The 115,343-nt window shown below is 61.9% G+C and carries 94 protein-coding genes and 1 other RNA gene (2 of these 95 cut by a window edge); 45 read left to right on the forward strand and 50 right to left on the reverse strand.

Annotated elements, in window-relative coordinates; translation table 11 throughout:
• Positions 1–561, reverse strand: partial view of a glutathione S-transferase N-terminal domain-containing protein gene (locus tag AB4Z19_RS08175; protein ID WP_442023184.1) — the 5' portion only. 84 nt of this gene lie to the left of the window's left edge; 561 of the gene's 645 nt are visible here — the first part of the coding sequence; its start codon is at positions 559–561; its stop codon lies beyond the left edge, outside the window.
• A gap of 155 nt (positions 562–716) precedes the next feature.
• Here AB4Z19_RS08175 and AB4Z19_RS08180 point away from each other — a divergent pair, with 155 nt between their 5' ends.
• Positions 717–1,442 carry an SDR family NAD(P)-dependent oxidoreductase gene (locus AB4Z19_RS08180; RefSeq protein WP_442023186.1) on the forward strand — a complete coding sequence of 242 codons (726 nt, stop codon included), beginning with the start codon at positions 717–719 and terminating at the stop codon, positions 1,440–1,442.
• A gap of 66 nt (positions 1,443–1,508) precedes the next feature.
• On the opposite strand, the gene AB4Z19_RS08185 is transcribed toward AB4Z19_RS08180, so the two are convergent.
• A complete protein-coding gene (locus AB4Z19_RS08185) occupies positions 1,509–3,539 on the reverse strand; it encodes a tetratricopeptide repeat-containing diguanylate cyclase (protein WP_442034958.1) in 2,031 nt (676 codons plus the stop codon).
• Positions 3,540–3,858: 319 nt separating this feature from the next.
• Between AB4Z19_RS08185 and AB4Z19_RS08190 the strand changes: the two genes are divergently transcribed.
• Both AB4Z19_RS08190 and AB4Z19_RS08195 read left to right on the forward strand, forming a co-directional pair.
• Positions 3,859–4,689, forward strand: a complete 831-nt coding sequence (locus AB4Z19_RS08190; RefSeq protein ID WP_442023190.1) for an ABC transporter ATP-binding protein — start codon at positions 3,859–3,861, stop codon at positions 4,687–4,689.
• Positions 4,690–4,720: 31 nt separating this feature from the next.
• Positions 4,721–6,253, forward strand: coding sequence for a hypothetical protein (locus AB4Z19_RS08195; protein WP_442034960.1), 1,533 nt, complete (start codon positions 4,721–4,723; stop codon positions 6,251–6,253).
• Here AB4Z19_RS08195 and AB4Z19_RS08200 read toward each other — a convergent pair.
• From AB4Z19_RS08200 to phaP, 3 genes are all read right to left on the reverse strand, one after another.
• Positions 6,250–8,031: an ABC transporter ATP-binding protein gene (locus AB4Z19_RS08200; RefSeq protein ID WP_442034961.1), complete on the reverse strand. Its 1,782-nt coding sequence runs from the start codon at positions 8,029–8,031 to the stop codon at positions 6,250–6,252. The two genes, AB4Z19_RS08195 and AB4Z19_RS08200, sit on opposite strands and share 4 nt — an antisense overlap.
• On the reverse strand, positions 8,021–9,772 hold the full coding sequence (locus tag AB4Z19_RS08205; protein WP_442025693.1) for an ABC transporter ATP-binding protein: 1,752 nt from the start codon (positions 9,770–9,772) through the stop codon (positions 8,021–8,023). Before AB4Z19_RS08205 ends, AB4Z19_RS08200 begins: the two co-directional genes overlap by 11 nt.
• Positions 9,773–9,913: 141 nt before the next feature.
• A complete protein-coding gene (gene phaP, locus AB4Z19_RS08210; RefSeq protein WP_442025694.1) occupies positions 9,914–10,447 on the reverse strand; it encodes a TIGR01841 family phasin in 534 nt (177 codons plus the stop codon).
• 175 nt (positions 10,448–10,622) lie between these two features.
• On the opposite strand from phaP, the gene AB4Z19_RS08215 reads away from it, so the two are divergent.
• The 4 genes from AB4Z19_RS08215 (at position 10,623) to AB4Z19_RS08230 (ending at position 14,690) form a co-directional block, all read left to right on the forward strand.
• Positions 10,623–11,903: an amidohydrolase family protein gene (locus tag AB4Z19_RS08215; protein WP_442025695.1), complete on the forward strand. Its 1,281-nt coding sequence runs from the start codon at positions 10,623–10,625 to the stop codon at positions 11,901–11,903.
• 46 nt (positions 11,904–11,949) lie between these two features.
• Entirely contained in the window at positions 11,950–12,474 is a 525-nt protein-coding gene (locus tag AB4Z19_RS08220; protein WP_442025696.1) for a GNAT family N-acetyltransferase, read from the forward strand.
• Positions 12,471–12,989 (forward strand): GNAT family N-acetyltransferase, encoded by a 519-nt coding sequence (locus AB4Z19_RS08225; RefSeq protein WP_442025697.1) that lies wholly within the window; start codon positions 12,471–12,473, stop codon positions 12,987–12,989. Before AB4Z19_RS08220 ends, AB4Z19_RS08225 begins: the two co-directional genes overlap by 4 nt.
• A 72-nt stretch (positions 12,990–13,061) precedes the next feature.
• On the forward strand, positions 13,062–14,690 hold the full coding sequence (locus AB4Z19_RS08230) for a methyl-accepting chemotaxis protein (RefSeq protein ID WP_442025698.1): 1,629 nt from the start codon (positions 13,062–13,064) through the stop codon (positions 14,688–14,690).
• Between the two features lie 94 nt (positions 14,691–14,784).
• On the opposite strand, the gene AB4Z19_RS08235 is transcribed toward AB4Z19_RS08230, so the two are convergent.
• Together AB4Z19_RS08235 and AB4Z19_RS08240 are read right to left on the reverse strand one after the other, a co-directional pair.
• Complete coding sequence (locus AB4Z19_RS08235) at positions 14,785–18,054, reverse strand: alpha/beta hydrolase-fold protein (RefSeq protein ID WP_442034962.1); 3,270 nt, start codon at positions 18,052–18,054, stop codon at positions 14,785–14,787.
• Positions 18,054–19,907: a glycoside hydrolase family 13 protein gene (locus AB4Z19_RS08240; protein ID WP_442034963.1), complete on the reverse strand. Its 1,854-nt coding sequence runs from the start codon at positions 19,905–19,907 to the stop codon at positions 18,054–18,056. The genes AB4Z19_RS08235 and AB4Z19_RS08240 overlap by 1 nt, the downstream gene beginning before the upstream one ends.
• 305 nt (positions 19,908–20,212) lie before the next feature.
• Between AB4Z19_RS08240 and AB4Z19_RS08245 the strand changes: the two genes are divergently transcribed.
• Entirely contained in the window at positions 20,213–22,945 is a 2,733-nt protein-coding gene (locus AB4Z19_RS08245; RefSeq protein ID WP_442034964.1) for a TonB-dependent receptor, read from the forward strand.
• A gap of 112 nt (positions 22,946–23,057) precedes the next feature.
• On the opposite strand, the gene AB4Z19_RS08250 is transcribed toward AB4Z19_RS08245, so the two are convergent.
• Complete coding sequence (locus AB4Z19_RS08250; RefSeq protein WP_442034965.1) at positions 23,058–24,878, reverse strand: M2 family metallopeptidase; 1,821 nt, start codon at positions 24,876–24,878, stop codon at positions 23,058–23,060.
• A gap of 49 nt (positions 24,879–24,927) precedes the next feature.
• Here AB4Z19_RS08250 and AB4Z19_RS08255 point away from each other — a divergent pair, with 49 nt between their 5' ends.
• From AB4Z19_RS08255 to AB4Z19_RS08270, 4 genes are all read left to right on the forward strand, one after another.
• Entirely contained in the window at positions 24,928–27,306 is a 2,379-nt protein-coding gene (locus tag AB4Z19_RS08255; RefSeq protein ID WP_442026801.1) for a TIM-barrel domain-containing protein, read from the forward strand.
• 104 nt (positions 27,307–27,410) lie between these two features.
• Entirely contained in the window at positions 27,411–28,736 is a 1,326-nt protein-coding gene (locus tag AB4Z19_RS08260) for an MFS transporter (RefSeq protein WP_442034967.1), read from the forward strand.
• Between the two features lie 145 nt (positions 28,737–28,881).
• Positions 28,882–30,513: an alpha-D-glucose phosphate-specific phosphoglucomutase gene (locus AB4Z19_RS08265; protein ID WP_442034968.1), complete on the forward strand. Its 1,632-nt coding sequence runs from the start codon at positions 28,882–28,884 to the stop codon at positions 30,511–30,513.
• A 23-nt stretch (positions 30,514–30,536) separates the two neighbouring features.
• On the forward strand, positions 30,537–32,186 hold the full coding sequence (locus AB4Z19_RS08270; RefSeq protein WP_442034969.1) for an alpha-amylase family glycosyl hydrolase: 1,650 nt from the start codon (positions 30,537–30,539) through the stop codon (positions 32,184–32,186).
• Positions 32,187–32,318: 132 nt separating this feature from the next.
• Here AB4Z19_RS08270 and AB4Z19_RS08275 read toward each other — a convergent pair whose 3' ends face one another.
• The 3 genes from AB4Z19_RS08275 to AB4Z19_RS08285 form a co-directional block, all read right to left on the reverse strand.
• Entirely contained in the window at positions 32,319–35,021 is a 2,703-nt protein-coding gene (locus AB4Z19_RS08275) for an alpha-1,6-glucosidase domain-containing protein (RefSeq protein WP_442034970.1), read from the reverse strand.
• 83 nt (positions 35,022–35,104) lie between these two features.
• A complete protein-coding gene (locus AB4Z19_RS08280; RefSeq protein ID WP_442022782.1) occupies positions 35,105–35,548 on the reverse strand; it encodes a GNAT family N-acetyltransferase in 444 nt (147 codons plus the stop codon).
• A gap of 155 nt (positions 35,549–35,703) precedes the next feature.
• Positions 35,704–37,329, reverse strand: coding sequence for a POT-type proton-dependent oligopeptide transporter (locus AB4Z19_RS08285; RefSeq protein ID WP_442034971.1), 1,626 nt, complete (start codon positions 37,327–37,329; stop codon positions 35,704–35,706).
• A gap of 130 nt (positions 37,330–37,459) precedes the next feature.
• Here AB4Z19_RS08285 and AB4Z19_RS08290 point away from each other — a divergent pair, with 130 nt between their 5' ends.
• On the forward strand, positions 37,460–39,067 hold the full coding sequence (locus AB4Z19_RS08290) for an alpha-glucosidase (RefSeq protein ID WP_442022784.1): 1,608 nt from the start codon (positions 37,460–37,462) through the stop codon (positions 39,065–39,067).
• A 90-nt stretch (positions 39,068–39,157) separates the two neighbouring features.
• Entirely contained in the window at positions 39,158–41,032 is a 1,875-nt protein-coding gene (locus tag AB4Z19_RS08295; RefSeq protein ID WP_442034973.1) for a glucokinase, read from the forward strand.
• A gap of 85 nt (positions 41,033–41,117) precedes the next feature.
• On the opposite strand, the gene AB4Z19_RS08300 is transcribed toward AB4Z19_RS08295, so the two are convergent.
• Together AB4Z19_RS08300 and AB4Z19_RS08305 are read right to left on the reverse strand one after the other, a co-directional pair.
• Positions 41,118–42,419: an NAD(P)/FAD-dependent oxidoreductase gene (locus AB4Z19_RS08300; protein WP_442022786.1), complete on the reverse strand. Its 1,302-nt coding sequence runs from the start codon at positions 42,417–42,419 to the stop codon at positions 41,118–41,120.
• A gap of 2 nt (positions 42,420–42,421) precedes the next feature.
• Positions 42,422–43,876, reverse strand: a complete 1,455-nt coding sequence (locus AB4Z19_RS08305) for a homospermidine synthase (protein WP_442022787.1) — start codon at positions 43,874–43,876, stop codon at positions 42,422–42,424.
• A 91-nt stretch (positions 43,877–43,967) separates the two neighbouring features.
• Between AB4Z19_RS08305 and AB4Z19_RS08310 the strand changes: the two genes are divergently transcribed.
• Positions 43,968–44,495, forward strand: coding sequence for a PadR family transcriptional regulator (locus tag AB4Z19_RS08310; RefSeq protein ID WP_442022788.1), 528 nt, complete (start codon positions 43,968–43,970; stop codon positions 44,493–44,495).
• The gene (locus AB4Z19_RS08315; RefSeq protein ID WP_442022789.1) at positions 44,495–45,730 is read left to right on the forward strand and encodes an MFS transporter; all 1,236 of its coding nucleotides are present in this window, start codon (positions 44,495–44,497) and stop codon (positions 45,728–45,730) included. The genes AB4Z19_RS08310 and AB4Z19_RS08315 overlap by 1 nt, the downstream gene beginning before the upstream one ends.
• On the opposite strand, the gene AB4Z19_RS08320 is transcribed toward AB4Z19_RS08315, so the two are convergent.
• The 9 genes from AB4Z19_RS08320 to AB4Z19_RS08360 all read right to left on the reverse strand — a co-directional run bounded on the left by AB4Z19_RS08320 (position 45,711) and on the right by AB4Z19_RS08360 (position 52,844).
• Positions 45,711–46,331, reverse strand: coding sequence for a hypothetical protein (locus AB4Z19_RS08320; protein ID WP_442022790.1), 621 nt, complete (start codon positions 46,329–46,331; stop codon positions 45,711–45,713). The genes AB4Z19_RS08315 and AB4Z19_RS08320 overlap by 20 nt on opposite strands.
• Complete coding sequence (locus AB4Z19_RS08325; protein WP_442034975.1) at positions 46,332–46,961, reverse strand: glutathione S-transferase family protein; 630 nt, start codon at positions 46,959–46,961, stop codon at positions 46,332–46,334. It abuts the gene before it with no gap.
• Positions 46,962–46,970: 9 nt separating this feature from the next.
• On the reverse strand, positions 46,971–47,474 hold the full coding sequence (locus AB4Z19_RS08330; RefSeq protein WP_442022792.1) for a hypothetical protein: 504 nt from the start codon (positions 47,472–47,474) through the stop codon (positions 46,971–46,973).
• Positions 47,475–47,546: 72 nt separating this feature from the next.
• Positions 47,547–49,175, reverse strand: coding sequence for a methyl-accepting chemotaxis protein (locus AB4Z19_RS08335; protein ID WP_442034976.1), 1,629 nt, complete (start codon positions 49,173–49,175; stop codon positions 47,547–47,549).
• A gap of 77 nt (positions 49,176–49,252) precedes the next feature.
• Positions 49,253–50,710, reverse strand: coding sequence for an aminotransferase-like domain-containing protein (locus AB4Z19_RS08340; RefSeq protein ID WP_442022794.1), 1,458 nt, complete (start codon positions 50,708–50,710; stop codon positions 49,253–49,255).
• Positions 50,711–50,791: 81 nt separating this feature from the next.
• Positions 50,792–51,253 carry a hypothetical protein gene (locus AB4Z19_RS08345; protein WP_442022795.1) on the reverse strand — a complete coding sequence of 154 codons (462 nt, stop codon included), beginning with the start codon at positions 51,251–51,253 and terminating at the stop codon, positions 50,792–50,794.
• Between the two features lie 20 nt (positions 51,254–51,273).
• Positions 51,274–51,708: a hypothetical protein gene (locus AB4Z19_RS08350; protein WP_442022796.1), complete on the reverse strand. Its 435-nt coding sequence runs from the start codon at positions 51,706–51,708 to the stop codon at positions 51,274–51,276.
• A complete protein-coding gene (locus tag AB4Z19_RS08355; protein ID WP_442022797.1) occupies positions 51,705–52,133 on the reverse strand; it encodes a hypothetical protein in 429 nt (142 codons plus the stop codon). Before AB4Z19_RS08355 ends, AB4Z19_RS08350 begins: the two co-directional genes overlap by 4 nt.
• Positions 52,134–52,232: 99 nt before the next feature.
• Positions 52,233–52,844, reverse strand: coding sequence for a DUF642 domain-containing protein (locus AB4Z19_RS08360; RefSeq protein WP_442034978.1), 612 nt, complete (start codon positions 52,842–52,844; stop codon positions 52,233–52,235).
• A 152-nt stretch (positions 52,845–52,996) separates the two neighbouring features.
• Here AB4Z19_RS08360 and AB4Z19_RS08365 point away from each other — a divergent pair, with 152 nt between their 5' ends.
• Positions 52,997–53,437 carry a hypothetical protein gene (locus AB4Z19_RS08365; RefSeq protein ID WP_442026264.1) on the forward strand — a complete coding sequence of 147 codons (441 nt, stop codon included), beginning with the start codon at positions 52,997–52,999 and terminating at the stop codon, positions 53,435–53,437.
• Positions 53,438–53,518: 81 nt separating this feature from the next.
• Here the strand turns inward: AB4Z19_RS08365 and groL are convergent, their stop codons facing one another.
• The 3 genes from groL to AB4Z19_RS08380 all read right to left on the reverse strand — a co-directional run bounded on the left by groL (position 53,519) and on the right by AB4Z19_RS08380 (position 56,295).
• Positions 53,519–55,165, reverse strand: coding sequence for a chaperonin GroEL (groL, locus tag AB4Z19_RS08370; RefSeq protein WP_442026265.1), 1,647 nt, complete (start codon positions 55,163–55,165; stop codon positions 53,519–53,521).
• Between the two features lie 36 nt (positions 55,166–55,201).
• Positions 55,202–55,492, reverse strand: a complete 291-nt coding sequence (groES, locus tag AB4Z19_RS08375; protein ID WP_442026266.1) for a co-chaperone GroES — start codon at positions 55,490–55,492, stop codon at positions 55,202–55,204.
• A gap of 272 nt (positions 55,493–55,764) precedes the next feature.
• Positions 55,765–56,295 (reverse strand): FxDxF family PEP-CTERM protein, encoded by a 531-nt coding sequence (locus tag AB4Z19_RS08380; protein WP_442034980.1) that lies wholly within the window; start codon positions 56,293–56,295, stop codon positions 55,765–55,767.
• Positions 56,296–56,617: 322 nt separating this feature from the next.
• On the opposite strand from AB4Z19_RS08380, the gene AB4Z19_RS08385 reads away from it, so the two are divergent.
• From AB4Z19_RS08385 to AB4Z19_RS08420, 8 genes are all read left to right on the forward strand, one after another.
• Entirely contained in the window at positions 56,618–56,839 is a 222-nt protein-coding gene (locus tag AB4Z19_RS08385; protein ID WP_442026268.1) for a hypothetical protein, read from the forward strand.
• A complete protein-coding gene (locus AB4Z19_RS08390; RefSeq protein WP_442026269.1) occupies positions 56,836–57,147 on the forward strand; it encodes a cell division protein ZapA in 312 nt (103 codons plus the stop codon). The genes AB4Z19_RS08385 and AB4Z19_RS08390 overlap by 4 nt, the downstream gene beginning before the upstream one ends.
• A 51-nt stretch (positions 57,148–57,198) precedes the next feature.
• Positions 57,199–57,379: non-coding RNA, 6S RNA (ssrS, locus tag AB4Z19_RS08395), on the forward strand.
• Between the two features lie 66 nt (positions 57,380–57,445).
• Positions 57,446–57,904 carry an EVE domain-containing protein gene (locus tag AB4Z19_RS08400; RefSeq protein ID WP_442034982.1) on the forward strand — a complete coding sequence of 153 codons (459 nt, stop codon included), beginning with the start codon at positions 57,446–57,448 and terminating at the stop codon, positions 57,902–57,904.
• 66 nt (positions 57,905–57,970) lie between these two features.
• Complete coding sequence (locus AB4Z19_RS08405) at positions 57,971–58,864, forward strand: helix-turn-helix domain-containing protein (RefSeq protein WP_442034984.1); 894 nt, start codon at positions 57,971–57,973, stop codon at positions 58,862–58,864.
• A gap of 114 nt (positions 58,865–58,978) precedes the next feature.
• Positions 58,979–60,055 (forward strand): efflux RND transporter periplasmic adaptor subunit, encoded by a 1,077-nt coding sequence (locus AB4Z19_RS08410; protein ID WP_442026272.1) that lies wholly within the window; start codon positions 58,979–58,981, stop codon positions 60,053–60,055.
• The gene (locus AB4Z19_RS08415; protein WP_442034985.1) at positions 60,052–63,111 is read left to right on the forward strand and encodes an efflux RND transporter permease subunit; all 3,060 of its coding nucleotides are present in this window, start codon (positions 60,052–60,054) and stop codon (positions 63,109–63,111) included. Before AB4Z19_RS08410 ends, AB4Z19_RS08415 begins: the two co-directional genes overlap by 4 nt.
• Positions 63,108–64,463 (forward strand): TolC family outer membrane protein, encoded by a 1,356-nt coding sequence (locus AB4Z19_RS08420; protein WP_442027471.1) that lies wholly within the window; start codon positions 63,108–63,110, stop codon positions 64,461–64,463. The genes AB4Z19_RS08415 and AB4Z19_RS08420 overlap by 4 nt, the downstream gene beginning before the upstream one ends.
• A gap of 78 nt (positions 64,464–64,541) precedes the next feature.
• Here AB4Z19_RS08420 and AB4Z19_RS08425 read toward each other — a convergent pair whose 3' ends face one another.
• Positions 64,542–65,279, reverse strand: coding sequence for a TetR/AcrR family transcriptional regulator (locus AB4Z19_RS08425; RefSeq protein WP_442027472.1), 738 nt, complete (start codon positions 65,277–65,279; stop codon positions 64,542–64,544).
• 161 nt (positions 65,280–65,440) lie between these two features.
• Here AB4Z19_RS08425 and AB4Z19_RS08430 point away from each other — a divergent pair, with 161 nt between their 5' ends.
• The 9 genes from AB4Z19_RS08430 (at position 65,441) to AB4Z19_RS08470 (ending at position 75,548) form a co-directional block, all read left to right on the forward strand.
• Positions 65,441–66,679, forward strand: a complete 1,239-nt coding sequence (locus AB4Z19_RS08430) for an alpha/beta hydrolase (protein ID WP_442034987.1) — start codon at positions 65,441–65,443, stop codon at positions 66,677–66,679.
• 9 nt (positions 66,680–66,688) lie between these two features.
• A complete protein-coding gene (locus AB4Z19_RS08435; RefSeq protein ID WP_442022985.1) occupies positions 66,689–67,531 on the forward strand; it encodes a VOC family protein in 843 nt (280 codons plus the stop codon).
• A complete protein-coding gene (locus AB4Z19_RS08440) occupies positions 67,528–68,685 on the forward strand; it encodes an FAD-dependent monooxygenase (RefSeq protein WP_442022986.1) in 1,158 nt (385 codons plus the stop codon). Before AB4Z19_RS08435 ends, AB4Z19_RS08440 begins: the two co-directional genes overlap by 4 nt.
• Positions 68,682–69,125, forward strand: a complete 444-nt coding sequence (locus AB4Z19_RS08445; RefSeq protein WP_442022987.1) for an acyl-CoA thioesterase — start codon at positions 68,682–68,684, stop codon at positions 69,123–69,125. The genes AB4Z19_RS08440 and AB4Z19_RS08445 overlap by 4 nt, the downstream gene beginning before the upstream one ends.
• A gap of 14 nt (positions 69,126–69,139) precedes the next feature.
• A complete protein-coding gene (locus AB4Z19_RS08450) occupies positions 69,140–70,837 on the forward strand; it encodes an AMP-binding protein (protein ID WP_442022988.1) in 1,698 nt (565 codons plus the stop codon).
• A complete protein-coding gene (locus tag AB4Z19_RS08455) occupies positions 70,834–72,066 on the forward strand; it encodes an MFS transporter (RefSeq protein ID WP_442022989.1) in 1,233 nt (410 codons plus the stop codon). The genes AB4Z19_RS08450 and AB4Z19_RS08455 overlap by 4 nt, the downstream gene beginning before the upstream one ends.
• A gap of 36 nt (positions 72,067–72,102) precedes the next feature.
• On the forward strand, positions 72,103–73,422 hold the full coding sequence (locus AB4Z19_RS08460) for a porin (RefSeq protein ID WP_442022990.1): 1,320 nt from the start codon (positions 72,103–72,105) through the stop codon (positions 73,420–73,422).
• Positions 73,423–73,521: 99 nt separating this feature from the next.
• Positions 73,522–74,601: a mandelate racemase/muconate lactonizing enzyme family protein gene (locus AB4Z19_RS08465; protein WP_442022991.1), complete on the forward strand. Its 1,080-nt coding sequence runs from the start codon at positions 73,522–73,524 to the stop codon at positions 74,599–74,601.
• Positions 74,592–75,548, forward strand: a complete 957-nt coding sequence (locus AB4Z19_RS08470) for an NAD(P)H-dependent flavin oxidoreductase (protein ID WP_442023001.1) — start codon at positions 74,592–74,594, stop codon at positions 75,546–75,548. The genes AB4Z19_RS08465 and AB4Z19_RS08470 overlap by 10 nt, the downstream gene beginning before the upstream one ends.
• Here AB4Z19_RS08470 and AB4Z19_RS08475 read toward each other — a convergent pair.
• Complete coding sequence (locus tag AB4Z19_RS08475) at positions 75,545–76,420, reverse strand: LysR family transcriptional regulator (protein ID WP_442022992.1); 876 nt, start codon at positions 76,418–76,420, stop codon at positions 75,545–75,547. The two genes, AB4Z19_RS08470 and AB4Z19_RS08475, sit on opposite strands and share 4 nt — an antisense overlap.
• A 97-nt stretch (positions 76,421–76,517) precedes the next feature.
• On the opposite strand from AB4Z19_RS08475, the gene AB4Z19_RS08480 reads away from it, so the two are divergent.
• From AB4Z19_RS08480 to AB4Z19_RS08490, 3 genes are read left to right on the forward strand one after another with little or no spacing between them, the layout of a single operon-like run.
• Positions 76,518–77,150: a chromate transporter gene (locus AB4Z19_RS08480; RefSeq protein WP_442022993.1), complete on the forward strand. Its 633-nt coding sequence runs from the start codon at positions 76,518–76,520 to the stop codon at positions 77,148–77,150.
• Entirely contained in the window at positions 77,147–77,695 is a 549-nt protein-coding gene (locus tag AB4Z19_RS08485) for a chromate transporter (RefSeq protein WP_442022994.1), read from the forward strand. The genes AB4Z19_RS08480 and AB4Z19_RS08485 overlap by 4 nt, the downstream gene beginning before the upstream one ends.
• An 11-nt stretch (positions 77,696–77,706) precedes the next feature.
• A complete protein-coding gene (locus AB4Z19_RS08490; protein WP_442022995.1) occupies positions 77,707–78,474 on the forward strand; it encodes a class I SAM-dependent methyltransferase in 768 nt (255 codons plus the stop codon).
• Here AB4Z19_RS08490 and lgt read toward each other — a convergent pair.
• Together lgt and AB4Z19_RS08500 are read right to left on the reverse strand one after the other, a co-directional pair.
• The gene (gene lgt, locus AB4Z19_RS08495; protein ID WP_442022996.1) at positions 78,416–79,240 is read right to left on the reverse strand and encodes a prolipoprotein diacylglyceryl transferase; all 825 of its coding nucleotides are present in this window, start codon (positions 79,238–79,240) and stop codon (positions 78,416–78,418) included. The two genes, AB4Z19_RS08490 and lgt, sit on opposite strands and share 59 nt — an antisense overlap.
• Positions 79,241–80,143 (reverse strand): LysR family transcriptional regulator, encoded by a 903-nt coding sequence (locus AB4Z19_RS08500; protein WP_442022997.1) that lies wholly within the window; start codon positions 80,141–80,143, stop codon positions 79,241–79,243. It lies immediately after the preceding gene.
• A 93-nt stretch (positions 80,144–80,236) separates the two neighbouring features.
• On the opposite strand from AB4Z19_RS08500, the gene ilvD reads away from it, so the two are divergent.
• Complete coding sequence (ilvD, locus tag AB4Z19_RS08505) at positions 80,237–82,099, forward strand: dihydroxy-acid dehydratase (protein ID WP_442022998.1); 1,863 nt, start codon at positions 80,237–80,239, stop codon at positions 82,097–82,099.
• A 190-nt stretch (positions 82,100–82,289) separates the two neighbouring features.
• Here the strand turns inward: ilvD and AB4Z19_RS08510 are convergent, their stop codons facing one another.
• Positions 82,290–82,520 (reverse strand): TIGR04438 family Trp-rich protein, encoded by a 231-nt coding sequence (locus tag AB4Z19_RS08510; RefSeq protein ID WP_442022999.1) that lies wholly within the window; start codon positions 82,518–82,520, stop codon positions 82,290–82,292.
• 158 nt (positions 82,521–82,678) lie between these two features.
• On the opposite strand from AB4Z19_RS08510, the gene AB4Z19_RS08515 reads away from it, so the two are divergent.
• Positions 82,679–82,990, forward strand: a complete 312-nt coding sequence (locus tag AB4Z19_RS08515; protein ID WP_442023002.1) for a c-type cytochrome — start codon at positions 82,679–82,681, stop codon at positions 82,988–82,990.
• A 50-nt stretch (positions 82,991–83,040) separates the two neighbouring features.
• On the opposite strand, the gene AB4Z19_RS08520 is transcribed toward AB4Z19_RS08515, so the two are convergent.
• From AB4Z19_RS08520 to folD, 7 genes are all read right to left on the reverse strand, one after another.
• Entirely contained in the window at positions 83,041–84,171 is a 1,131-nt protein-coding gene (locus tag AB4Z19_RS08520; RefSeq protein ID WP_442034989.1) for a branched-chain amino acid ABC transporter substrate-binding protein, read from the reverse strand.
• Positions 84,172–85,314 (reverse strand): branched-chain amino acid ABC transporter substrate-binding protein, encoded by a 1,143-nt coding sequence (locus tag AB4Z19_RS08525; protein ID WP_442027702.1) that lies wholly within the window; start codon positions 85,312–85,314, stop codon positions 84,172–84,174. It lies immediately after the preceding gene.
• Between the two features lie 80 nt (positions 85,315–85,394).
• Positions 85,395–86,066, reverse strand: coding sequence for a hypothetical protein (locus AB4Z19_RS08530; RefSeq protein ID WP_442027701.1), 672 nt, complete (start codon positions 86,064–86,066; stop codon positions 85,395–85,397).
• Positions 86,063–86,488: a DNA polymerase III subunit chi gene (locus AB4Z19_RS08535; protein ID WP_442027700.1), complete on the reverse strand. Its 426-nt coding sequence runs from the start codon at positions 86,486–86,488 to the stop codon at positions 86,063–86,065. The genes AB4Z19_RS08530 and AB4Z19_RS08535 overlap by 4 nt, the downstream gene beginning before the upstream one ends.
• Before the next feature lies 1 nt (position 86,489).
• Positions 86,490–87,104, reverse strand: a complete 615-nt coding sequence (locus AB4Z19_RS08540) for a glutaredoxin family protein (RefSeq protein WP_442027699.1) — start codon at positions 87,102–87,104, stop codon at positions 86,490–86,492.
• On the reverse strand, positions 87,101–89,185 hold the full coding sequence (locus AB4Z19_RS08545; RefSeq protein WP_442034991.1) for a M3 family metallopeptidase: 2,085 nt from the start codon (positions 89,183–89,185) through the stop codon (positions 87,101–87,103). Before AB4Z19_RS08545 ends, AB4Z19_RS08540 begins: the two co-directional genes overlap by 4 nt.
• A gap of 65 nt (positions 89,186–89,250) precedes the next feature.
• Positions 89,251–90,096, reverse strand: a complete 846-nt coding sequence (gene folD / locus AB4Z19_RS08550) for a bifunctional methylenetetrahydrofolate dehydrogenase/methenyltetrahydrofolate cyclohydrolase FolD (RefSeq protein WP_442034992.1) — start codon at positions 90,094–90,096, stop codon at positions 89,251–89,253.
• Between the two features lie 134 nt (positions 90,097–90,230).
• Here folD and AB4Z19_RS08555 point away from each other — a divergent pair, with 134 nt between their 5' ends.
• Together AB4Z19_RS08555 and AB4Z19_RS08560 are read left to right on the forward strand one after the other, a co-directional pair.
• A complete protein-coding gene (locus tag AB4Z19_RS08555; RefSeq protein WP_442034994.1) occupies positions 90,231–91,109 on the forward strand; it encodes a hypothetical protein in 879 nt (292 codons plus the stop codon).
• 139 nt (positions 91,110–91,248) lie between these two features.
• Positions 91,249–91,848 (forward strand): LysE family translocator, encoded by a 600-nt coding sequence (locus AB4Z19_RS08560; RefSeq protein WP_442023327.1) that lies wholly within the window; start codon positions 91,249–91,251, stop codon positions 91,846–91,848.
• A gap of 116 nt (positions 91,849–91,964) precedes the next feature.
• Here the strand turns inward: AB4Z19_RS08560 and AB4Z19_RS08565 are convergent, their stop codons facing one another.
• The 10 genes from AB4Z19_RS08565 to dgoD form a co-directional block, all read right to left on the reverse strand.
• On the reverse strand, positions 91,965–92,915 hold the full coding sequence (locus AB4Z19_RS08565) for a LysR substrate-binding domain-containing protein (RefSeq protein ID WP_442023325.1): 951 nt from the start codon (positions 92,913–92,915) through the stop codon (positions 91,965–91,967).
• Between the two features lie 16 nt (positions 92,916–92,931).
• Complete coding sequence (locus AB4Z19_RS08570) at positions 92,932–93,699, reverse strand: SDR family oxidoreductase (protein ID WP_442023323.1); 768 nt, start codon at positions 93,697–93,699, stop codon at positions 92,932–92,934.
• Between the two features lie 3 nt (positions 93,700–93,702).
• Positions 93,703–94,686, reverse strand: coding sequence for an L-arabinose ABC transporter permease AraH (gene araH / locus AB4Z19_RS08575; protein WP_442034996.1), 984 nt, complete (start codon positions 94,684–94,686; stop codon positions 93,703–93,705).
• Positions 94,687–94,699: 13 nt separating this feature from the next.
• On the reverse strand, positions 94,700–96,199 hold the full coding sequence (araG, locus tag AB4Z19_RS08580) for an L-arabinose ABC transporter ATP-binding protein AraG (RefSeq protein ID WP_442023319.1): 1,500 nt from the start codon (positions 96,197–96,199) through the stop codon (positions 94,700–94,702).
• Positions 96,200–96,208: 9 nt separating this feature from the next.
• Complete coding sequence (locus AB4Z19_RS08585; protein WP_442023317.1) at positions 96,209–97,198, reverse strand: arabinose ABC transporter substrate-binding protein; 990 nt, start codon at positions 97,196–97,198, stop codon at positions 96,209–96,211.
• Positions 97,199–97,215: 17 nt separating this feature from the next.
• Entirely contained in the window at positions 97,216–98,142 is a 927-nt protein-coding gene (locus tag AB4Z19_RS08590) for an SMP-30/gluconolactonase/LRE family protein (protein ID WP_442023315.1), read from the reverse strand.
• Between the two features lie 94 nt (positions 98,143–98,236).
• Complete coding sequence (locus AB4Z19_RS08595; RefSeq protein WP_442034998.1) at positions 98,237–100,717, reverse strand: beta-galactosidase; 2,481 nt, start codon at positions 100,715–100,717, stop codon at positions 98,237–98,239.
• Positions 100,714–101,346, reverse strand: a complete 633-nt coding sequence (locus AB4Z19_RS08600) for a 2-dehydro-3-deoxy-6-phosphogalactonate aldolase (protein ID WP_442023311.1) — start codon at positions 101,344–101,346, stop codon at positions 100,714–100,716. Before AB4Z19_RS08600 ends, AB4Z19_RS08595 begins: the two co-directional genes overlap by 4 nt.
• The gene (locus AB4Z19_RS08605) at positions 101,343–102,443 is read right to left on the reverse strand and encodes a 2-dehydro-3-deoxygalactonokinase (RefSeq protein WP_442023309.1); all 1,101 of its coding nucleotides are present in this window, start codon (positions 102,441–102,443) and stop codon (positions 101,343–101,345) included. Before AB4Z19_RS08605 ends, AB4Z19_RS08600 begins: the two co-directional genes overlap by 4 nt.
• Positions 102,437–103,585, reverse strand: a complete 1,149-nt coding sequence (dgoD, locus tag AB4Z19_RS08610; protein WP_442023307.1) for a galactonate dehydratase — start codon at positions 103,583–103,585, stop codon at positions 102,437–102,439. The genes AB4Z19_RS08605 and dgoD overlap by 7 nt, the downstream gene beginning before the upstream one ends.
• A 277-nt stretch (positions 103,586–103,862) precedes the next feature.
• Here dgoD and aceE point away from each other — a divergent pair, with 277 nt between their 5' ends.
• The 3 genes from aceE to lpdA are packed head-to-tail and all read left to right on the forward strand — an operon-like array spanning position 103,863 to position 110,063.
• Positions 103,863–106,559 carry a pyruvate dehydrogenase (acetyl-transferring), homodimeric type gene (aceE, locus tag AB4Z19_RS08615; protein WP_442035000.1) on the forward strand — a complete coding sequence of 899 codons (2,697 nt, stop codon included), beginning with the start codon at positions 103,863–103,865 and terminating at the stop codon, positions 106,557–106,559.
• Positions 106,560–106,580: 21 nt separating this feature from the next.
• Entirely contained in the window at positions 106,581–108,245 is a 1,665-nt protein-coding gene (gene aceF, locus AB4Z19_RS08620) for a dihydrolipoyllysine-residue acetyltransferase (protein ID WP_442026959.1), read from the forward strand.
• A 9-nt stretch (positions 108,246–108,254) separates the two neighbouring features.
• Complete coding sequence (gene lpdA, locus AB4Z19_RS08625) at positions 108,255–110,063, forward strand: dihydrolipoyl dehydrogenase (protein WP_442035002.1); 1,809 nt, start codon at positions 108,255–108,257, stop codon at positions 110,061–110,063.
• A gap of 67 nt (positions 110,064–110,130) precedes the next feature.
• On the opposite strand, the gene AB4Z19_RS08630 is transcribed toward lpdA, so the two are convergent.
• Positions 110,131–111,663 carry a tryptophan halogenase family protein gene (locus AB4Z19_RS08630; RefSeq protein WP_442026956.1) on the reverse strand — a complete coding sequence of 511 codons (1,533 nt, stop codon included), beginning with the start codon at positions 111,661–111,663 and terminating at the stop codon, positions 110,131–110,133.
• Between the two features lie 216 nt (positions 111,664–111,879).
• Between AB4Z19_RS08630 and AB4Z19_RS08635 the strand changes: the two genes are divergently transcribed.
• Positions 111,880–114,273 (forward strand): TonB-dependent receptor, encoded by a 2,394-nt coding sequence (locus tag AB4Z19_RS08635; RefSeq protein ID WP_442035004.1) that lies wholly within the window; start codon positions 111,880–111,882, stop codon positions 114,271–114,273.
• 94 nt (positions 114,274–114,367) lie between these two features.
• Here AB4Z19_RS08635 and AB4Z19_RS08640 read toward each other — a convergent pair whose 3' ends face one another.
• Together AB4Z19_RS08640 and AB4Z19_RS08645 are read right to left on the reverse strand one after the other, a co-directional pair.
• Complete coding sequence (locus AB4Z19_RS08640) at positions 114,368–115,135, reverse strand: REP-associated tyrosine transposase (RefSeq protein WP_442028601.1); 768 nt, start codon at positions 115,133–115,135, stop codon at positions 114,368–114,370.
• 61 nt (positions 115,136–115,196) lie between these two features.
• Positions 115,197–115,343 carry the 3' end of an MFS transporter gene (locus AB4Z19_RS08645; protein ID WP_442035265.1) on the reverse strand. The gene runs 1,116 nt beyond the window's last position, so only the last 147 of its 1,263 coding nucleotides appear in the window; its start codon lies off the right edge, out of view — the gene reads right to left on this strand; it ends in the stop codon at positions 115,197–115,199.

Below are 115,343 nucleotides of genomic sequence, written 5' to 3' on the forward strand. Positions count from 1 at the left end.
CGCGACGGCCGGGTAATCGTCCAGCAACATGCCGTGTTTCTTGTGACCTGCGATCCATGGATAGCTGGCCATGTCCGCGATGCTGTATTCACCGGCGATATATTCGCGTCCATCACTCAGGTGACGTTCCAGCACCCCGTACAGGCGGGCAGCTTCCTTGCGATAGCGCTCGATGGCGTAGGGAATCTGCTCCGGCGCCGCGTGCAGGAAGTGATAGCTCTGTCCCGCCATCGGACCCAGTCCGCCCACCTGCCAGAACAGCCATTGCATTGCCACGCTGCGCGCACGCGGATCGCCCGGTAGGAAGTGCCCCGTCTTCTCGGCCAGATAGAGCAGGATCGCGCCGGACTCGAACAGGCTGAATGCTTCGCCGCCGTCGGCAGGATTGAGATCGACGATGGCTGGTATGCGGTTGTTGGGCGAGATGCGCTGAAACTCCGGCCGGAGTTGATCGCCGGCCGACAGGCGCACCGGGACCACGCGATATTGCAGGCCCGCTTCTTCCAGGAAGAGCGGGATCTTGTTGCCGTTTGAAGTCGGCCAGTAGTGAAGTTCCAGCATGATGATGCCTCAGAGATGATTTGAACGTAAGAATAGTTCGAAATTCTCCCTGCATTACTTACATCGAGTAATAACTCAATCGCGCGCCGCTGTGTTTATCTGGAGCGCGGCCAAACGTAAAGTGCACTCCACCAATCAACTTTATGGAGTTCACCATGACCCAGCAAAAAACCATCATCGTCACCGGCGCATCGCAAGGTATCGGCGCAGCTGTTGTTGAAGCCTTCCTGGACCGCGGCTACAACGTGGTCGCCACCTCGCGCAGTGTGAGCAAGTCCGCCAACCTGAAGCCGTCCGAGCGCCTGGCGCTGGTCGATGGCGACATCGGCGACGCAGCGACCGCCGCCAAAGTGGTGGACGTGGCCCTGAGCAAATTCGGTGGCATCGATGGCCTGGTCAACAACGCCGGCATCTTCATCGCCAAGCCTTTCATCGACTACACCGCGGAAGACTTCAACGCCCTGGTGCACACCAATCTGGAAGGCTATCTGTACATCACCCAGCTGACCATCAAGCAGATGCTGGCCCAGAAGCGCGGCGGCAGCATCGTGTCGATCAGCAGCATCCTGACCCGCACGCCGAACGCGTCCCTGACCTGCGCCGTGCCAATGTTCACCAAGGGTGGTATCGATGCAGCGAGCCTGAACCTGGCGGCTGAATATGCGCAGGCAGGCATCCGCGTGAACGTGGTGGCGCCGGGCGCTGTGGACACTCCGCTGCACGCCAACACCCCGCGCGACTTCATGAAATCGCTGGCACCGCTGGGCACCATCTCCAGCCCGCAGGAAATCGCGGACGCTGTGGTCTACCTGACCGAAGCGAAGAACGTCACTGGCGAAATCCTGAACGTGGACGGCGGCGCCCACAACGGCAAGTGGTAATAAAACCTGAAGCGTGAACCGGGTGCCTGCCACGCCGTGGCAGGCACCTGCTTTGCGTTATGGGTTTCAGTTGCCGGACTTGCTCTTCAGCGGCACGACGTTGTTTGGCGGTGTGCCGTCTGGGGAGTTGCCGAGGACCACGCTGAGGTCGACGAAACCGGCGCGCCAGGCGCGTTCGAGGTCCTGTTCGATGTCTTCCATCGAGGTCTGCTCGAATTTGGAGAAGCCGTGCACGCCGTAGGCGCGGTTGCGGCCGTGGGCCTTGGCGAGATACAGCGCCATGTCGACCAGGTTCACCGCGCGCTCCCATGGCAGCGGCGTGTTGTCCGGCGCCAGAGGGAAGGGCGCGAAGCCGACCGACACGTTCACGTGGATCGTGTGGCCCTGGAATTCAATCGGCTGCGACGAGATGCTGGTCAGGATGCGGCGAGCAATTTCATCCACGCCCGCGCGCGGAATCGCCGGCAGGAAGGCGAGGAATTCTTCGCCGCCCCAGCGCACGATCATGTCCGTTTCGCGCAGCGCCACGCGCAGGTTATCGGCGATCATTTTCAGCACGGCGTCACCCGCGGCGTGGCCGTAGGTATCATTCACGTGCTTGAAGTGGTCCACGTCCAGCAGGAACAGGGCGCCGACGATATCTTCACCGCTTGGGTGGCGGCGTTCGAGATGATTTTGCGAGCGCATGTACTCCTGGAAGTGGCGGCGGTTATACAGCGCCGTCAGCGGATCGAGAGCACTCTGCTGCTTCAGTTCCAGATTCTTCACCTGCAGCTGAGCATTGGCGTGGCGCACCTTGCGGTACAGGAGACCGACGATCACGGACGCCAGCGCGAATACCACAGCCAGTAGCCACCACACGCGCTGCTGTAAGCGGCGGTTGGCGATCTCCGCGCTCTTGGCCTGGTTCTCGTGGCTGAGCATTTCGATCTGGCGCTTCTTCTTTTCGGTGTCGTACTTTTCCTGCAGCTCCCACATGGCCTTCTTGCGCTGGCTCTCGAAAATCTCGTTGGAGAGTTTGCGCTCGCGGTGGTAGGCCGCAATGGCGCCAGCGTAATCGCCGGCACGCTCCAGCGCATCGCCGTATTCAGCCAGCAGTGATTGCAGCTCCGGTTTATCGCCCGCCTTTTCGTAATAAGCCAGGCCGAGCTCGAAGTTCTTGCGGCCTTCGGCGAGGCGGCCCAGTCCCATATAGGCCTGGCCGATATTCACGTACGCCGTCGCCTCGACCGAAATATTATTGATCTCGCGCGCCGCTGCAATCGATTCATTCCCGTAGCGCAGGGCACGCGCAAAGTCGTGCTCCTTCAGCGAGATGTCGGACAGATTCACCAGCGTCGAAGCGATCATGCTCTTCGCGCCAATCTTGCGGACCAGTTCCAGCCCGGTCAGCAGCGCGGCCATGGCGCGCTTGTTCTGGTTGGAATCAATGGCCAGTCCGTACTCCGTGCTCTTGGCCATGGCGAGGCGGCCGGGCGACTGCAGGCGCTCCGACACCGCGATCGTTTCATTCAGTACCTCCCAGCCCTTGTCGTACTCCTTCATCTGGGTGTAGAGCAGGGTGAGGGCATTGAGCGCGCTGGCCAGCGGCACCAGGTCGTCCTTCACCTGATGTGCCAGATCCACCGCGTTTTGCAGCTCGGTCAGCGCGACAGGATAGTTGCCCTGCTCCGCATAAGACTGACCGGAAGTAATCGTGGACTGTACCCGCAGCGGCAGGTCGCTGGTGTTGGCCGCGATTTTCTCTGCGTCAAAAGCCAGCTGATGAGAGGTTTGCTGCTCGCCCATGGCGGACAGCACATAAGCGCGGGTCAGCAGGGCTTTGGCCTGCAGGATGGGATTGTTCTGGGACTTGGCGTAGGCGTCCAGCTCATCGGTCAGCGAGAGGGCGGTCTTGTGACGGCCGACGCTGCGCCAGGCCAGTGCCAACTGGGACAGGAATTCGCCGCGCGTCAGCGGCGGCGCAGCACGGGCGGCAGGCTCCATCTGCTGCAATTGCGCCAGGGCCTGTTCGGGGACGAAACGCACCTTTTCGCGGATCTCTGAGATTTCCTTATCCAGCGGCGACTGCGCAAACGCAAGTACCGGGGCGAGCATGCACACCCCTGTCAGCAAGCGTATGCGGCGCGTTAAGGTCGTGACATGAATGCCTGGCAAGTTGGGTTTTCCTTGTCATCACTGCCCCCTGATGAGGGCAACGTGTCTAGACAATTATATGCCCCTTGCAAGTGGGAAAGTCCATAAAACCGGCCAATTGTCACCAAAAATCACATTATCTGTGGGGGAAATGTCTCAACTTGTAGAAATGCCCATATTGGCGCTTCGTCCCCGCCAAACCGCATTTCATCGCATTGCAAAGCGCCGGCCTTAGCCGCCCGGTTACATTTTCGACATCTAATAACGAAGAGGGGATGAGATGCTGGAACTGGCAGGCGTGAGCAAGATTTTCGGCAAGGGCGTGAAGGCGGTGGACAACGTATCGCTGACCCTTCAGCCGGGCGTGGTCGGCCTGATCGGCCACAACGGCGCGGGCAAGACCACATTGATGCAAATGATCGCCACGCTGGCGAAACCCAGCGCGGGCACGATCCGCTTCAATGGCGCCGACATCGTGCGCCAGCCGGATGCAATGCGCCGCCGCCTTGGCTATCTGCCGCAGGACTTCGGCGTCTATCCGAATCTGAGCGCGCTGGAGTTGATGGAATACTTCGCAGCGCTGAAAGGCGTGCGCGATCCGGCGCGCATCCGGCATCTGCTGGAGCTGGTCAATCTGCATGAGCATGCGCGGCGCACCGCAGCCAGCTTCTCGGGCGGCATGCGGCGCCGACTGGGCATCGCGCAGGCGCTGCTGAACGATCCGGACATTCTGATTGTGGATGAACCAACGGCGGGACTGGACCCGGAAGAGCGCATCCGCTTCCGCAATCTGCTGTCGGAGCTGGGCTTCCGCAAGCTGGTGATCCTGTCGACGCATATCGTGTCCGACGTTGAAAGTATCGCAGGCCAGCTTGCCATCATGCGCCAGGGCCGCGTGGTGGCCTTCGAAACGCCGGACGCGATTCTGAATGATGCGCGTGGCCAGGTCTGGTCGGCCAGCGTGGAGGAAGCGGAATACGAAACCCTGCGCGGACAGGTGCACGTGCTGCAAGCGCAGCGCCAGGGTGGGCGCGTGCTGCTGCGCGCAGCGCATCGAGCATGCCTTGCGCCGGCGCCGCATCCGTCGAGCCGAGTCTGGAAGAAGCGTTGATGGCACGCCGCTACGCGCTACAGGAGGCCGCATGATCGCCAATGAAGTGCGCATGCGTCTGCGGCGCCTGTCCACGCTGATGGTGCTGCTGGCCGTGGCGGTGGTTTGCTGGAGCATGATTGCCGACCCGAACAGCGGCCAGGCCCTGATCGTTGTTGGCCATCAGCGCATGCTGTACACCAGCGAGACGCTGGCCTTTGGCACCGGTGTGCTGGGGAGCCTGACTCTCAGCATGGCGTCCTTCTACCTGGTGCGTGGACGCACGACGCAAGATCTGCGCACCGGCATGGCGGGCGTGATTGGCGCCAGCGCCATCGGCAATGCGCGCCTGCTGTTTTCGCGCTGGGCCGGTGGCGTTGCGTACTTGCTCCTGCTGTTGCTGGCGGTGCTGGGCAGTTCGATCGTGCTGCATCTCGTGCGCGGCGAGGGGCCGCTGATGCTGTCGGTCTATCTGGAGTCCTACTTCCTGATGCTGATGCCGGCTATCCTGTTCGGCGCCAGCTGCGCCGTGCTGTTCGACAGCATCGGCTGGCTGATGGGCAGGGCAGGCGACGTGCTGTACTTCTTCGGCTGGATTGGCCTGATTGCGGTCGCCAGCCAGCTCGATCGGGGCAATGCAATGAAGCTGCCGATGCTGTTCGACTTTACCGGCATTTCCGTTCTGATGGTGTCAATGCGCGACCTGATGAATACTGCCGATCTCTCAATTGGCAACAGTGGCTTCGATGCGAGCCTGGCGCCGCTGGTGCTGCCGCCCGGCATCTGGACCATGCAGGCCTGGATCATCCGTGTCGGCTCCATGCTCACTGCGATGCTGCCGCTGATTCCGGCGGCTCTGGTCTTCCACCGTTATGCACCGGAGCGCGTGCGCGTGTCGGCGGGCAGCAAGCGGCGTTCGCCGTTGGCGATGGTGGATGGCTGGCTGAAGCCCGTCGCGCGTTTGCTGCATCCGGTAGCGCTGTTATCGCTGCGCGCGCCCGGCCTTGCTGGCGATGTGCTGGGCGAACTGGTACTGGCGCTGCGCAGCGCGCCGTCCGCGCTGGTTGCGCTGGTGGGCATAGGCGCCGCTGCGCCGTTTGTAGCGCACTCCGCGCTGCCGGGCGTGATGGTGGCCGGCGTGGCCTGCTGGGGCATCCTGGTGAGCGGCATTGCGCCGCGCGATGCGGAAGCAGGCATGGAAGCACTAAGCCTTGCAACGCCGGGGGGTATCAGCCGCCGTTATCTGCGCCAATGGAGCACTTGCGTGCTGCTGGCGCTGCCGTTTGCCCTGCCGGTCGCACTGCGCTGGGTGGATGCTGAGCCGGTGCGCGCGCTGGCGGTGCTGGTCGGCGTGCTGGCGCTGTCCGTTGCCGCTGTGGCCATGGGCAGCATGGCGCGCACGGGACGGCTGTTCCTGGCGCTGTTCCTGTTTGCCTTGTTTGTCGCGGCCAATGCCACCAATATTCCGGCGCTCGACTTTATCGGCTTCAATGGCGTGGCCACAGTGGAGTCCATCGCCAATCTTGCCAAGGCTGGCGTGGTGCTGCTGGCGGCGGCTTATGCGTGGAGCCGCCGCACTGTTTAAGCAGCCAGCTGCTGCAGCAGATAGAGGCGCTGGTACAGGCCTCCTTCGATCTGCATCAGCGCATCGTGCGGGCCGATTTCGGCGATGCGGCCGTGGTTCAGCACCACGATGCGGTCCGCCTCGCGGATGGTGGACAGTCGGTGCGCAATGGCGATGATGGTGACGCGCCCGCGCAATTCATTCAGCGCTTCCTGCACGATTTGCTCGGTCTGCGAATCGATATGGGAAGTGGCTTCGTCCAGCAGCAGAATGCGCGGCTGGCCCGCCAGCGCGCGGGCAATGGCGATCAGCTGCTTCTGGCCTGTGGACAGGCGCGAACCACCTTCGCCAAGCACGGTATCGTAGCCTTCCTCCATCGCCATGATGAAGTCGTGGGCGTGCGCCGCGCGGGCGGCAGTCTCGATCTGCTGCTGCGTGAGGCCGCGGCCCATGTCGATGTTCTCGCGTGCGGATGCCGCCAGCAGGAAGGGGTCTTGCGGCACCAGGCCCACATCGGCGCGGAACTCCTCGTTGTCGATTTCATCCAGCGGCACGCCGTTCATCAGGATGCTGCCGTGCGGCGCAGGGTAGTAGCGCAGCAGCAGCGAGAGCAGGGTGGACTTGCCGCTGCCCGTGTGGCCCACAATGCCGAAGAAGGCGCCCTGCGGGATATCCAGAGACAGCTTGTGGAGAACGGTCTGCTTGTCCACATAGGCGAAATCGAGATCGCGGATCTGCACCGCCTGCGCGGCATCGTTGGCGGCACTGCGCGGACGGCGCTCGGCACCGCTATGCTCGGCCGCGCTGGCCTCGTCCAGCAGAATGGATACGCGCGACGTGGCCACCACCGATTGCTGCAACTGGCTGAACTGCATGGTGATCTGGATCAATGGTTCGATCACGCGGGCGATGTAATTGATGAAGGCATACAGCACGCCCACTTCGGCCGCGCTCATCTCGCGCTGGCCGAACATGAAGATCACGGATGCCAGCAGGATGATGTTCAGCATGTCCAGCGCGGGACGCAGCAGCCAGGCGTTGGCGCGGATTTCGGCCAGACGCTGGGTGTAGTGCTCGTCGTTTGTTTTCGCGAAGCGATCCCCGAAGCGCCGCTCCGCATTATTCGCCTGTAGTACGCTCATGCCGCCGATCGATTCGGCGATCTGCGCATTGATATCGCTGCGCAGCTGGCGCGCACGCGTGACGGCAGGTGCCGACAGGCGCTGGTAAGCCCACACGATGACCAGCACGAAGGGCAGCAGCGCGACCACGATCGACATCAGGCGCCAGTCCAGCCAGGCCATCGCTGCCACCGTGCCGATCAACACGATGGACGAATCGAGAATCACGAACAGCACCTGGATGTACAGGCCTTTGACCGCCTCGGTGTCGTTGGTGACGCGCGAAACCAGCTGGCCCGTGATGGCACGGTCGAAGAAGGCCATGGGCAGACGCAGCACGTGGCCGTAGACGCGCTCGCGCAGGCGCTGCACTGAGCGCATCGCCACGCCGGACAAGCGCACCAGCTGAAGGTAGCGCACGATGGTGGCGATCCAGCCGGTAATCAGCACGCCGCCCAGCAGCAGTGCCATGCGCGTCCAGTCCAGATGGTGCGGCAGCAGATGTTCGTCGATCAGGCGCTTGCCCAGCAGTGGGCCGATGACTTCCATGCCTGCCGCCAGCGCGAGCCACAGCACGGCCCAGTACAGGTGATGTAGGTCCGGTGCGGACGCGCGATGCAGCAGGCCGAAGGCGCGCTTTGTTTGCTCCTTGGCGTTGATTTTCTCGTCAGGCTGCATCGAGGCTGGCCTCCAGTTGTTGGTAGCGCCATTGGCTGGCGTACCAGCCGTTTTGCGCCAGAAGCTGTTCGTGCGTGCCGGTTTCCGTAATGCGGCCGTGCTGCAGCACCACGATCAGGTCCGCATTCACGACGGCGCTCAGGCGGTGGCTGGCAATGATGGCGCTGCGGCCGGGATGTGCCTGGCGCAGTTCTTCCAGATGTTCGAGGATGCGCGTCTCGGTGCCGGTGTCTACGGCGGACAAGGCATCGTCCAGCAGCAGCATCTCGTTATCGGACAGCAGGGCACGCGCAATCGCCACGCGCTGGCGCTGGCCGCCGGACAGCGTGATGCCTTTTTCCCCGACTTCCGTTTCGTATTTGTTCGGGAACAGCAGGATATCGTCGTGGATTGCCGCGAGATTCGCAGCGCGTTCCACTTCGGCGCGGCTGGCTTCCGGACGCGCCAGCGCGATGTTCTCCGCAATCGTGGCCGAGAACAGGAACGATTCCTGCGGCACCCAGGAGATGGCGCCGCGCAGGGTGTACAGGGTGTATTCGTCCAGCGAATGCCCACCCCAGCGCAGTGCGCCATGCTGTGGCACGATCTGGCGCAGGATAGCGCGCAGCAGGGTGGACTTGCCCGAGCCTGTGGGGCCGACGAGCCCCAGCGTCTGCCCAGGCTGCAGGGTCAGGGTGATGTGCGACAGCGCGGGCTCGGTCTGGCCCTGATAGCTGTAGCTCAGATCCGCGATGTGCAGCGGGCCGGGCGTGAGCGTGTTGAGCGTGCCATGATCATCGATCGACAAGGGCGCGTCCAGCATGGGCTGCAGGCGCGCGTAGGCGGCGCGTCCCCGTTCGATCAGGGACAGCACCCAGCCCGCTGCGAACATGGGCCAGATCAACTGGCCGAGATACATGCTGAAGCTGGTCAGTGCGCCGATGGTCAACTGGCCCTGCCACACCAGATAGCCGCCCAGGCCCAGCGACAATGCCGTGGCCGACGTCAGCGTTAAACCGACAGCAGGTTCGTAAGCGGCTTCCCACTTCTGCGCCGTGAGCGCGGCGCCGGCGGCCTTTTCGGCCAGCTCGGAAAAGCGTGTGCTGCTGCGCTGCTCAAGACCCAGCGCGCGCAGGGTGCGCACACCGGATAGCGTCTCCTGCACATGATCGTTCAGCGCACTGAAACGCTTCAGCGAATCGGCGGACGCGGTGTGGATGTGCGAAGAAATGCGCCAGAACGCCCAGGCCATGAAAGGGAAGGGGATCAGCGCGAACAGCGCGAGGCGCCAGTCCACGCCCAGCAGCATCATGCCCAGCACCATGACGAGGGACAGCGAACCGTCGAAACCCGCCAGCATCGCTTCACCGGCCGCCATCTCGATCGCATCGATATCGTTGGTGGCCAGCGCCATCAGGTCGCCGGTGCGCTGCTTCTGGTAGAAAGAGGGGCCTTGAAGGGACAGGCGGCGGTAAAAGCGTGTGCGCAGCTCGACGCCAAGTTGATAAGCGGCCGAAAACAGCTTCATGCGCCATGCCACGCGCAAGCCGTAATTCGCCAGACCGACCAGCAATAGCAGGCCGATATTCAGCAGCAGATCGTGATGGCTGAGCGTGTGTCCGGCCAGTCCGTCGATCATCTTACCGACCTGGCGCGGAATCCAGATGCCGATGACGGCCACACCAGCCAGCATCGCACCCGCCTGCGCGTAAGGACGCCAATGCGAGCGCACAAAGCCGCCGATAAGCCGCGATAAACTCATTGGAAATATTCCTAGCAAAGAGGCCGCTAGGATACAACACCTGCCGCTTTTATGTTTTTGGGGTCAGGCACCAAATGGTACATGAGCTCGCTACACAGCCGAGGCCGTGTCGCATTTGGCGCCTGACCCCAAAGGCGGGGGTTATTGCTTTTTCGGGGCGGCTTCGACGGCCGGTTTGGCTGGCTTGGATTTCGGGGCTTTCGGAGCAGCGGCTTCGATTGCTGGCTCTTCCGGCTCGGATGGGAATTCTTCTTCCACCACGGCTGGCTTGGCTACGGCCACAGCGACAGGCGCAGGCTTGGCGACGACCGGCGCTTCCAGCACCAGCGGCTTGACTTGCACGTTAGATTCTTTCAGCTGGTCTTTGGTGGCTTGCAGCAGGTCAGCCTGTGCTTTGCTGGCGATGCTGAACAGTTCGCGGCCGTAAGCCAGCACGCCGTCGAAGGACTGGGCCTTGGCGACGCTGAAGTATTCTTTCGGGTCTTTCGCTTCCAGCAGCTGCTTGGCTGCTTCAGCGCTTTTCTCCACCGACGCCTTGGTCGTGCTGATGTTCAGCGCGATGACTTTTTGCGCGCCTTCGAAGGCGGTGGTCGCGTAGGTATTCAGGAGTTTCAGTTGCGATTCAAGTTGCGACTTGGTAGCTGCGGAAAACTGCTCGGTGATCGACGAAAACATATCTTCTCCCAGGAACGATAAGAAATGGTGCGATGCAATAAAGCCATTCTAGCGACGAATTAACGTATTGAAAAGTCATTTTTGCCCCGCAGTGTAGCAAAATTAATGCGGCGCAACATTGCGTCCTGGACGGAGCTCTGTCTACAATCAGCCGTCCTCATCAGCGGAGTCTTCGATGGAGCTAGTGATCCGGAATGCCAGCCTGCCCGACGGCCGAGTGGGTATTGATATAGCAGTCAAGGATGGCCGCATTGCTGTCGTCGGTCCCGCGGTGGCCGTAACAGGCGCCCGCGAGATCGATGCAGAAGGCGGCCTCGTCACGCCGCCTTTCGTGGATGCGCACTTCCACATGGACGCCACCCTCAGCTACGGTCTGCCGCGCGTGAATCAGTCAGGCACGCTGCTGGAGGGCATCGCGCTGTGGGGCGAGTTGAAGCCGCAGCTAACGCAGGATGCGCTGGTCGAACGCGCGATGCAGTATTGCGACTGGGCGGTCGCGCGCGGCTTGCTGGCAATCCGCAGCCACGTCGATGTGTGCGATGACCGCTTGCTGGCGGTCGAAGCGCTGCTCGACGTCAAGCGCCGCGTCGCGCCTTATCTGGACCTGCAACTGGTCGCCTTCCCGCAAGACGGTGTGCTGCGCAGTCCCACCGCTTTCGACAATCTGAAGCGCGCCATCGCCATGGGCGTGGATGTCGTCGGCGGCATCCCGCATTTCGAGCGCACCATGGCCGACGGCGCAGAATCGGTGCGCCTGTTATGCGAGTTCGCCGCGGAGAAGGGGCTGCGCGTCGATATGCACTGCGACGAATCCGACGACCCGCTCTCGCGCCACATCGAAACCCTGGCCGCGCAGACGCATCGCCTGGGCATGCACGGCCGCGTGGCTGGCTCGCACCTGACGTCCATGCATTCGATGGACAACTACTACGTGAGCAAGCTGCTGCCGTTGATGAAGGAGTCCGGCGTGGCAGCCATCGCCAATCCGCTGATTAATATCACCCTGCAGGGCCGCCACGATACTTACCCGAAGCGCCGTGGCATGACCCGCGTACCCGAACTGATGGCGGCCGGCATCGACGTCGCCTTCGGCCACGATTGTGTGATGGACCCCTGGTACAGCCTCGGTTCCGGCGACATGCTGGAAGTGGCCCATATGGGCCTGCACGTAGCCCAGATGACGGGCCAGCAAGCCATGCGCGCCTGCTTCGCCGCCGTGACTGAAACGCCGGCCCGTATTCTCGGTTTGGAAGGCTACGGTCTGCAAGCGGGCTGCCACGCCGATCTGGTACTGTTGGATGCGCGCGATCCGGTCGAAGCGATCCGCTTGCGCGCCGCGCGCCGGCTAGTGCTGCGACGGGGCAGGGTGGTGGCCGAAGCGCCACCCGCCATCTCGCGCCTGGATCTGCCGGGGCGGCCGACGCACGTGAATTTCCGCACGACTGGACTTGCATAAGAAAATAGATGACAATCGAGCATCATTCCAGTGCCCTGGAGCTGCCTTGAAAGACATCGATATCCGTCCGGCGACCGAAGCCGATTTTGACTCCATGTGGAATATCTTCCAGGAGTTGATCGCGAGCGGCGATACCTATTACTTCGCAGCGGACACCAGCCTTGATGACTGCCGCGAATTCTGGTTCGGCAAAGAGATGCAGACCTGGGTCGCGGTGCTGCGCAACACGGACCGCCTGCTCGGCATGTATCGCCTGCTGCCCAACCAGCGCGACCGCGGCTCGCATGTGGCCAACGCCTCCTTCATGGTCAGCCCCGCCGCGCAAGGCGTGGGCATCGGCAAGCTGCTGGGACGCCACTGCCTGGAGCAGGCGCGCAATACGGGCTTCCTGGCGATGCAGTTCAATTATGTAGTGAGCACCAATGTCTCCGCCGTGCTGCTGTGGAAGCGGCTCGGTTTTTCCGTGATCGGCACGCTGCCGCGCGCCTATCGTCACCAGCAGCTCGGTTTTGTCGATGTGTACGTGATGTACCGCTTCCTGGCCGATCCCAGCGAATGGCCTGAACAATGATTGAAACCGAACGGTTGTACCTGCGTCCCCTGACCGCGGACGACGCGCCCTTTTATCTGCAACTGGTCAACGAGCCTTCCTTCATCGAGAACATCGGCGACAAAGGCGTGCGCACGCTGGAAGACGCGCGCAACGCCATCATTACCGGACCGATGGCGATGCAGCGCGCGCTGGGCTACTCGCTGATGCTGGTGCTGCAGAAATCGGACGACGTCCCTGTCGGCATGTGTGGCCTGATCAAGCGCGACATCCTGCCCGATACTGATATAGGCTATGCCTACATGCCCGCCTACTGGGGCCGCGGCTATGCCTATGAAGCGGCCGCGGCTGTGGTCGATTTTGCCCGCGACAAAATGGGGCTGAAACGCTTGCTGGGGATTGTTGCCCCACATAATGTTGCTTCAAATCAGCTGCTGAAAAAGCTTGGCCTTAGCTTTGTCGCGCTGAAGTTCCTGAAGGATGAGTCGACGGGAACGAATCTTTACTGCCTGGAGTTCCCGCCACGCCACATTTGATGCCGCTCGTCCTTGGCTTCTGCCGCCGATGGGCGCATGATGAACTTGCAAGAACAAAGCAAGGGAGAAATCATGAAACTGGCGGATTTGAAGATCGGTGTACGTCTTGCATTGCTGGGCGGCTTTTTCCTGCTGGCAGTTCTCATCGTCGGCTACCAGGGCTGGAGCGCCTTGGGTTTCATGCAAACCCGGAACACCGAAGGACTGCAGCGCTCCGTGGCGCTCACTGAAGCGGTCGATACGGCCCGCAGCGCGCAGGTCGAGTTCAAGATTCAGGTACAGGAGTGGAAGAACATCCTGATCCGCGGCCACGATCCGAAGCAGTTCGAAAACTACAGCAAGGCGTTTGTCGCGAGCGGCCAGAAGACCAGCGGCGAATTGAAGAAGCTGAGTGGCCAGCTGGAGCGCCTGAAGCTGCGCACGCCGCTGGTGGGCGAGGCGGTCAGCATGCTCGATGAACTGGGCAAGAATTATCTCAATGCGCTAAAGCAGTTCGATACCGCCAATCCCGAAAGCTACAAGATCGTGGACGGCCTGGTAAAGGGCATGGACCGTGCGCCGACCAAGAAGATCGACGACATCGTCACCTACATCGATGAGCAGGCGCGCGTGTCGGCTGCTGCCGTGGCGGAGGACAGCGCCAAGGCGCACCGCAGCGCCGCCATGTCGCTGGGGATTATGATCGTTATTACCGTGCTGCTGGGCGGCGCGATTGTGTGGTGGATGGTGCTGGGCATTACCCGGCCGCTGACGCAGGCAATCGATATAGCGAAGACCGTGGCGGCAGGCGATTTGCGCGCCGACGTCGAAGTCAAGAGCAAGGACGAAGTGGGCGAGCTGCTTGATGCGCTCAAGCTCATGAACAACAACCTCTCCAATATCGTGGGCCGCGTGCGTTCGGGCACGGAGACGATTGCGCATGCGTCTACTGAAATCGCGTCCGGCAATCTGGACCTGTCGGCGCGCACGGAGGAGCAGGCCAGTTCGCTGGAAGAGACGGCGTCTTCGATGGTGGAGCTGACCAGCACCGTGCGGCAGAACAATGAGAACGCGCACCAGGCGCGCACCCTGGCCTCCGCAGCTTCGGAGGTGGCAGTGAAGGGCGGCGCCACGGTGTCGGAAGTGGTGAAGACCATGGGCGCGATCAACGAGTCCTCTCGCCGCATTGTGGACATCATCGGCGTGATCGATGGCATCGCGTTCCAGACCAATATTCTGGCGCTGAATGCGGCCGTTGAAGCGGCGCGCGCGGGCGAGCAGGGACGCGGATTTGCCGTGGTTGCAGGCGAAGTGCGCAATCTGGCGCATCGCTCGGCCGCCGCCGCCAAAGAGATCAAGGAGTTGATTGGCGATTCCGTTGAACGTGTTGAGGCGGGCAGCAAGCTGGTTGGACAGGCGGGCGTAACGATGGAAGAAGTGGTAGCCAGCGTCGAACGCGTGACGGCCATCATCGCGGAAATCGCCGTCGCCAGCAACGAGCAGCAGAACGGCATTGAGCAAATCAGCACGGCCATCAACCAGATGGACAGCGTGACGCAGCAGAACGCCGCGCTGGTGGAAGAAGCCGCCGCTGCTGCCGATCAGTTGCAGCAGCAGGCGGCCAACCTGGCAGAATCAGTCTCCATCTTCAAACTGCGCGACCAGCCGGACGCCAAGCGCGCGGCCCTCGGCGTGCCGCGCCTGCGCGCAATCCGCGCATAAATTCAGCCAGCGCGGGCGGCCGCCGTATGCGCGGAGCGGATCTTCGATCCCACCGGCTCGTAGGGCGGATCATCGATCCGCCGCTGCCAGCATCTCAGCGCCCGAAGAACCAGCCGAGTGGCACATGCACCCGGCTGGCCCACGACTGCTCGTTGTGGATGCCGCCTTCGTCGGTATAGAAGTAGAAATCCCGTCCCTGCTGATAGCCTTGCTTGAGCATGGCCTTGCGGAAGGCCGCCGTTTCGTCCATGCCATCCATCGCCGTTCCCGCATCAATATAGAACTTCACCGGCAAATGCTTCGGCGGATGCTTCACCATGGCCGACTTGTTCCACCAGAAGGAACTCGAAACGCCGCCCGCCATCGAAAACGTCTGTGGATAATGCTGAGCGATATACACAGAGGCGAGCCCGCCCAGCGATGAGCCCATGACGGCCGTGTGCTTGCGGTCCTTCAGCGTGCGGTAATGGCTATCGATATACGGCTTGACGGTGGTTGCGACGAACTTCGCATATGTATCCAGCTTGCCGCCGCCGTACTTCGGATCGCAGCAGGGCGTGTATTCGCCAATGCGATCTTGCGTGTTGTCGATGCCGACCACGATCACTTCCTGCATATCGCCTTGCGCGACCATGCGGTCGGTAACTTCGTCGATGTTCCACTCCGTGCCGTAAGAGGTGGTCTTCGGGTCGAACAGATTCTGGCCGTCGTGCATGTAGAGCACGGGATAGCGCTTGCGCGGATTGTCCGCGTAGGACGGTGGCAGATAAATGCGCAGATTGCGCTCGTTGCCGAGCTGCGGCGATTTGAAGTGCTCGATGATTTGCAGCGTGCCGTGACGCACGGCCCCGGGCGCTGGGGCTGTGGCTTGGATGCGGATGGCTTCCACTGTGGCGTTGTTCGACGGTCCGCTGCTGCCGCCTGCATCAGCAAAGGTGCTGTTCGATTGCAGGTAGCTCATGTTGGTGAAGTCGTCCAGCTCGAAGCTGTAGCTGGCGGGTTTCAGGTCGGTGTAGATTGGCGTCGACCAGGCGGCGGCCAGCGCATGCGGCATTTGCACGACGCCTTCTGCGGCGACCTTGCCGTCCGCATTGCGCAGACGCAGCCACTTCACGCCGTTGCTGATGCCGAGATTGATCTTGTTGGCGGTGTTTGTGTAGCGCACCTGGATGGCGTGGCGCCCGCTGCTTGTGATGCTGATGGTCTTCGCATCCGCGGACGCTTCGACTGCGCCGACGCCTGTGCACACCGGCGCGCTGTGGTGGCTGCGGTTGCCGGACTGCTGGAACACCGCCTCCACTGAGTAGCACACGGAGCGCATGGCCTCCGCAGCCGCGCCACGCGATGCGGGCATTCCCACCGGCGCAGCGCGCGTCGTACGTGCGCTGGCTGCCGCGCCTGGCGCCCGGTCCATCCACGAGCCGGCGTTGACGCCCGCCGCGACCTGCATGCCATCGCGATACACGTTAAACGTCACGCGCTCGTCCGCCGCCCCCGACGCGATCCGCAGAGTCGCTCCGCCCGCCGCCGCGCTGGCAAGCGTGGCGGTTGGCTCGTGCGGCGCAAAGGCTTTCGGGCCTGTGTCTGTGGATTGAACGTCCACGCGTGTGATTTGCTGACGGCCTGGCATCAGCGCGCCGAGTTCCAGTTCGATCACGTTGTCGTCGGCGAGTTCCGTCCAGCGTGGTGCCTCGTGCATTTCAACGCCGTTCACCGTTCCGCGCTGAATCTCATAATAGCCTTCGATCTGCACCGGCGGCGGCAGCTTGATCTTCACGCTGATTCGCTTCCCGTGCAGCACGAGTCCCGTCAGCTCGATCATATCGCTGCCAGCCAGCGCCTCGCGGCGCAGGCGCGACGTGATAAATGGCCGTACCGACAAGCGCTCAGTCGTTGACGTCAGACCGAAGACCTGCTGCACGACCATGCCCACATAAGCGCCCACGGACCACAGCTGACGCTTCGAATTAACGACCGGCGGAATCGGGTCGCCCGTGATCCATTCCATATTCTCCATATTCGACAGGTTCAGCGTCGCGCTGCGCATCAGCGTTGCATAAGCCTCGTCGGCTACCGAAACATTGCGCGTCATCGCCGCAGCGCGCAGGCCGTAGGCGGTCACGAAAGGCCAGATCGCGCGATTGTGATACACCGGCACATCCTGCTGCTGTGGCCAGATCACCGGCGCGCCCATTGGCCCGTGCGGATAGTGCGCAAGAATGCTGCGCGCCTGTTCGGCGTCGGCGATGCCGGTGATGATGGCGAGCGACTGCCCGAGCCAGTCGAATTTGTGCAGCGGTGCGCCGTCGAAGTGGCCGGCGGTCAGGCTGGCGTACATGCCGGCGTCCTTCAGCCACAGGCGAGCGTTGATGGCGAGTTTCAGATCAAGCGCCCAGCCGTCGTAGCGGTCTGCGCGCACGGTATCGCCAGCACGGCGCGCCAGTTCGGCGGCCAGCGTGATGGCTTTGTAGTGGGCGACGTTGGTGGACAGCGCTTTGGATGTGGCAAGGCTGGCGATGTCGTTGACGATCCACGAGGCATACGATTGTTCACGCCAGTCGAGGAAGGATTCTTCGCCGTTGTACAAGCCGGTGGCGGCATCGTAGGCGGCGAGGCGGTCGTTTTCGATGGTGTTGCTGAGTGCCTTCAGCGCGATCGGCGCGAAGGTTTCGCGGTCCGCGGCAGACAGGGACTTCAGCGTTTCTTCAGCGCCGAAGGCCCAGGTCACGCGGTCGGTGCTGACCGGCCAGCTGCCGCCGCTTCCGGTGTCCTGCACGATCTGCAGGCCGTCTTCGCTGCCAGCCGCCGCTGCTGGCTTGGCGCCGCGGTAGCCGGACAGCTTGAACATCAGCGAGTTGCGGGCGCGCTGCGGGTCCAGCATGGCCAGGCCGAGATTGGCGGCGTACGAAAGGTCGCGCGTCCAGACGTAATGCCATTTTTCGCCGGTTTCAAAACACTCGCAGGGAATCGGCGCGCCGCCGTTGTAGCTCCCGTCCTGGATGGCGCTGACGGAGTCCTGCTTCATTTCGCTGATCGCCAACGCGAACAATGCATCGAAAGGCAGGCTGCCGCTACGCACGCGCGGGAGGTTTTCCAGCTCGGCGTATTCGACGGTTTGCGGGGCGCCGTCGCGCAAGGGGACGACGGTCGTCTGCTTATAGCTGCGCAGCGGCGCAGCAGCGTCTGACGTCGAGAATGGGCCGGAGACGGTATCAGCGCGCGCGGCGCTCGCGCAGGCGGCGGCGAACAGCGCAGCAGCCAGCGGAATGCAGGCGACGCCCGCAGCCGCCAGGCCGAGCTGCCGCACAGGCGTTGGGGCGCGCGCGGGCTGGGTAAGAGGCAGCGGGTCGGGGCGGCGCGGCATCACTTCACCTCCAGCACGAGCACGGAGCGTGCGGGCAGGGTGATGGCTGTTGCGTCCAGCGCGTAGGATTTACCGGTGAGGACGTCGGTGCCGGTGTGCACGCCGGACAACATTTCATGGAAGCGCGCAGTGGCCAGCGGCACGTCTTTGGCATTCTTGTTGAAGACAACCATCACTTTGCTTGTGCCGTCGTAACGGAAGTAGACATAGGTATTCTCTTCAGGCCCATAGTGCATCATCTTCCCGTGATGGACAACGCTGGCGGTCTTGCGCCAGTTGAGCAGCTTCTTCAGCCACGCCTGCGACTCGCGCTGTGCCGGCGTCAGGCCTTCGCCGGTGAAGGCATTGATCGTGTCGCCAGCCCAGCCACCCGGCATGTCGCGGCGGTAGGACGGATCATCGCGCCCCTTCACGGTGGAAGGCATCAGAATCTCCGTGCCGTAATAAAGCTGCGGAATGCGCGGCACCGTCAGCGTAAAGGCCATCGCCATGCGCCACAGCGCCGGATCGTCATTGACCACGCTGAAGGTGCGCGCCATATCGTGGTTGCCTTCGAACAGCACCAGCTTCGACGCGTTCGGATAGAGATAATCCTGCGACAGCGCCTCATACACGTCAGTCAGGCTATACGTGCCGTCCGTATCGGCCAGCGCCTTGCGCAGCGTATCGTTGAGCGGGAAGTCCATCATGCTCGGCATGTGCGACACATAGCCGTCGAAGTTCTGCTTGCCCTCCTGCCAGTGCGCAACGATAGGAATATGCATGCTCCACTCCTCGCCGACCATGGTCAGGTTCGGATATTCCTCGCGGATGCGGCGCGACCATTCGGTCAGGAAAGCCGAATCCGAATAGCCGTAAGTGTCCACGCGCAGGCCGGACAGGCCCGCGTACTCGATCCACCAGATATTGTTCTGGATAAGATACCTTGCGACGAAAGGATTGGCCTGGTTCATATCCGGCATGTGCGAGCCGAACCAGCCTTGCGTAAAGTTGCGGCGATCTTCCTTGCTGCCGTAAGGGTCCTGCACCGCCACGCGATGGTGGGCCGTCGGCACGAACTTGCCGTCGTAGCTGATCCAGTCCTGCATCGGCATGTCTTTCATCCACCAGTGCGCGCTGCCGATGTGGTTCAGCACCACGTCCTGAATCACGCCGATGCCTTTTTCGCGGGCCTTCGCCACGAAGCGCACGTAGTCCTCATTGCTGCCGTAGCGCGCATCAACCTTGTATTGATCGGTCGCCGCGTAGCCGTGATAGGAGTAGGCCGGCTGGTTGTTCTCGACCAGTGGCGTGGGCCAGATCTGGGTGTAACCCATGGACGCAATGTAATCCAGATGGTCGGTCATGCCCTTCAAATCGCCGCCGTGTCGCCCGGAGCCATTCTTGCGGTCAAGCTTGTCGGCCAGCGAGGCCACGCTGTCGTTGGATGGATCGCCATTGGCGAAACGGTCCGGCATCACCTGATAAATAGCATCTTCATTACTGAAGCCCTGGCGCTGGGCCGAGCCGGCAGCGCGGGCGCGTAACTCGTAGGTGTAGCGCGCAGCAGGCTTGCCGTTCTTCGAGAAGACGATGTCGAATTTGCCGGGCGCGGCGCCATCCAGCTGCAGATCGATAAAGAGGTAATTGTGATTCGCCACGTGCGCGACGGAGGCGATACGCACGCCCGGGTAATTCACGCTCGGTTCCAGATCGCCCAGTTTCGGCCCATGCACCATCAGTTGCAGGTGCGGGTCGTGCATGCCGCTCCACCAGAAAGCCGGCTCCATATGCTGGACGCGGTAGTCCTGGGCATGCGCGAGCGGGAAGAGCAGGGCGCCTGCGAGCAGCAGGGCGGCGCGGGAACGGGTCATCTTTGGTCTCCGGATAAGCTTGTGAACGGGACAATACACCTATTTCTGGTGTAGTTCTACTACATGAATTTTGACGTGGTCTTGTAGCCGAAATACAACGGAGCGCATAGTTTAGCCTATAGGGAAGGGCAGAAATAGATTGTAGTGATGAAAGTCATTCATTGACATTGAATCTAGTTTTAGTACAGAATCCGCTCCAGAGCGTCCAGTAGAACGTTCGACATCCTTGGATTCCCGTGTAGTTAAGCTAAACCGACTGAGCAAGTGGTTGCGGGAAATGTGTTTAATGTGTGAGGGGACATTTAATGAATAACTTCGCAAGCAAGCGACGCACCACCGCTGCTTTCCCACTGAATCCGGTCGCCGCTGGCTGCGCCGTGTTCCTGACCATCCTGGCCAATTCCGCGTACGCGCAAAGCGCGACCACCGGCCAGGCTGCCGACGTGCAGATGCAGACCGTGACCGTGTCCGGCATCCGTCGTGGTATCGAGGACGCGATCTCCGTCAAGAAAGACGCAACCTCCATCGTTGAAGCGGTTTCCGCTGAAGACATCGGCAAGCTGCCGGACTCCTCGATCGCTGAATCCATCGCCCGCCTGCCAGGCCTGGCCGCTCAGCGCGTTGCCGGCCGTGCGCAAGTGATCTCGGTGCGCGGTCTGTCCCCGGACTTCTCCACCACCCTGCTGAATGGCCGCGAACAGGTTTCGACCGGCGACAACCGCAGCGTTGAATTCGACCAGTATCCATCCGAGCTGCTGAGCGGCGTGACCGTGTACAAGACCCCTGATGCGGGCATGGTCGGCCAGGGTCTGTCCGGTACGCTGGATCTGCAAACCGTGCGTCCGCTGAACTTCGGCAAGCGCACCGTGGCACTGAACGTGCGCGGCGAGAAGAACTCGCTGGGCACCATCGCCAACACCAACTCCTGGGGCAACCGCTTCAGCGCGAGCTACATCGACCAGTTCATGGACCGCACCGTCGGCGTGGCAATTGGCTTCGCTCACCTGGATTCCCCAGTGCTGGACAATGAAACCGGCGTGTATGAGCCTTGGAAAAAAGAAGACCGTCCAGGCGTACCAACCGGTACCTACATCACCGACGGTATCAAAGCTCTGGGCCGTAGCGGCTACGATAAGCGCGATGGCGTGATGGGCGTACTGCAGTACCGTCCGACCAAGACCTTCACGTCCATGATCGACGTGTACGCGTCCGTGTTCAAGCATGAAGACACCGCCAACCAGTTCGAAACCCATATCGGCGGCTACAACGGCGGCTACACCCCAGGCCTGAACTTTACCGGCGTGACCCTGAACAATGGCGCCCTGGGTGGCGGCACTGCGACCGGCGTGTACCCACTGATCCGCGGCATGTACGACAAGCGCCGCGACGATATCCGCGCTGTGGGCTGGAACAACGAATGGCGTCTGAACGGCGTGACCCTGATCACCGACATCAGCCACTCGACCGCCAAGAAGGATGAACTGAGCCTGGAAAACAATACCCAGATCAGCAACGCAGCCGGTGATCCATTCCTGGATTCCGTGAACCTGCACTTCACCAGCGGCGGCTTCCCGACCATGACTCCGGGCCGCGATTACAGCAACCCGGCGACCCTGTACGTGCGTAACACCATCTACGGTTCCGGCTACGGCAAGACGCCGCACGTGGAAGACGAGCTGAATGGCTTCAAGCTGGCCGCCAAGATCGATGCGCCTGGCGCGATCGAAAACTGGATCACCAGCTTTGACGTCGGCATCCACTACTCCGACCGTTCGAAGAAGAAGACCCAGCCTGAAGGCAATATCAACCTGAAGGGAGATCCATCGACCATCTCGTCGGACCTGGAATATTCGAAGGTTGATCTGGGCTTCGCCGGCCTGGGCATGATCCCAGCGTGGAACGTGCCTGCCGTGGTGAACAAGTACATGGTGTTTGCTCCAACCTCGGATCAGAGCTACCTGATCGCCAAAGCGTGGAACGTGTACGAGAAGATCACCACCACCTACGCCAAGGCTAATCTGGAGCACGACTTCGGCGCCGTGACCATGCGTGGTAACGTTGGTCTGCAAGTTCAGCACACCAACCAGTCCTCGGAAGCAAACTACTGGGACGGCACCGCCGCTCCGGGCAGCCAGGTCAAGCCTATCCACGATGGCAAGAGCTTCAACGACTTCCTGCCTAGCATGAACCTGGCGTTCGGCTTCGAGAACGATCAGACCCTGCGTCTGGCGATTGCGAAACAGATCGCCCGTGCACGTGTTGACCAGCTGCGTTCCGCACTGGACTTCAACGTCGGCACCAACGACTTCAAGCCAAGCGGCAGCGGCGGCAACGCGCAGCTGGACCCATGGCGCGCCAAGGCCTTCGACATCTCGTATGAGAAGTACTTCGGCAAGAAGGCATATGTGGCACTGGCTGGCTTCTACAAGCACCTGGATACCTACATCTACACCCAGACGATGCAGCACGACTTCTCGGCGCAGATCCCTGGTACCAATGCCATCACCCCGATCGGTAACTACTCCGCGCCATACAACGGCAACGGTGGCCAGCTGAAAGGTCTGGAATTCACGGCTTCCCTGCCGCTGAATATGCTGACCCCAGTGCTGGACGGCTTCGGCGTGAGCGGCAGCTACTCGTACAACAAGAGCAGCATCGCGATCCAGGACCCAAGCAGCAATATCGGTTCCAACATCACGCTGCCAGGTCTGTCGAAGAACGTCAGCAACATCACCGTGTACTACGAGAAGAACGGTTTCGAAGCTCGCGTGAGCCAGCGTCAGCGTTCGGACTTCGTGGGTGAGATCAGCAACTTCGCCGCAGAACGTACCCTGCGCTATGTTGTCGGCGAGCGCGTGATCGATGCACAGCTGGGCTACACCTTCGAAAGCGGTCCGATGAAAGGTATCGGCCTGCTGCTGCAGGTGAACAACCTGACCAACGAAGCGTACGAAACCTACAACGGCAACAAGAACCAGCAGCTGGAATACCAGAAGTATGGCCGCACCGTGCTGTTCGGCGCGAACTACAAGTTCTGATCTGTCAGGACAAAAGAAAATCGGGGGCCGCTGCCCCCGATTTTTTTTGAACCTACAGCGTGAAGCAGGTGGCTGCCACGTCGTGGCAGCCACCCGTTTTATGCCGTTGGTTTTATTTGGCCTTGGCGGCCAGCTGTTTGTTTTGCTCGTCCAGCCAGGTCTTCAGCGGAGCGAAGTATTCGATCAGCGCATTGCCGTCGATCTTGTCTTCACCGCTGATGGCTTTCAGTTCTTCCGGCCATGGCTTGCTGGTGCCCATGGTCAGCATGGCTTGCAGTTTCTTGCCTGCCTTTTCGCTGCCGTAGATGGAGCACTTATGCAGAGGACCCGTGTAGCCAGCCTCGCGGCACAGCGCGCGATGGAACTGGAACTGCAGCAGGTCAGCCAGGAAGTAGCGCGCGTAAGGCACGTCGGCAGCGACGTGGTACTTGGCGCCTGCATCGAAACCGTCAGCCTGCAGTGGCAGCGGACGCTTCACCCCCATGTACTGCTCGCGCAGTTCCCACCAGTGTTTGTCGTAGTCGGCCGGCTTGGTCTTGCCGGAGTAGACATCCCAGCGCCATTTGTCCACCGAGTAGCCGAACGGCAGGAAGGCCACCTTGGCCAGCGCGCGCTTCAGCAGCTCGCCCATATCGGCATTGGCATCCGGTTCCTGGTCCATCAGGCCGACCTTCTTCAGATAGTCAGGCGTGATCGACAGCGCAATGGTGTCGCCGATCGCTTCGTGGAAGCCGTCGTTGGCGCCGTTGCGGAACAGGTTGGACTGGTTCTTGTACGCCAGGTCGTAGTAGATGTGGCCCAGTTCGTGGTGAATGGTGGTGAACTCTTCGGCGGTCGGACGGATGCACATCTTGATGCGCACATCATCCTTGCCATCCAGCTGCCATGCGGAGGCGTGACACACCACTTCACGGTCCTGCGGTTTCACCAGCAGGGAACGGGTCCAGAAGGTGTCCGGCAGCTTCTGCAGACCGAGCGAGGTGTAGAAGCGCTCGCCGTACTGCACCATCTCTTTGGCCGTGGTCTTGCGGCCTTCCAGCACATTGCTCAGGTCGAACTTGCTGGCGCCTGTTGCGGGCATCAGCACTGGATAGATATTGTCCCAGGTCTGGGTCCACATATTGCCGAACAAGTGAGCCGGAATCGGGCCGGTCAGCGGCACCACGTCGGGACCGTAGGTTTCGCGCAGCTTGTAGCGCGCGTATTCATGCAGCGAGTCGTACAGCGGCTTCACTTGCTGCCACAGGCGTTCCATCTCTGCCGAGAACTGCTCCGGGGTCATGTCGTACTGCGAACGCCACAGGGCGCCGGTGTCGGCATAGCCCATTTCGCGCGCGCCCTTGTTGGACAGGTCGACGTATTCGGTGTACATCTTCTTGTAAGCAGGCGACTGCATGTGCCAGCCGTTCCATGCATCCAGCAGCTGCTTCGGATCGCGGCTGTTGGCCAGCACTTTTTCCAGCTCGCCCAGCGGCATGCAAGGACGGCCGTCGGTCGGGCAGTATTTGGCTTTACCGTAAGCGCCTTGCAGCGAAGCCTTCTTCGCAGCGTAAGCGGCGCGCTCTTTTGGATCGGACAGCATCAGCGTGAGCTGCAGCAGCTTCAGTTTGCGCGCATCGTCTTCCGACAGCTTCAGGCTATTGAAACGGCGTGCTTCCAGCGCAGCCTTGCCCGCTGCATCCAGACCCAGTTCGCCGAAGTAGGCGGACAGCGCTTCCGTGTCGTCGGTAATAAAGTTGGCCGCAACCCAGTCAGCGCGGTTGGCATCGTCGCCCAGTTTGTCGAATTTTTCTTCGGTCGCTGCGATGAATTTATGCGCATCGGCCGCCGTCGCCTTGCCCTTCTTGGGGGCTTCAGCTGCGTGTGCCAGGCCAGCGCTCAAGGCGAGCGCAGTAGCCAGCACCAGCGGTTTTTTGGTCATAGTTTTGAACAATTCAATCTCCTCATGTGTGAAACTGCACGCTAATATAACATTGACGCCCATGAAACATTTCACCTTTACCCTTCTGGCATTGGCCTCCCAGGCCGCGTTGGCGCAGAATGCGGATCGCCATTTTGTGTCCGCTGCGCAGAATCAGAACACGCTTGAAATCACCGTTAGCGACGGCAAATACCTGATCAAGCCTTACTCGGCGACGATCGTCGAGACGACCTTTATTCCGAACGGCGAGCGCTTCGATGCGTCCTCGCACGCAGTGGTGCTCGCGCCGGCGGCCACCTCGGCGCTTGCATCGACACTGAGCGATCGTGGCGCGGCGCTGGACTTCGCGACGCCCGGTATTACCGTGCACGTGGAGAAGCAGCCTTTCCGCATAAGCTATGTCTACAAGGGCAAGCCGCTGGTGGCCGAGAAGCGCGGCTACGTCCATGGCGCCGGCAACGAGACCATCGAGTTCGCGCTGGACGATGATGAGGCCTTGTACGGCGCTGGTGCCCGCGCGGTCGGCATGAATCGCCGCGGCAACCGCTTCCAGCTGTATAACAAGGCGGACTACGGCTACGCCAACCGCTCCACGCTGCTGAACTTCACCATGCCGCTGGCGCTGTCATCGAAGAAGTACGCCATCCACTTCGACAACCCGCAGATCGGCTACCTGGACTTCGACAGCAAAAAGAACGGCACGCTGGCCTACGAAACCATCGGTGGCCGCAAGACCTACCAGGTGGTGGCGGGCGACAAATGGGATGACATCCTGGCCAGCTATACCAGCCTGACCGGCCACCAGCCCTTGCCGCCGCGCTGGGCCTTCGGCAATTTCGCCAGCCGCTTCGGCTATCACACGGAAGCGGAAACCCGCGCCGTGATCGACAAGTTCATCGAAGAGAAAATCCCCGTCGACGCGGTGGTGCTGGACCTGTACTGGTTCGGCAAAACGGTGCAGGGCACGATGGGTAATCTGGCCTGGGACAAGGACAGTTTCCCCACGCCGCGCAGCATGACGGCCGACCTGGCGAAGAAAGGCGTGAAGACGGTCGTGATCACCGAGCCCTTCGTGCTGACCACCTCCAGCCGCTGGCAGCAGGCGGTGGATGCCAAGGCGCTCGCCACCACGCGTGACGGCGCGCCTTACACCTACGACTTCTACTTTGGTCACACCGGCCTGATCGACCTGTACAAACCGGAAGGGCGCCAGTGGTTCTGGAATATCTACAAGCAGCTGAAGGCCGACGGCGTCGCCGGCTGGTGGGGCGATCTGGGTGAACCTGAGGTGCATCCGAGCGCGCTGCAGCACGCCACCGGTTCCGCCGACCAGGTCCACAATATCTACGGCCACGACTGGGCGCGTTTGATTTCGGAAGGCTATGCCAAAGAGTTCCCGCAGGAGCGCCCATTCATCCTGATGCGTGCCGGCTATTCGGGCTCGCAGCGCTTCGGCATGATTCCTTGGTCGGGCGACGTATCGCGCAGCTGGGGTGGCCTGCAATCGCAATTGGAGATCGCGCTGCAGATGGGCATGCAGGGCATGGCCTATATGCACTCCGACCTGGGCGGCTTCGCCAATCCGGTGCTGGACGATGAACTGTACGTGCGCTGGCTACAGTACGGCGTATTCCAGCCGGTGTTCCGTCCCCATGCGCAGGAAGAGGTGCCTTCCGAAGCGGTGTTCCGCGAGCCGCGCACCAAAGCGCTGGCGCGTGACGCAATCCGCCTGCGCTACGCCATGCTGCCATATAACTACACCGCTGCTTTCGACAACAGCCAGACCGGCATTCCGCTGATGCGTCCTATCCTGTTTGAGGATGCGGAAGGTGCGGGCCTGTCTTCCACTTACTTCTGGGGTCACGATTTCCTCGTCTCGCCGGTGACCGAGCCGGGCGCCACCCGCAAGGAAGTCTACTTCCCGAACAAGGGCAGCGTGTGGTTCGATTTCTACAGCGACGAGCGCCACCGCGGCGGCATCACCGAAACCGTGAAGCCGGTGGCGGAACATATACCGGCCTTCGTGCGCGCCGGCGCCTTCATCCCGCTGGCGCCGGTGGTGCAGACCACGCGCGACTACAGCACCAGGCACATCGACCTGCATTATTACTACGACGCCGGCGCGGCGCAGTCGTCCGGCAAGCTGTATGACGATGACGGCGCCACCGCCAACGCTTTCGAGCAGGGCAAATATGAGCTGGTGCGCTTCAGCGGCACGGCTGACGCCAAGGGCTTCGAAATTGGCATCGCTACCGAAGTAGGCAAAGCGGCCCAGGCGCAGCAGCGCGGCTACACGCTTACCGCGCACAACGTCGTGGCGCGTCCACGCAGCGTGACGCTGGACGGCAAAGCGGTGTCCTTCAAGTGGAAAGAGGGCAAGCTGGAAGTGGTCATTCCGGCACGTAGCCAGATGCAGTCGAAACTGTCAGTAATTTTGTAATCTGACTACAAATAGGGCGATTTCAGGGCTAATTCTCAATTGACAGCCCGAAATCGCCATGTTATTTTGCTACAAATTTACTCAAAACAATCGGGGACAGGCTGATGCAAGTCGCAATCAAGAAACCCAGGCTGACATTCTGGCAGCTCTGGAACATGAGCTTCGGCTTTTTCGGTATTCAGTTCGGCTTCGCACTGCAGAACACCAACACCAGCCGCATCTTCGCGACCCTCGGCGCTTCCCCCGATGACCTGCCGCTGTTCTGGCTCGCCGCGCCGGTCACCGGCTTGCTGGTGCAGCCCATCATCGGCTACCTGAGCGACAACACCTGGCACCCGAAGTGGGGCCGCCGCCGTCCCTTCTTCTTTATTGGTGCATTGCTCGCGACGCTGGCGCTGATCCTGATGCCGAATTCCGCCGGCATCTGGATGGCCGTGGCCGTGCTGTGGATGATGGACGCATCCATCAACGTGTCGATGGAACCGTTCCGCGCCTTCGTCGGTGACAAGCTCGATGAGTCGCAGCAGACGGCCGGCTACGCGATGCAGACCTTCTTCATCGGCTGCGGCGCGGTGATCGCATCGCTGCTGCCCACCATCTTCACCGACTTTCTCCACGTGAGCAACGAAGCCGTCAACGGCGGCATTCCTGACTCGGTGCGTTACTCCTTCTACGCCGGTGGTGCTGCCTTCTTCCTGGCCGTGCTTTGGACCGTGCTGACCGCCGACGAACTGCCGCCGGAAGATATCGAGCAATTCCGCATGGAGCGCGCAGTGAAGCGCGGCTTCGCGCACTCGCTGAAGGAAGTCTTCGGCGGCTTTGTGCACATGCCTGCGACCATGGTGCAGCTGGCCTTTGTGCAGTTCTTCACCTGGATCGCGCTGTTCGCGATGTGGATCTACACCACGCCTGCGGTAGCGGACAATGTATTCGGCACTACTGATGCGCAGTCCAGCGCTTTCCAGTCCGCGGGTAACTGGGTCGGCATCATGTTCGCGGTGTACAGTGGCTTCTCCGCACTGGCGGCCTTCATTCTGCCGGTGTTTGCGCGCGCCACCAGCCGCAAATTCGTTCATATGAGCTGCCTGGTGATTGGCGGTGTAAGCCTGATCAGCATGTTCATGATTCACGATAAGAATATGCTGATGGTGCCGATGGTCGGCGTGGGCATTGCCTGGGCCAGCATCCTGACCATGCCATATGCGATTCTGGCCGGCGCGCTGCCTGCCAAGCGCATGGGTTACTTCATGGGCGTATTCAATTATTTCATCGTGATTCCGCAAATCCTGAGCGGTTTGGTATTGGGCTTCGTGACCAGGCATTTCCTGGGCGGCCACACCGTCAACACGCTGGCGCTGGGCGGCGCCTGCATGGTGCTGGCAGGCGTGCTGACGATGTTTGTGAAGGATTCGGCCAAGCCCGCGGCTTGATGCGTCTGCTGGGCGGCGGGTCAATGACCCGCCCTACGAGGCATCGCGGCGGCCCTGTAGGGCGGATCATCGATCCGCCGTGCGTGCGCCCTACCTCCGCCATTCGCGGCAAACTGTGGTTCGAAGAAACCAGTAGGAGCGAACGATGGCCATCCAGACAGTAGCAACGACTCCGATCCCCGGGCAGCGTCCGGGGACTTCCGGGCTGCGGAAGAAAGTAACGGTTTTCCAGCAGCCGTCCTATCTCGAAAATTTCATTCAGAGCGTGTTCGACACGCTCGGCGACACCAGCGGCAAAACCCTGGTGCTGGGTGGCGACGGCCGCTTTCATAATCGCGACGCCATCCAGATCATCCTGAAGATGGCGGCAGCCAATGGCTTCGCGCGCGTGCTGCTGGGGCAAGGCGGCATCCTGTCCACCCCGGCGACCAGCTGCGTCATTCGTAAACACGGCGCGTTCGGCGGCATCATCCTCTCCGCCAGCCACAACCCCGGCGGTCCGGACGGCGACTTCGGCGTGAAGTACAACAGCAGCAACGGCGGACCTGCGCCGGAACAGCTGACCGAGGCAATCTACGAACGCAGCCAGTCGATCTCGCGCTACCGCATCAGCGACGCGCTCGATATCTACATCGACTCGCTGGGCACCGAGCACATTGAAGACATGGCGGTGGAAATCATCGATCCCGTTGCCGACTATGCTGAACTGATGTCCCGCCTGTTCGACTTCGAGGCGATCCGCAAGCTGTTCGCGGGCGGCTTCACCATGCGCTTCGATGGCATGCACGCCGTCTCCGGCCCGTACGCAAAGACGATTCTCGAAGATATGCTGGGCGCACCTCACGGTACGGTGATCAATGCCGTGCCGCTGGAGGACTTCGGTGGACACCATCCCGATCCGAATCCGGTCAACGCATCCGAACTGGTAGCGCTGATGGCGGCGGACCATGCGCCCGATTTCGGCGCCGCATCCGATGGCGACGCGGACCGCAATATGATCCTCGGCCGCGAATTCGACGTGACGCCATCCGACAGTCTGGCTGTTCTTGCCGAGCATGCGCGCGTGGCGCCAGGCTATGCCGCTGGCCTGAAGGGCATCGCCCGTTCCATGCCGACATCGCGGGCTGCCGATCGTGTGGCCGAAGCGCTGGGCATTCAATGCTATGAAACGCCAACTGGCTGGAAGTATTTCGGCACGCTGCTGGACGCGGGCCGCGCAACGCTCTGCGGCGAAGAGAGTTACGGTACTGGCTCCGACCATATCCGCGAAAAGGACGGCGTGTGGGCGGTGCTGTTCTGGCTTAATCTGCAGGCGGCAACCGGTAAGTCGGTGGAAGAAATCGTGACGGCGCACTGGGCGCGTTTCGGCCGCCACTACTACTCGCGCCACGACTACGAAGGTATCGATGCCGACGCCGCCAAGCTGCTGATGCAGGACCTGCGCATCAAGCTGCCCAACCTGCCGGGCAACACGATGAACCACTACACCATCGCTGCGGCGGACGATTTCGAATACACCGATCCGGTCGACGGTTCGCATGCGAGCCAGCAGGGCGTGCGCATCATGATGACGGATGGTTCACGCATCGTGTACCGCCTGTCGGGCACCGGCACGGAAGGCGCGACCTTGCGCGTCTACCTGGAGCGCTACGAAGCGGACGTCTCGCAACAACATATTCCGACGCAGCAGGCACTGGCAAGCCTGATTGCGCTGGCTGACAGCATGGCGAGCATCGTCATGCACACCGGGCGGACCAATCCGTCCGTCATCACATAATCAACGATAAAAGGAAAGGTCGCATGAAACTCACATCTCTTGCATTGTCCGTTCTGCTGGCTACCAGCGCGCACGCCGCGGCGCCTGCGAAACCGAAGCCATTCATGTGGGAGAATGCGACCGTTTATTTCCTTGTTACCGACCGCTTTGCGAACGGCGACAAATCCAATGACCTTTCATATCACCGCAAGGCCGATGCGGCGCCACTGCGCGGTTTCATGGGCGGCGATCTGAAAGGCCTGACGGCAAAAATCAAGTCCGGCTATTTCGATGACCTGGGCGTGGACGTGATCTGGACCACGCCTCCGGTGGAGCAAATCCACGCCGGCACGGATGAAGGCACCGGCAAGTCTTATGGCTTCCACGGTTACTGGGCGCGCGACTGGACGGCGGTAGACGCCAACCTCGGCACGGAGCAGGATTTCCGCGATTTCGTTGAGGCGGCCCATGCACGCGGCATTCGCGTTCTGCTGGACGTGGTGATGAATCATACTGGCCCCGTCACCGATGAAGATCCGGTCTGGCCTGCCGACTGGGTGCGCACCGAGCCGCAGTGCCAGTACAAGGATGTGCCGACCACGGTCAGCTGCACCCTGGTGAAGAATTTGCCGGACGTGCGCACTGACAGCAATGAGTCCGTTGTGCTGCCTGAAATCCTGATCGCGAAGTGGAAGGCGGAGGGGCGTTACGAACGTGAGTTGAAAGAACTGGATGATTTCTTCGCGCGCACCGGCTATCCGTGTGCGCCGCGCTACTACCTCATGAAGTGGCATGCGGATTGGGTGCGTAAATACGGCATTGACGGCTTCCGCGGCGATACGGTCAAGCACACCGAGCCCGGTGTGTGGAAGGAGCTGCGCAAAGTCGCCGAAGCTGCCCACGATGAGTGGAAGCGCGCCAATCCCAAGAAGGTGCTTGGCGATGGCAAGTTCTTCATGACGGCAGAGGTCTACAACTACAACATCGCCCATGGCCAGCAGTTCGACATGGGCGGTGGTGCGACGGTCAATTTCTATCAGAATGGGTTCGATAGCCTGATCAACTTCGGCCTGCCATGGGATGCGAAGCAATCCTATGAGTCGGTGTTCAGCAAATACTCGGCACAGCTGCATGGCCCGCTGAAGGGCTACTCGGTGCTGAACTACATGGACTCTCACGACGACGGCAATCCTTTTGATGCCGCGCGCGTGAAGCCGTTTGAAACGGCTACCAAACTGCTGCTGGCGCCGGGTGCTGCGCAGATTTACTACGGCGACGAAACCGCACGCCGCCTCGATGCTGCGGATGCCGTTGGCGACGCGAAGCTGCGCTCGTTCATGAACTGGGATGATCTGGCGCAGAACGTTCAGCGTGACGGCTATCGCGTGGCGGATGTGCGCGCGCACTGGAGCAAGCTGGGTCTGTTCCGTCAGGCGCATCCATCCATCGGAGCCGGCGTGCACGAGAAACTGGCGGATGCGCCGTACACCTTCAAGCGCACGCTTGGCGCGGACAAGGTCGTCGTCGCGCTCGATGTACCGACAGGCGCCGCCGCTGACATCACCGTCCGCGGCGTCTTCGCCGACGGCGCAAAGGTGCGTGATTACTACTCCGGCACCCGCTATGTGGTCAAAGGCGGCACCGTCCACACCAGCGGCCAGGCCAGCACAATCCTGCTGGCTGCCGACCGCTAACGCAATCCGGCGCGCCCCCGCCGCCGTGGCCAGCCGCCACGGCGGCGGGGCGCCCTGGTGCGAGAACGCTACCGTCCGGCGGCATGGCGCCGCTGGCGGCGCCGCGGCCGCGGAAGAGGCGTGGCTTGTGGCTTATTCGACGAACACGACGGCGGTGCGGGCGGGGATGGTGAAGCGCCCGGTGGCTGCGGCGTAGGCGGCTTCGCGGGCGCGCTTGTCGGCGCCGTTGGCCTGGACGGGATGCAGGCGATACGCCTTGCCCGCTTCGCCATTCACCGTGCGCGCCACCTTGTCGACATTGATCAGATAGGTAAGCGAGCGGAAGCCCGCGCCGTCGTAGCCTGCGCCATCAATGGTCGCTGCAACAACGGTCGGCACCTGCGAAGGACCAACATTGAAAAAGCGCAGGCGCTGCTTCACATCATCCGTAGTGCGCAGGCGGAGCAGCGTGCTGCTGGCGCGGATGCGCAGCAGATCGCGGAACACGTCGCGAGAAAAGGCGATATCGGCAGGCGATGGCTTCAGGGCCGGATTGCCCAGCAGCGGCTTGATCAGCGCGTAGTCCTTGCCATTGTCCGCAGCCGGCGGCAGGCCCACGCCGAAGTTATTATCGCGATAGGTCCAGTCCAGCCGATTGAACCAGTCGCCCGATTCAAAGCTGTTCCGGTCCAGGGACTTCGAACGCAGAATATCAAAGCCCGCGTGGTAATAAGCCACGCCCTGGCTGAACGCATTGATCGCCGCAGCCAGCATCTGCACGCGCGCACGATCCTCGGTGCTGGTGGCCAGCGGCAGCTTGAACACGTTGATATCGTAGAGCGTCTGATTATCGTGATTCTCTACATAGTTGACCGCCTCGCCCGGCTGGCTCGCATAGCCCGCCGGCTGATTGCCGCCATAGGCAATGTCCTTCAGCGCATGCGTCTCGCCGGTATAAGTCTGCATCGGATAATCGCGCAACGTGCCAGCCAGGCCCACGCGAATCATGTCGGCCGCCTGCAGCAAATCTGCGATAGGGCGCAAGCCTGCGCCAGCATTCGGATCGTAAGACAGGCCATTGATATAGCCTTGTTGCGAAATCATCTGCTGTCCCGAATCTCCCGCACCGCCACCGCGCACAGCATCGCGTCCACGATCGCTGAACGTGCCTATGCCGCTGCCGTTCAGTGACAGTTGCGACGCCTGCACAAAGCGCGCGCCGTCCGCGACTTCGCCGAAATTCCAACCCTCGCCAATCAAAGGAATGTGTCGGCCGGCCGCCTTGTCGACGCGCGCCTGCAAGGCCTCCATTGCGGCACGCGGCTGGTGCCCCATCAGATCGAAGCGGAAGGAATCGATGTGATAAAACTTCGTCCACAACTCGGCCGAATCAATCATCAGCTTCGCCATCATGCGATTCTCGGTGGCGGTATTGAAGCAGCAGGTGGAGTGTTCGATCTCGCCCTTCAGATCAAGGCGGTGATAGTAGCCTGGCACGATGCGGTCCAGCACGGAGCGCTCATCCTGGCCGCCGCGATAGGTATGGTTGTACACCACGTCCATGCCCACGCGCAGGCCTGCCTTGTGCAACGCCATCACCATCTCGCGGAACTCGATAATACGGCGCGCACCGTCTTCCGGATCGGTGCTGTAGCTGCCTTCCGGCGCGCTGTAGTGATAGGGGTCATAACCCCAGTTGTAGCAGTCGGTCAGGTGCGTGGCCGTAACCGCAGCCTGCTGCTGATCACTATCCGGCGCACCCGATGGACGCGGCACGGCGCAGCCTTTCTCCGGCACGCTGCCGATATCGTAGACCGGCAGTAGATGCACATCCGTCATGCCAGCGCGGGCGAGGGCAGTCAGATGCTTCATGCCGTTCGATCCGGTTTCGTGGAAGGCGGTGTACTTGCCGCGATTCTGAAGACTCACACTGCGATCGTTGATCGAGAAGTCGCGCACGTGCAGCTCGTAGATCGACATGTCCGGCAGCGCTTTCACCGTTGGCGGCGAAGTGTCCTGCTTCCAGCCGCCGGGCGCGAGGCGCGGATCGGCCAGATCGGCGATGTAGCTGCGCTGCGAATCAGTGTTCAGGCTGACGGAATATGGATCGGTAACGAGATTGCGCACCAATCCCGCGCGGCCTGCGACCACGTCTACCACGTACTTGTAGTATTGGCCGCCGCGCGCGGTAGCAGACCAGGTGCCGGTGCGCGCATCCATCTTCATCGGGGTGATCGCCCTGGCCTTGCTGCTGCCGTTATCGTAAGTGCAGACGGCCACCTGCTGCGCGGTCGGCGCCCACAGTTTGAAGCTCGTGCCGCCTTTCGCGGCGGTCGCGCCAAGATCGCTGACACGCTCGGCGTCGGCGTAAAGCTCGTCCAGCGCACCGGCGATTTGCAGCGCAGTCGCGTCGCGCACCGTACCGTCGGTATTTTCCTGCACCAGCACGATCTGCTTTTGCAGGGCGGGTAATTCACTCGTCGAAAGCGCAACGCCAGCGCCAAGATATTTGAACCGGGCTGGAAGCGGCTCTGCGCTGACCGACAGCGCCACTGACCCATCCGCACCGCTGACTTTCCCGCCCACTGTTGCGGCGATGCCCGCCGTCGCCGAATAATACAGCTTGAACTGCCCCTCGGCCGCCACGCCCGGCCACGCAATGCGATGCCCATCCAGCCATACGCCGCGCGCATCAAACGTGTTTGTCTGCCCCAGCGCTTGCTGATATGAACCTTCGCAGCTTGCCAGCGAAGGCGGGGCGGCAGGCGCCGCATGCACGGCTGCAGACGCCGCCAGCGCGATTAAAGTGAACGAAATCCGGGCTGCGCGCCGATGCTCATCACGAGTGCTTGCCATCAAAGTCTCCGTAGTTCCATTACAGCTGCGCCGAAGTATGGGGCGCTTGCTCCTGCAATGGTACCCGATTGGATGTAGCAATACTACGGAATGAAGCGCCGCCGAGCTAAGGGAGAGATTTCCTTCTTCATACAGGTCGGCACGAGTGGATCGTCCGTGAAATGCCGCGAATGGTAGAAGTCGCGCGTGCCTTCTGCTGGCTGGAGAATGATGCGGCGGATGCCTTGTTTCAGGCAGTGCTGCTCGATGCATTGCAGCAGCCAGCTGCCGACGCCATGACTGCGGTGCTTGCCGCTGACGATCAGTTCGGATACGAAGCAGAATTCCGGCGGCGCTTCTTCCAGCCGCGCGATGGCCACGCGGCGTGTGCCAATGCAGGCGACGGCCCATTGGACCTTGCCTCGGGCATTTTTGGGCGGCGGAGGGGCTTCCTGCCAGCCTGCGTCTTCGCGGAACGCTTTCAGTTCTTTGAACGGCAGCTTGCTGAGCAGGGCGAATTGAAGCTCGTGGTGAGGATCATGTTGCATGAGCTTAGGCTAATTGCCCGGGAGTACGAACTCAAGGATTGGTGTGTATCGAATAGTGCAGATTGTATCAAATTGTAAGGATTTGTCGTAAGGGAAACACAGATGTCTTTCAGCCAAAAAAAAGCCCGCCGAAGCGGGCTGTTGATCGCACCTTCTCAGGCTTTTTTTGCCACCGGCTCGCTGCCGTAGCAGGCGTTCGGTGCGGCGTCGACGCGGTAGTTGTCGACCATCCGGTAGCGCATGGCGTACCAGGCGAAGACGGCGGCGGCCAGCGCGGCGACGCCGGCGAAGAAGTACATCTGGAAGGCCATCACCGAGAAACCCGTACTAGAAATGTAGGCCGATACGGTGTCGTTCTTCACGCTGGAATTCAGGATCAGCACCCACAGATTGCCCACCGTGACCGCCAGGTACCACAGCGACATGATGGTGCCCTTCATCGACGCCGGCGCCTGCGAATAGGCGAATTCGAGGCCCGTTGCCGACACCAGCACCTCGCCCATGGTCAGCAGAAGATAAGGAAGGATCTGCCAGGCCATCGACATCGGGGTGCCGCCATCCATGATGACCTGGATGGTGCCGATCACGATCCACGCCAGTGCCGAGAAGAAGATGCCCGCGCCCATGCGGCGCAGCGCGGTCGGCTCGATGCCCAGCGCGCGCAGGATGGGGAAAAGGGCGATGTTATTGAAGGGGATCAGCAGCATCACCAGCAGCGGATTCAGCGCCTGCATCTGCGCCGGCACAAAGCTGAAGCTGTAGCCGAGGATTTCGTAGGTCGGGTGCACCATATCGTTGGCCTGCACGATCCAGGTCGAAGCCTTCTGGTCGAACAGGGACCAGAACGGCGTCACCAGCGCGAACACGATGAAGATGCGCAGCACGGCGCGCACGCCGTTCACCGCTTCGTCGGAATGCTTGCCGCGTGCACGCTCCAGCTGCATCGAGGTGCCCATGCCGCCAAAGGCCAGCAGCAGCACCAGCGCCGTGCAGGCTGCAATCACGAAGCCCCACGAAGGCGTCATGGCCAGCGAGGCGAGGGCGCCCAGCACGCCGATGATGGCCACCGTCAGGCCGGGGCGCGATTGGCCCGGCGCGGCGCTCGCCAGCGCGGTCCTGGCCACGCGCGTGAAGGAATCCGGATTCGGCTCGGCCGGCGGCACGTGCACGTATTTGCCGCGGCCCATCCAGAACACCATGGTCGCGATGAACATCAGGATGCCGGGAATGCCGAAGGCCACAGCGCCGCCGTAATCGCGCAGGAAGATCGGCATCAGCAGCGAGGCGAAGAAGGAGCCGAGGTTGATGGACCAGTAGAAGGCGTCGAACACGACCTTCGCACGCTTCTTGTTGGTCTGGTCGAACTGGTCGCCAACGAAGGACACCACCAGCGGCTTGATGCCACCCGAGCCGAAGGCAATCAGGAACAGGCCAAGATAGAAGCCTTCCAGCTTGTTTTCGAACAGCGCAAGGCAGGCATGGCCCGCGCAATAAATAAGGCTGAACCAGAAGACCGTGTTGTATTTGCCGAAGAAGCGGTCCGACAGCCAGCCGCCCAGCAGCGGGAAGAAATAGACACCAATCACGAAGGTGTGGAAGACGTGCTTTGCTTCGCTGGTACGGTCGGCCAGAGGGATGAACAGCAGCAGGGTGCTGATCAGGAAAGGCGTCAGGATGTTGCGCATCCCGTAAAAGCTGAAGCGTTCGCAAGCCTCGTTCGTGATGATGTAGGGAATTTGCCGCGGTAACGGCCCGTATCCCTGCTGGTCATTTTGTGACATCAAATCTCCCGAATCGTTGTAGTTTGACTACTCGTAAAAACACTAAGTCTTTGAAATTAAAGGATTTTGCTATGTTGCGACCTGGGCTCTAATGCTGTATATTATCTACAGAGACATTTGAGGAAGCGACATGAACAAAGAGTGGTGGAAAGAGGCGATTATCTATCAGGTCTATCCGCGCAGCTACCAGGATAGTAACGGCGACGGTGTGGGCGACCTGCCCGGCATCACCGCCCGCCTGGAGTACATCGCCAAGCTGGGCGTAGACATCGTCTGGATCTCGCCCTTCTTCAAGTCGCCGATGAAGGATTTCGGCTACGACGTTTCCGACTACTGCGATGTCGATCCCCTGTTTGGCACGCTGGCCGATTTCGATGTGATGATCGCCAAGGCGCACAGCCTGGGCCTGAAGATCATGATCGACCAAGTGATGTCGCACACCTCCGAAGACCACCTGTGGTTCAAGGAGAGCCGCTCTTCGCGCGATAACCCGAAGTCCGACTGGTATGTGTGGGCCGACCCTCTGCCGGACGGGAACCCGCCTAACAATTGGCTGTCCGTGTTTGGCGGCTCGTCGTGGCAGTGGGATTCGCGCCGCAAGCAGTATTACATGCACAATTTCCTGGTCAGCCAGCCGGACCTGAACTTCCATAACCATGAAGTACAGCAGGCCCACCTGGATGCGCTGCGTTTCTGGCTGGAGCGCGGCGTTGACGGGGTGCGCATGGACGCCTGCAATTTCCACTTCCACGACCGTTCGCTGAAGAGCAATCCGCCAGCCCTGGTGCGCGACACCTCCACCGTCAGCGATGTGAACCCCTACGGCATGCAGGCCCACATCCACGACAAGACGCAGCCTGAGAACGTGGCTTTCCTGGTCAAGCTGCGCAAGTTGCTGGATGAATACGGCGCGGTCGCCATCGGCGAAGTGGGGGCCGACGATTCCCTGGCTGTGATGGCCGAATACACCGAAGGCGGCGACAAGCTGCACCTGGCCTACAGCTTCAATCTGCTGACCGCCGTGCACACCGCCGCCCATATTCGCAAGCAGGTGGAGGACTTCGGCACGCGCGTGAAGGATGGCTGGGGCTCCTGGTCGGTCGGTAATCACGACGCGGCCCGCGTGGTCACGCGCTGGGAAGGCCAGTCCAATCCTTTCGCATTCGCCAAGCTGGTGCTGGCCATGCAGCTGTCCCTGCGCGGTACGCCTTGTCTTTATCAGGGCGACGAGCTGGCCTTCAGCGAAGCGGATGTGCCATATGAACTGATCCAGGACCCGTACGGCAAGACCTTCTGGCCCGAATTCAAAGGCCGCGACGGCTGCCGCACGCCGATCGCCTGGACACAGGAAGCCAATGGTGGCTTCACCGAAGGCACGCCCTGGCTGCCGGTGGCGAAGGAACACATTGCCGTTGCAGCCTCCGTGCAGGAAGCCGATCCGGAGTCACCGCTGAACTTCGCTCGCCGCATGATCGCCTGGCGCAAGACCATGCCGCAGCTGACGCACGGCGATATCCGCTTCTTCGATGTGCCGGAGCCAGTGCTGGCGCTGGAGCGCAGCGCTGCCGGTGAGCGCAGCGTGATCGCCGTGTTCAACCTCGGCGCGGAGCCGGTCAGCGTCGCACTGCCGCAAGCGGCGGGCGCAGAAAAGCTTGCGCAGCCTGGGCTGCCGGGCGAAGTGGTGGAAGGGCAGGTGAAGCTGCCAGGCTACGGCGCCTGGTTCGGCTACGCGAAGTAACAACAAACAAACCCCGTCACTGCACGGGGTTTGTTTTTTCGGGTATCCTTGCGGCCGTTGTTGAATAAAACTCAAGAAATAAAAAAGACCATGAAACAAGTAGAGGCAGACACCAAAACGACCCGCGGCGCCTTTGCCGACGGACCGCGCCTGCTGGCGGATATTGGCGCCACCCACGCCCGTCTCGCGCTGCAAACGGCGCCCGGCGAATTCAAGTCCGTGCGTGTGCTCCAATGCGACGACTTCACGGGCATCGTGCCTCTGTTGCGCAGTTATCTTGCGGATCATGGCAACATCAATCTGAATCACGGCGCGCTGGCGCTGGCCAATCCGGTGCATGGCGATTACATTCGCATGACCAACCGCGACTGGCAATTCTCCACCGACGAAGTGCGCCGCGAACTGGGCCTGCACACGCTGCTGGTGGTGAACGACTTTACCGCGCTGGCGATGGCCATCCCGGGCTTCAAGGACGAAGACCTGATGAAGGTCGGGGGCGGCGCGCCGGCGCAGCAGTCGGTGATCGGCGTGCTCGGCCCCGGCACGGGTCTGGGCTGCTCCGGCGTGATTCCGACGGTGGACGGCTACGTCACGCTGGGTTCTGAAGGCGGCCACACGAATTTCGCGCCGGCCGATGAACGCGAATACGCCATCCTGCAATATGCATGGCAGACCTGGCCGCACGTATCGAACGAACGCCTGATTTCCGGCCCCGGCATGGAAATCATCTACCGCGCGCTGGCGCGCCGCAATGGCCTGAACGTACGCGACCTGACGTCGCAGCAGATTATTGCCGGCGCCCTGAAAGACAAGGACGCGCTGTGCATCGAAGTGCTGGAATGCTTCTGCGCCATGCTGGGCGGCGCGGCGGCGAACCTGGCGGTGACGCTGGGTTCCTTCGGCGGCATCTTCATCGGCGGCGGCATCGTGCCGCGCATGGGCGAGTGGTTCAAGGCTTCGCCATTCCGCTCCCGCTTTGAAGCCAAGGGGCGTTTCTCGTCCTACCTGGCCGATATCCCGACCTTTGTCATCACCACGCCGAACCCCGCTTTCTACGGCGTGGCGACGATTCTGTCCGAGCACCTGCGCGGCCGCACCGGCGCCAACACCCTGATGGACCGCGTGCAGCAGATGCAGAGCGAGCTGACGCCAGCGGAACAGCGCGTGGCGCAACTGGTGATCGAGCAGCCGCGTCTTGTACTGAACGAGCCGATTGCCGATATCGCGCGTCTGGCCGATGTCAGCCAGCCGACCGTGATCCGTTTCTGCCGCTCGCTGGGCTTCCAGGGGCTGGCGGACTTCAAGCTGAAGTTTGCATCTTCGCTGACCGGCGCCATTCCTGTGCGCCACAGCCAGGTGCGCGTCTCCGACAGCACGCACGACCTGAGCGCCAAGGTGATCGACAATACCGTGTCGGCCATTCTGAAGTTCCGCGATCAGCTGGACGTGCGCTCGCTGGACCGCGCCATTGCGCTGCTGGCGAAGGCGAAGAAGGTCGAGTTCTACGCCATGGGCAATTCGCGCGTGGTGGCGCTGGACGGCCAGCACAAGTTTTTCCGCTTCCGCATTCCGACCGCCGTGTATGGCGATTCTCATTTGTTCACGCTGGCGGGCGAGTTGCTGAGCCAGGGCGATGTTGTGATTGCGATTTCCAATTCCGGCAAACTGCCGGAGCTGCTGGAAGCCGTCGAAGCCGCACGTGCATCGGGCGCCGACGTTATCGCCATCACCACCAGCCAGTCGCCGCTGGCGAAGAAGGCCACGGTCTGCCTGGCGGTTGACCACACCGAGGACAGCTCCACCTTCCTGTCCATGATCTCGCGCATTCTTCAACTGCTGCTGATCGACATCCTGTCCGTCGGCATTTCGCTCGACGAACAGAATTCCGCATTGGTGCTGGAGCGTAAGCAGAACGGCACCGTGCAGGAAAGCCGCAAGCTGCTGATCTCCCACCTGGACAATTAGCACGCAACGGCGGATCAATGATCCGCCCTACACCTGGAGAAGCAGGCGTAGGGCGGGTCATTGACCCGCCGTGTATGCGCCGCCGTTACAGCATATCCTTCAGCTGGAAGTAGAGCATGCCGAGTACCAGGGCGGGAGTGCGCAGCAATGCGCCGCCGGGGAATTCGGCGTGTCTGACGCGGGCGAACAGGTCGAAGCGTTCTGCCTGTCCCGCGATGGCTTCGGCGACCAGCAGGCCGGCCATGCCGGTGAAGGCCAGTCCGTGCCCCGAAAAGCCCTGCATATAGTAGATGTTCGGATCGGCGCGGCCGATGTCGGGCGCGCGGTTCATGCTGATGTCCACGAAGCCGCCCCACGCATATTGCACCGGCACGTCCTGCAACTGCGGGAACACCGCTACCATGCGGCGCCTGATGCGCTCAACCAGATTGGCGGGCGTCTTGCCGCTATAGCTGTCGCCGGCGCCGAACAGCAGGCGATTGTCTGCGCTCAGGCGGAAGTAGTCCAGCACGAAATTGGTGTCCGACACGGCGCTGCGCCGCGGCAGCAATTCTTCGGCGCGTGCTTGGGACATCGGCTCGGTGGCCACAATGTAAGTCCCAACCGGCATGATGCGCGCACTTATGCGCGGGGCCAGCCGGCCATATTCCGCGAGATAGACATTCCCCGCCAGCACCAGGAAGCGCGCGCTCACCTGGCCTTGCGCCGTTTGCGCGGCAGGCGCCGCGCCGCGTTCGAGCCGCAGCACGGGGGAGTCCTCGAAGATGCGCACGCCCGCTGCCAGCGCAGCGCGGCCCAGACCCAGCGTGTATTTGAGCGGTTGCACATGGCCGCCGCCCGCGTCGGCCACGCCTGCGTAAAAGCGTTTGCTGCAGATCCAGTGCGGCATCTCTTTCGGCGTGATCCAGTGCAGGGGATAGCCATACACCGACTCCACATGCTTGCCCCACTGTTCCAGCGCGCGCATCTTGCCGGGCTTGACGGCGAGGCTCAGCGCGCCGGGCGCGTAGTCGCAGTCGATCTGGTATTTCTGCATGCGCTTGTGCATCAGCTTGATGCCCGCCACGGATGCGTCCCAGGCGCGGCGCGCATCCTCTTTTGGCAGCTGGCGCTCGATGGCACATTCGCCATCGGAGCCAAAGCCCGGCAGCACTTGTCCGCCATTGCGTCCCGAGGCGCCCCAGCCGATGCGTTGGGCCTCCAGCAGCACCACCGAATAGCCGCGCTCCGCCAGTTCCAGCGCGGCGGACAAGCCCGCCAATCCGCCGCCAATGACGCACACGTCCGCGCTGATGCTGCCGCTTAACGGTGGCAGAGGAGCGGGGCGCTGCACGTCCGCTTCATAGAACGAGTTTTCGATGACGCCGAGTTCCTTTTGCAGCAGCATGATCAGCCAACGCGAAAGTTGGGGAACTGCCAGGGATCAGCCGGATCGTGCGGTTCCTCGAACAGCGGACTTCGGCCCTTCAAAGGCGTCCAGTCGTCATAGACGCCGGCCAGCTCGCCGAGGTAGGGCGCGGCGATCTGCATCACCAGCTGGTCGTCGATATCGTCCGGTTCCACCACGCCGCAGTCGGGATTGCGGATTGCCCACACCATGCCCGCCAGCACGCCGGCCACGACCTGCAAGGAAGTGGCGGAGTTGTGCGGCGCCAGCTCGCGCGCCTGGGCTATGCTCAGGCGGGAGCCGTACCAGTAAGCGCCTTTCGCATTGCCCATCAGGAGCACGCCCAGTTCGTCCATGCCGCTGTCGATTTCCTCGCGCATGATGCGACGCTGCGATTGCAGCTTCCAGTTCTTGCCCGCGACTTCGTGCAGCGAGAGCACGGCGTCATCGCAGGGGTGATAGGCGTAATGCACGGTAGGGCGGTAGATCACTTCATTGTTCTCGCGCAGCGTCAGATGGTCGGCGATCGAAATCGATTCCGCATGGGTGACGAGAAAGCCGTGGTAGGGGCCTTCGCCTGGCGTCCAGCTGCGCACGCGCGTGCCGATGCCGGGCCGCTTCAGGTAGATGGCCGCATCGCTGCCATAGCCGTGGCGCTCGGCATCGATGGGCCAGTGCTGCTCGTGGCTGCCCCAGCCCAGTTCCGCCGGCTGCAGGCCTTCGCTGACAAAGCCGTCCACCGACCAGGTGTTGACGAATTCGTCGCGCTGCTTGCGCCGGCCGGAGAACTGCGTGTCGCGCTCGGCGATGTGGATCACCTTGATGTCCAGTTGCCGCGTCAGACGCGCCCACTCTTCATAGCAGTCTGGCCGCTCCACATCGAGATGCAGGTCGCGCGCCATATTCATCAGCGCCTGCTTGACGAACACCGAGGCCAGGCCGGGATTGGCGCCCTGTGTCATCACGGCCGTGGCGCCATGGCGCTTGTCCAGCCGGAAGGCCAGCATGGCTTCGCGCAGGGCGTAGTTGGAGCGCTGCGACAGGGTGAGACGCTCGTCCTGATAAAAGCCGGCCCAGGGCTCGGTGCAAGTGTCCAGATACAGCACGCCGTGCCGCCAGCAATAGCGCACCAGGTCCAGGCTGGAGACGTCGACCGACAGATTCAGCAGAAAGTCGCCTTCCTTCAGGTGCTGGCCAAGAATGCTTTCGTAATTGCCTTCGGTGAGGGGCAAGGCGTCGAAAGCTATGCCGTACTCCCCGGCGATGCCGCTGTCGTCCGGGTCGCGCGACAGTATCCGCACTTGCGATGGCTGAAGATCAAGATGCCGAAACAGCAGAGGCACCATGGCTTGCCCGATGCTGCCAAATCCCAGAATGAGCAGGCGGCCAGGGAATGCCGCGTATTTGATGTCGTTGTCCATGAAGCCATTGTGGGTAAGCGCCGGCGCGGCTTCCATGCGGCACTTCACATTAAACGCAGGGCTTGCAATTTGCCGGGAATGGTTTACGATATATCTTATTGCGATATATCTTAAGGAGAAATTCCACATGTTCCACTTTTTCCGAGGTCACCACCATCCACGTATGCACGGCCATCATCATTTCCACCGCGGCGGCGGCGGCGGACGCGGTCCGAAAATGTTCGATGCGGGCGCCATGCGCTATGTCGTGCTGCAGCTGATCGCCGAGAAGCCGCGCCACGGCTATGAAATCATCAAGGAACTGGAGCAGCGCGCCGGTGGCGGCTACTCGCCCAGCCCGGGCGCCATTTATCCGCTGCTGTCGATGCTGTGCGATATGGGCCACGTGTCCGTGAGCCTGGACGGCAACAAGAAGCTGCACACCATTACCCCGGAAGGCCAGGCTTTCCTGGATGAGAACCGCCAGATGGTGGACGCCTTCGTATCCCGCCTGTCCGAGTCGGGCGAGGGCGGTGGCGATATCCGCATGCTGATGCATGCATTGAAAGAGGCCGTGATCGTGCGCGCCCGCGACCACGCAGCACCTCGCGAGCGGCTGGATCAGATCAGGGCTATCCTGAAACGTGCAACCGACGAAATCAACCAACTACCCTGATGACAACAACACTAACACCTCAACGCGAGCGCGCAGTCCTGTGGCTGCTGGCGCTCACCCAATTTACCGTCATCATGGACTTCATGGTCATGATGCCGCTGGCGCCACAGCTGATGAAGGCCTTTTCAGCCAGTGCGGCGCAGGTTTCCGGCGCAGTATCGGCTTACGCCTGGTGCGCCGGCCTTTCCGGCCTGCTGGCCGCAACCTATATCGACCGCTTCGACCGCAAGCGCCTGCTGCTGATAGTCTTCCTGCTGTTTAATGTGTCGAATCTGGCCTGCGCGCTGGCGCCGAATTTCCACACGCTGGTGCTGTCGCGCGCTTTCGCCGGACTGACGGGGGGCGTGCTGGGCGCCATCGGCATGGCCATCATCAGCGATGTGATTCCACAGGAACGCCGCGGCGCTGCCACCGGCATCGTGATGACGTCCTTCAGCATGGCCGCCATTGCGGGCGTGCCGATGGGCGTGATGCTGGCGGCGCACTTCGGCTGGCAGATGCCGTTCTATCTGCTGGTGGTGTTCTCGATGCTGATCTGGCTCACCGCCTGGCGTGTGATGCCGTCCATGACCGAGCATCTCGGCAAGGCTGCGCCGCTGGCGCGGGTGCTGCCTGATCTGGTGGCCTTGTTCCGCGTACCGGCGCATCTGCGCGCCTTTCTGCTGACCTTTGTCACGGTGATGTCGGGCATGCTGGTGATTCCATTTATTTCGCCTGTCCTGGTCGGCAATCTCGGCGTGGCGCCGGCGGATATCACCTGGATCTATATGTGCGGCGGGCTTGCCACGCTGTTCAGCTCTCGCCTGATCGGCGGCTGGGCGGACCGCGTCGGCAAGCACCGTGTGTTCCGCTTCGTGGCGCTGTTCTCGATGCTGCCGATCCTGCTGATGACGCACCTGCCGCATTGGCCGCTGCTGGCGCTGATGGCATTCTTCCCATTCTTCATGGTGTCGATCTCGGGCCGTGTGGTGCCGCTGCAGGCATTGTTGACGACCGTGCCGGAGCCGCACAAGCGCGGCGCCTTCCTCAGCGCGAACGCCGCGGTACAGCAGGTGGGGACCGGCCTCGGCGCCTTGCTGGGTGGCCTGCTGCTGAACACCGAAGCGTCAGGCCGCATCAGCGGCTACGGCGCCAATGGATTGATCGCTGCATGCACCACGCTGTTCGCGGTATGGTGGGTGGGACGCGTGCAGGGCGTACCTGCGCCTGCCGCGCCTATTCGTTCGCCTGCTTGACGATCAGGTCCAGCAGTTTCTGCGCGCCTTCCAGCACTGGCGCCGCCAGCTGGTCGCGCGCGATGTCGCCGAAGCCGCCTTCGCGTACGCGCAGGCCTTCGGTGGACAGGAAACTGAAACGCACCAGACCGGGAGTGGAAGCGCCGCCGCGTTTCTGCGCCGTGGCCTTGGCGGCGGCAGGAATCGCCGCAGCCACCAGCAGTTTGGCTTGCTGCGCCACGTCTTCCGGCGCGCCATCGTAGACAGCGATGCGGCCGGTGTGATTGATGTAGCGCACGCGCCCGTCGGCGTAAGCGGCCAGCGTATCCAGGCTGCCTTCCAGCGGCACTTCGACCACGAGGCCCAGCAATTCGGCGGACGGCACTTCGTGGCCGTTGGTGCGCAGCCAATGCGCCGCCAGCAGGCGCACCCGGCTTTCTTCATTCGCGTCTTGCACGATGGCCTGGACCACGCGTACATCCGGCTGATCGCCAAACAGCGGCGAGCCGCCCTGCGATGGATCGTCGCAGAACAGCATGGCGTGCACCGTATTCAGTTCATCGGTCTTATACGGTGCCGCGGGCGCGGACTTCTTCGCGCCAAATAACTTCTTGAACATCATTTACCATCCAGTGAGTGCTTCAACTTCATTGACATGGCGCCAGCTGGGGCGGGCGCGCATCATGTCGGCATACTTTTTCAATGCCGGCCATTCGGTAGCGGGACGCGGCATATTGCGCGACCAGCGCATATACATGGTCAGCATCAGGTCCGCGCCGCTGAACTGCTCGCCCAGCAGGTAAGGGCCGCCGGCCGACAGGCGCGCATCCAGCGCGGAAAAGCCGGTTTCGATTTTCTTGCGCAGCGCATCCATCACCGCCGGCTGGTCCTTGCTGCAGCCGATATCGCTGGGGTAGAACCATTCGCGGAACGGCACGGCGAGGTTGTAGACCATCCACATCATCAGTTCGGTCCATTCGGCATGCGCCAGGGTACCGGATTGCGGCGCCAGGCCGGAATCCGGATGGCGGTCGGCCAGAATCATCATCAGGCCCGCCGCTTCGCGCAGCGGTTTGCCTTCCACCACCATGGTGGGCACGCGGCCGTCAGGATTCAGGCGCAGATATTCGGGGCTGCGCTGCTGGCCGCCTTCCAGGTCCACTTCCACCAGTTCGTAGGGAACGCCGATTTCCTTCAGTGCCGCATGAATGGCCATGCTGGCGCCGCCTTTGCCGTAGTAGAGCGTGTACATGAAGTCTCCTTACTGTGCGCTGCCGCGCTGGAGCGGCTGCTTGTCCTTGCGCCAGCGGTCGAGCGTCAGCAACTCGCCGCTGACGTCGTCCTCCACAAGAATATCGCCGCGTTGGGTGGGCACGAGGAAGCTCTGCCAGGCTTGCGCAGCATCCTCGCCGTTTTCAACAAAGGTGAACTGGTAGTAAGGCTTGCCCTCGACGTCGCGCGGCGCAGGGTCGTATTCAATGACGGCGCCATGCAGCTTGCCGCCGCTGCGCTTTTCAATCGCATCCGACCACGCTTTCAGTTCGGGCAGGGACATCAGCATTTCCGCTGCCTGGTCGCGCGACAGGGCGGCATCCGCGGCACCCGCAGCCTTCGATGGCGCCGGCGCGACGCTAGCCACCGCCGCTGCCATGGCAGGTGGCGTGGCTTGCCCGGCCTTCAGATACCACGCTCCCAGCCCGACGGCCAGCAGCCCGGCAACGATGCCGGCAATGGCGGAATTTCTGATGGGATTGCGCTCGCTCATATCGGTGGTCCGGATTGACAGGAGCGCTCATACTACCAGACCGTTGGCCCGTGGGGCCGCAGTTTGCTGGGCTCAGCGGCTGGCGGCCAGTTTCAGGGCGGCGGGGCGCCTGCTGGCCATCGGCTGCGGCACGGATGCGGCGCTGTGCCGGTCGATACGGAAGCGGCTGACGGCGCGCGCCAATTTGTCCGATTGCTGCTGTAGCGATTGCGCAGCGGCGGCCACTTCTTCAACCAGGGCGGCATTCTGCTGTGTGGCCTGGTCCATTTCCACCACCGCGCGGCTGCACGACACGATGCCGGCATGCTGTTCCGCACTGGCATGGCGAATCTGCACCATGATCTCTTCCACGCGCGCCACACTGCTCACGATATCGTGCATGGCGTTGCCGGTTTGCTTCACCAGCACCGCCCCTGACTGGGCGTGCTGGGTGGCGGCAGAAATCAGCTGGCCAATCTGATGCGCCGCTGCGGCCGAGCGCTGGGCCAGCTGGCGCACTTCGGCTGCGACGACCGCAAAGCCACGGCCCGCGTCGCCGGCACGCGCTGCTTCCACGGCCGCGTTGAGGGCCAGGATATTGGTCTGGAAGGCGATGCCGTCGATCAGGCCGATGATTTCGGCCATTTGCGAGGCGGAGGAGGCGATGTCCTGCATGCGCTGCGTGACGGCGGCTACGGACTCGCCACCGCGTGCCGCGGCAGTTGCAGCCTGCCGCGCAAGGTGATCGGCCTGGTCGGCGTTGGCGCTGTTCTGCTCCACGGTGGCGCTGAGCTGCTCCATTGCCGCTGCGGTTTCCTCCAGGCTGGCGGCCTGCTGCTCGGTGCGCGCCGACAGATCGAGATTGCCGGCCGCGATCTGCGCGGAGGCGGACGCGATCTGGTCGGTGTCGGCCCGCACGTCGCTTACCAGTTGGCCGAGGTGATCGCGCATATGCTCCATCTCGTACATCATGCTGCTGCGGTCGCCGTCGCGCAGCGCGATGGCGCCGGTCAGATCGCCGTCGGCAATGCGTGCGGCGGTACGCGCCGCTTCATCCGGCTCGCCTCCGAGCTGGCTGCGCAGGCGGCGAGTAATCAGCGTGGCCACGGTGCCGGAGAAGAGCAGGGCCAGCGCGCCCAGCACCAGCATTTGCATCTGCGTGTGGGCGTAAGCGGCAGCGGCCTGCTCGCGCGTTGCGTTCATCAGATCCACCTCATGCGTGATCTCGCCGGACAAGGCATCGCGGCAGGACTGCAGCATGGGCTTGACTTCGTTGTTCAGGTAATCACGCGCTTCCGCATCGTGCCCGCTGCGTACCATGCCAATTAGCTGCTGCTGGCCTTCCGCATAGGCGCGCATGGCCGTTGTCACGCGCGCCAGCACTGCCTGGCCTTCCTGGGTTGACACGCGCTGGCGCAGCCTGGCCATGCTCGCTTCGGCCTCATCGCGGTACTTGGCAATATTGTCAATCTGGCGCTGCTGCACGGCCGCATCGCTGGTGAGCATGAGATTGCGCAGCGAAACGGCGATGTCGGTCAGGCGCAGACGGACGTCGGTCGCCAGCTCGATCTTGGGCCAGCGGTCGTCCGCCATCGAAGCAGTAAGGGTGTTCAGCTTGGCCTGTTCGCTGAGGCCGAGGACGATAACGACGGCAAGGAAAGCGCATACGGTGCCATAGCCTGCCATGAGCAAGGTGGCGACCTTGAAGCGAGAGGTTTTCATGCTGGGTCCGATCCGTTGAGGGGCACAGCGACAGGATATGCTGCGGCATCAGCATCGGAGGGCTACAGTTCAGGGCTTTATTGAACGGTACAGCCAGCAGGGTGCAGGGGACGGCGTCCGCACATTTCGCCCACCAGCAGTCCGAGCATGCGCACCGCGGCTTCGATTTCCGCGCTCCACGCATAGCTGTAATTGAGGCGGATGCAGCGGCGGAACTCGTCCCCCGAGGAGAACATGCTTCCCGGACCGATGCTGATGCCGCGCTCCTGCGCACGGGCGTACAGTTCCAGCGCGTCCACGCCGTCGGGCAGTCCGACCCACAGCAGGTAACCGCCTTGCGGCTGGCTGACCGTGGTCCCGTCGGGGAAGAAGCGCTGCACTGCGGACGCCATGATCTTCGCCTGCTGGGTGTAGGCTTTGCGGATTCGGCGCAGGTGGTAATCGTAGCCGTCGTTCTGCAGGTATTCGGCAATGGCCATTTGCGGCAGGGAGGATGTGGTGAGCGTGTTCAGAAATTTCAGTTTTTCGACGGCGGCCTTGTAGCGGCCCGGCAGCGTCCAGCCGATGCGGTAGGCGTTGCTCAGGCTTTTGGAGAAGGAATTGCAGTAGAGGACCAGGCCTTGGGTATCCAGCTGCTTCAACGAACCGGGATGGCTATCGCCGTAATACAGCTCGTGGTACACGTCGTTCTCGATGACCGGAAGGTTGTAGCGGTTCAGCAGGTCCATCAGCTCGCGTTTCCGGCCGGGCGGCATCTGAAAACCAAGCGGGTTCTGGAAGTTGGGCATGACGATACAGGCCGTGACCGATTCTTCAACGATGGCGCGCTCCAGATCTTCGGGATCGATACCGGTCTGCGGGTCGGTTTTCACTTCCACCGCGCGCATGCCCATGCGCTCGATGGCGTGCAGCAGGGCGTAGTAGGTGGGCGATTCGACGGCGATGGCGTCGCCGGGACTTGCCACCGCTTGCAGGCAGAGATTGATTGCCTCGGTAGCGCCGACCGTGACGATGATTTCATTCGCGTTGACTGCCAGCCCGTGCTCCAGATGGCGGCGCGCGATTTGCCTGATCAGTTCAGGATTCCCTGGCGGCAGGTCGGCCATCATATTCCAGTGCGCGTTGCGGCGGCCGATATTGTGCGCGTACTGATTCAGCTTGAGCCAGGGATAAGGCGACGGATCGGGATAAGGCGAGCCTAGAGGGATGCTGCCCTGGGTGATGGAGCGCAGCGTGGTCAGCACCAGCGCCATTCTGTCCATGTCCGCGGTACGTGCTAGCACGGCGGGAGACGGCGATTCAATTAACGCCGCCTGCGGCAGCAAGGGACGGCGCCGCACGAAGTATCCGGACTGTGGACGGCTCTCGATCACACCCTGGCTTTCCAGCAGCAGGAAGGCGCGAATCACGGTGGAGATGCTCAGGCAATGATGCTGGCTGGTCTGGCGCACGGACGGAATGCGCTCGCCTTCCCTGATCACTCCTTGTGCAATCAGGGATGTGATGTCTGCAGCCAGTGCCTCGTAACGTTTCACGACCATCTCCATAATCCGATGATGGTCAGCTTAAGGTCCTTTGCCCGCGCTGGGCACTATACCTTCGTTTAGGATAAACGTTTATGCACGGCGCGTTTTCGCGGTGGCCCAGACGATGGGCAGGCCAAAGAAGAACATATGCGACAACAGGTCCAGCGTAGTCGCCAGCGGTTTGAACGATACCTTGCCGGGGAAGGCGGACAGTGGCAGCACGGCCAATCGCATGACCAGGAAGACAATGATGCCGAAGACAATGGCGGTGATCACTGGCTTGTTCGTCAGCGCCGGAATCTGTCTTGCGGCGAGCAGGAACACGGCCATCCACACAAAGCTCAAGGCGAAATGACAAAGCAGCCCAAGCACCGCCGTCGTCGCCCCGCCGTCAAACGCCGCCTTACCAAGCAAGCCACTGGCCACAATCTGCAGCAAGCGCTCCGCCGTCAGCCCGTTATAGATCGCGAAGCAGATCGCAAACGTGATATCCAGCAGCCCCGCAATGCCACCGCCAATTAAAACTGCTTTGGGAATCGACCAGTTCTGCAAATTCGTTCTCCTTGTTGATCTTAGCGCGCTTGTTTCCTGACCCGTTGTCGAAGCGAGAATCGGATTTCTGTGATTACTCTGTCCTTTTCGAATCCGTACACTGAGCCAGAACCGCTACAAGTTGAAATGAAATCCGAGTCCTTCCTTTTGAAGATGACATACTCCGAACCGACAAATAACGGGACTGCATCAATATCCAATCCGGTTTTAAGCAGGATACTTGTATCTTTCAGCAGGCCTTTGAAGACTCTGTCAATTCGAAACACGGCGTCCACTCGAGGTCCCAGTCCTTCAAGTTCCGCGGGAATCAGTTTCGCTTCAACGAGCGTCGCAATGAACACTTGATCCGCCTCATGCACTTTTTCTCGCAACGGCGACCGCAGGCAACTACTTGCGGACGCGACGTTGGACAGCGTTAAGAGCAGCAACAACGCTGCAAATCTTTGTGCGATCATTTTTGGCCCGCAGTCTGTTCAACAATTTGCAGAACCTTTTTTGCGATTTCCTCTTCTTGTGTGAAGTGAATAGGCCATCCTCCGCCACATATCGATATGCCATTCTCCCCATTGCGATTAAAAATAATGAATTTTTCGGGAACCCTCATGGGCATGCCACAATCGCCGCCACCAGTGCCTGTCCTGAGAATGGTGAACTGATCTGTAATCTGGCCCTTCAGGACTCTGCTGACCTGAAATTTTCCCTCAATGTATGGCCATCCTTCCTTGTCATCGCTTTTCTTGAACTTCGCTTCGACAGCAGTTGCCAGGTAGACGACATCAGCTTCATTGACCTGTTCCTCAAGGGATAAGCTAGGACAACTGCAAGCACTTGCGGCAGTTGAGGTAGTGATGAGAAGAAGTGCCAGAAGTATTTTTCGCATGTGCGAGATCCTGCCATCGAAATAGCAATTGTGCAACTAAGGAGCTACAGGCAATAAAAAAGCCTGCACGGGGCAGGCTTTGCGTGGGGCACAGAGCGATCAGGCTTTGCGGCGCAGGGTGAAGCCGAGCAGGCCGAGGCCCAGTACCACGCTGGCCAGGGTGCCTGGTTCCGGCACGGTGGTGCTCACGGAGACGTTATCGAGCGAGCCGCCGACGCTGTCCGAGGTGCCCACTGCGCGGAATTGCAGTTCGGTGGACGGGCCGAAGCCCTGCAGCTGCAAGGCGATGTGCTGCCAGTGATTACCGGCCGTGCTGCTATTACCGCTGAAGACGCCAACGGACTGGCCAGCCCACAGCACTTCAATCGCGTTGGTGCTCCAGCTGGTGTATTCGCGCGGCGAGTAGTCGAAGGACACGGTGTACGAGTAGTCCGCCATGGTGTTGAAGCTCTGGCTGATCCAGCTGTTGGCGCTGGTGTCCAGCTCGACGTACATCGAACCGTTGGAGGCGGCGCCGGACACATTGTTGCGCACTTCGACACCGTTCTGGCCAACGGTCCAGTTGTTCATACTGGACAGCGTGGTCCAGCTGCCATTGCCGACCGCATTGGCTTCGAAGCTGCCGTTCTTGACCAGCTGGATCACGGTGGCGTTAGCGGAAGCGCTGGCCAGCAGGGCAGCAGCGGCGACGGTAAGGGCAGAAAGTTTCATTTAGTTTTCAATAGTTTCCAAATAGACAGCAAGATTGTATCACTATCAACTCTGTTGCGAAAGAAGATTCCGCTTGACACATATTCTTTCTTTTAGGAAAAATTGATGAGAGAATTATGCTTCCCGCCGTTTCTGCCGTTTTCGCCGCACCGATGCATACCGTTTCAGACGCCCAAGCCGAGCTTGACCTTCAGGCCAAAGATGCCAAACGCCATTTGACGGGCACGGTCATCATGGGCTTGATGGCGGCATGCCTGGCGTTCGTCGGGCAGAGCGCGCTGGCACAGGCGCGCCCGCTGTTCGACTTCATCGACATCGCTTACGGCGCATGGCAAAGCGGATTTCACTGGATGTTGTGGGCGGTGGCGCTGGCGTGGTTTGTGGCGCTGATCCAGGGCAGCATGCGCTACCAGGACATCACCGAGCAGCTGCGCGTGCAGCAGCGCCTCGACGATCAATACGCGCGCGCCCAGCAAGCCCGCGAAGCCGCCGAAGAACGCCGCGCTGAACGCGCCGCCGTCCGCAAAGCCGAAGAAGACCCTCCTCCCCGCAAGTTCAGCAAGAACGCCCGCAGCAACAAATTCGACTACTAAAAATTCGGAGATCTGACCCCGAATAAAAAAAGCCTGCAAGGCGAACCTTGCAGGCTTTTGTCAGCGTGAGCTGGCGATGATTTACATCATGCCGTCCATGCCGCCCATACCGCCCATGCCACCCATACCGCCCATACCGCCGGCCGGTTTGTCTTCCACGATTTCAGCAACCATGCAGTCGGTGGTCAGCATCAGGCCAGCGATGGAGGCCGCGTTCTGCAGGGCAGAGCGGGTCACTTTGGCTGGGTCCAGAACGCCCATTTCGACCATGTCGCCGTAGGTGCCGTTGGCCGCGTTGTAGCCGTAGTTGCCGGAACCTGCCAGCACGGCGTTCACCACCACCGAGGCTTCTTCGCCGGCGTTGGTAACGATCATGCGCAGTGGCTCTTCCATGGCGCGCAGAACGATCTTGATGCCTGCGTCCTGGTCGGCGTTGTCGCCTTTCACGTTCAGGGAAGCACGTGCACGCAGCAGGGCTACGCCGCCGCCAGGAACAATGCCTTCTTCCACAGCAGCGCGGGTTGCGTGCAGGGCGTCTTCAACGCGGGCCTTCTTCTCTTTCATTTCGACTTCGGTGGCTGCGCCAACCTTGATCACGGCAACACCACCAGCCAGCTTGGCCACGCGCTCTTGCAGTTTTTCGCGGTCGTAGTCGGAGGTCGCTTCTTCGATCTGCACGCGGATCATTTTCACGCGGGCTTCGATGTTGGAGGCTTCACCGGCGCCGTCGATGACGATGGTGTTTTCCTTGCCCACTTCGATGCGCTTGGCCTGGCCCAGTTCTGCCAGGGTAGCTTTTTCCAGGGTCAGGCCGACTTCTTCAGCCACGACCTGGCCGCCGGTCAGGACAGCGATGTCTTCCAGCATGGCCTTGCGGCGGTCGCCGAAGCCAGGAGCTTTCACTGCGCAGGTCTTCAGGATGCCGCGGATGTTGTTCACCACCAGGGTCGCCAGCGCTTCGCCTTCGATGTCTTCAGCGATGATCAGCAGTGGACGGCCGGCTTTCGCTACTTGCTCCAGTACCGGCAGCAGGTCGCGGATGTTGGTGATCTTCTTGTCGCACAGCAGAACGAATGGGTTCTCCAGCACGGCAACTTGCTTTTCCGGGTTGTTGATGAAGTACGGGGACAGGTAGCCGCGGTCGAACTGCATACCTTCCACGATGTCCAGCTCGTCGTGCAGGGACTTGCCGTCTTCCACGGTGATGACGCCTTCCTTGCCCACTTTTTCCATCGCTTCAGCGATACGCTCGCCGATCGAGGACTCGGAGTTGGCGGAGATCGCGCCAACCTGGGCGATTTCCTTGGAGGTGGTGGTTGGCTTGGCCATGGACTTCAGCTGCTCAACGGTGGCAGCAACTGCCTTGTCGATGCCGCGCTTCAGGTCCATTGGGTTCATGCCGGCTGCAACGTACTTCATGCCTTCGCGCACGATGGCTTGTGCCAGCACGGTTGCAGTGGTGGTGCCGTCACCGGCGTTGTCGGAGGTCTTGGACGCGACTTCCTTGACCATCTGCGCGCCCATGTTCATCAGCTTGTCTTTCAGCTCGATCTCTTTCGCGACCGAGACGCCGTCCTTGGTGACGGTCGGGGCGCCGAAGGAGCGCTCCAGCACCACGTTGCGGCCTTTCGGGCCCAGGGTGACTTTAACGGCGTTGGCGAGGATGTTCACGCCTTCTACCATTTTGGAACGTGCGGAATCGCCGAAAATAACTTCTTTAGCTGCCATGTTTGATTTCTCCTGAATTCTGGATTGAAAGGCCGATTACTTATTGATGACGGCCAGGATGTCTTCTTCGCGCATCACCAGCAGCTCTTGACCGTCAACTTTGACGGCCTGGCCGGAATATTTGCCGAACAGAATACGGTCGCCGACTTTGACTTCCAGAGCGCGGACAGTACCGTTATCAGCCACTTTGCCGTTGCCCACAGCCAGCACTTCACCCTGGTCCGGCTTTTCAGCAGCGGCATCAGGAATGATCAGACCGGACGCAGTTTTGGTTTCCTGGTCCAGACGTTTGACGATGACGCGATCGTGCAATGGGCGAAGGTTCATACAAAACTCCTTTATTCAGTTGGTAATTGCTAGTTGTGCAAGTAAATCAGCTGTTAGCACTCTCGGCTAACGAGTGCCAACAATTATATGGACGGCCTTGGGGCTTTTCAAGAGAATTTGTTTGCGGAAGGTCAAGACGAGACAGGACACCGGCTCCGCTCCTAGGCGGGCCCATGCTTTTTGCTGCAGCGGAGGCGGCGTCCTTTTTTGAACCAGAGGCGAGGAGCAGGTGCCTGCCAGGTCGTGGCAGGCACCCGGTTTATGCCCTGGGTTTACTGCTGTTTGCGACGGCGAGCGGTGGCCAGGCCAAGCACGGCCAGGCCGCCCAGCAGCATGCCGTAGGTGGCAGGCTCTGGCACAGCGGATACGCTCAGGTTGGTGGTGTAGCTGCCTGCCGACTTGGACAGCGCGCTGCCGCTGACCTGCAGGTAATAGTTGTCGGCCGCCAGTTTGCCCAGGTCCAGCACCCACTGGTCAGTCTGACCGGTGGAAAGCTGGTTGCCGGAGCTGACCAGGGTGCCGGCGGCGTTGAACAGCGAGAAACCGGTGATATCCAGGCCGTTCTTGGCGTTGCCGCTGAAGGAATACACGTCGGCCAGTACGTTGGAAACGCCGGACAGGCTGAACGTGTACTGATCGGCAAAGGTATTGCCCGAGTTGTTGCCGGTGATCAGACGGCTGGCCAGGCCTACGCCATCCGTCAGGTCGATCGGCGCGGGGGACAGGCTGATATCGGCCGCGTGGGCCGCCAGGGTGGCGCCGGTGAGCGCCAGTGCTGCTGCAATTTGCTTCAGATAAGTCATGCCTTTGCTCCTAGTTGATTTGCTACGGTTGGGGCCGCTTAAGGAGCCGTCACGGTATCAAACATACATTTCTTAAAAACTGTTTATTAACAAGCGCTTACAACTCTCCAATAGGAAATTCGGGTTGAATTTGTGAAATATTCAACCATGTCATTCATGCAAAATCAGGGACTTAACGGCAGAGCGTGAAACGGCTGGGATAGGCGTGTAGGAGAGTGCCTACGGAGAGGCAAGAAATTCTTACCGCTGGCGAGTACTCACCTGCAATTCACACAGTTACAAACGGGTTGACCGCCTTATCGTGCGGCCCTATAGTTGCGAGATGATTTCAGACTTCCAAGACCTTTCCGACAAAATCGACCAGTTGGCGGAATTGACCCAGGCACTGCGCCGGGAAAATGCCCATCTGCGTCAGGCCAACGCTGTTTTGATTTCGGAGAACATCGATTTCAATCGCCGCCTGCGTGAAGCACACGAACGCGTCGCTGCACTGCTTGAAAAAATCCCTGGCGCACCTGCGCCCGCACAAGAGGATGCACAATGATCCAGGTTGATGTGACCATCATGGGCCAGACCTACAAGCTGGCGTGTAAAGAAGGCGAAGAAGGAGCACTGCGCGAAGCGTCGAAACTGCTCGACAAAAAAATGAGCGCCATCCGCGACGCCGGCAAAGTGAAGGGCAATGACCGTATCGCGGTGATGGCGGCACTGAGCATGGCCGGTGAATTCCTCAGCGCGAAAACTGGACAGGGCCCGCTGTCGCAAATGTCGATGCTGGAAGTGCAGGAGAAGATGCGCGCCATGCAAACTGTCCTCGACAACGCACTGACGCCGCAAGAAAATCTCTTCTGATTTATTGTCCAAAAGGCCTTTCGCGAAAAGGCGTGGAGGAGTAAACTTCGTGTCACCCTGCGGTGTTCGAGATTTGCCATATATTCCTTGAACCATTTACATGCATCGGTTGCGGGAATTTGTTTGACGGGCGTGAGCGTCGCTAGTCCGATGAACCCGAAGTTGAACTAACTGCAACCACCTTGAACCGTAAGGTTCGGGATGCCGGCATAACGGCACAGGCGGGGCCTTATTCCATATGAAGCGGTTGCATGCGTCGCAAGACGCGCAACCGTTTTTTTACGTCTGGAGGAGTCGCATGCAGTATTGGCTGATGAAGTCCGAACCCGATGAAGTAAGCATCGATGATGTGATGGCCGCACCGGACAAGACGGTTCCCTGGTTCGGTGTACGCAACTACCAGGCGCGCAACTTCATGCGCGATGCGATGCAGGTCGGCGATGGTGTGCTGTTCTATCACTCGTCCTGTCCCGAGCCGGGCATTGCAGGCATTGCGGAAGTGGTGAGCTGGCCTTATCCCGACGCTACGCAGTTCGACAAGAAGAGCCACTACTTCGACGAGAAGGCGACCAAGGAAACGCCGCGCTGGATTTCTGTTGACGTGAAAGGCGTGCGCAAAACGCGCCTGCTGTCGCTGGCCGAACTGCGCACCATCCCTGCGCTGGAAGACATGGTCGTGCTGCAGAAAGGTAGCCGCCTGTCGATCACGCCCGTCACTGCAGGCCAGTGGAAGACGCTGATGTCCCTGCTGAAGTAGGCCCAGCCCCGGGCATTGCCAGTATGGCCGGGGAAGCGCATCATTGAGGCGTCCCCGGAGAAGGGCATGGATGCCGATAACGATCAAATGCTCCGCAAGATAGCGGAATGCAGCGCTCCCCAGCGCCGCCTGTACGCCGCGCCAGCGCGGCTGCTGTCGCTGCTGCGCTATCTGCATGTGGAAGTCGGCGCCAGCGGCCCGGTGCTCTTGCCCTCCATTGCTTTCCCTTCGATGTGCGTGATCGTCAGCGGCGGCGTGCGGCTGGGCGGACCGGACGGCCTGCTGGTGACGGAAGCCTTTGTGCGCGGCCCGAACCTGCGGCCGATCCGGCTGGAATGGATGCCCGGCACCAGCCTGGTGGTGTCGGTGATGCGCGTAGGCCGTATGGGGCGCGTGCTGGATACGCCGGTCAGCGAGCTGGCCAACCGCACCATTCCGCTTGAGTTCCTGATCGATCCCGGCGCCGTGCATCAGCTGACGGACGCCGTGCGCGCGGGCTGCACGGCAGCGCAATGGATCAATGCTATCGGCGAGTGGCTGCTGGCGCGCATGCAGCTGGAGAGCCAGAACCGCGTAGCGCCCTTATGTCTGCCGGTGTCGACACTGAGCGAGCCAGCCGAGATACTGGCCGAATACACAAACTTGTCGTTGCGGCAGTTCGAACGCCGCTTCCTCGCCTCGTATGGCGTGTCCCTGCGCGATACACGGCGCCTGATGCGGCATGCATTCGCCATGACCACCATCATGCGCAATCCGCCGGGGCGCGGCCGGCTGACCGAGGTCGCGCATGAAGCGGGCTACTATGACCAGGCCCATATGGTGCGCGACTTTGCCGAGATGGCGAACATGACGCCCAGCGCGCTGATCAAGTCGATCCACGGCGAGGAAGAAGACCTTGCCGGGCGCCTGCTGCGCTACACCGGGGCCGACCGCCAACTGGTAATCGATAGTCCATTGTGAAAATTCGACAAGCGCGAATGTCGGGTTAGTACAAGAAAGCATCTGCCTCCCTTCTTTAGTATCCCGTTCGCAGCCTGCCATTTCGTGCAGGCTGCACACCGAACGGAGATACGCATGAAGACCAGCATCACAACGGGACTGGCGGCCGCAATCCTCCTCAGCGCCTGCCACCACCGCGAACCAGAGCAATACGAAGACGTGCGCCCGGTATGGGTTGCCACCGTCAGCCATAGCAAGGGCACCGTGGGCGCCGCCTATTCCGGCGAGATCCGCGCACGGCATGAACACAAGGCCGGCTTCCGTGTCGGTGGCAAGATCACCGAACGCCTGGTCGACGTGGGCGATAAGGTGGCGGCCGGCCAGGTGCTGATGCGCCTCGATCCCCAGGACGCGGCCCTCAATCTCGCGGCCTACAGCGCGCAAGCCGACTCCGCCGAAAGCCGTCTCGCGAAAGACAGTGCTGATCTCACGCGTGCCGAAGAACTGTTCCGCAAGAAGTTCATCTCGCAGGCGGAGCTGGACCAGAACCGCATGCTGGTGCGTCAGTCCAGCGCGCAGCTGCGCTCCGCCACCGCGCAGCGCGCGATGGCCGCCAACCAGCGCGGCTACACCGAGTTGCGCGCGGAACGCGCCGGCGTGGTCACGGCGATCTATGCCGAAGCAGGGCAGACGGTGGGCGTGAGCCAGGCCGTACTCGCCATCTCGGAAGCAGGTGAACGCGAGATCGTGGTCAGCGTGCCCGAGTCGCGCGTGGCCGAACTGAAGCCGGGCCGCGCAATGCAGGTCACCGCATGGACCAAGCCGGACAAGGTCTACGCCGCGCGCCTGCGTGAACTGGCGCCCGATACCGACAGCGTCACCCGCACCTACATCGCGCGCGCCACCATTCTCGAACCGGACGACAATCTGCGCCTGGGCATGACCGCCACGCTCAATCTGTCCGACGTGGAAGGCGAAGCAGCCATTCGTCTGCCGCTGACCGCCGTCACGGACCAGGGCAAGCCGACCGTATGGGTGGTCGATCCCAAGACTGAGCGTGTGCGCCAGCGGCCGGTGAAACTGCTGGCAGTGGAAGACGATACGGCCCTGATCTCCGGCGGCCTGCAGGATGGCGAGAAAGTTGTCACCGCCGGCGTGCATATGCTGCATACCGACCAGAAGGTGCGTGTGGCGGCGCGGAGCCAGCCATGAAAGACCTGAACCTCTCCGGCTGGGCGCTCAAGCACCCGCAAATGATGATCTTCCTGATTGGCCTGCTGGCGCTGTCCGGTATCTTTGCCTATCAGAAGCTGGGCCAGAAGGAAGACCCTGAATTCACCTTCCGCGCCATGGTGGTGCAGGCCAAGCTGCCGGGCGCTTCGGCCCAGCAGATGGCCGATCAGGTCACGGACAAGTTGGAAAAGAAGCTGCAGGAAGTCGAGCAGATCGATTACACCACCAGTTATTCGCGTCCCGGCATCACGCAGATCACCATCGTGCTGCGTGAAGACACCAATGCCGCAGCAGTCGCCGACGCCTGGTATCAGGTGCGCAAGAAGATCGGCGATATCAAGCCAACGCTGCCCTCCGGTGTGAAAGGCCCGTTCTTCAACGACGAATTCGGCGACACTTTCGGCAATCTGTACGCCATCACGGGCGACGGCTACAACTACCCGCAGCTTAAAGACTTTGCCGATGCAGCGCGCAATGAAATCCTGCGCTTGCCGGATGTGAACAAGGTCGATTACATCGGCGTGCAGGACGAGAAAATCTACGTCGAAACCTCGAACGCCAAGCTGGCGTCGCTGGGTCTGGACCCGAACGTGATCGTCAACGCCCTGCGCGCCACGAATGTGATCGATCCGGCGGGCGTAGTGGAAACGGGCGATGAGCGCGTGTTCGTGCGGGTGTCCGGTGAATTCAAATCCGTCGAAAGCATTCGCGAGATGGGCATCCGCGCCGGTGACCGCAGCTTCCGCCTGGGCGATATCGCCGATGTGAGGCGCGGCGTAACCGATCCATCCACCTTCAAGATGCGCTTCAACGGCAAGGAAGCCGTGGGCCTCGCTATTTCCATGCGCAAGGGCGGCGATGTGATCCGTCTCGGCGAGCAGCTGAATGCGCAGATCAAGCGCATTCAAGGTGGCCTGCCGGTGGGCGTGGAGATGCATTCCGTGTCGGACCAGCCCAAGGTGGTGAAGGAGTCGGTGCACGAGTTCACGCACAGTCTGATGGAAGCCGTGATTATTGTGCTGGCGGTGAGCTTCTTCTCGCTGGGTGTGCGCAGCGGCATCGTGGTGGCGCTGTCGATTCCACTGGTGCTGGCAATTACTTTCCTCGCCATGTATGCCTTCAACATCGACCTTCAGCGCATTTCGCTGGGCGCGCTGATCATCGCGCTCGGCTTGCTGGTGGACGATGCCATCATCGCCGTCGAAATGATGATGCTCAAGCTGGAGCAAGGCTGGGACAAGTTTGCGGCCGCCACCTATGCCTACACCGCGACGGCATTCCCCATGCTGACCGGTACGCTGATTACCGCTGCTGGCTTCCTGCCGGTGGGCTTTGCCAAGTCCTCGGCGGGCGAATACACCTTCTCGATCTTCCAGGTGGTGGGCCTGGCGCTGCTGCTGTCCTGGATCGTGGCGGTGCTGTTCACGCCTTGCCTCGGCTACGTGCTGTTGCCGACGCCGAAGGAAGGCCACGATCATCACGACGAAGATGCGGTTTACCAGCGCGGCTTTTACGTCAAATTCCGCCAGCTGGTACAGGCATGCCTGGACAATCGCCGCATCGTCATCGCCATCACCGGTGCGCTGTTTATTGGCTCGCTGGTGCTGTTCAAACTGGTGCCGAAGGAATTCTTCCCTTCGTCCAACCGTCCGGAACTGATGGTGGATCTGTGGCTGCCGGAAGCGGCGACCTATGGCGCCACTGAAGGGCAAGTGAAAGCCTTTGAAGCCAAGCTGAAAGGCGACAAGGACATCGTTTCCGTGACCGCCTACGTCGGCGGCGGCAGCCCGCGCTTCTACCTGCCGCTGGATGCGCAAATGCCCAATCTGCAGCTGGCCGAGATCATGGTCGTGACGGAGGGCGAAGAAGCCCGCGAGCGTGTGCTGGCCAAGATCCAGAAGCTGTTTGAGACGGACTTCCCCTTTGTGCGCGGCCGCGTGAACCGTCTGGAGAACGGCCCGCCGGTTGGTTATCCGCTGCAGTTCCGTATTTCCGGCCCGGACATGAATCTGCTGCCGCCGGTCGCCGACAAGCTGGCTGCCATCATGCGCGCCAACCCGAACGTGCGCCGCGTGAACAGCGACTATGGCGAACGCCTGAAGACCATGCGTGTCGAGATCGACCAGGACGCGGCGCGCGCCGTTGGCGTTACCTCGCACCAGGTGGCAAATGCCTTGCAAACATCCATGACAGGCCAGGCCATCACCCAGTACATCGAAGACGACAAAGGCATCGATGTGGTGGCCCGCCTGAGCGCCGTGGAGCGTGGTGACCTGAACAACCTGAAGGATGTGAAGGTCTATGTCCGCGACGGGAAATTCGTGCCGCTGTCGCAGGTGGCGCGCCTGATCGTCGGCAGCGAAGACAGTGTGCTGTGGCGCCGCAACCGCGTACCCACCATCACCGTGCGTGCCGATGTGGCAGGCGCCATGGCGCCGGACGTGGCGGCAGCCCTGCAGCCGAAGATCGACGAGCTGGCGGCCACGCTGCCGCTGGGCTACCGCATCGAAGTGGGCGGCACCATGGAGTCGAGCGCCCGCTCGCAGGCATCGATCAAGGCCGTGATGCCGATGATGCTGGTGGTCGTTCTGCTCCTGCTGATGATGCAGCTGCAGGACATGAAGAAGATGGCCCTGGTGCTGGTCACCGCGCCGCTGGGCATGATCGGCGTGTCGCTGATGCTGGCCGGCTTCCAGATTCCGTTCGGCTTCGTGGCCATGCTGGGTGTGATCGCGCTGTTCGGCATGATCATCCGGAACTCCGTGATTCTGGTGGTGCAGATCGACCAGGACCTGGAACGCGGCGCTTCACTGAACGACGCCATTGTGGAATCGGCCGTGCGGCGCTTCCGCCCCATTGTGCTGACTGCACTGGCGGCCGTGCTGGGCATGATTCCGCTGACCCGTTCCACCTTCTGGGGGCCAATGGCATGGGCCATCATGGGGGGCCTGATCGTGGCAACCCTGCTTACTTTGCTGTTCCTGCCTGCACTGTATGCGGCCTGGTATGGCGTCAAAAAACCAGTGAGGGCATGATGAAACGTACTTTCATTCTCATTGCGCCGGCCTTGTTCGCCGCGCTGATAGCACCATCCGCGGTGCATGCGATGGACCTGATGGGGGCCTGGCAGCACGCGCTGGACATCGATCCCAGCCTGATGGCGGCGGTGGCCGCACGCGAAGCCGGCGCGGAAAAGGCGATCCAGGGCGATGCGCTGCTCAAGCCGCGCGTCAACCTGTCCGCCGGATTGACTCATCTCGATGCCAACACCGGCAGTTTCGGTCCGCCGCAACTGTCGTCACTGCTGCCGAGCGAGAGCAAGGGCACGCGGCGCGAAGCCAGCGTGACGCTGGTGCAGCCAATCTACCGCGCCGACTTGCGCGCCAACCGCAAGCAGCTGCATGCGCAGACGGAAATTGCTGAAGCCAGCTACACGAGCGCGCGCCAGGACCAGATCCAGCGCGTGGCGCAAGCCTACTTCAACGTGCTGCTGGCGGAAGAGCGCCTGCATTTGCTGGACGCACAGCAGGCCGCCGTCGGCGAACAGATGGCCGATGCCAGGGCGCGCTTCGACGCGGGCAAGGCGCGCATCATCGACCTGCGCGATGCGGAAGCGCGGCACGAGTCCGTGGCTTCGGCGCGTATTGCGGCGGCCAGCGATCTGGAACTGCGCCGCGTTCAGTTCTTCGAGTACACCGGCGTCGAGGCGGATCACCTGTCCGGAATGCGCGATGGCTTTGCACCGCAGGCCAGCACGAAACCGCTGACGGACTGGGAACAGCGGGCGCTGAACAATAACCCGCAGCTGCAAACTCGCCTGCGCCAGCTCGATGCGGCGCGTGCCGATGCGGACAAGAACAAGCGCAGCAGCCGTCCAACGCTTGACCTGGTGGCGAGCCATGGCGAAGTGCGCACGACGGGCGATGTGTCGCCGCTGGTGTCGCCGGAACGCACGCGCACGACGTCCATCGGCTTGCAGCTGAATATTCCGCTGTATCAGGGCGGTGCGCTGGATTCCCAGCAGCGCGAATCCGCGGCCAAACTGCGCGAAGCCCAGCACAATGTGGACGCCGCGCGGCGCGACGTGCGCCTGCAAGTACGCGATGCCTGGCTGGCGGTCAGCGACGGCGCGGCCCAGGTGCAGGCGCTGGAGCAATCCGTGAAAGCGGCCAGCACGGCGCAGGAAGCGGCGGTGCTGGGACGCGAAGTCGGCATGCGCACCACGCTCGATGTGCTGAACGCGCAGCAGAATGTGTACTCGTCGATGTATGACTTGTCGAAAGCGCGCGTGAACTGGCTGATGGGCAGCCTGCGCCTGTCCGCGGCGACCGGGGACCTCGGTGAGGAGGAAGTGAGGGCGGTAAACGCCTACCTGGCAGGGCCATGAGCGGAGCATGCACGGCGGGTCAATGACCCGCCCTACAACGAAGCGTGGGGCGGATCACTGATCCGCCGTCTGCGTGCGTTACAACCAGGCCTCGAACCCATCCAGCAGCAGCTGGAGTCCTGCGTCGAACAGGGTCTTGGTATTGAGGGCTGAAAACGGCACGCCCAGCGTTTTGGCCGAGGGATAAAGCTCCTCGTCCAGCGCCTCGAAGCGCGCCCTGGCTTCCTCCTGCGTGGAAGGGCCGGGCTGGCCGGGCCGTGCCGAAATGCAGGAGGCAACAAACTGCGCCAGCAGGCGGTAGGCCATCGCCGCCTGTGCAGGCTTGAAGCCGCCCTGCAAAAACGCCGCCGCGATATGGTCGAAATAAACCATGCCGTAGTCAGTTTCGCCTTCCGCCACCATCTGGAACAGGCGGTAAGGTCCGCGCGAGGCGATGTACTGCGCCACGCCCGGATATTTGTTGGTGAGCTTGAGATTGGCGCGCGCAACTTCCTCCACATCCGCACGCCAATCGCCACTCAGGGGCGGCATATTGCGCATGCGGTTCTCGTGGAACTGGTTCATCACGCCCGACACCAGCTTGTCGCGATTGCCGATGTAGTAGTAAATCAGCCCCGGCACCACGCCAAACTCCTTGGCGATGAGGGTGATCGAAATGTCCTGCAGCGGCTCGCTTTTGGTCAGCTCAAGCACCTTGTCGATGATGGCGTTGCGCGACAGGTCCGCCTCGTTGCCGATGGCGGCCGACGCTTTGGGCGGGCGTCCGCGCGGGCGCGCAACGGGGACTGTCTTGTCCGTGCTGGCTGCTTTGCTCATGTGCTTCTTCTGCAGGATTGAAAACCTGCCTATTCTGCGGCCTTCCTGCCGCCCACGCAACCTTCCGTTGCGATTTAATTGATACACCATCAAATTTTATTGACTTCCCAAAATTCGCGTCCTACACTAATTGACGACGCATCAATTAATTGGAGAGAGACATGAGCGACAGAGAACAAACTGCGGGCCTGCGTGGCGCAGGCTGGGATGCGGCCCTGATGGACCGCCCGTATCAGGTGGCCTCGGCCACCCTGAACACCGCCGATGGCAGCAAGACCATGGGCTTCCTGTTCACCGTAACAGGCAAGGAAACCACCGTGGTCTCCGTGATGCATCCGCGTGAATTCCAGCTTTCGCACTACCTGGTGCCGGCCGTGCTGGACGCGGGCTGCGCGTGCTGGGTGCAGGCGCCGCGCTCGATCGGCAATGACCTGCGACTGGAACACGAGATCGCCTTGTTTGATGTGGCGGCTGGCATGAGCCATCTGCGCCAGCTGAATTTCGAGAAGATCGTCCTGCTGGGGAATTCCGGCGGCGCGGGCCTGTATGCGCTGTACAACCAGCAGTCCAGGCTGGCGCCCGAACTGCGCATTGAGCGCACCCCTGGCGGCCGTCCAACCAGGCTGGCCGAACTCGATATGCCCCAGGCCGATGGCTTCATCTTCGTGGCGCCGCACGCTGGGCAGGGCAAGCTGCTGATGGCGGCGATCGATCCTTCGGTCACCGACGAAAACGATCCGCTGAACGTCGATCCTGCGCTCGATCCCTTCCTGCCGGCCAATGGCTTCAATCCGATGACCGGCAAGGCCAAATACGCGCCGGAGTTCATCGATCGCTATCGCGCCGCCCAGCTGGCGCGCGTCGAACGCCTGGACAGGAAGGCGAAGGAAATGCTGAAGCTGAAAATCGGCGCAAAAAAGAAACTGGCCGAAGAAAAGAGCCTGGCGCTGAAGATGCAGGCTTCGTATGCGCCGATCTTCAACGTCTGGCGTACCGATGCCGACCTGCGCACCTGGGACACCAGCATCGATCCGAGCGACCGGCCAGCCGGTGGCTTGTGGGGCCGCGATCCCTTCGTATCGAACCTGGGCAGCGTGGGCTTTGCGCGCACGGTGACGCCGGAATCCTGGCTGTCCACCTGGTCCGGGCTGTCGTCGAACGCCTCGATCGAGAAGTGCGGCGCGTCCATGACCCAGCCGACGCTGGTCATCTACTACACCGGCGACCAGGCCACTTTCCCGTCCGATATGGAGCAGATCTACAAGCAGATCGGCAGCGCCGACAAGGTGATGCATTCCGTACGCGGCAACCACCATGGCGCCGCGCTGGCCGAAGGCGAACAGCCGGGCCGCGTTATCGCTGCGCAGCACATCGGCAACTGGCTGCGTGCATTCAACTGAGAGAAAACCATGACGAAGACTATTCCAATGCCCGCACTGTGCGGCGTACATCACACTGCGCGCCCCACCTGGAAACTGGCCGAGACGGTGCATTTCTATCGCGATTTGCTTGGCCTGCCGCTGGTGCACGCCGTTTCCGCCCGTGGCTGGGGGCCGCACGCGCATCCCGACTTCCTGCACTTCTTCTTTGATGCGGGCCGTGGCGCCACCATCGCCTTCTTCTACTACATCGGCACGGAACGCCCGGATTGGCTGCCGGTGCGCGACCACACTTTTGACCTGGCCACCCACACCGCGTGGCGTGTCGATACGCAGGAAGAGCTGCTGGCATGGCGCGACCGCGCCGAAAAGATGGGCGTGCCGCTGCGCATGCAGGTGCGCCATGAGGTGATCGAGTCGCTGTACTTCGAGGACCCGAACGGCTATCCCGTCGAAATCACCATGCAGCTGCGCGACTTCGGCAAGCAAGACGCGGTGGATGCGACCAATACCATCGAAGCTGCCATCGCCATGGAGAAGGCAGGCAAGGACTTCAAGACGATTGACGACGTCTGGCTGCGCAAGGGCCGTTCGGTCGGGGAAACGCGCAGCGCGGCGGCTTCCGCCTTCGTGCTGGACGTGCCGGAATTCCGTCCGCTGGTTGACGCAGCCCGCGCACACGGCGGCTATACCACCACCGAGCTGGAGAACGGTTATATCCGCATCGATGGCAATCCGACTTTGCAGTTCAACCGCAAGGAACTGGGTGTCAAGCCTGCCGTCTGGTACGGCGTGCTGACCGGCGGTTTTGCCGGACGCATTGAGCGCTTCGACATGAATGAGCTGGTCATCGGCGCGGCGGAGGCGGCATGAAGGTTGCGATTGTAGGCGGCGGTCCATCCGGCCTGTTCCTCGCCATCCTGCTGCGCAAGCGCCTGCCGGACATCGGCATCACGGTGTATGAGCAGAATGCGCGCGATGCCACTTACGGCTTCGGTGTCGGCCTGGCGGAAGGCGGTCTGGCGCGGCTGGAGGCGGCCGATGCCGCCGTCACCACGGATATCGTGAAGGCCCTGAGTTTCTTCAAGGAGCAGGTGATCAATACCCGCGACACGCCCATCAGCGTGCGCGTGCCGGGGCCGGGCGCGGGTACGCTGCCGCGCATCGCGCTGCTCGGCATCCTGCGCAAGCATGCTGCGGAACTGGATATCGATGTGCGCTACGAAGTGCGCCTGACCGATGTCGCCACGCTGGATGCGGACCTGGTGGTCGCGGCCGACGGCGTGAACTCCGTGGTGCGCGACAGCGCGAAGGAGGGCTTCGGCACCACGCGCCGTACGTTGAGCAATCACTTTGCCTGGTTCGGCACAAGCAAGGTGTTTCCGACGGCGGCACTGGTCTTCCGCAAATACAAAGGCGGCTACTTCGTGGCGCACTACTACCCGTACAGCGACTCGATGAGCACCTTCGTGGCTGAATGCGACGACCGCACCTGGCAGGAGCTGGGCATCGAGGCGATGTCGCTGGAAGAGCGCAAAGCCATGTTCGAAGCCATCTTCGCGCCGGAGCTGGATGGCCATGCGCTGATCTCGAACAACACCACCTGGCGCCAGTTCGACGTCATCCGCAACGCCAACTGGTTCAGCGGACGCACCGTGCTGATCGGCGATGCGCTGAGCAGCGCCCATCCCTCGATCGGCTCCGGCACGCGCATCGCGATGGAGGATGCGATTGCGCTGGCGGAAGCCATCTGCGCCCATCCGCAAGACGTTGCGGCGGCGCTGGAAAGCTATGTCGCCAAACGTCGTCCGGAAAAGGAAAAGCTGATCGGCGCTTCGGAGATTTCGGCCATGTGGTACGAGGAATTCCCGCGCTGGATGGACAGCTACGGCCCGCATGAATTCATCTACCGTTTCATGACGCGCACGGGCCGCATCAACCCGGACCGCCTGCGCGCCCAGTTTCCGGAGCTGATGCAAAAGATCGAAGCCTCCGGCGAATTGCCGGAACTGGCGGACACGCCATGAACGGCGCCGCCGAGTATGTGCTGAGCAGCGTGCCCTTCGTGGTGCGCCGCACTGCGCGCTGGTCCGACTGCGACCCGGCCGGCATCGTGTACACGGGCCGCTATACCGAGTACCTGCTGGACTCAGCGCGCCTGTTCGCCAACCACATCGCGGATGGCGACATGGCAGCACTGGCTCGGCGGGAAGGCATCAGCACACCGGCGCGCGGCATGGCGCTCGAATTCATGCGGCCAATGGCGCCGGGCGATGTGGCGGACATCCGCTACTGCGTCGGCGAGATCCGCGAGCACAGCTTCGAGCTGCACTGCCAGGCCAGCGGGCTCGCTGGCGAACCGCTGTTCGCAGGCCGGTGCACGCTGATCTGCATCGACAGGGAAAACAAAACCAAGGTTCCCATTCCGCAGGCATTGCGTGAAGCGCTGCTGCGGCACACATCATAATCAGGAGACAAACAATGGAAGTTGGCGTGAAATACCGCATGCCGGGCGTGGTCTATCCACCTCAGCATGAACTGGAAGCCTATGTGCGGGATGGCCTGCTGGGCAAGGAAACCATGCCCGGCGCTTTGCACGCAGCCTTTGCTCGTTACGCGGACAAAGTGGCCTTGACCGGTCCGGAAGGCGATATCACTTTCCTTGAACTGCATGAGCGCACGGAGCGTCTGGCCGCAGGCCTGTTGAAGCTGGGCCTGAAGCAGTACGACCGTGTGGTGTTCCAGCTGCAGAACTGCTATGAGCTGGTGTACGCCGTGGTGGCCTGCTGGAAGGCCGGCCTGATCCCGATCTGCACACTGGCAGCGCACCGCGAAAAGGAAATCGGCTACCTCGCCAATCACGCCAAGGCCAAAGCCTGGATCATCCAGGGCGATAACGCGAAATTCGACATGGTCGCCTTCGCGGAAAGGCTCAAGGCCCAGATTCCCAGCATGGAGCACATCATCATCGCCCGCGCCAAGCGCAAAGGCCTAATGGGATTGTTCTCGAAAAAGACGGAGGGTCTTCACCTGGAAGATCTGATGGAATCGGTCAGTTTCGAAGACGCCAGGCGAATGCTGGAACCCATCGAGCACGATCCCTACCAGGTGGCAGTATTCCAGCTGTCCGGCGGCACCACCGGCGTGCCGAAGATCATCCCGCGCTTTCACAGCGAATATTCCTACAACATGCGCATGGTGGCGCGCGCCCACGGCTGGACCGAAAAGGACGTGCTGTTCCTGCCACTGCCGATGATCCACAACGCGAATATGGTGTGTGGCTGGGGCCCGGCGCTGCTGAGCGGCATGCGCAACATCATCACGCCGGAAGTGAATCCGGCCGTGTTCTTCAAGGTGATGGCATTCTACAAACCGACCTGGATTGGTCTGGTGCGTCCCATCATGCTCAAGCTGCAGGAAGCGATCGCGGGCAAGCTGCTGAACTTCAAAGGCGTGAAGATCATCAGCACCAACGGTTCGGACATCGTGCGGCGCGACCTGCAAACGGTCGGCATCCACGTGTTTGGCATGACGGAAGGCCTGGTAACCTTCACCCGTCAGAGCGACTCGGACGAAGTGCGCGACCGCTCGGTGGGTTACCCGATCAGCGAAATGGATCAGGTCAAGCTGCTCAAGCCCGGCACGGAAGAAGAAGTGGCGGTGGGCGAAGTGGGCGAATTGGCCGCGAAAGGCCCGTACACCTTCCATGGCTATTACGACGCGGAAGAGCGCAACCGCCAGGTGTTCACCAGCGATGGCTTCTACCGCTCGGGCGACCTGATTTCTTCGCGCAAGATCGATGGCCGTGTGTATTACTACTTCGAAGGCCGCATCAAGGACGTGATCGACCGCAGCGGCGAGAAGATCAACTGCGAAGAAGTGGAAGCCTGCCTGTCTAGCCATCCCGCAGTGGCGGATTGTGCGCTGGTGCCGATGCCGAGCGAGATGCACGGCGAACAGGCCTGCGCCTACGTGGTCCTGCGCGGTAAGCACAAGGTGCCAAGCGTGGAAGAAATGGGCCGCCACCTGGAAGCACTTGGCCTCGCAAAGTATAAATGGCCGGAACGCATCGAAGCGATTGACGCCATTCCGACTACCAAGGTCGGCAAGCCGGACAAGCAGCCATTGCGCAACATGATCGCGGGCCTGGTCGAACAGGAAAAGCGGGTGCGGGCATGATCAGCAAATGGCGCCTGGCGGGCATTGTGGCGGGAGGCGCGATTGGCCTCGGCAGCGGCGTGGGGCCGCTGTTCACCGCGACCGTCGGCGTGTTCCTGTATCCGCTGGCGCAGGAATTCGGCTGGGGGAGGGCAGAGACGGCCCTGTCTTTCGGTAGCGCCATGCTGGGGATAGCGCTGGCCAGTCCATTGGTTGGCCTGCTGATTGACCGCCATGGCGTGCGGCGTGTCGCTCTGTTGTCGGCCTGTTTGATGGCAGCCTGCCTGGGGGCGCTGACGCTGCAGACCGGCGACGTTGCCGCCTGGGCCGCCCTGGCGCTGGCCATCGGTTTGCTGGGCGCCGGTACTTCACCGCTTGGCTACCTGGCCGTCATGCCGCAGTGGTTCGACCGCAGGCTCGGCCTGTCGCTTGGCCTGGCCATGTCCGGTCTTGGCCTCGGCATGGTTGGCATGCCGCTGCTGGCGCAGAAGCTGATTGCCGCAGGCGGCTGGCGCGTCGCCTATCTGGGATTGGCTCTGTTCGCGCTATGCGCCGCCTTGCTGGCGTCAGCGCTGCTGCACGAACGGCAGGCCGGCGCGTCCGCGCCTCGCAACGCAGCGGGCGGCGGTCTGGCGGTGCGGGAAGTGGATGGCCTGACGCTGCGTGAAGGCTTGCGTTCTCCGCGTCTGTGGCTGATCGTGGGGGCCTTCCTGGTGGCGTCGATCGCGACGCTATCCATGGGGCCGCACCTGCCCGCGCTCTTCGTCGACAAGGGCTACACACCAGAGGAAGCAGCGAAAGGCGTGTCGCTGATGGGCATTGGACTGTTCATCGGACGCATTCTGACAGGCCTGCTGCTGGACCGGCTGCACGCTCCGCTCGTTGGCGCGGCCTTCATGTTTGCAGGCGCCGCCGGTTTGGTGGTCCTGGGCAGTACCAGCGATTACCAGCTGCTGCTGGCGGGCGGCGCCTTGATCGGCCTGGCCATCGGGGCGGAAGGCGACCTGATTTCCTATCTCGTACGCAGCTATTTCGGCTTGCGCGCTTTCGGCGCGCTGTATGGCATCGCGTTTGCCGCCTATGCACTGGGCGGCGTCATCGGACCGGTGGCGATGGGCCGCTACTTCGACCTCACTGGCCACTATCGGCTGGTACTTGAACTCTATCCGTGGATGCTGGGCGCGGCGGGCCTGGCCCTGCTCACGCTTGGCCGTTATCGCCAGGCTTCGCCGTTCCGTGCTGCGGCATAAAACAAGAGCGCATATAAATCACAATTGGGAGACTTCATGAAGTACAGGATTTTCAAGGCTGCCGCCGGGCTGGCGTCGTGTGCGCTGGCGTGCGGCCCGGCATGGGCGCAATCGTCCGTGACGGTGTATGGCCTGCTGGATGCGGCAGTTGACCACATCAGCAAGACTGAAGGCAATGCCGCCGGCACCGTGTTCGGCATGAATGGCACGACGCCGCTGCCCAATGCGGTGTCCGCCCCATCGCAAAGCGTCACCCGCATGACGCCGAGCCTGTCGCAGCAAAGCTTTTTTGGCTTCAAAGGTGTGGAAGACCTGGGCAATGGCTGGAAAGCGAACTTCATATTGGAAGGCGGCCTGCAGATCGATGGCGGCATCACGACCAATGATGGACGCCTGTTCGGCCGCCAGGCCTATGTGGCGCTGACCACGCCCGTGGGTGAAGTGCGTCTCGGCCGCCAGGCATCGCCGATGATGATCGGCTACTACCTCGCCACCACGGACAAACTGGGTTCTTCCGACATCATGGCGCGCGGCCTGGTGACCAACAGCCTGCAGATGTTCCAGGATAACGCGGTCACTTACGCTGTGATGAAAGGCCCATGGGTCGGCTTCCTGACCTATTCGACCAATGCCGGTGTCCCGGCCATCATCAGCCCTGCGCGGTCGACGGCCACGCCGACTACGCCGCCGGCCACCCCCGCCACCGGGCAGATTCTGGGTGGTCTGACGGCTGGCGCGGAATCGGCGGACCATCGTGGCCGGTCTATCGGCGCCTTGCTCGCCTACACCAACGATGAAGTGACGCTGACGGCATCCTACGACCGTAATGAGCTGCGCGCGCCGATGGGCTTTGTCAGCAGCACCGGTTTCGTGCCGCTGGTGAAGGCGAACTCCTATCACGCGGCCATGGTTGGCGCGAAGTACACCTTTGCCGGCACCGGCACCACGGTGGCGGCGAACTACCACACGGGCACCTTCAAATTCGAAGGTCCGGAAAATCCGAAGGTCGACACCTACGCCATCGGTGCGCGCCAGCCTTTCGGCAACTGGACCTTGATCCTGGCCGGCATGATGACCAAGTTCACCAATTTCACGCAGGGTAAGGACAAGGGCGCGGTAATTGGTCTGGACTACGACTTGTCCAAGCGTACCACTCTGTACATGCGCAGCGGCTTTGTAAAGGATGACCGCGGCCGCATCATTCGCGGCACCCTGACGCCGGTGCCGATTGCGGGAGGCCCGACGGTGCTGCTGGTGCCGATCGGCGCCAACGAGATCCCTCTGTTCTCTGGCGCGGGCACCAATATGGACGCACGCACAACCATCATCAGCGTCGGCATGCGCCACGCTTTCTGAGTCTCGTGGAAGCGGGCTCCCTCGCCCGCTTACTCCTCCTTCCAGTGGGAAGGATTTGCCCGCAGCGGCGACGCTGCGGGATTTTTTCGATGTGAGTAAATGATGAAGATTGAGTCTTGCAGCCATGAGCTGCTGCGCTACCAGCTGGCAAAGCCGGTGGGCGGTTCCGGCGTGTCCAGCGTTGACGTGCTGCTGACGCAGGTGACGCTGCAAGATGGTTGCACGGGCCTGGGTTTTTCTTATGTGCTGGCAGGGTCGGGCGCCCCAATGCTGGCGTGCGCGCGCATGCTGTCGGCGACGCTCGCAGGCGCCGAACTGTTTCATCCCGCCGCTACCTGGCGGGGCTTGAACGGTACGTTGAACCGTAGCCGCCGCGGACCAAATTATCTGGCGCTGGCCGCCATCGATATGGCCTTGTGGGACGCTTACGCCCGCACGCGCGGCGAACCGCTGGGCGTCGCCATGGGCGGCGAACCACGCAGCGTGCCGGTATATGGCAGCGGAGGCTATCATGCCGGCCAGTCCGCGCACGAAGTGGCCGACGTCACGCGCACCCACGTGGCCGCCGGCTTCCGTGGAGTGAAGCCGCGTGTCGACGGCAGCCGCAAGGGCGCCACGCTGCTGCAGGCGGCGCGTGATGCAGCGCCGTCGCATATTGAATTGATGTGCGATGCGAACGAGAAGTGCAGCGCGGTGCAGGCGCGCCGTCTGCTGGAGGTGGCACAGGATGCGGGCTATCTCTTTGTCGAGGAGCCGCTGCCGGCATCGGATATTGCGGGTTACCGGGTCTTGGCGCGTGCCTTCCCTTATATGGCGGCGACAGGCGAACATCTGCAAGGCGCCGACGAGTGTTTGCCCTTCGTCTCCGAAGGCTTGTGCAGCGTGCTCCAGCCTGACCTGGCACTGATCGGTGGCCTGACGCCTGCGCTGGAAGCGGCGCGGCTGGCGTCCGCTTTCGGCATCAACGTGGCGCCGCATTTTCTTCCCGGCCTGTTCGTGCATCTGGCCTGGGCCTGTCCGAACGTGAACTGGCTGGAGGACTTTCCTTTGCTGGAGCCGCTGTTCGAAGGCTGGCCATCGATGACCAAGGGTTGTCTGATCGGGCGCGTTGAGCCGGGACATGGCCTGACGCTGGCGTCGGACGTGCTTGAGCGCTACGCCGTCACTACATCAATCTGAGGAGAATACCAATGGCGTTACCTGAAATTCTGAATGGCCGTCTGACGCTGCCGGTCATTGCAGCACCGATGTTCCTGGTGTCCAGCACCGAATCCGTGATCGCGCAATGCCAGGCTGGCGTGGTCGGCTCCGTGCCAGCGCTGAATGCGCGCTCAACCGACGTGCTGGAAGAGTGGATCATCAATATCAAGGCCGCACTGGCGGAAGGCGAAGCGGCGCCGTTTGCCGTCAATATCGGCATCCATCCCGCCAACAGACGCGTGGAGTCCGACCTGGAAGTGTGCATCCGCCATCGGGTGCCGATCATTATCACTTCCCTGCGCGCCTCGCGCGAGCTGGTGCAGCAGGTGCATGCATACGGTGGCATCGTGCTGCACGATGTGACCACGGTGCGCCATGCGCGCAAGGCGCTGGAAGCGGGCGTCGATGGCCTAGTGCTGGTCGCTGCGGGTGCCGGGGGCCACGGCGGTGCGTTGAATCCGATGGCGCTAGTGGGCGAGGTGCGCAGCTTCTATAACGGCTTGCTGGTGCTGGCGGGCGCGGTCAGCAGCGGTGGCGATGTGCTGGCGGCACAAGCGATGGGCTGCGACCTCGCCTATATGGGCACGCGCTTCCTGGCCACGACCGAAACGGCGGCGGCGGACGCCTACAAGCGCATGGTGGTCGGCAGCGGCTCGGCCGACATCGTCAACACGCCTTATTTCTCGGGGCTTCCTGCCAACTATCTGCGCGGCTCCATCGCCGCCAGCGGGCTTGATCCCGACAATCTGCCGGCACAGGATACGGAAGGCAGCATGGCGGCGCGCGGCCGCTGGAAGGATATCTGGGGCGCTGGACAGGGTGCGGGCTGTGTGCGCGAAGTCCTGCCGACACGGCAATTGGTCAGCCGCCTGGTGGACGAATACCGTAGTGCCGCCTGCCGCTTGCTGAAAGACGTGCAAGGCTAAGCGCCACTGTTGCGCAAGTGCGTCCATAGCGCCTCGCCGGCGCGGCTCAGAGGGACGTGCTTGCGGCGGCACAGCGCCACGTCAATGCGTGCGTCCGCCGGCAGTGCGATGCGCGCAACCTGGCTGGCATGTGCTTCGGCGGCGTTATCGAGCAGGGTTGCGACACCCACGCCGTGTTCGGCCAGGCCGACGATGAGCGGCACCGTCTCAACCTCCATCGCAACCTGCATCTTGGCGTGCAGCCGCGTTGATGCATGCTCCAGCACTTGCCGCATGTAGTAATCCTGCGGGAACAGAATGAGCGGGTGCTCGAACAGCTGCTGCCAGCTGAGTGACTTCATGCGCGACAGGGCCGAGCGCTTGGCAACGCAAGCGACGATCTTGTGACTGCTGATGTGCTCAGCGTGCAAGTCGTCCGAATTGCGCCAATCCGAGATCAGGCCGAAGTCGATCTGGCCACTGCGGATTTCCTCCTCGATCGCCTTGGCGCCCGCCTGGCGCACCGACAGTGAAATACCTGGGTATTTGCGGCGAAAGCTGCTCAGCATCGGCGGCAGCACATAGCCGCCGACCATCGCCGGCGCGCCCAGTGTGATGTGGCCCGACGCGAGCTTATTGAAGGCGCTGATGTCCTGGCGCGCATTTTCCAGCTGCGACAACACCGCTTCGGCGTGGCGTACCAGCACATGACCTTCATCGGTCAGCGTGGCGCCGGACTTGTCGCGCACGAAAAGCTTGGCATCCAGCGAATCCTCCAGCTTGTGGATGGCGAGACTAACGGCTGGTTGTGCCATCGGCAGCTTTTCGGCCGCGGCCGTGAAGCTGCCGTGCCGGGCAACGGCGAGGAAGATTTCGAGCTGGCGCAGGTTCATGGTGGCATACCTAGAATATATGGATGGTATTTATTTTATATATTTTTCATATGTTCGGCACCGAACTATACTGGGTTTCATGGAAGGGGAGGTCATCATGAACATCAACTGCCGCGCGCTATTCAAGCTGTTTTCGCAAATGGCGCTTTTGGGATTCGGGGGCGTTCTGCCGTTTGCCTACCGCTACCTGGTTGAGCGGGCGCGCTGGCTGACTGCTGAGGAATTCGGTGCCCTGCTTGGTGTCGCCCAGCTTCTGCCCGGCCCGACGATCTGCAATCTGGCTGTGATTGTCGGACAGCGATTCGCAGGAACGCGCGGTGCGATGGCTGCTCTGGCTGGATTGCTGGTGGCGCCGTTCTTCATTGTGATTGCGTTGGGCGTGGCTTACCAACAATTGGCCACCTCCGCCTTATTCGCCAATGCGCTGCACGGCATGGCGGCCGTCGCGGCGGGCTTGATTCTCGCCACGGCTGCCAAGCTGGCGCACGGCATGTGGAAGCAGGGCGCAGCGCGATCTGCCGCGCCCGAAACCGTCGGCGCGCCGGGCACGCCCGGCTCGTCCGCGGCCGCGAACGATGAAACGCATATCGCTCGGCAAATAGCGCAGTTTGTCCTGCTGGCGATGGCCTTCTTCGGCCTGGGCGTGATGAAGCTTAGTCTGGTGACGGTGGTCTGTGCGCTGGCGCCGTTTGGATTCGTGATGTTTGCATTCGTATGGAGGCTGCCTTGAGCTACGCCAAACTCGGAGGCCTGTCGCTGCACCTGGCCATTCTTTCACTGAGCGCGATTGGCGGTGGCGTAGTGCTGGTGGCACCGGATATACATCATTACGTGGCGGTACAGAACCATTGGCTGACCAGCGAGGAGTTTTCCGCCATGTACGCGCTGGCGCAAGCCGCGCCCGGCCCCAACGTTTTATTTGTCACACTGGTCGGATGGCTGATCGCAGGTCTGCCGGGAGCACTGGCGACAACGCTGGCGGTGATTTTGCCGTCATCGCTCTTTGCGCTGGGCGCTGCGAAGCTCGCCCAGCGGCGCGGCGTGGACGCCGCCAAACCGGCGTCGCGCTGGACGCAAGCCTTGCGTCACACGCTGGCGCCGATGTCGGCGGGCATGCTGGCTGCCGCTGCCTGGAGCTTCCTCAGCATGTCCGGCGCCGGCCTGCTGGCGGTCGGGCTTGCGCTCCTTGCGGCAGCAATCGTGTACGGCACAAAAATCAACCCCGTCTACCTGATCGCCGCCGGCGCGCTGGCCGGCGCTGCGGGCATACTTTGAAGGACAGAGCCATGAGCACAACTGATCAACTCTTTACCAAGCAATCCGACGCCTACCGCGCCGCGCGTCCCGGCTACGACCCGCAACTGTTTGCCTGGCTGGCCGAACTGGCGCCGGGCAGGGCGCTGGCCTGGGAGGCCGGTTGCGGCTCCGGCCAGGCCACCATCGATGTGGCAAAGCATTTCGACAAGGTCATCGCCACCGATGTCAGCCAGCCCCAGATCGACCGCGCGCCCGCTGCGGCAAATGTCAGCTACCGCTGCGAGCCCTCGCAGCAAAGCAGCCTCGAAGCAGGCAGTGTCGATCTCACCCTGGTGGCACAGGCACTGCACTGGTTCGACATTGATGGCTTCTACAACGAAGTGCGCCGCGTCAGCAAACCGGGCGCGCCGCTGGCCGTGATCTCATACAACCTGCTGGAAGCGAGTCCGCAAGTCGATGTGCTGATCCACAAACTGTATAACGAAGTTTTGAACGGCTACTGGGCGCCGGAGCGCGCCCACGTGGAAAACGGCTATCGCTCGATTCCCTTCCCATTCCAGCGCATTGAAACGCCCGCCGCCATGCTCACGGCGCAATGGGACCTGAAGCGCTTCATGGCTTACCTGGAAAGCTGGTCTGCGATTCAGACCTACAAAGAAAAAAACGGCGCCGATCCACTGGCGCCGTTCCGTGATGAATTCGCACGCTGCTGGGGCGACCCGCAGCGCCTGATGACGATTAACTGGCCGCTTTCGGTGCGAGTTGGTGTGGTTGACGGTAAGCCCACACCAGCATAGCGATCGCCGCCAGAATCATCGGCAGGGACAGCATCTGGCCGGAAGTGACCGGAATGCCGGCCACATTGATTTCCCAGTCCGGCGTGCGGAAATACTCGGTGAAGAAACGCGCGCAGCCATACAGCAGCGTGTACATCGCGCCAACCGCCAGCCGCGGGCGCTGCTTGCGCGCATACGGCCACAGAATGCAGAACACCAGGATGCCATCCACCAGCATCTGGTAAATCGGCGAAGGATGGCGCGGCAGTGCATCCACGTTCGGCCAGATCATCGCCCAGGGCAGGTCCGGATTGGTCACCACGCGGCCCGGCAGCTCGGCATTGATGAAGTTACCCAGACGTCCGCAGGCATAGCCCAGCGGGACCATCGGCGCGATGAAGTCATACACGTCCAGCAGGTTGCGCTTCGTTTTGCGCGACCACAGCGCCATGGCGATCAGCACGCCGAGGAAGCCGCCGTGGAAGGACATGCCGCCGTGCCAGACCATAAAGATCTCTTGCGGATTGGAGAAGAAGAAGCCCGGACGGTAGAACAGCACCTCGCCCAGACGGCCGCCGACAATCACGCCCAGCATGCCGTAGAAAAGCATATCGTCCAGATCCTGATTTTTCCATCCCTGGGCGGCGATATGGGGCTGCTTGATGCGCACGCGACCCAGCGCGATGAACAAAGCAAAGGCCAGTACATACATCAGGCCATACCAATGGACTGCGACCGGGCCAAGCTGGAAAGCGACCGGATCGGGCATCGGGTGAACAAGCGGCATTCAGACTCTCTTTCTCATCAAATCGAGGAAGCCCCGCAGCACGGGCGAGGCATTGTCGCGGCGCCAGGCCAGGCCGGTTTCGACCATTGGCGAGTGCTGCGCGAGCGGCCGGTATTCTACTCCTGGCCGTCTCAGATTCGACACGGATTGTGGCACAAGTGCGATGCCCATGCCAGCCGAAACCAGGCTGACGATGGTCTGCATTTGTATCGCCTCCTGACCGATGACGGGCGTAATGCCCGCGCTGCGGAAAACGGCCAGGATAGAGTCATACAAGCCGGGCGAAATCGTCCGGGGGAAGATGATGAGTGGGAGATTGGGCAGCTCGCGCAAGGTGGCCATGTGGACGCCCTTTAATTCCGGTAGCCCCGCCGGGGAGGCCAGGATCAAGGGCTCGCTCAGGACCGACATGTAATCCAGCTCCTGCTTGGCCTTATCCGGCAGAGGAGGAATCAGTAAGCCGGCATCGACGCGGTTCTGCAGCAGATCATCCAGCTGCACATCGGAGGTGGCCTCCTTCAGGGTGATCTGTACATGGGGAAAAGCGGCGCGGTAGGCGCGCAGGGAGGGCGGCAGCACGCTGTAGTCGGCCGAAGACACGAAAGCCAGCGAAAGATGCCCCACGGCGCCCGTAGCGGCCTTCTGCACCAGTTCCGGCAGTTGCTGCGCCTGGACCAGCAGGCGGCGGGCTTCGGGCAGCAGGGCCTCGCCGGCGGGCGTCAGGGCCACGCCGCGGCGGTTGCGGTCGAACAGGTCGGCGCCCAGCATCTCCTCCATAGCGAGAATGGTCTGGGACAGGGGCGGTTGCGTCATGTGCAGGCGTCGAGCGGCCCGCCCGAAGTGCAATTCCTCGGCGACGGTGACGAAATAACGTAGTTGGCGCAGTTCGATATTGGTTGCCATGATATGTTTTGCGACTCACTGATATGCGAATCATATATTTGACAACATGGCGGTGGCAAGGCAAGCTGAAAGTTCTTGATAGAGGAGAACGTCATGCCCCAATACCGCTCACGTACAACCACCCAAGGCCGCAATATGGCAGGCGCGCGCGCTTTGTGGCGCGCGACTGGCATGAAGGACGGCGACTTCGAGAAGCCAATTATTGCTGTGGTGAACTCTTTCACCCAGTTTGTACCGGGCCACGTCCATCTGAAGGACCTGGGCCAGCTGGTAGCGCGCGAGATCGAAGCATCCGGCGGCGTTGCCAAAGAATTCAACACGATCGCCGTTGACGACGGCATCGCCATGGGACACGGCGGCATGCTGTATTCCCTGCCATCGCGCGACCTGATCGCGGATTCGGTGGAATACATGGTCAATGCGCACTGTGCGGACGCCATGGTCTGCATTTCCAACTGCGACAAAATCACGCCGGGGATGCTGATGGCGGCCATGCGCCTGAATATTCCGGCGGTGTTCGTGTCGGGTGGTCCGATGGAAGCCGGCAAGGTGATCAAGTCTGTGAATGGCGGCGAAAAGATCATCAAGCTGGATCTGATCGACGCCATGATCAAGGCGGGTGATTCTTCGGTTTCGGACGCGGATGTGGCGGAGACTGAGCGCTCGGCCTGTCCGACCTGCGGTTCCTGCTCGGGCATGTTCACCGCGAACTCGATGAACTGTCTGACCGAGGCGCTGGGCCTTTCCCTGCCGGGCAATGGCACCATCGTCGCAACCCACAGCGACCGCAAGGAGCTGTTCCTGCGCGCGGGCCGCCTGATCGTCGAACTGGCCAAGCGCCACTACGAGCAGGATGACTACACGGTGCTGCCGCGTTCCATCGCCACCAAGGAAGCATTCGAGAACGCGATGGCGCTGGATGTGTCGATGGGCGGCTCCACCAACACCGTGCTGCACCTGCTGGCTGCGGCGCACGAAGCGCAAGTGCCGTTCACGATGGCGGATATCGACCGCATCTCGCGCAAGGTGCCTTGCCTGTGCAAGGTCGCGCCGATGACGGACAAGTTCCACATCGAAGACGTGCACCGCGCGGGCGGCATCATTTCGATCCTGGGCGAGCTGGCGCGCGCCGGCCTGCTGGACGTGTCGCAGCACACGGTGCACAGCAAGACCATCGGCGAGGCGATTGAAAAATACGATATCAAGCGTAGCGACGACCAGGCGGTGCACCAGCTGTTCCGCGCCGCGCCGGGCGGCGTGCCGACCCAGGTGGCGTTCTCGCAATCGGAGCGTTATGCCTCTTCGGATCTGGATCGTTCCAGTGGTTGCATCCGCGACCTTGAGCACGCGTATTCGAAGGACGGCGGTCTGGCTGTGTTGTACGGGAATATCGCGGAGAAGGGCTGCATCGTGAAGACGGCGGGTGTGGACGAGTCCATCCTGAAGTTCAGCGGCAAGGCGCGCGTGTTCGAAAGCCAGGATGAGGCGGTGGAGAATATCCTCGGCGACAAGGTGCAGGCGGGCGATGTTGTGATCATTCGCTATGAAGGTCCGAAGGGTGGACCGGGTATGCAGGAGATGCTGTATCCGACTTCGTACATCAAATCCAAGGGCCTGGGCAAAGCTTGCGCGCTGTTCACGGACGGCCGCTTCTCGGGCGGTTCGTCGGGCCTGGTGATCGGCCACGCATCGCCGGAAGCAGCGGAAGGCGGCGCAATTGGACTGGTGCAGGAAGGTGACATGATCGACATCGACATCCCGGCGCGCACCATCAACCTGCGCGTTTCGGCCGAAGAACTGGCGCATCGCCGCGCCAGGATGGAAGAGCGCGGCGCCGACGCATGGAAACCGCTGAACCGCAACCGCGTCGTTTCGCAAGCCCTGCAAGCGTACGCCGCCTTAACGACCTCCGCCGACCGCGGCGCCGTCCGCGACCTCACCCAGCTCCACCGCTAACACCCTGGGGTCAGATCCGACATTCGGACATTTTTTGTGTCCGCTATGACGGCTCTGGTCCTGGGCTGCGAATTTGGACTCATTTTGCGAGTTTCTTAAGCCGCACAAGGGTCATGGCGCAGCACCGGCGCGTTGAATTTGCGCGCAAAGTAAAAATTGTCCGAATGTCGGATCTGACCCCACGGTGGGGTTATTTCTTTTTTTTATCGCCGAAGCTTTGTTTGACGCGGTCTTTGCGGCGTTGCGCATCGACATCGTGGGCTTTGCGTTTGTCGAGGCCGAGCATGGGTTCGATGAATTCGAACCAGATGAAGGCCACCACCATCAGCCCGATAATCCACAGCCATGGCAGCTCGGCAAATTTCCAGACTTCGAAATACTTCAGCGCACACAGCGCCACGATAACAAGAATGATAGGCATTGGTCTCTCCCCCGATAACGCCATCTTACAAAAGATTCTGCTTGTCGTGGAGCAATATTCGCCAGCGAGTCAACCCACCCGGCCAACTCCGCGTTGATTTCGCACAAGCCTGCGTATTAACCGTTAGAATTGTGGCAGGATTTACTTTGGAGAAAATGATGAAACGTTCCCTGATGGTTGGTATGTTGCTCGCTTCTGCCTTCGCTTCGCAAGCCGCTTTCGCTAACGCGGATCTGGCCAAAGCCAAGAATTGCATGGCTTGCCACGCTGTTGCGAACAAGCTGGTCGGCCCTGCGTACAAGGATGTCGCGGCGAAATATGCCGGCCAGAAAGACGCCGAGGACAAGCTGGTGCAGAAAGTGATGAAGGGCGGTTCCGGCAACTGGGGCGCCATCCCGATGCCTGCTAATCCGCAGGTGTCCGAAGCCGAAGCGCGTACCCTGGTGAAATGGGTGCTGGCGCAGAAGTAATCGCGATAAGCACGCGCCAAAGAAAAAGCCGGGAATCATCCCGGCTTTTTTTATTTCACGACTTCAATCCGTGACTTCTTGCCGTTCTTGAACGTGAACAGCGTCAGCGCTCCATCCTTGATGTCGCCATACTGGTCGAACGCAATCAGGCCGCTGTTGCCCTGGTACTTCACTTTGAACAGGGATGGCAGGTATTTGGCAGGATCGGCGGACTTGGCCTCGGCCATCGCCGTCGCCATCGCCATCACCGCATCATAGCCATACGGCGCGTAGATCTGCACGTCTTTGCCGAAGCGCTTCTTGTAGCGTGCCGCGAATTCGTCGATCTTCTTTTCCTGCTCCGGCGTTACGCCTCCAGCTTCCGCGCAGGTGACGATGTCGTCGGCATTGCCCGCCAGCTTGGGCAGGGCTTCCGTGCAGATGCCGTCGCCACCCATGAACTTGGCCTTGATGCCCAGGTTCTTGATCTGGCGGATCATCGGACCGCCAACGGAATCCATGCCGCCGAAGAAGATCAGGTCCGGATTCTTGGCCTTGATGCTGGTCAGGATGGCATTGAAGTCGGTCGCTTTGTCGTTGGTGAATTCCTTGCCGACGATCTGCACGCCCGGCACTTTCTTCGCGGCCTTCATGAATTCATTTGCCACGCCCTGGCCGTACGCGGTACGGTCATCGATCACGGCGATCTTTTTCGCGCCAAGCTTCTTGCCGGCGTAGTCGCCCAGTGATGCGCCCAGTTTGTAGTCGTTCGCCACCACGCGGAAGGTGGTGTTGAAACCCTGGTGGGTGTAGGTCGGACTGGTGGCCGAGGCCGAAATCTGGGGAATGCCCGCGTCGTAATAAATCTTGGATGCGGGGATCGAGGTGCCCGAGGTCTGGTGGCCGATCACGCCATTCACTTTGCTGTCCACCAGCTTCTGCGCGGCCGACGTGGCCTGCTTCGGTTCGCCCGCGTCGTCTTCCGACAGCAGCACAAACTTCACGGCCTTGCCGTTGATCTTGAAGCCTTTGGCGTTCAGGTCGTCGACGGCCATCTGGGCGCCGTTACCCGTGTCCGTGCCCAGGTGGGCGGACTGGCCGGACAGCGGCCCCACATAGCCGATCTTGACCACTTCCTGCGCATTGGCGCCAGCCGACAAGGCCAGCGCCGCTGCGCTTGCTGCGATGAGTTTCTTTTGCATTTACTTCACAACTTCCATTTGGGTTTTCTTGCCGGCCTTGTAGGTGTACAGGGTCAGCGCGCCATCCTTGATGTCGCCATATTGGTCAAACGTGATCGGACCAGTAACGCCCTGGTGCTTGATCTTGGCCAGATAGGGCAGGTACTTGGCAGGTTCGGCCGAATTGGCTTCCTGCATGGCCTGGACCATGGTCATGATCGCGTCGTACACATACGGCGCGTACAGTTGCACGTCCTGGCCGAATTGTTTCTTGTAGCGGGCGCGGAAATCGTCGATGCCTTTGGACTGGTCGGCCGGTACGCCGCCCGCTTCCGCGCAGGTCACCACGCCGTCAGCTGCGGCGCCTGCGGACAGGCGATACAGCGCGTCGGTACACACGCCGTCGCCGCCCATGAATTTCGCGTTGATGCCGAGTGCCTTCATCTGGCGCAGCAGCGGGCCGCCGACGGAGTCCATGCCGCCGAAGAAGACCAGGTCCGGATTCTTGGACTTGATGTTGGTCAGGATGGCGTTGAAGTCGGTGGCGTTTGCGTTCGTGAATTCCTTGCCGACGATTTGCACGCCCGGTATGGCTTTCTTCGCGCCTTTAACGAATTCTTCTGCGACGCCCTGGCCGTAGGCGGTGCGGTCATCGATCACGGCGATTTTCTTGGCGCCCAGGTTCTTCACGGCATACGTGCCCAGCGTGCCGCCCAGCTTATTGTCGTTGGCGACGACACGGAAGGTCGTGTTGAATTTCTGCTTGGTGTAGACCGGGGAGGTGGCGGCTGGCGAAATCTGCGGAATGCCTGCGTCGTAATAAATCTTGGAGGCGGGGATGGTGGTGCCGGAGTTCAGGTGGCCAATCACGCCATTCACTTTTGCGTCGACCAGTTTCTGCGCGGCGTTGGTGCCTTGTTTCGGGTCGCCTGCGTCGTCTTCATACTGGATCACGAACTTGACCGGCTTGCCGCCGATCTTGATGTTCTTGGCGGTCAGGTCATCGACGGCCATCTTGGCGCCGTTTTCCATGTCCTTGCCAAGGTGTGCGTTCGCGCCGGAGACAGGGGCGACGTGGCCGATCTTGATGACTTCCTGGGCGTAGGCGCCAGTGGTAAAGGCCATCGCTACGGCGAAAGGAAGCAACTTGCTGGTCAACTGCATGGGTATTCTCCAAGAAAAATTGCACACGGAACAAGGTACATCAAAACGTGCAATTGGCAAAGCAGGAATTCCGCATGGATTTAACGTTTTTCGCTCTGCTTTGGTGCACTTGCCTGGAGATGGGTGATTTCCTGCTGCACGGCGCGCGTGACGATCTTGCCGATGGTGTCATGCAGGCCGTCGCGGATCTCGTCGGTCAGGCCGCGCAGGGCGTGGCTTAGCACTTCGGCCATGCTGTCCTTGATGCGCTGCTCCAGCACGAAGTCGACGCGGTTACTCAGCTGCTGCAGCACGCGCTCGCTGACCTGGCGCTCAAGCTGCGCCCAGTCGATGGCGTCTGCAACTGGCGCCGGCGCCGCGGGCTGCGCGTGCATTGGTTCGGCAGGAATCGACGCGGTGGCGTCGGCCGCTTCCGACGTGGACGGCACTGCGCCTTCTTCGGCGAGTGGCGCGACGGACGATTCGTCTGCGGCCAGTGCGACGGGCGACGCTGCGGCAGGCTGCGCTTCAGCGGCAGCCGCGCCGGCTGGTGAGGCGGCAGGCGCCACACGGAAAGGCCAGGCGGCGGCCCGCTCGGCGTGTACGACGGCCGCGCCGGCAGGCGTGCCGGCGGCGGCCTCGGAGGCGGCTGGCGTGGGGCGCAAGGCTGCAGCGGCTTGCGCAGAGTCCGGTGCGTCGGCCGCGGCGGGCGCTGGGAGCTGGTCTTGCAGCACTTCGGTCAGGACGGGGATGCTGGCGTCGAACTTGGTCATGCTTTACCTACGGTCAGATGGGACGGCTGGAATTCCTGGCGTTTGTAGGCAATGAAGCGCTGGCGGCCGGCAGCGGCATCCGCTTCGTCGGTGGAGATGACTTCGATCAGGCGCGGGAAGTTCTCGAACTGCGTCGGCGCGCGGCGCGACAGATTCACCAGCAGGTCCGCGTGCGGCAGCTCGACTTCATCGGTTTCGGTCAGCACGATCGCCGAATCCGGCGCCTTGGGATCATTGACGTGGGCATGCGGCAGAAAGTCCACGTCGGAGAACGTCCACAGCGCATGATCGAGCGCTGCCAACTGCTCGGCATCTTCCGTCATCACGACGATGCGGTTGCGCGCGCCGTAGGCCTTGCGCAGCAGGCGGCAAGCGTAGGCGATCTTGTCCGCCACATTGCTGTGGAAATCGATTTGCGTCATATCAGAACTGGAAACCAGGTGGTGCGTTGGATTGTTGCTGGGCCTTGCGGCGAGCCTCTTCGGCCGCCGCTGCGCGCGCGGAGTCCTGCGCGACTTGCTCGGCGCTTGGGCCTTTCGGCGGCGCTGCGGCGACAGGCGGCGGATTCTGGTAACCCTGCGGCAGCGCCTTGATGGTCGGATAGCCGGCGTTGGACAGCAACTCGTCCCAGGCCGACGATTCGAAGCCAACCTGTTTGGTGCGGCCGACAGTCAGCAGCGGCAGCTGGCCATCGCTGCCGGCAGCCTTCAGCGCTGCCTGATCGTCGGCGGAGGTCACGGTTCGCTCGCGGAAAGGAATGCCGCGGTTGTTCAGCAGCGCGCGGCCTTGCTCGCAGCCCGCACAGTTGGCGGTCGTGTACAGCACCACGGGACGTGCGCGTACGGCGTCCGCCAGTTCGGGCGGCAGGTCGGGATTGCCGCCGGTGTTGAAACTCTTTACTTCGGCCTTTTTCGCGGACGCAGGAGGCGGCGTGTCCGTGTAATGGGTTACGCCCTTATCGTCCTTCCATTTGTACATCTGCGCCTGGGCCGCCGCAGCGGCACACAGCAGCACCAGCAGGGCGGCGCGGCGCATCATGCGGCCATCCCGCTGTGACGCAGCAGCGCGTCGATGGTCGGCTCGCGGCCGCGGAAAGCCGTGAATGATTCCAGTGCAGGGCGCGAACCGCCAACGGCCAGAATCTCCTGCTGGAAGCGCTTGCCCGTTTCGGTCGACATCTTGCCGCCATCCAGCGCAGCCGCTTCTTCAAAGGCCGCGTAGGCGTCGGCCGACAGCACCTCGGCCCATTTGTAGCTGTAGTAGCCCGCCGCATAACCACCGGCGAAGATGTGGCCGAAGGAATTCTGGAAGCGGTTGAAGGCCGGCGGAACAATCACGGAGAACTTGCGGCGTACTTCGTCGATCACATCCTGCACCGACTTGCCGTTCTCCGGCTTGTAGTCGTAATGCAGATGCATGTCCAGCAGGGAGAACTCCACCTGTCGCAAGGTCTGCAGGCCGGACTGGAAGTTTTTCGCAGCCAGCATCTTGTCGTACAGCGCGCGCGGCAGCGGTTGCTGGGTGTGGACGTGGGCCGTCATGTGGCTCAGCACATCCCACTCCCAGCAGAAGTTTTCCATGAACTGCGATGGCAGCTCCACAGCATCCCATTCCACGCCGGAGATGCCGGACACCGCCAGCTCTTCCACCTTCGTCAGCATGTGATGCAGGCCGTGGCCGAATTCGTGGAACAGCGTGATCACTTCATCGTGCGTGAACAGCGATGGCTGCAGCTTGCCGTCGATAAGGGCTGGCTCGGTGAAGTTGCAGGTGAGGTAGGCGACCGGCGTTTGCAGCGCGCCTTCCTTCATGCGGCGGCCGCGCGCATCGTCCATCCATGCGCCACCGGACTTGCCGGCGCGGGCGTAGAGGTCCAGATAGAACTGTCCAATCAGCTTGCCATCACGCTCGATGCGGTAGAAGCGCACATCCTTGTGCCATGCGGGCGCCTGGTCCTGCACGATCGACACGCTGAACAGATTCTGCACCAGCTTGAACAGGCCGTCGATCACCTTATGTTCAGGGAAGTATTGCTTCACTTCCTGGGCCGAGAAGGCGTATTGGTGCTGCTGCAGCTTTTCGGAGGCGTATGGCAGATCCCATGCCTGCAGATCATTGATGCCCAGTTCTTTCGATGCGAATTGCTGCAGCTCTTTCAAATCCTTTTCCGCGAAGGGGCGGGCGCGCCTGGCCAGGTCTTCCAGGAAGGAGATCACCTGTTCAGGGCTTTGCGCCATCTTCGGCACCAGCGACACTTCGGCAAAATTCTTATAGCCCAGCAGGGAAGCTTCCTCTTCGCGCAGCTTCAGCAGGCTGACGATGTTCTGGGTGTTGTCCCACTTATCGCGCTCGCTGAACATTTCACCCAGGCCGGAAGCCTTGGTGGCATTGGCGCGGTAGACCTTTTCGCGCAGTTCGCGCTGATCGGCGAATTGCAGGATCGGGTAGTAGGATGGGAAGTGCAGGGTGAACATGAAGCCCTGTTTGCCTTCCTTGTCGGCCAGCGCTTTGGCGGCGGCCTTGACGTCGTCCGGCAGACCGGCCAGTTCGGCTTCGTCCGCGATCACCATCTTCCAGTCGTTGGTCGCATCCAGCACGTTCTCGCTGAAGCGGGTGGAGGTGGCGGCATGCTCTTCCTGGATGTCGGCGAAGCGTTCTTTCTTGTCCGCCGGGAGCTCGGCGCCGCCCATGCGGAAGTCGCGGATCGCATTGTCCACGATGCGCTTGCGCGCCGGGGACAGGGTGTTGAATTCCGTGCTGGCGCGCAGGGCCTTGTATTTGGCGAACAGGTTCTCGTTCTGGGCCAGGGCGGTCCAGAACTCGGTCACTTTCGGCAGGTTTTCGTTGTAGGTGGCGCGCAGCTCGGGCGTATCCACCACGTTGTTGAGATGACTGACAATGCCCCAGGCGCGGCCCAGCAGCTCGGTGGCATTCTCCAGCGGCGTCACGAAGTTATCCCAGGTGACGCTGTCGCCCGGCTTTTCCAGCGTGGCCACAGCCTCGCGGTTTTTTGCCAGCAGATGCTCGACGGCGGGAGTAACGTGTTCCGGCTTGATCGCATCGAAGCGCGGCAGGCCGGAAAAGTCCAGCAGCGGATTGTCCAGGGTAGTGTCAGTCATTTTCTCTCCATTCTTCAGACCCTCAATTCGGGTCAGACCCTTGGGTCTGACCCCGGTGTCAGGGTTTAAACGCGCTCCGCCGACTCGATGGTGTTCATCAGCAGCATGGTGATGGTCATCGGACCAACGCCGCCGGGAACCGGGGTGATATGCGATGCCACTTCCTTGATACCGTTGAAGTCCACGTCACCGCACAGCTTACCGTTATCGTCGCGGTTCATGCCGACATCGATCACGATGGCGCCCGGCTTGACCATATCGGCGGTCAGCGTATTGCGGCGGCCCACGGCGGCCACGACCACGTCGGCCTTGCGGGTGTGGTAGCCCAGGTCCGGGGTCGCACTATGGCAGATGGTGACGGTGGCATTCGCTTGCAAGAGCAGCAGGCCCATAGGCTTGCCCACGGTGTTCGAGCGGCCGATCACCACGGCGTGCTTGCCCTTCAGATTGATGCCGGTCGATTCGATCAGCTTCATGCAGCCGTATGGCGTGCAAGGACGGAAGCCTTCCAGGCCGGTCATCAGTTCGCCCGCGCTCAGCACGGAGTAGCCATCTACGTCTTTCGAAGTAGAGATGGCTTCGATCACCTTGTGCGGATTGATGTGCTTGGGCAGCGGCATCTGCACCAGGATGCCGTGGATGGTTGGGTCTTCGTTCAGGGCCGCGATGCGGTCCAGCAGCGCCTGTTCGGTCAGGTCTGCATCGTACTTCTCGAGCAGGGAATGGATGCCGACGTCGCCGCAGGCTTTCACCTTGTTGCGCACGTAGACGTGGCTGGCCGGGTCTTCGCCGACCAGGATCACGGCCAGGCCAGGCTGTTTGCCTTTGGCGGTGAGGGCAGCGGCGCGGGTAGCGATTTCGGCGCGCAGTTTTTGGGAGAGGGCGATTCCGTCGATCAGTTGTGCAGACATGATTTTGGTGGGTGGGATGTAAAACCGCCATTATAAAGCCGTCGCCCCCTCGGCGCGCCTGCGCTAAGATGTGTTCGGACATAACCAATACTAGGTTGCATTTTTAGCATCGGACCTCAATGCGGCGATCTTTGATGCTTTGCCTGGCTCTTTTGGCCGGGCCGGCGATGGCGATGGACGTGGTCATCTTCGACCGTCCCACCTCGCCGAACGACTTCCGGCGCGAATATGCACAGGCTCTATTGCGTACCGTCCTGAAACGCACTGAAGCCGAGTATGGCCCCTGGCGGCTGGAACTGGCCCCGGCCCACATGGAGCGGCGGCGCCTGTTTGCCGCGCTGCGGGAGGGCAAAATCATCAATGTCACGGCTTATCCCGTCAATGCGGAATGGGCCAGCACCCTCAAGATGGTGCCGGTGCCGATCGATATGGGCGTGCAGTCCTGGCGTATTGCCTTGATCGACAAGCGCAATCAGGCCCGGCTGCGCACCCTGAACGCGGCGCAGCTGAAGCAGATGCGGGCCGGTTCGGGCTCGGCCTGGGTCACGCTGACGTCGTTGCAGGATAACGGCTTCACCGTGGTCACCGGCGGCAATTACGATGGGCTGTTCGATATGCTGATGGCGGGACGCTTCGATTATTTCCCGCGCGGGGTCAATGAAATCTTCCGCGAGCTGGATACTCGGCGGCGCGACTATCCCAACCTGGCCGTGGAGGACAGCTTTCTGCTGCATGATCAGATCCCGTCCATGTTCATGGTGTCGCCGCACGCGCCGCACTTGCACGCGCGCCTGGCGGCGGGCATGGAGGCCATGGTGAGGGATGGCTCGCTTGAAAAGCTGGTGCTGCGCTTTCACGGCGCGGATCTCCAGCGCGCCTCGCTGTGCGGACGCAAACGGATCGAGCTGCCCAACCGGGAACTTGACCCGGCGCTGTACGAGCGCAAGGCGTTGTGGCTCGATCCTTTTGATCCGCGCCTCGGCTTTTGCCCTGTGTCGTCCTCCGGCCGCTGAGCTGCCAACTTTCCGGCGCATCGGTGTACCGGTCCGGCGGCCAGTACGGTTCTGGCGGAAGAATGGAAAAGTGTGCAGGGACTGTATTGGTTTGTCGGGATAGAGTATTGATAACAATACCTGTCCTGAGAGTCCTGCCATGTCTTCCGATCAGCTGCTTGCGTTTTGCGCTTTTGCGGTCATTACGACCATCACACCCGGACCGAATAATATGATGATGCTCGCGTCCGGACTGAATTTTGGGTTTGCGCGTTCGGTGCCGCATTTGATTGGCATCTGCTGCGGCGTGGCCATCATGGTGCTGGCCGTGGGGATGGGGCTCCATGTGGTGTTCGAGACTGTGCCGGTGTTACAGGTCGTGCTGAAGTATCTGGGCGCGGCATATCTGGCCTGGCTGGCATGGAAGCTGGCCAATGCGAAGCCGATGGGTGAGGGCAGCAAGGCAGTCGCGAAGCCGATGGGCTTTGTGGGCGCGGCGGCTTTCCAGTGGCTGAATCCAAAAGCGTGGATGATGGTCGTGAGCGCGGTCACGAACTATCTGCCGCACGGCTTCCATTTGCGCGATGTGCTGATCATTGCCGCGATCTTCATCGTGATCGGCTTGCCCTGCGTCGGCGCTTGGGCATCGTTCGGAGCCAATATGCAGCGCGTGCTGCGCGATCCGAAGTCGGTGCGCATCTTCAACCTGACGATGGCAGCGCTGCTGCTTGCCTCGCTTTATCCGGTGCTGGTGGAATAAAAAAACCGGCCCCGAAGGCCGGTCAAAACGCACCACTTATTCATGGAGATCGTACCCGTTACGGCGATGCCGATCCAATTACTAATTTGCGTTTTGCTATGCCGAATGGTGATAGCTCAGGCGGAGTGGGGCAGCTTTGCGGCGACTTCGCGCAGGGTGTCCAGCATGGCCTGGGCGCCCGGGGCAAGGCGGTGCTGGCGGCGCGTGATGATGCCGTAGACATCCATGCGCAAGCCCAGATCGAATGGCAGGACGGCGAGCTCGCCGAATTTGATATAAGGCTCGACCACCTGCTGCGGCAGTGGAACGATCATGTCGCTGCGGGCCAGCAGGCTGGTAATGACGGGCAGTGAGGCCGTTTCCACGGTTTCTGCCGGCTGGTCCAGGCCCTGCGAGAGGAACATCGAAGTAAGTCGGTCGCGCAGAATGCTGCCGCTGGGCGGCATGATCCACGACGCATGCGCCAGATCTTCCAGCGTCAGGTCCTTGCGGTCCGCCAGCGGATGGCCGCTGCGCGCAATCAGGTGATGCGGTTCATCGGTCAGCGGCTCGAAATTCAGTTCGTTGGCCGAATCGCTGTCGAGCACGCGGCCGATCATCATATCCAGCTCCCCGGCGCGAAGGCGCTGCAGCAGGATCTTGCTGGTATCGACGCTGATGGCCACGTGCAGGCGCGAGTGGCGCGATTTCAGCAAGGTCACGGCTTCCGGCAGCAGGCTGGTGGAAGGCGCCATCACAGCGCCGATCGATACGCGGCCCGACAGGCCAGCCAGCAACTCCATCACTTCCTGGTGCGCGGCGTCCATCTCCGCCAAAGCGGCGCCCGCGCGGCGGATCATCACTTCACCGTACCAGGTTGGCACGATGCCGCGTGCACGGCGTTCGAACAGCTGCACGCCCAGCGCGTATTCAAGTTCGGATAAAAGCTTGGAGGCGGCCGGCTGCGTAAGATTGGCCGCTTCGGCCGCATGAAGAATGGAACCGTGCCTTCCGAGTTCCACCAGCAGGACCATGTGACGGGTCTTCAGGTGGGTGCGAACAAAGCGGTCGGAATTGGCAAGGCTCATGGTTCTCCAGTTCTCGTCAGTCGTGATAGATCTGCGAGCGTCCGCCGTCGATCAGGATATCGGTGGCATTGATAAAGCGCGCCTCGTCGCTCGCAAGGAAGAGTGCAGTATAAGCGACTTCCCTCGGCTCGCCGATTCGGCGGCACGGCAGGATTTCGGTCTGGCGCGCGCGGTCCGCTTCACTTAGTCCCGCCAGCCAGTCCGCTACGCGCTCGGACATGATCAGGCCCGGTGAAATGGAGTTCACGCGGATGCCGCGTGCCGCATATTCGATGCCCAGCGATTTCGTCAGCCCGTTCAGCGCATGCTTGGCGACCGGGTAGGGGAAGCAGCCCGGAATGATCTTGCTGCCGTGGACCGAGGAGATGTTCACGATATTGCCGCGGCCCTGAGTCAGCATGCCCGGCAACACGGCGCGAATCGCATTCCAGGCGCCTTCCAGGTCGATGGACAGGCAGCGGCGCCACTGTTCCGGCGTCATTTGCAGCGGGTCCGCAAAAACGTCCACGCCCGCATTATTGATCAGGATATCGACGCGGCCGAAGCGCTCGATTGCCTTGTCGGCCAGCGCCTGCATGGCGAGGGGATCGGCCACGTCGGCTTGCACGAACAAGGCATTCTCTTCGCCCAGTTCGGCCACAATGGCTTCGGCGTGCTGGTCGTAAGCGTGGCTGTTGACCACAACGCGGGCGCCTTCTTCAACGAAGAGGCGGGCGATGGCCGCGCCGATGCCCTGCGAAGATCCGGTTACGATGGCTACTTTGCCTTTAAGTCGGTCAGTCATGGATTAGTGTCGCGCGCCGCGCGTTTTCAGTTGGTCAAACAGCACGGCAGCCAGCAGGATCAGGCCGCGCATCAGATATTGGTAGAACGCGTCCACGTCCAGCAGATTCATCACGTTTTCCAGCGTACCCATGATCAGCACGCCGACCAGTACACCGAAGATGCGCGCCTTGCCGCCCTGGAGCGATACGCCGCCCAGCACGCAAGCCGAAATCACGTCCAGCTCGAAGCCTTGCGCCGCATTCGGCTGGCCGGAGGTGATGCGCGAGGACAGGATCAGGCCCGCTAGCGCAGTCACCACGCCTTGAATCAGGAAGATCCACACACGCAGACGCTCCACGTTCACACCGGCCAGGCGCGCCGCTTCCGGATTGCCGCCGATGGCCAGCGTGTTGCGGCCGAAGATGGTGTGATTCAGCAGCACGCCAAACATGATGAAGCACAGGGCGGTGACCAGCACCGGCAGCGGCATGCCGAACCAGCGTGTGTCGCCGAAGCTGATGAAGGTTTCGTTGGCGATGCCGACCGCCTGGCCTTTGGAGACGATGAAAGCCAGCCCGCGCACCATCAGCATGGTGGCCAGTGTGGCGATCAGCGCATTCACGCGCAGGTAGGCGATCAGTACGCCATTGCCCGCGCCGATCAGCGCACCGGCCAGCATGCCGCCGCCGACGGCCAGGAAAATGCTGCCGGTCGCTTCCAGAATCATGGCGCCCAGCACGCCGGCAAAGGCGATGGTGGAGCCGACCGACAGGTCAAAATCGCGCGAGGCCAGGCACATCATCATGGTGCAGGCCACCATGCCGATCTGCGCCACGGACAGCATCAGGCCGACGATGTTCGCCAGCGAGAGGAAATTCTCCACCGTGAACGCCAGCACCACGCACAGGATGGCGTACGCGATCGGCATGCTGTAATCGGCCAGCCATTTGCGCCGGTTGTTGGCAGGCGCGCTGGCCGCGCCGGTAGTTGAAGCGATGGACATCATGTAAAGCTCCTAATCAGGTCTGGTCTGGCAGCGCCAGGCGCAGGACAGCGGTTTCGTTGGCTTCGGCGCGCGGCAGTTCGCCGCTGATCCGGCCATCGCGCATGACCATCACGCGGTCGGCCACGCCGAGCACTTCGGGCAGGTCGCTGGAAATCACGATCACGCAGCAGCCTCGCTCCGCCACTTCGTAAATGATGCGGTAGATCTCGTTCTTGGCGCCGACGTCGATGCCGCGCGTGGGTTCGTCGAGGATCAGTACTTTCAGATCCGGCTCCGCCAGCCAGCGCGCCAGAATTGCCTTCTGCTGGTTGCCGCCACTGAGCAGGCGGATTTCCTGGTCACGGTGCGGCGTCTTGATGCGAAGGCGCTTGATGAAGTCATCGGCCAGCGCGGCTTCCTGCCGATGGCGCAGGAAGATGCCGCCTTTCAGGTTGGTACGGCGCACGCTGATATTGATGTTTTCCGACACCGAGGCTTCGGCCAGAATGCCTTGTTCCTTGCGGTCTTCCGGGCAGAGCACGATGCCGGCGGCAATCGCCGCGGCAGGTCCGCCGCGGCGCAGTTCCGTGCCATCCAGCTGGATCGAGGAGCCGTGCTGGCGATGATCGGCGCCGTAAAGCAGACGCATAAGCTCCGTGCGGCCCGCGCCGACCAGGCCAAAGAATCCCACGATCTCGCCGCGCCGTACGGAAAAGTCGTGGTGGCCTTGCAGGGTACGTCCGCCAAGGCCGCGTACGACGAGGCGTTCTTCGCCATGCTCGCGTGGACGGTAATCGTAGATGTCTTTCAACTCGCGTCCCACCATATTGGCGATCAGCGTTTCGCGCGGCACTTCCGCCATGACGGGATGCGTCACGATCTTGCGGCCATCGCGGAAGATGGTGCAGGCATCGCACAGCTCATACAGTTCTTCCAGACGGTGCGAAATGTAGATCATGGTGCGGCCAGCAGCGCGCAGCTCTTTGATCAGGCGGAACAGCACTTCGCTTTCGCGTGCCGACAGGCTGCTGGTCGGCTCGTCGAAGGCGATCACCTGCGCGTCCTGCATCAGGGCTTTGCAGATTTCGACCATCTGGCGCTGGGCGATCGACAGGTCGATCAGCTTCGCATCGGGATCGAGATCCACGCCCATTGCCGCCAGGCGGCCCGTCACCATCTTGTGTGCTTCGGCTTTGCGCACCAGGCCGAAACGCTGCGGCAGGCGGCCCAGCAGGATGTTTTCGGCGACCGTCAATTCAGGAACGTATTGCAGTTCCTGGTGAATCACGGCGATGCCCGCGTGGATGGCATCGGCAGCGGAATGGAAATGGCATTCGCGGCCATCCAGCAGCAGGCGGCCGCCATCCGGACGGTACTGGCCGCCGAGGATCTTGAGCAGGGTCGATTTCCCCGCGCCGTTCTCGCCCAGCAGGCCGTGCACGGCGCCCGCGTGGGCCTCGAAGCTGACGCCATCGAGCGCGCGCACGCCGGGAAATTGCTTCGACACCTGGTCGAATTGCAGAGAGCCTGACATTTCAGGGCCTTACAGTCCGAACTCGGTGCGCACCGCGGCCTGGTTGGCGCGGGTCATCAGCTGGCCGGTGGTCAGCACCTGCGCAGGCGGCTGCTTGTTGGCGACGATCCAGTCATACATATTCGCCGAGGTTTCGTAGCCGTGGCGTTTTGGGCTGATCAGCACCGTGCCGTAGAAGCCGGTCTGACCCGGCTTGGCAAATTCGTTCAGTGCCGCCTTGCTGCCGCCAATGCCTACGGCGACCATATTGTCGGCCTTGAAGCCGCGGCCTTCGCCGGCGCGGGTCGCGCCCAGCGCAGCTTCGTCGTTCAGGCCAAAGGCGACCCAGTGTTTGAACCTGGCGTTCTTGGTCAGCGCGATATTGGCGGCGTTGAAGGCGTTTTCGGTGTCGGTCTTGGCTTGTGGTGCATCGATGATGTTTGCGGCCGGGATGCCGGCGGCCTTCAGCGCATCGGCGGCGCCCATGGTACGGTCTTTGGCGGTTGGCAGCTGGTCGTAGGCGATGCGCAGCGCGCCCACTTCCTGCGGTTTCCAGCCGCGCTTCTTGATTTCTTCCGCCAGCGCCTTGCCGACTTGCTGGCCGATGTCGTAGCCGGAAATGCCCATATGCGGGATGGTCGGAATCGGCTTGCCTGCACCATCCACCAGCTGGTCATCGACCGAAATCACTTTGAGGTTGTTGCGCTTCGCAGCGCGGGCGATGGCGGTGCCCAGTTTCACATCCGGTGCGCAGATCACGAAGCCCTGTACTTTTTGCGCGGCCAGGTTATCGATGGCGGCCAGTGTCTTCTCACCATTCGGTACACCGATCTTCACCAGCGTGAAACCCTTGTCCTTTGCGGCTTGTTCGGCAAAACGCCATTCGTCCTGGAACCACGGCTCTTCCGCCTGTTTGACGAGGAAGCCGATCTTCACGGGTTCGGCGGCGTGGGCGAATCCCAAGGTACAGGCAATGGCTGCTGCGGCCAGCAGGTGGCGGCGGGTGATCAGTGTTTTCATGGTGTCTCTTATATGTTTTAGTGAGCGGTGTCGTCGAACAGGGCGTCCACAATACCCAGCGGTGCTTCGAGCTGGATGGTGAACAGGCTGCCCGCAAGTGGCATATCTTCGAGCTCTTCGCGGCTCATTTCTACACGTGCCGAAGTCACCATCAGCTGGTCCAGATTCGGTCCGCCGAAAGCAGGGCAGGTGGTGTTCTTGGCCGGGACGGAGAAGCTGCGCATCAGCGTGCCGTCCGGTGCATATTGCACGACGCGGCCCGCGCCCCACTGCGCGTTCCACAGGCAGCCGTTGCGGTCGATGGTGGAACCGTCCGGCCAGGCATCGGCCAGGTCGACTTCGACGAACAGCCGCACATTGGAGACGCTGGCCGATATTGCGTCGTAGTCGCACTGCATGATGCGGCGCGTGGTGGTGTCGGTGAAGTACATGGTCTTGCCATCGACGCTAAAGCAGATGCTGTTGGCGATGGCCACGGCGGGCAGCGCGAGGCGACGCAGTCCGCGCTTCATGGAGAACTGGTAGAAGCTGCCGATAGGGCGCTTCTCGGCCGCTTCGTTCAGGGTGCCGAAGACGTAGTTGCCGCTGCGGTCCGTGCGGCCGTCGTTGATGCGGGTGCGCGATTCGAGCGCATCGACCGGCACCACGGGCTTCACGGGATGCAGTTGCGGGCCGTTGTTGTCGATGCCGTTTGGTGCGCCGGCGAAGCAAAGCTGTTTGGCGAGGCCCAGCAGCAGCTTGCCCGATTTGCAGATGACCATGGAGCCGGTGCGGTCAGGCACACGATAGGCCGTGGCGCTGGCGCTGCCCGGCGTCCAGGCGTGCACCGTGGCGGATTCAATGTCGGTCCACAGCCAGCGGCCCGCGCGTTCGTCCCACAGCAGGCCTTCGCCCAGTTGCGCGCGCTGCTCGATGGCCAGCATCATCGACTGCTGCTTTTCCACTTGTGTCTCCATTATTGGTTTTTAATCAGCTTACAGAAAAGTGACATATCGGACTTATGTGTATTAAACGGAAACGTATGTCGATTTGATATAGCTATTTGCCGATTGTGAGTTTGTAGACGGGGATGACTTTGACGGCGGAGACGCCCGCCAATTGCGGCTGGCCGCCAAAGTCCGGCACCGCCTGCTCTGGCAGGTAGATCGGCGCATCGGCGCGCAGCGGCAGCACGGAGAGCTGCAGCGTGGCGTTGGACGCAATGCCGTTGCGTTTCAGGTCGAATTGCCAGCGCTGGCCGTTGTAGTACCAATCGTCCAGCATGCGCGTGCCGCTGAACAGGCGGGCGATGTCGCCGGTGAAGTCGATGTCCAGCAGCGCCGCATCGAGCTTGTCCAGTTTTCCGCCGCTTAGTTTTACTTCCCAGGCGGCGGCGTTGCGGAAGGCTTCGGGTATGGGCTGCATCGCGGCTTTGGCGTTGCCGCCGATTCGCGGCGCGGGCACCGGCGATGCGGCACGCAGCGGCGTGATGCTGGCTTGCAGCTGGACCGGCGATACGTCCGCCTCGTATTCCGTGAAGATGCCACTGCGCCCGGCGGCTTTCAGCGCGGCGCTTGCAGTGGCTGCCGCGTCCAGCGCAGGGAATACCGCCGCCTGGAAGTGCGGCTGATCCGGCGAGCGCAATTCGAGCTTGCCATCGGCGAAATAGGCCTGCTGCGCGCTCAGCACGAGCCGCCGCTGTCCCGCAAATTCGCCAACCGCCAGCTGCCCCACTTGTTCTGGACTCAGCACCACGACCGTGATCGCGCGTCCCTGCGGCTTGCGTAGCGTGAACGCCGCTGCGCTATCCGGCACAATGCCGTTGATGACAACGCGCTCGTTGCCGGCGCCGGAAGCGGATGTGGCGGCGATGTGGGCGCCGGGCGCATCAAGGTAAGGCGCTGCGGCGGGTTCGAGCGCCATTTCGACCGGGATACCGGTGGTGGCGGAGAAAACGTAGACGATGCCTTCTTTACCCGCATCCAGCCGCGCGACCGGCTGTGCGGTTGCGTAGTCAAGACGCGTGCCGTCGAGATCAAAGTTCACCGGCCAGATAAAGTAAGCGCCATCGGCGGCGTCGAATGGCTGGCTGGGGAAGCGCAATGCGCCGCTGGGCAGCTTGATGTCGAACTGCACGCCGCGCTGCACAGCCATGGGATACTGGCGCACGTGATTGTTGAAGAACACGAAAGCCTGGTCGCCTTTGCTGCGCAGCGACCAGCGCGGCGTCGACAGATCGCGCATCGACTCGGCCACCTGATCGGGCCTGCGCACGGTCATCGGCGCCAGGCGGCCGCCGAAGTCGCGCAGGAAGTAGTGGAAGGGACGCAGGCGCTCCAGCACGGGGCGCTGCTGGCCATCCGGGCCAAGCGGCGCGTTGAAGTCGTAGCTGATGGCGGGCGTATCGTTATAGCCGCCGCTCAGCGTGCTCTCTTCCATCGTGGTGCCGCCGAGACTCAGCGGATTGCGGCCGCCGTGGAACATGTAATAGCCGACCATATTCAGTCCGGAGCCCAGCTGCACCGGCAGCATGGACGCGATGTCGTCCGGTGATACCAGGGTGCGGCGGCGGTACATGGCGGGCAGCCCCGCGCCGTATTCCGCGCCGAGGAAAGGCGTGTCGGCCATGTCCGTTTCAGCAGTGCCGGTCTGCGAGGCGCGCGTTTGCGCACCGAGGTCGCCGCTGACGCGCGTGCCGAAGCGGAAGGCATAGGTTTCTTTGGGCGGCAGCGGCTTGGTGCTCGCGCTCCATGGCTCGTCTGGATAGCCGCCAAAGACCGGCGTTACTTCGCCCGATGGATACAGCGTGTGATCCCAACCCGTGACCGTATAGATCGGCACATCGAGGCCCGCCTGGATTGCCAGTTCTTTCAGCTTGCTGATGTGGCCTGCGCCCTGACCGGGACCGGCGAGGTTATATTCGTTCTCCAGCTGGACTGCGACCACCGGGCCGCCATCCTTCCACAACTGGCCTTTCAGCTGCGTGCCGATCTCGCGGTACAGGCGTTCAACGTAGTGCAGGTATTGCGGATCGTCGCGCCGCGTCGGCATGGCATTAACCACCCAGTCCGGCACGCCGCCGTATCGCACTTCGGCGTGCGCCCATGGGCCGGCGCGTACCACCACACCGAGGCCGGCCTTGCCGGCAAGCTGCACGAAACGGCGCAAGTCGCGGTTGCCTTGCCAGTCGAATTTTCCTTCCAGCTCTTCGTGGTGGCTCCAGATCACGTAGCTGGTCACCACTTCCACGCCGGCGGACTTCATCTTGCGCAGTTCCGCTTCCCAGGTCGAAGCGGGGCTGCGTGAGTAGTGGAATTCTCCTGCGACAGGCAACCAGGGCTGGCCGTTCCTCGTCAGATATTGATTGTTGATCCCGATGCGCTCACCGCGCGGCGAAATGCTGCTGCCGGTTTTGATGTAGCCGGTTTTCGGTTCGGCGGCGGGAGCGCTGGCATCGACGTGCAGCACGGCGGCATGCGCGCAGGCCGCCACTGCGCTCAGGACGGCCAGGGCGGCGCGGCGCATGCGCGGGGCGATCACTGGCGCCAGGCTTCGACGAAACGTTGCGCGCGCTTGCCAGCTTCGGCGGCGTCGATGCCCGGTGCATAAAGGGCGGAGCCAAGGCCGAAGCCTGCGGCGCCTGCTGCGCGGAACGGGCCCATATTATCCGGCGTGACGCCGCCCACCGGCAGCAGGCGCGTCTCCGCTGGCAGCACGGCACGCATGGCCTTCATGATGGTTGGCGTAATCAGTTCGGCGGGGAAGAGCTTCAGCGCATCGGCACCGGCGTGCAGGGCGGCGAAGGCTTCCGTCGGCGTGGCGACGCCTGGAACGCAAGCCATGCCGTTGGCTTTCGCGGCCTTGATCACGGCAACGTCGGCGTGCGGCATGACGATGATGCGGCCACCGGCGGCCTGCACTTCATCGACCGCGTTCACGCTGAGCACCGTACCTGCGCCCAGTACGGCATCTGCCGGCAAGGATTTGCTCAGGAGGCGAATGGATTCCAGCGCCTGCGGCGAGTTCAGTGGCACTTCGATGATGCGGAAGCCGGCGTTGTAGACGGCATGCGCGATGCCTTCCACTTCATGCGGCTGCACGCCGCGCAGAATGGCGACCAGCGGCAGGGCTTCGAAAGCGCGATCGAGGTCGGCGCGGATGTCGGTCATGTATTTGCTCCAGTGATCAGCCCTGCGCGGCGGGCCATGGCCCACAGGCCGGCGGGGGCCGTGTTCGGGAAATTGTGGTCGGCTTTGATGCCAAAGACTGCCAGGGCTTGTTCGTAGCGGGTGCACAGCGCAGGCTCGCCGATCAGGATCAGTGGGGCTTGCTGCAGACCGGCTTCTTCGCGCCAGGCGAGGCCGGCGCGCAGTTCGTGGCCGATCAGCAGGCCGGACATGTAATCCGCCAACGCGTCGCCAGGCAGCTTTTCGGTCAGTCCAAGCGTGCGGACGGCGAACAGCTGGTTGGCCAGGTTGGCGCTTGCGTTGTCGCGTGCAGCCTTGACGCCCTGGTCGAATGCTGCACGCGATGGCGCACTGGACGCGATCATCAGGCGGTTCAGCACGGAATGTTGGGACAGCAGGGCGAATAGTTCGCCGGTCATGTGGGTAGCGAAGGCGCGCACGGTGCCGTCGCGCAGCTGCGTCCACTTCGAGTGCGTGCCGGGCATGACGACACATGCTTGCGCCGCAAGTTGCGGATGCAGGGCCAGCGCGCCGGCGATCTGCGTTTCCTCGCCGCGCATCACATCCGGCGTGCCGTCATCCGGTGCATAGAGCAAACCGGGGATGATGGCCATTGGACGCGTGCCGCCGGCATGTTCAGCGGCCGGCGCCGGCGCAGAGATATTGCCGGCGGGTGGTGCAATGACAAGCGGTGGCAGCGGCGGAGCGAGCGCCAGGAGGTTGCCGACTTCGGCGGGGCAGGTGGCGTAAGGCACTTCGTGCCAGCCATGCTTGCTGCCCGCCATGCCGCACACGACCAATGGCAACTCTGGGGCCGCGGCAAGCCAGTCGCCGGCCAGCGTGTCGAGCGCGGCGCGGTAGGTGTCGGCCGAGCCGTTCATCGCCGTGCTGCCTTGCGCGCTGGCGCGCGTGTCGAGCACCGCACCGTCGGCGCCGATGAGGAACAAGCGCAGGCCAGTGGAGCCCCAGTCCGCGCCGACGAGTTGAGCCGAGCGGACCAGGCTGGCCACGCCCGCGTCAAGGGAGCGCGCGGTGGTAGCGTGGGACGCTGCCGGCAGCGGGTCTGCGGGCGTCACCATTCGGCCACGCTGCCGTCGGCGTGGCGCCACAGCGGGTTGCGCCAGTCGGGAGCGTTCTGGCTGGCGGCGATGACGCGCGCTTCGTCGACTTCCACGCCCAGGCCGGGCTTTGGCAGCGGGGAGAAGCAGCCGTCCGCGATGCGGAAGTCTTCTTTATTCATTACATAGTCCAGCAGCTCGGCGCCCTTGTTGTAGTGGATGCCCATGCTTTGCTCCTGCAGCACGGCGTTGTAAGACACGAAGTCCACCGCCAGGCAGGCCGCCAGCGCGACAGGGCCGAGCGGGCAGTGCGGCGCCAGCGTGACATCGTAGGCCTCTGCCATCGCAGCGATCTTGACGCATTCGGTGATGCCGCCGGCATGTGACAGGTCCGGCTGCAGGATCGACACGCCGCCGCGCTCCAGCACATGCTTGAATTCGAAGCGCGAGTACATGCGCTCGCCGGCCGCCAGCGGAATCGCGGTCATTTCGGCCAGGCGCGGATAGTATTCCGCCTGCTCGGCCAGCACCGGTTCTTCCACGAACAGTGGACGGAACGGCTCCAGTTCTTTCAGCAGCACGCGCGCCATCGGCGCCGATACGCGGCCGTGGAAGTCGATGCCGAATTCCACTTCGCCGCCAAAATGCTCGCGGATCTCGGCAATGCGGGCCACTGCCGCATCCACCGCTTTCGAATTGTCGATCAGGCCCAGCTCCTCGGTGCCATTCATTTTGAAGGTATGGATGCCGCCTTCGCGCAGCTTGTTCATCTGCTCGATGATGTCGCCGGGACGATCGCCGCCCACCCAGCTGTAAGCGCGCATGCGATCCCGCACGAGGCCACCCAGAAGCTGCCATACTGGGGCGTTCAGTGCCTTGCCCTTGATGTCCCACAGCGCCTGGTCGATGCCCGCGATGGCACTCATCAGGATGGCGCCGCCGCGGTAGAAGCTGCCGCGGTACATGGCTTGCCACAGGTCGTTGATGCGCAGCGGGTCCTGGCCAATCAGCAGTTCGGCGTATTCCTGCACCGCCGTTTCAACGGTGCGGGCGCGGCCCTCGATCACAGGTTCACCCCAGCCGACGATGCCCTCGTCGGTTTCAATTTTCACGAACATCCAGCGTGGCGGAACGCGGTAGGTGGTCACTTTGGTGATGCGCATGGGAGCCCTAAGCAATAGTTATCAGACAACTGAGAGTGTAGGGGAGTGAGCTAAGCCCGAAATATGAAACATCCCGACATAACTATATGAATCAGGAATATGTGAAAATTTACACAATTTTCAGCCATATCTCACAATATGAAACGATCTTCCGTAATTTGAAAAAGGCTGAATTCACTGATAGAATCATTCACACTTAGCCAAAGTCTTAGTAAATAATCACCAGCATAGTCCGGGCGCAAGCGGTCGGGCACTTAATCGATAGGAGACTAGATACATGTCAGCTCAACTTGACCAGGTCACGGCCCAAACCGCCAACGATCCTGATGCGCAAGAAACAAAGGAATGGCTGGAGGCACTTGAGGCAGTTCTGGAAAAAGAAGGTCCGGACCGCGCCCACTACCTGATGGAACGCCTGGTTGACCTGGCCCGCCGCCGTGGCGCCGACATTCCGTTCTCCGCGAACACCGCCTACGTCAACACCATCCCTGCTCACCTCGAAGCCCACTGCCCGGGCAACCTCGAATACGAAGAACGCCTGCGCTCCTGGATGCGCTGGAATGCCATGGCCATGGTCGTGAAGGCCAACCGCGCCGACGGCGACCTCGGTGGCCACCTGTCCTCGTTCGCTTCGCTGGCGAACATGCTGGGCATTGGCTTCAACCACTTCTGGAAAGCGGAAACCCCTGAACAGGGCGGCGACCTGCTGTACATCCAGGGCCACTCCTCGCCAGGTATCTACGCACGCGCCTTCCTGGAAGGCCGCCTGACCGAAGACCAGCTGCTGAACTTCCGCCGCGAAGTCGACGGCAAAGGCCTGTCCTCCTACCCGCACCCGAAACTGATGCCGGAATTCTGGCAGTTCCCGACCGTGTCGATGGGCCTTGGCCCGCTGATGGCGATCTACCAGGCGCGCTTCCTGAAGTACCTGCACGCACGCTCCATCGCCAACACCGAAGGCCGTAAAGTCTGGGCCTTCTGCGGTGACGGCGAGATGGACGAACCGGAATCGATGGGCGCAATCGGCATGGCCGCGCGCGAAAAGCTGGATAACCTGGTCATCGTCGTCAACTGTAACCTGCAGCGCCTGGACGGTCCGGTGCGCGGCAACGGCAAGATCATTCAAGAGCTGGAAGCGGACTTCCGCGGCGCCGGCTGGAACGTCGTCAAAGTCATCTGGGGCCCGGGTTGGGACAACCTGCTGGCCAAAGACAAGGAAGGCATCCTGCAGCGCGTGATGATGGAAACCGTCGACGGCGAATACCAGAATTACAAGGCCAAGGATGGCGCCTACGTGCGCAAGCACTTCTTCGGCAAGCATCCGAAGCTGCTGGAAATGGTCGCCAATATGTCCGACGACGATATCTGGCGCCTGACCCGCGGCGGCCACGATCCGCACAAGATCTATGCTGCATTCAAGATCGCGCAGGAAGCCAAGGACAAGCCAACCGTGCTGCTGGTGAAAACCATCAAGGGCTACGGCATGGGCAAATCCGGCGAGGCGCGCAACACTGCGCACCAGACCAAGAAGCTGGACGACGAGGCTATCCGCGAAATGCGCGACCGCTTCAACATCCCGATCCCGGACGACAAGCTGGCCGAGATCCCATTCTTCAAGCCGTCCGACGACGCGCCTGAAATGAAGTACCTGCACGAGCGCCGCAAGGCACTGGGCGGCTACCTGCCGCACCGCCGCACCAAGGCTGACGAGCAGCTGGTGGTGCCGCCGCTGGAAGCCTTCAAGGCCGTGCTGGAAGCGACGCCGGAAGGCCGCGAGATCTCCACCACCCAGGCTTACGTGCGTATCATCACCGCGCTGCTGCGCGACCAGTCGCTGGGCCAGCGCGTGGTGCCTATCCTGGTTGACGAGTCCCGCACCTTCGGTATGGAAGGCCTGTTCCGCCAGATCGGTATCTTCAATCAGCAGGGCCAGTTGTACGAGCCGGTCGACAAGGACCAGGTGATGTACTACCGCGAAGACAAGGCGGGCCAGATCCTGCAAGAGGGTATCAACGAAGCAGGCGGCATGAGCTCGTGGATCGCTGCGGCGACTTCGTACTCCAGCAACAACCGCGTGATGGTTCCGTTCTTCACCTACTATTCGATGTTCGGTCTGCAGCGCGTTGGCGACCTGGCATGGGCAGCTGGCGACATGCGCGCACGCGGCTTCCTGATGGGCGGTACCGCCGGCCGAACCACGCTGAACGGCGAGGGCCTGCAGCACGAAGATGGCCACAGCCACATCGTCGCGGCGACCATCCCGAACTGCATTCCTTACGACCCGACCTTCGGCCACGAACTGGCTGTGATCATTCATGACGGCCTGCGCCGCATGGTGGGTAACCAGGAAGACGTGTTCTACTACATCACCATCATGAACGAGAACTACTCCCACCCAGGCCTGAAGCCGGGCCAGGAGGAGGGCATCCTGAAGGGTATGTATCTGCTGCAGGAAGGCGACAAGAAGGCCAAGGAACGCGTACAGCTGGTGGGCTCCGGCACCATCCTGCGCGAGTCCATCTTCGCTGCCGAACTGCTGAAGAACGACTGGAACATCGCTGCTGACGTATGGTCCGCTCCGTCGCTGACCCTGGTGGCGCGTGAAGGTATCGACTGCGAGCGCTGGAACATGGTCAACCCGACCGCGGAACAGCGCGTGCCTTACGTGACTTCGCTGCTGCAGAAGTCGACCGGTCCTATCATTGCGACCACCGACTACATGCGCCAGTTCGCTGAACAGATTCGCCCATACATGCCGAAAGGCCGCTCGTACAAAGTGCTGGGCACCGATGGCTTCGGCCGTTCCGACAGCCGCGCCAAGCTGCGTGAGTTCTTCGAAGTTAACCGTTACTACATCACGGTTGCTGCGCTGCGCTCGCTGGCTGACGAAGGCAAGATCGCCATGTCCGTCGTGGAAGACGCGATCAAGAAGTACGGCATCAACCCGAACAAGCCAAATCCGGTGACCCAATAACGAGAAGACGGAGCGAAACTTATGAGCATGGTAGAAGTTAAAGTCCCGGATATCGGCGACTTCAAGGAAGTTGAAGTCATCGAGCTGATGGTCAAGGTCGGCGACACGATCAAGGTCGATCAGTCGCTGGTGACCGTGGAGTCCGACAAGGCCTCGATGGAAATCCCATCGTCGCAAACGGGCCTGATCAAGGAGATCAAGGTCAAGGTTGGCGACAAGGTGGCGGAAGGCTCGCTGCTGCTGATCGTTGAAGCTGATGGCGCTGCCGCTGCTCCGGCAGCTGCCGCCCCGGCTCCTGCGGCCGCTCCGGCGCCTGCTGCTGCGGCGCCTGCAGCCGCCGCGCCTGCGCCAGCCGCAGCGCCGGCTGCATCGGCTGGCCCGGTCGAGGTCAAAGTGCCTGATATCGGCGACTTCAAGGAAGTGGAAGTGATCGAAGTGATGGTCAAGGTTGGCGACACCATCGCCAAGGACCAGTCGCTGATCACCGTCGAATCCGACAAGGCTTCCATGGAAATCCCGTCCTCCCACGCTGGCGTGGTGAAGGAATTGAAGGTCAAGGTTGGCGACAAGGTCGCTGAAGGCTCGATCGTGCTGGTCGTCGACGCTGTCGGCGGTGGCGCTGCCGCCGCGCCGGCTGCAGCTGCTCCTGCGGCGGCTCCGGCACCAGCTGCCGCCGCTGCGCCAGCACCGGCCGCTGCGGCGCCGGCCCCTGCTGCCGCAACTGCGCCGTCCGCGCCAGGCGTCTCCGGCAAGCTGGCCCACGCCTCCCCATCCGTGCGCAAGTTCGCCCGCGAACTGGGCGTGGATGTGGCGATCGTGCCAGGCACCGGTCCGAAAGGCCGCGTGACCCAGCTGGACGTGCAGAACTTCGTTAAGGGCGTGATGTCCGGCGCGACCGCGTCGCCAGCAGGCGCCGCCGCTCCGGCAGGCGCTGGTGGCGGCATGAGCGTGCTGCCATGGCCGTCGCTGGACTTCAGCAAGTTCGGCGAAACCGAACTGCAGCCGCTGCCGCGTATCAAGAAGATCTCCGGCCCGAACCTGCATCGCAACTGGGTGATGATCCCGCACGTGACGCAGTTCGAAGATGCGGATATCACCGAGCTGGAACAGTTCCGCGTCGACAGCAACGCCGCCAACGCCAAGAACAAGGACGCCACCAAGCTGACCATGCTGGCCTTCGTGATCAAGGCATCGGTCGCCGCGCTGAAGAAATTCCCGTCCTTTAACTCGTCGCTGGACGAGAAGGGCGAGAACCTGATCCTGAAGAAGTTCTACAACATCGGTTTCGCCGCCGATACGCCGAATGGCCTGGTGGTGCCGGTCGTGAAAAACGCCGACCAGAAGTCCGTGACGCAGATCGCGAAAGAGATGACCGAACTGTCGCTGGCTGCTCGCGAAGGCAAACTGAAGCCGACCGATATGCAGGGCGCCACCTTCACCATCTCGTCGCTGGGCGGCATCGGTGGCTCGCACTTCACGCCTATCGTGAATGCACCTGAAGTGGCGATCCTGGGTCTGTCCAAGTCGCAGATGAAGCCAGTCTGGGACGGCAAGCAGTTCGTGCCGCGCCTGATGATGACGCTGTCGCTGTCCTACGACCACCGCGTTGTCGATGGCGCTTCCGGTGCACGCTTCGCCGTGTATCTGGCGGAAGTGCTGGGCGACATGCGCAAGATCCTTCTGTAAGGAGCCGCCATGACCGAGGTAAAAGTACCGAATATTGGCGACTTCAAGGAAGTGGAAGTCATTGAGCTGCTGGTCAAAGTTGGCGATACCGTCAAAGTGGACCAGTCGCTGGCGACCGTGGAATCCGACAAGGCGTCCATGGAGATTCCATCGACCCACGCTGGCGTGGTCAAGGAACTGAAGATCAAGGTTGGCGACAAGGTGAGCGAAGGTTCGCCGCTGCTGTTGATCGAAGAAGCTGCGGGCTCCACGGCGTCGGCTCCAGCTGCTGCACCGGCTCCGGCTGCGGCAGCACCTGCTGCCCCCGCGCCTGCCGCCCCCGCGCCTGCCGCTGCTCCGGCAGCGCCGGCGGCTGCAGCACCGGCACCGGTTGCAGGCGGCTACAGCGGCCAGGTCGACATCACCTGCGACATGATGGTCCTGGGCGGCGGCCCTGGCGGCTATTCGGCTGCCTTCCGCGCTGCGGACCTGGGCATGAACACGGTCATCGTCGAGAAGTATTCGACCCTGGGCGGCGTCTGCCTGAATGTGGGCTGCATCCCGTCGAAAGCCTTGCTGCACGTGGCATCGGTGATCGACGAAACCAGCCACATGTCCAAGACTGGCGTCACCTTCGCCAAGCCGCAGATCGACATCGACCAGGTGCGCAAGTACAAGGAAGGCGTGATCGGCAACATGACCGGCGGTCTCGCCGGCATGGCCAAGGCACGCAAGGTCAATGTGGTGCAGGGCGTTGGCCAGTTCATCAGCCCGAACCACATCGAAGTGACTGCTGCCGACGGCAGCAAGAAGGTCGTGCAGTTCAAGCAGGCCATCATCGCTGCCGGTTCGTCCGTCGTGAAACTGCCGTTCGTGCCTGAAGATCCGCGTATCGTGGACTCCACCGGAGCGCTGGAACTGCGCTTCATGCCGAAGAAGATGCTGGTCATCGGCGGCGGCATCATCGGCCTGGAAATGGCCACCGTCTACTCCACTTTCGGCGCACGTATCGACGTCGTCGAAATGATGGACGGCCTGATGCAAGGCGCCGACCGCGACGCAGTGAAGATCTGGCAGAAATTCAACGAGAAGCGCTTCGACAAGATCATGACCAAGACCAAAACCGTTGGCGTGGAAGCGCTGCCGGAAGGTATCAAGGTCACCTTCGAAGCTGCCGAAGCCGGCGTCGCTGCTCCGGAACCGCAGATCTACGACATGGTCCTGGTGGCCGTTGGCCGTAGCCCGAACGGCAAGAAGATCGCTGCCGACAAGGCCGGCGTGGCCGTCACCGACCGTGGCTTCATCAACGTGGATGGACAGATGCGCACCAACGTGCCGCACATCTTCGCGATTGGCGACATCGTGGGCCAGCCGATGCTGGCGCACAAGGCCGTGCACGAAGGCCACGTGGCAGCGGAAGCAGCCCATGGCGAGAAGGCCTTCTTCGACGCCAAGGTGATCCCGTCCGTCGCTTACACCGATCCGGAAGTGGCATGGGTTGGCGTGACCGAAGACGAAGCCAAGGCGAAGGGCATCAAGGTCGAGAAGGGCCACTTCCCGTGGGCAGCCAGCGGCCGCGCTGTGGCCAATGGCCGCGCGGAAGGCTTCACCAAGCTGCTGTTCGACGCTGAAACCCACCGCATTATCGGCGGCACCATCGTCGGCACGCACGCCGGCGACATGGTTGGCGAGATCGCCCTGGCGATCGAGATGGGCGCCGACGGCGTCGATATCGGCCGCACGATTCACCCGCACCCAACGCTGGGCGAATCGATCGGCGTGGCCGCCGAAGTCTACGAAGGCGTCTGCACCGACTTGCCTCCGCCTCGCAAGAAGTAAGAACCCACGGCAAAAAACAGGTGTCAGCCACGATGTGGCTGACACCAGGTTTACGCCTCGGGTTTTATCAGGCGCGCCGCAGTTGGGGCGCGCCTTTGCGGTACCAGTTCACCAGCGCGCGGTGCGTGGGAAGGTCGCGCAGGGCATGCTGGCTGACTTCCTGGATCATGCGGAATTCCTTTTCCGCCGCAGCGCGGTCCGGCCAGTGGCCGTGGACTTCGGTGCAGAACTCCATCCCGTACAAAACGTACTGCCAGCTTGAGGGCGGGTACATCTCCACGTCCGTTACAAAGTCCAGACGATGCGGTGGACGGCTGCGCCACATGGCCAGCTTCTCGCGCAGCGATTCGGGAATGGTCGCCTCCAGCGTGTTCTCGACCCAGAAGTCTTCCGAACGCCGCGACAGGCAGTAGTGCATCTTCACGAAGTCCACGATCTTTTCGTAGCGCTGCCGCATTTGCTCGTTGAAGAACTTCGCGGCCGGTGCGAGATTGCCGTCGTGCGGGAAGAGATAGCTGAGCAGATAGGTTGCCGCTTCGATCAGGCCGATGCCGGACGATTCCAGCGGCTCCAGGAAACCACCGGATAAGCCAATCGCCACGCAGTTTTTGATCCAGTGCGTTTCGCGATAGCCCACGTTCAGCTTGAGCAAACGAGGCGACAAGCCATCGCCTGCCTCGCCCACATAACCGCGCAGGATCTGCTCCGCGCGTTCATCGCTGGTATGGCGGCTGGAATAGACGTAGCCCGTGCCGCGCCGGTCGTGCAGGCCGATATCCCAGGTCCATCCCGCTTCGTGCGCGGTCGAAATCGTGTAGGAAGCAATCGGCGCATCAGGCTGCGCATAGGGCACTTGCAGGGCCAGTGCGCGATCCACGAACAGCGTGTCGTTGATATTGCGGAAGGGCGATCCCAGAGCCTCGCCGATCAGGCGCGCACGGAAGCCAGTGCAATCCACGAACAGATCGGCGGTGAGCACACCCGCTTCGCGCGTGGTGACGGACGCAATGCTGCCATCTTCAGTCAACTGCACGCTATCGACGGTAGCTTCAATGCGCTTGACGCCCAGCGTCTGCGCGTGGCGGCAGAGCAGGGCGGCAAAGCTGGCCGCGTCGAAGTGATAGGCGTAGTTCAGCGGTGCGATGTAGTCCGCATCGCCAATCCGTTTGGGCGCGTGCGAGGCCGCAGCGACCGCCGTTTGCAGCGTCGATGCGGCAGCAAACGAAGTGCCGCCTGCTGCGCCACGCAGCCAGTAGGGCAGCAGCTCAGGACCACCGGGACGCTGCGAAGGCTGATTGAAAGGATGGAAGTAGTGGGCCGCGCCAGGCGTGCCCGGCTCGCGCACCCAGTGCGCAAAATGCACGCCTTGTTTGAAGGTCGCATGGCACTCGCGGATAAAGGTCGCCTCATCGATGCCCAGCGTCGACAGCGTGCCGCGAATGGAAGGGAAGGTGCCTTCGCCCACGCCGATGATGCCGATCTCCTTCGACTCGACCAGCGTCACGCCGACGCTGCTGCCGAGCGTGCGGGCCAGAAATCCTGCCGCCAGCCAGCCGGCGGTGCCGCCACCGACGATAAGAATATTCCTGATGGGTTGCATGCCCGGTCTCCCTGTCCTGTGTCATCAAATCCACGAACGTACAATTTTTAAATTGACATCGACTTCGCGATTTGGGTAGTATGAAAACGGTTTCAAGAATGCAGAAATCGATTTCACTAAATTTGAAAACGATTTCATATCAATGAAATCGTTTTCTAAGAAAAGATAATAGCGCAATACCGCTGTACATCAAACAGGAGACTTATGAACACTTGCATGCCCCGAGCCCGCTTGCTGGGCTCTCCGATCCGGCTGGCCATCCTGACGCTTCTCGCTGGTATCAATCCCGCCATCGCGCAAACTGCCGCACCGGCGCAGCCAGCGCAGGCCGAGGCAATTCCTGAAGTCTATGTGACCGCCACCAAGCGTTCCACCTCCCTGCAGAAGACCCCGGTGGCCGTGACTGCGATCAGCGCCGCGTCGCTGGACGACAACCACGTGCAGACCATTCAGGACGTGGTCAACCTGGTGCCGGGCTTCCAGGCCACTACCCAGGGCGACCACGGTGTGATCACCATGACGCTGCGCGGCGTGGGTAACGACAGCGCCAAGACCGAATATGCGGACCCGGAAGTCGGCACCTTCGTGGACGGCGTGTACTCGCCGCGTCCTGAAGGCGCGACCACGCTGCTGTTCGACCTGGAAGGCATTGAAGTCCTGCGCGGTCCGCAAGGCACGCTGTGGGGCCGCAACTCCACCGTCGGCGCAGTCAATATGCAGACGGTGAAGCCGACCATCGGCAGCAGCTCCGGCTACGTTGAAGCAGGCCTGGGCAAGTTCGGCCGCCTCGGTGCGCGCGGTGCGGTGAACATTCCGGTATCCGACAACTTCGCGATGCGCCTGGCCTTCGTGCACGAGCAGCACGACGGTTATGTGGACTACCAGACCCCGCCGAACATTCCGCTGTCGCAGCAGCAGGCCGCAGCCGCAGCAAATATCGCGGCCTACAATACGGCGAATCCGACACGTCCGATCAGCTTCCAGCCACTGAACACCAGCCTGTTCGTGCAGGGTGGTCCGAAGTACAACGCGCAGGACCAGAGCGCAGTGCGACTGAGCTTCCTGTGGGACCTGTCGCCGCAGCTGAAATGGAACCTGTCGTATGAACGCTTCCAGGACCGCGGCACGCCGAACATGAACCTGATGCAGACGCCGCGCGCCGGCCAGGAATTCTGGTCCGCGCTGATCGATACTGCGCCTTCGCTGAAGCGTGATTCCAACTCCGTGCGCACCCGCGTCGACTACCAGATCAACAACGACATGGCGCTGGCCTATATCGGCGGCTGGTCCTCGTTCCGCGGTTCCTCGACCTTCGATCAGGACGGCGGCGCAGTTGCACCGACCAGCTTCACCAGCGGCGGCAACTTCCAGGCCGATAACACCGTGTGGTCCAAGTACAAGAGCTACACCCACGAACTGGAACTGCAATCGACCGGCAAGAAGCAGGTGGACTGGTTGCTCGGCCTGTACTACGCGTCCGAAAACAACGGCATCCGCTTCGACATCCCGATCATCAACGGCACCCAGCAGGGTACCGTGGGCTGGCAGGGCTCCTTCATTCAGCCGAAAGAGACCGTGGAATCGAAGGCGGTGTTTGGCCAGGCAACGTGGAACGTCAACGACGATCTGCACCTGACCGGCGGCCTGCGCTACACCGACGACAAGCGTGAAAACATCGACGGCAAGGGCATGGGCTGGGTATCCAACACCGCAGCACCGCAGATCCCGGTCAACCCAAGCGTGAACCCGTTCGACCCGGCCAGCGGTTTCGCGCTGAGCAGCGACAACCACGGCAGCTTCAGCGGCAGCAAAGTCACCTGGCTGGCGCGCGCATCGTATGACCTGAGCAAGAACTCCATGATCTATGGCAGCGTATCGACCGGCTACAAATCGGGCGGCCTGCAGGACGGCGGCAAGCCATACGGCGCTGAGACGCTGACCAACTACGAAGTCGGCAACAAGGCGACCTTCCTGGACGGCGCACTGCGCTGGAATAACGCGGCCTACTACCAGCGCTTCAAAGGCTTCCAGTTCAGCGCACCGGTGACCAATCCGGACGGCAGCCATAGCCTGAGCACCTTCAACGCAGAAGGCGCGAAGATCTACGGCTTCGAGTCCGAACTGGCGGCGCGCATCACGAAGGACGATCGCGTGCAAGTGGTAGCGACCTACACTCACGCCAAGCTGGGCACCCTGATCGGCGGCAGTAACGACTACCAGCTGCCGGCATGTCCGATCACCGGCATCACCAGCTGCCTGGACGTGACGGGCAACACGATGCCGCACGCACCGAAGTTCAGCACGCAGGTGCAGTATTCGCACTCGATCCACCTGCCGGACGGCACGCTGACCCCGCGTGTCAGCGCCCACTACGAAAGCGCGAGCTGGCTGAGCGTGTTCAATCTGGGTGAGCCGGATCGTCAGAAGTCCTACACCCGCACGGACCTCGGCATGCGCTACGAAGCGACGAAGAACTACTACGTCGACCTGTTCGTGCGCAACGTGGAAGACAAGAACGTCAAGACGAGCGCCCAGAATCCGCAAGGCATCTGGCAAGCGCAATACCTGCCGCCACGCACCTTCGGCTTCAACGCAGGCTACAACTTCTGATTTACTGATCCAAGGTTGGCCCCGGTCGCGATTTCCCCCGGCCGGGGCTTTTTTTATTTGGGGTCAGGCGCTAAACGAGACACGAGCTGGTCCGTTAGTTTCGCTTCGCCGCTCTCCCAATGGTCCTTTTGCTGACGCCAAATGCCTCGGCTATATCCTTTTTGCTATACGCTCCCGACGAGATGGCATCAGCTATTGCGCTGTTTCGGTTGGGCCGGCAGGCATAGTCGGCCAAGGGCTTGGGCGCGGGCTGGGATTGAGTGGCATCCGGTTTCTGGCTTTTGAGGCGGCCCTTCAGCGGATTGCTGCAGTCCATGCCGCTCGCTACAAATGCACGAAACGCTTTGTGGCGCAGGTCGTTGTCGCGCTGGCCGAAGTGGGCGAGTATCCGGTCCGTTTCGAGCCAGTGTGGCGGCGTGGCCAGGCCAGCGGTATATCGATAGCTGCTCCAGCGCCAGTCTGCTGCGCATTCAACCAGCCCTGCTCGGACAGGGTTGAGTGCGATGTATCGTCCGAGCTCGGCAAAGTACGAATCGTGCTCGACTAATTGGGCGTTAAAGCGGCCTTGCAGGAGGTGGCCGTCCTTGCCATGTCGTTTGTTGAAGTGCTGAGAATAATGGCTGTTCAGGAATTGCATGCCTTTGGATAGGTTTGCTTGCATCGTCTCCAGCAGAATGTGGAAATGGTTGGGCATCAGGCAAAAGCTGTGGCTGATAAATCCAAACTTCTCAGCGGTCGTGGCGAAGGTTTTGTGCCAGGTGAGGTAATCGTGGTCGTCTAGAAAGATATGGGCGCGACGATTGCCGCGCGAGGTGATGTGGTAGATGGCTCCTGGGAACTGGATGCGAGGTTGGCGGCTCATGCAGGGAAGTTAGCATGTGCCGCGGAACCAGGTCCTGAGGCAGATCAAGCAGCCTCATGTCTCATTTAGCGCCTGACCCCAAATGGAAGGGGGCGAGCCAGGTGATGAGGAAGCTGGGGATGGTGGCGGCCATCACGAACCAGAAGTAGTGGACGTAGCCGAGCATTTGCTGGAGGTGTCCGCTCACCAGGCCGGTGACCATCATGCA

Origin of the sequence: Pseudoduganella sp. RAF19, from assembly GCF_052114165.1 — a bacterium.
Lineage (GTDB): Bacteria > Pseudomonadota > Gammaproteobacteria > Burkholderiales > Burkholderiaceae_D > Rugamonas.

Excerpts from the sequence above, each read along its gene's own strand:
- AB4Z19_RS08260 (WP_442034967.1), top strand. The coding sequence starts at position 27,411 with ATGCAAGTCGCAATCAAGAAACCCAGGCTGACATTCTGGCAGCTCTGG.
- groL (WP_442026265.1), bottom strand. The coding sequence starts at position 55,165 with ATGGCAGCTAAAGAAGTTATTTTCGGCGATTCCGCACGTTCCAAAATG.
- AB4Z19_RS08430 (WP_442034987.1), top strand. The coding sequence starts at position 65,441 with ATGAGCGACAGAGAACAAACTGCGGGCCTGCGTGGCGCAGGCTGGGAT.
- AB4Z19_RS08570 (WP_442023323.1), bottom strand. The coding sequence starts at position 93,699 with ATGACTGACCGACTTAAAGGCAAAGTAGCCATCGTAACCGGATCTTCG.
- AB4Z19_RS08605 (WP_442023309.1), bottom strand. The coding sequence starts at position 102,443 with ATGGTGACGCCCGCAGACCCGCTGCCGGCAGCGTCCCACGCTACCACC.
- AB4Z19_RS08445 (WP_442022987.1), top strand. The coding sequence starts at position 68,682 with ATGAACGGCGCCGCCGAGTATGTGCTGAGCAGCGTGCCCTTCGTGGTG.
- AB4Z19_RS08235 (WP_442034962.1), bottom strand. The coding sequence starts at position 18,054 with ATGCCGCGCCGCCCCGACCCGCTGCCTCTTACCCAGCCCGCGCGCGCC.
- AB4Z19_RS08255 (WP_442026801.1), top strand. The coding sequence starts at position 24,928 with ATGAAACATTTCACCTTTACCCTTCTGGCATTGGCCTCCCAGGCCGCG.
- AB4Z19_RS08295 (WP_442034973.1), top strand. The coding sequence starts at position 39,158 with ATGAAACAAGTAGAGGCAGACACCAAAACGACCCGCGGCGCCTTTGCC.
- groES (WP_442026266.1), bottom strand. The coding sequence starts at position 55,492 with ATGAACCTTCGCCCATTGCACGATCGCGTCATCGTCAAACGTCTGGAC.
- AB4Z19_RS08460 (WP_442022990.1), top strand. The coding sequence starts at position 72,103 with ATGAAGTACAGGATTTTCAAGGCTGCCGCCGGGCTGGCGTCGTGTGCG.
- araG (WP_442023319.1), bottom strand. The coding sequence starts at position 96,199 with ATGTCAGGCTCTCTGCAATTCGACCAGGTGTCGAAGCAATTTCCCGGC.
- AB4Z19_RS08385 (WP_442026268.1), top strand. The coding sequence starts at position 56,618 with ATGATTTCAGACTTCCAAGACCTTTCCGACAAAATCGACCAGTTGGCG.
- AB4Z19_RS08450 (WP_442022988.1), top strand. The coding sequence starts at position 69,140 with ATGGAAGTTGGCGTGAAATACCGCATGCCGGGCGTGGTCTATCCACCT.
- AB4Z19_RS08180 (WP_442023186.1), top strand. The coding sequence starts at position 717 with ATGACCCAGCAAAAAACCATCATCGTCACCGGCGCATCGCAAGGTATC.
- AB4Z19_RS08240 (WP_442034963.1), bottom strand. The coding sequence starts at position 19,907 with ATGACCCGTTCCCGCGCCGCCCTGCTGCTCGCAGGCGCCCTGCTCTTC.
- AB4Z19_RS08530 (WP_442027701.1), bottom strand. The coding sequence starts at position 86,066 with ATGACCAAGTTCGACGCCAGCATCCCCGTCCTGACCGAAGTGCTGCAA.
- AB4Z19_RS08540 (WP_442027699.1), bottom strand. The coding sequence starts at position 87,104 with ATGATGCGCCGCGCCGCCCTGCTGGTGCTGCTGTGTGCCGCTGCGGCG.
- AB4Z19_RS08390 (WP_442026269.1), top strand. The coding sequence starts at position 56,836 with ATGATCCAGGTTGATGTGACCATCATGGGCCAGACCTACAAGCTGGCG.
- ilvD (WP_442022998.1), top strand. The coding sequence starts at position 80,237 with ATGCCCCAATACCGCTCACGTACAACCACCCAAGGCCGCAATATGGCA.
- AB4Z19_RS08380 (WP_442034980.1), bottom strand. The coding sequence starts at position 56,295 with ATGACTTATCTGAAGCAAATTGCAGCAGCACTGGCGCTCACCGGCGCC.
- lpdA (WP_442035002.1), top strand. The coding sequence starts at position 108,255 with ATGACCGAGGTAAAAGTACCGAATATTGGCGACTTCAAGGAAGTGGAA.
- AB4Z19_RS08205 (WP_442025693.1), bottom strand. The coding sequence starts at position 9,772 with ATGAGTTTATCGCGGCTTATCGGCGGCTTTGTGCGCTCGCATTGGCGT.
- AB4Z19_RS08635 (WP_442035004.1), top strand. The coding sequence starts at position 111,880 with ATGCCCCGAGCCCGCTTGCTGGGCTCTCCGATCCGGCTGGCCATCCTG.
- AB4Z19_RS08585 (WP_442023317.1), bottom strand. The coding sequence starts at position 97,198 with ATGAAAACACTGATCACCCGCCGCCACCTGCTGGCCGCAGCAGCCATT.
- AB4Z19_RS08335 (WP_442034976.1), bottom strand. The coding sequence starts at position 49,175 with ATGAAAACCTCTCGCTTCAAGGTCGCCACCTTGCTCATGGCAGGCTAT.
- AB4Z19_RS08525 (WP_442027702.1), bottom strand. The coding sequence starts at position 85,314 with ATGCAGTTGACCAGCAAGTTGCTTCCTTTCGCCGTAGCGATGGCCTTT.
- AB4Z19_RS08560 (WP_442023327.1), top strand. The coding sequence starts at position 91,249 with ATGTCTTCCGATCAGCTGCTTGCGTTTTGCGCTTTTGCGGTCATTACG.
- AB4Z19_RS08565 (WP_442023325.1), bottom strand. The coding sequence starts at position 92,915 with ATGAGCCTTGCCAATTCCGACCGCTTTGTTCGCACCCACCTGAAGACC.
- phaP (WP_442025694.1), bottom strand. The coding sequence starts at position 10,447 with ATGTTTTCGTCGATCACCGAGCAGTTTTCCGCAGCTACCAAGTCGCAA.
- AB4Z19_RS08215 (WP_442025695.1), top strand. The coding sequence starts at position 10,623 with ATGGAGCTAGTGATCCGGAATGCCAGCCTGCCCGACGGCCGAGTGGGT.
- AB4Z19_RS08310 (WP_442022788.1), top strand. The coding sequence starts at position 43,968 with ATGTTCCACTTTTTCCGAGGTCACCACCATCCACGTATGCACGGCCAT.
- AB4Z19_RS08600 (WP_442023311.1), bottom strand. The coding sequence starts at position 101,346 with ATGACCGACATCCGCGCCGACCTCGATCGCGCTTTCGAAGCCCTGCCG.
- AB4Z19_RS08630 (WP_442026956.1), bottom strand. The coding sequence starts at position 111,663 with ATGCAACCCATCAGGAATATTCTTATCGTCGGTGGCGGCACCGCCGGC.
- dgoD (WP_442023307.1), bottom strand. The coding sequence starts at position 103,585 with ATGCGCATCACCAAAGTGACCACCTACCGCGTTCCGCCACGCTGGATG.
- AB4Z19_RS08280 (WP_442022782.1), bottom strand. The coding sequence starts at position 35,548 with ATGCAACATGATCCTCACCACGAGCTTCAATTCGCCCTGCTCAGCAAG.
- AB4Z19_RS08545 (WP_442034991.1), bottom strand. The coding sequence starts at position 89,185 with ATGACTGACACTACCCTGGACAATCCGCTGCTGGACTTTTCCGGCCTG.
- AB4Z19_RS08490 (WP_442022995.1), top strand. The coding sequence starts at position 77,707 with ATGAGCACAACTGATCAACTCTTTACCAAGCAATCCGACGCCTACCGC.
- AB4Z19_RS08475 (WP_442022992.1), bottom strand. The coding sequence starts at position 76,420 with ATGAACCTGCGCCAGCTCGAAATCTTCCTCGCCGTTGCCCGGCACGGC.
- AB4Z19_RS08440 (WP_442022986.1), top strand. The coding sequence starts at position 67,528 with ATGAAGGTTGCGATTGTAGGCGGCGGTCCATCCGGCCTGTTCCTCGCC.
- AB4Z19_RS08270 (WP_442034969.1), top strand. The coding sequence starts at position 30,537 with ATGAAACTCACATCTCTTGCATTGTCCGTTCTGCTGGCTACCAGCGCG.
- AB4Z19_RS08300 (WP_442022786.1), bottom strand. The coding sequence starts at position 42,419 with ATGCTGCTGCAAAAGGAACTCGGCGTCATCGAAAACTCGTTCTATGAA.
- AB4Z19_RS08265 (WP_442034968.1), top strand. The coding sequence starts at position 28,882 with ATGGCCATCCAGACAGTAGCAACGACTCCGATCCCCGGGCAGCGTCCG.
- AB4Z19_RS08500 (WP_442022997.1), bottom strand. The coding sequence starts at position 80,143 with ATGGCAACCAATATCGAACTGCGCCAACTACGTTATTTCGTCACCGTC.
- AB4Z19_RS08225 (WP_442025697.1), top strand. The coding sequence starts at position 12,471 with ATGATTGAAACCGAACGGTTGTACCTGCGTCCCCTGACCGCGGACGAC.
- AB4Z19_RS08455 (WP_442022989.1), top strand. The coding sequence starts at position 70,834 with ATGATCAGCAAATGGCGCCTGGCGGGCATTGTGGCGGGAGGCGCGATT.
- AB4Z19_RS08435 (WP_442022985.1), top strand. The coding sequence starts at position 66,689 with ATGACGAAGACTATTCCAATGCCCGCACTGTGCGGCGTACATCACACT.
- AB4Z19_RS08275 (WP_442034970.1), bottom strand. The coding sequence starts at position 35,021 with ATGGCAAGCACTCGTGATGAGCATCGGCGCGCAGCCCGGATTTCGTTC.
- AB4Z19_RS08405 (WP_442034984.1), top strand. The coding sequence starts at position 57,971 with ATGGATGCCGATAACGATCAAATGCTCCGCAAGATAGCGGAATGCAGC.
- AB4Z19_RS08355 (WP_442022797.1), bottom strand. The coding sequence starts at position 52,133 with ATGCGAAAAATACTTCTGGCACTTCTTCTCATCACTACCTCAACTGCC.
- AB4Z19_RS08465 (WP_442022991.1), top strand. The coding sequence starts at position 73,522 with ATGATGAAGATTGAGTCTTGCAGCCATGAGCTGCTGCGCTACCAGCTG.
- araH (WP_442034996.1), bottom strand. The coding sequence starts at position 94,686 with ATGATGTCCATCGCTTCAACTACCGGCGCGGCCAGCGCGCCTGCCAAC.
- AB4Z19_RS08185 (WP_442034958.1), bottom strand. The coding sequence starts at position 3,539 with ATGCTCGCCCCGGTACTTGCGTTTGCGCAGTCGCCGCTGGATAAGGAA.
- AB4Z19_RS08400 (WP_442034982.1), top strand. The coding sequence starts at position 57,446 with ATGCAGTATTGGCTGATGAAGTCCGAACCCGATGAAGTAAGCATCGAT.
- AB4Z19_RS08330 (WP_442022792.1), bottom strand. The coding sequence starts at position 47,474 with ATGAGCGAGCGCAATCCCATCAGAAATTCCGCCATTGCCGGCATCGTT.
- AB4Z19_RS08285 (WP_442034971.1), bottom strand. The coding sequence starts at position 37,329 with ATGTCACAAAATGACCAGCAGGGATACGGGCCGTTACCGCGGCAAATT.
- AB4Z19_RS08520 (WP_442034989.1), bottom strand. The coding sequence starts at position 84,171 with ATGCAAAAGAAACTCATCGCAGCAAGCGCAGCGGCGCTGGCCTTGTCG.
- AB4Z19_RS08410 (WP_442026272.1), top strand. The coding sequence starts at position 58,979 with ATGAAGACCAGCATCACAACGGGACTGGCGGCCGCAATCCTCCTCAGC.
- AB4Z19_RS08420 (WP_442027471.1), top strand. The coding sequence starts at position 63,108 with ATGATGAAACGTACTTTCATTCTCATTGCGCCGGCCTTGTTCGCCGCG.
- AB4Z19_RS08480 (WP_442022993.1), top strand. The coding sequence starts at position 76,518 with ATGAACATCAACTGCCGCGCGCTATTCAAGCTGTTTTCGCAAATGGCG.
- AB4Z19_RS08200 (WP_442034961.1), bottom strand. The coding sequence starts at position 8,031 with ATGCAGCCTGACGAGAAAATCAACGCCAAGGAGCAAACAAAGCGCGCC.
- lgt (WP_442022996.1), bottom strand. The coding sequence starts at position 79,240 with ATGCCGCTTGTTCACCCGATGCCCGATCCGGTCGCTTTCCAGCTTGGC.
- aceF (WP_442026959.1), top strand. The coding sequence starts at position 106,581 with ATGAGCATGGTAGAAGTTAAAGTCCCGGATATCGGCGACTTCAAGGAA.
- AB4Z19_RS08325 (WP_442034975.1), bottom strand. The coding sequence starts at position 46,961 with ATGTACACGCTCTACTACGGCAAAGGCGGCGCCAGCATGGCCATTCAT.
- AB4Z19_RS08195 (WP_442034960.1), top strand. The coding sequence starts at position 4,721 with ATGATCGCCAATGAAGTGCGCATGCGTCTGCGGCGCCTGTCCACGCTG.
- aceE (WP_442035000.1), top strand. The coding sequence starts at position 103,863 with ATGTCAGCTCAACTTGACCAGGTCACGGCCCAAACCGCCAACGATCCT.
- AB4Z19_RS08425 (WP_442027472.1), bottom strand. The coding sequence starts at position 65,279 with ATGAGCAAAGCAGCCAGCACGGACAAGACAGTCCCCGTTGCGCGCCCG.
- AB4Z19_RS08190 (WP_442023190.1), top strand. The coding sequence starts at position 3,859 with ATGCTGGAACTGGCAGGCGTGAGCAAGATTTTCGGCAAGGGCGTGAAG.
- AB4Z19_RS08555 (WP_442034994.1), top strand. The coding sequence starts at position 90,231 with ATGCTTTGCCTGGCTCTTTTGGCCGGGCCGGCGATGGCGATGGACGTG.
- AB4Z19_RS08365 (WP_442026264.1), top strand. The coding sequence starts at position 52,997 with ATGCATACCGTTTCAGACGCCCAAGCCGAGCTTGACCTTCAGGCCAAA.
- AB4Z19_RS08640 (WP_442028601.1), bottom strand. The coding sequence starts at position 115,135 with ATGAGCCGCCAACCTCGCATCCAGTTCCCAGGAGCCATCTACCACATC.
- AB4Z19_RS08510 (WP_442022999.1), bottom strand. The coding sequence starts at position 82,520 with ATGCCTATCATTCTTGTTATCGTGGCGCTGTGTGCGCTGAAGTATTTC.
- AB4Z19_RS08315 (WP_442022789.1), top strand. The coding sequence starts at position 44,495 with ATGACAACAACACTAACACCTCAACGCGAGCGCGCAGTCCTGTGGCTG.
- AB4Z19_RS08305 (WP_442022787.1), bottom strand. The coding sequence starts at position 43,876 with ATGGAAGCCGCGCCGGCGCTTACCCACAATGGCTTCATGGACAACGAC.
- AB4Z19_RS08350 (WP_442022796.1), bottom strand. The coding sequence starts at position 51,708 with ATGATCGCACAAAGATTTGCAGCGTTGTTGCTGCTCTTAACGCTGTCC.
- folD (WP_442034992.1), bottom strand. The coding sequence starts at position 90,096 with ATGTCTGCACAACTGATCGACGGAATCGCCCTCTCCCAAAAACTGCGC.
- AB4Z19_RS08515 (WP_442023002.1), top strand. The coding sequence starts at position 82,679 with ATGAAACGTTCCCTGATGGTTGGTATGTTGCTCGCTTCTGCCTTCGCT.
- AB4Z19_RS08230 (WP_442025698.1), top strand. The coding sequence starts at position 13,062 with ATGAAACTGGCGGATTTGAAGATCGGTGTACGTCTTGCATTGCTGGGC.
- AB4Z19_RS08245 (WP_442034964.1), top strand. The coding sequence starts at position 20,213 with ATGAATAACTTCGCAAGCAAGCGACGCACCACCGCTGCTTTCCCACTG.
- AB4Z19_RS08360 (WP_442034978.1), bottom strand. The coding sequence starts at position 52,844 with ATGAAACTTTCTGCCCTTACCGTCGCCGCTGCTGCCCTGCTGGCCAGC.
- AB4Z19_RS08415 (WP_442034985.1), top strand. The coding sequence starts at position 60,052 with ATGAAAGACCTGAACCTCTCCGGCTGGGCGCTCAAGCACCCGCAAATG.
- AB4Z19_RS08290 (WP_442022784.1), top strand. The coding sequence starts at position 37,460 with ATGAACAAAGAGTGGTGGAAAGAGGCGATTATCTATCAGGTCTATCCG.
- AB4Z19_RS08535 (WP_442027700.1), bottom strand. The coding sequence starts at position 86,488 with ATGACGCAAATCGATTTCCACAGCAATGTGGCGGACAAGATCGCCTAC.
- AB4Z19_RS08320 (WP_442022790.1), bottom strand. The coding sequence starts at position 46,331 with ATGATGTTCAAGAAGTTATTTGGCGCGAAGAAGTCCGCGCCCGCGGCA.